This window comes from Paenibacillus herberti, from assembly GCF_002233675.1.
Classification (GTDB): Bacteria; Bacillota; Bacilli; order Paenibacillales; family Paenibacillaceae; genus Paenibacillus_O; species Paenibacillus_O herberti.
Genome location: NZ_NMUQ01000003.1, coordinates 354574 through 445640 on the forward strand (window position 1 = coordinate 354574; position 91067 = coordinate 445640).

Genomic DNA, 91067 nt, shown 5'->3' on the forward strand with positions numbered 1-91067 from the left:
CAAATGATGGAACGAACCTGTATCTGCTCGTTGAAGGTACGGGACTCAGTACGACAACAAGCCACTTCTGGCTGGATACAGACAATAACCCGGCAACCGGTTATAAGGCCAGTGGCTGGGGAGCTAACGGCGCCGAGTGGATGATTGAAAACAGCACTCTTTATGCCTACACAGGAAATGGAAGCTCGTGGAGCTGGAGCTCAGTGACGACCCTAACTTCCAAGCAGTTTGCCCGCAGCAGTTCTGCTGTTGAAGCACTTATTCCTTTATCCACGTTGAAAAAGAATGTAGGAAGCACGCTCAAACTAGGTTTTATTGATAACAACTCAGCAACAAACAGGCTGCCAGCGGCGAAACAGACGCTCCCTGCCTATGTTCTGACTGCTGTAGCTAAAGCGCCGGAAGCCGTTGCTATTACAGTAGATGGCAAGGCAGCTGATTGGAGCGGAGTGAAGTCACTTTCAACCAATATAGGAACGGCTAAGAGCTTAAAAGTAATAAATGATGGAACGAACCTGTATCTGCTCGTTGAAGGTACGGGACTCAGTACGACAACAAGCCACTTCTGGCTGGATACAGACAATAACCCGGCAACCGGTTATAAGGCCAGTGGCTGGGGAGCTAACGGCGCCGAGTGGATGGTCGAAAACAGCACTCTTTATACCTACACAGGAAATGGAAGTTCATGGAGCTGGAGCTCAGTGATGACCCTAACTTCCAAGCAGTTTGCCCGCAGCAGTTCTGCTGTTGAAGCACTTATTCCTTTATCCACGTTGAAAAAGAATGCAGCAAGCACGATCAAACTAGGCTTCATTGATAACAACTCAGCAACAAACAGGCTGCCAGCGGCGAAACAGACGCTTCCGGCCTATGTTTTAACTGCTGGTACTAAGCCGCAACCAACGGCAACGCCACAACCAACGGCAACGCCGCAACCAACGGCAACGCCGCAACCAACGGCAACGCCGCAACCAACGGCAACGCCGCAACCAACGGCAACGCCGCAACCAACGGCAACGCCGCAACCAACGGCAACGCCGCAACCAACGGCAACGCCGCAACCAACGGCAACGCCAAAACCAACAGCAACGCCACAACCAACAGCAACGCCGAAGCCGGAAGGAACTATGGTTATTTCCAATCTTACAGAGCTGGATAGCCCGTTGAACAACCCGTTTAAAGGCTGGGCGCCTTCTGCCAAATCAACATCTTATGCACAGCCTATCAAGCTTGTTTACGCAGGTGTGACCTGGAAAGATTTGGAGCCAACAAAAGGTAATTATAATTTTGAAGCCATCGAAAAAACTTATAATTTTGCTTATTGGCAAAGCAAGGGCGTAAAAGTTGTGTTCAGGCTTCTTTTGGATAATCCGACGGGGCAAGCGCATCGTGATATTCCAGACTGGCTATACAACGAAATGGTCGCTGCTGGCCAATCGCCCGGAACTGCTTATAGAGATGAGACAGGCGGTATGGGGAGCGGAAATAATACGGGCTTTTCTCCTAACTACAGTTCGCCTTCGGTAATCCAGGGGCATAAGCTGCTCCTCGACGCTATCGCAAATCGTTATTATACGAATGAACGTCCTATTGCTTTTGTACAAATCGGTTCCCTTGGACATTGGGGCGAATTCCACACTTGGCCGTATAGAGGACCAGATGGTGAAAAGAACAACTATACCGGGGAATTCCCTACAAATGAAGTCTCAAATCAGTATGTTCAGCATTATCTCGATGCCTTTGCCGGCAAAGAAGATAAAATGCAGGTCCTGATCCGGCGCAGCATTGGGCTGGCTACCAACAACAATAAAGGTATGAAGCTCGGAATGTTCAATGATGTATTTGGTGATAAGGGAAGTTTCGATGACAGCTGGGGATGGTATACAGGTACGCAAAACGGCTACTCGGATGACCTTAGTCAGAAACAGCCCGGAAACCCTAATTTTTGGGATAGCCGTATTTCTGCCGGAGAATTTTATGGTGGACAATCCGGTATGACGGTAGCTTTGACATCAGGGGCTGGCTTCGATGAGACGATGCGGCAAACCGAAATGAGCAAAATTAGCTGGCTTGGCCCGAATGCGCCTGCTTCTTTGGCTGTCGGTAATAGTTTGCAAGCGAATATGGATAAGTTAGAAAAAAGAATGGGTTATCATTTTGTTTTGAAACAAGTCAAACACTCTTCAGTTATTAATGGGAATTTATTCCCGGTTGAAGTTTCAGTTGAAAATAAAGGAGTGCAGCATTTCCCATTCAATTGGTCTGTTGAAATTCAGCTTCGCAGCGAAGGCAAAGTAGTTGCGACAAAGAAAACAAACGCTGACCTGACAACTTGGAAAACGGGAAGTTATACAATTGCTGATTCCATTCCGACATCGGGACTTCCTTCCGGAAAATACGAAATTTCAATTGCGATTATTAATCCGGAAACTGGTTTGCCTGGAGTGGACTTTGCGAATGAAGGCAAATACCCAGATGGTGCATTTAAGCTCGGCAACGTAACTAAATAACATCAAGTTAAAAACGGTTTGATTTTATCCCATACGTTTGACAGTGATGAGCTCATGAAATCATGAACTCATCACTATTTTACTGCACCCCTTAGAATAGACATTGGAACTTAACCAATGAAATTCTAGGGGGTGCATTTTTTTTAATTTCCTCTAAAATATTTTCCTTGTAAAATATTTATTCGACATAACATTTCTTTTGTATAATAATATTGATTATCAATTGTATACTATTATTATTGATGAATTTAATTATAATAATTACAAATAAATTAATTTCCATTAATATTTCATTGTGAATTAATGATATTTCATCTATTGTATTCAAGGGAATGGAAAAACCATTTCATAATACAAGGGAAAATAAGGGGGTTAAATACGACTCTAAGGATGAATTAATGAATTTGGAATTAATTAAAAGAACAAATTTCTAGGAGGGTTTTTTTGAACAGTTCAGTTAAGGCAAATAAGATGATCGTCGTTCTGTTTTTAATTATTGCCATGGTGATCTCGTTGTTTCCACCGATAGGAAGCTTATATAAAGTGGAAGCGGCTGCTGTTACGGTAGATGGCAATGCAAATGACTGGAGCGGAATAAATTCGCTTGTAACTAACACAGGAACGGCAACGAGCTTAAAAGCAACGAATGATGGAACAAACCTGTACCTCTTCGTTGAAGGCGCGGGTCTGAGCACGGTAACAGGCAGCTTCTGGCTGGATACAGACAATAATTCGGCGACCGGTTACAAGGCATCCGGCTGGGGAGCTAACGGCGTCGAGTGGATGCTCGAAAACAATACTCTATATAGCTACTCCGGAGATGGTACTTCGTGGAGCTGGGACTTGAAAGCAACTCTTGACTCCAAACAAATGTCCCGCAGCGGTTCTGCTGTGGAAGCGCTTATTCCTTTGTCCACGTTGAAAATGAACGTTGGAAGCACGCTCAAACTAGGTTATATCGACAACAGATCGGAAATAAATAGGCTGCCTGCGGCGAATGGTACGCTTCCTGCCTATGTTATGACTGGCGAAGCGACAGCTCCAGTAGTGACGGCTCCACCAGTAGCGACAATTCCAGCTCCAGTAGTCACAACTCCTGAAGCTGCAGCTCCCGGCAAAATTACTGTAGATGGCAGTGTAAATGACTGGAGCGGAGTGAAAATAGCCGCTACTAATGGGGGAGCGAACAGCCCTACCCTGAAAATAACGAATGACGAAACGAATCTGTACCTGCTTCTTAACAGCAAAAAAAATGTGAACAAAGGCACTGTATGGCTGGATACCGATAATAATCCGTCAAATGGGTTTGATGTACGCAGATGGAATTTGAAGGCTGATTGGAAAATTGAAAATGGCTCCTTGTTTAAATACGAAGGCATGACAAATAATACTCCAAAATGGACTAAAGTTACGGGGGATCATAAATTTTCCCAAGGCTCTTCTATACTGGAAGCTTCCATTCTTTTATCCGCTTTAAACAGCAAAATGGGATCAAAAGTAAAAATAGGTTATGATAACGTTGCAGAGATGGAGAGATTACCTTCGGACATTCTCCCGACTCCTTCTCATGTATTGATTACGGAAGCCGAAGCGTCCAAATCGGTTACACCAACTACGGTTACTAATGATCTTGTAGAACTGGACAGCCCTTTGAACAATCCGTTTAAAGGCTGGGCGCCTTCTGCTAAGACAACGTCCTACTCGCAGCCAGTCAAGCTTGTTTACGCAGGCGTAACCTGGAAAGAGCTTGAGCCGACAAAAGGCAATTATAATTTTGAAGCCATCGAAAAAACGAACAATTTTGCTTACTGGAAAAGCAAAGGCGTAAAAGTTGTGTTCAGGGTTATTATGGATAACCCGACGGGCCAAGCCCATCGTGATATTCCAGACTGGCTTTACAACGAAATTGTCGCTGCTGGCCAATCACCGGGAACGGCCTATAGCGATGCAACAGGCGGTATGGGAGCCGGAAACAATACGGGCTTTTCTCCTAACTACAGCGCGCCTTCGGTAATTCAGGGCCATAAGCTGCTCCTTGAAGCTATTGCAAACCGTTACTATACGAACGAACGCCCTGTTGCTTTTGTACAAATCGGTTCCCTTGGGCATTGGGGCGAATTCCACACCTGGCCTTATAATGGACCAAGTGGTGTAAAGAACTATACGGGAGTTTTCCCTACAGTTGAAGTTTCAAACCAATACGTTCAGCAGTATCTCGATGCCTTCGCTGGCAAAGAAGATAAAATACAGGTATTGATCCGCCGCAGCGTTGAGCTGGCTACGAACAATAATAAAGGCATGAAGCTCGGAATGTTTAATGATGTATTTGGTGATAAGGCTAGTTTTGATGCTGACTGGGGATGGTATACAGGAACGCAAAACGGCTATTGGGACGATCTTGGACAAAAGCAGCCTGGCAATGCTAATTTCTGGGATAGCCGCATATCCGCCGGAGAATTTTATAGCGGCGAATTCGGGATGAAGGCTTCCTTGACATCAGGCAGTGGTTTTGATGAGACATTGCGTCAAACCGAGATGAGTAAAATAAGCTGGCTCGGCCCTAACTCGCCTGCCGCATTGCCTGTTGGTAATAGTCTGCAAGCGAATATGGATACGTTAAAGAAAAAAATGGGCTATCATTTTGTCTTGAAACAAGCCAAGTATCCTTCGCTTGTTACGGGCGGCTCATTGCCAGTTAACCTCACTATCGAGAATAAAGGCATGCAGCATTTCCCGTTCAATTGGAAGCTTGAAGTTCTTGTTTACTACGGCAGGAACCTCGTTTCCAGAACGGCAACAAACGCCGATCTTACAACGTGGAAAACGGGAACCCATAAAGTCGATGTTACTCTTCCGGTAGAGCATCTTCCATCTGGAAATTCCTACGATGTTTATGTTGGAATCATGAACCCAGAAACTAATTTGCCTGGAGTGGACTTCGCCAATGAGGGCAAACACCAGAATGGCACATTTAAGCTCGGCACCGTAACTAAATAACGTCAAGTTAAACTCGGTTTGATTTTATCCCCTTCGGTAGGCAGTGAAAAGAGAGAGTTCATGATTCCATGAATTCCGCACTGTTGGCCGGAGGGGATTTTTATTTTGGCAAAAGATATCAACTTGAAAATAGACAAATCTGTTCCATAAATAGGTTAAACCTATTCCTATTGGCCAGAAATTCTCGGTGTTATGCTTTGAATAGTTCTGAAATCCACGAGGCCGAATTGTTGCTCTTCTGAATTATATTCAATTTGCTGTCCTTCTATAGAGAGGGTGTATCTTATCGTGACAATGTTTTCTGATAATGGGGTAAGCGAATCAGCCTCAGTTTCCACAGCTACTACTTCTGTGATTATTGCTGGCAACGGAGCGGGAAGAGTTTTTGAAGGAGAAGGTGTAGTTAGTGGCGGAGGTGGAAATACACGTCTGTTGATTGATTATCCCGAGCCTTATCGTAGTGACATTCTGGATTATCTCTTCAAGCCCAATTATGGGGCGGGTTATACCCATTTAAAAGTCGAGGTAGGCGGAGATGTCTTTTCCACCACTGGGACAGAGCCAACCCACGCGAGAACGAGGGAGGAGCTCGACAATCCGAATATGAATCGCGGCTATGAACTTTGGTTAATGAGCGAAGCGAAGAAGCGGAATCCGGATATTAAACTTGATATTTTGCAGTGGGGAGCCCCTGGGTGGATTAACGACTTCAGCACCAACATCGGCAATGACAACAACATCTACTATAAAAACGCCAACAGCAAGTATGCTATGTATTCTCAGGATAATGCGGATTATTTGGTGAGCTATATTAAGGGAGCCAAGAGAGTTTGGGGTTTGGATATTGACTATGTTGCAGGCAATCAAAATGAGAGTTTTGTAGGGCTTGATTTAGAGAACCCTAGTGATCCAAACAGTCCTTCTTATTTGAAGAATTACATCGTCAATATTTTGAGACCTACGCTTGATCGAAATGGATTACAGCATGTAAAAATTGTCGCTCCTGATATTGGCGGCAGAGAAAATGAACCCTATAACCCAAGATCGCCTTGGGCTTTCATTGATGAAGTTTTAGCCGATCCTGCGCTGAAAAATGCTGTATCCGTCATCGGTTATCACTATGTGAAGAGTACTTCTGCGGAAACCGCTCAAAACTCTGGTTTAACGTTATGGGAGAGCGAGGGCTGGACAGGGAGCAGCAATTGGGAAAGCGTCAACAACCAGAAGGGCGCTCTCGATTTAGCTAAGATCATGAATAACAACTATATTAATGCCAAGGTCACCAAAACAAATGTATGGCATATGATCGCGTCATCCTATCCCAATTTGTCGTTTCCGAAAACAGGTGTCATGGTAGCTGGCGAACCGTGGTCAGGTAATTACACCGTTATGCCCGGGATCTGGGCCGCCGCGCATACGAATCAATTTGCTCAGCCGGGCTGGAAATATGTTGACAGCGGGTGCGGTATCACGGCAGGAGGAACCTCTTACGTAACTTTGAAGCAGCCGGATGGCGGCGACAATTACAGTATTATTTTGGTAACGGGTAACTCTGTGGAGACGATTACATTCAAGCTGACAGGCGGTTTATGTACCGACACGGTTCACGTATGGAAATCAAATGCTGTGCAACAATTTATTCAACAGTCTGATATCACTCCATGGGATTATTCGTATTCAATTAACGTTGAGCCGGATTCGATCTATTCGTTAACAACAACGACGGGGCAGCAAAAAGGTCTATCTGATTATCCAATCCCGGCATCTCAGTCTTTCCCTAAAAATTATCATGATGATTTTGAAAGTTATGATGGAGGAGAAACGCCGAAGTATACCTCAGATGTTGAAGGTGTATTCGAGGTTTCCGAAAAGTTTGGCGGCGGTGGCAAAGCTTTGCGTCAGGTTGTTGCAGGTCCAATGAAACAGTGGGATGCTTGGATGACCCCTCGTATCCGATATGGTACACATACTCAATTGGGCGATCTTGATTGGACTGATTATGACTACAGCTCGGATGTATTAATTGAAGGTTGCGGGAAAGATATGTACGGCAATGAAACGCCTGGGACGGTATCCATTAGTGGACGCGTTGGCACAAAGCCACGTCAATGGATCAATGATACATTGATTACTGGCTACAAGCTGCAGGTGGATCAGGTTGGAGATTGGAGCTTGCGAATTGCAGACCCGTTAAAAGATTCCGATACCATCCTGGCTTCAGGAAATGTGCCTTTTTCAGCAGAAACTTGGCATCAATTAAAATTAAGCTTCAGTGGTACGAATATTAAGGGTTTTATTGACGGTCATCTTGTTGCATCACTCAACGACAGTACATATGCTTCAGGCATGGTAGGACTGGGAAGCGGCTATAATTACGCACAATATAATAGTATTTCTGTTATTAACCGCTAATCGGATATGGTCTTGCGGGATAGTTTTAGAGAGTTTGTGACAAGCAGACTCATCGGTTTTGCAGTAGGACAACGAGCCATTCTCCGTGCGGAGAATGGCTCGTTGTTCTTAAGCCTGCTGCGACATTTTCCGGTACTGTCCCGGCGTTACGTCGCTCCATTTTTTGAACGTCTTCACGAAGTAGTTATCGTTCGGAAAGCCGACGCTATATCCAATTTCGCTGATCGGCTGTCCGGTCTCTTTGAGTAGCAACTTCGCTTTTTTCACCCGCAGCTTCTGCAGATAACAGATGAAGGTTTCACCGGTTTTTTGCTTGAACAGCCGGCTTAGGTAATGCTCATCCATCGATACGAGGCGGGACATTGCCTTCAGTGTAATATTGTCCGCATAATAACGCTCCAAATAATCCAGGATGCGGTTGATCTCAGGGTGGCTTGTGCCTTGGCGGGTAGCCCCGCCGGACATGCGGCTGATCAGTCCGGTCGACCGCTCAGCAAGCCGGGAGAGCAGCTCGTTATGAGATCGTGCCGTCTCGGGATCGAAGCTGGAGAATCCGGTTGCGGCGGCTCCGGCAATATTCGTGAAAATACGATCGAGCGAGCGCGCCGTCTGCCAAACATGGGAGATTTGTACCCGGCTGTTCCGCATTTCCCGCCAGTAAGCGGACAGGGCGGCTTCAGCGTCATGAGGACGCGACTGCTCGAATGCGGCGATGATCTCTTTTTCCATACGCCATGAGTGGGATTTTTCATGATCCGCTTGATCCGCTTGTTTCACTTGTGCCAGAACACCTGAAGCCTCTGCTATTCCCTCCGTATCCTCGTACCATCGCTCATTGGCCAGTATGAGCAGCCGCGGCCACTCCTCCTGCAGGCGGGAAGGAGCAACCGAATCGCTATAAACTCCTCTCACGGAGCGGTCGGGCAAAGCCTGCGGGTTCACTGTCAGATCGGCATCGGACCAAAAGAACAGCGTTGTTACGCCTTCGGTGGAAAATGCTCCCGGCCAAATTTTCGACGAAGACGAGACCGCTCCGGAAGCGATCAGAGCTTCGGTGTTCGGCTTGGCCTCCGATTGAAGGAAAGATAACAAACATACTCGGCCGAAGGCGGCAGGAGGAACGGGTGGGGCGACTAGCAAGCTGGCCGTTTCGTCTACCGACAAGAGGGGCAAGCTTTCCCGCAGCTGCAGGTAATAACGGTCGAATGCCCCAATGAGCTCAAGCTGCTCCTGCTGTGTACTGCGCTCAATTTCCTTGCCGGTTTTGAGCAGCAGGTCTTCCATCTCGGATATGCTCATGGACAGCTTGAGCACGTAGCCGCTAGCTCCGAGCTCGAGCGCTTTCCGCGCATATTCGAATTCTCCCATGCAGGTCAGCATGACGAATCGGCAATTCACTCCTTCGCTGCGCACCTGTCTCAGCAGCTCCAGGCCGTCCATACCCGGCATCATAATGTCCGTAATGACTAGCTCGGGCTGGATTCGATGGATGAGTTCCAACGCCTCTTCGCCGTCTGAAGCTTCTCCAGCTACCGTAAAACCATGTTTTTCCCATTGAATTAACTTGCGCAGCTTACGGCGGACAAAAACTTCATCCTCCACCAAAAGAATTTTCCACATGTTTATCACCTTCTGACTGATAAGGATTGGATACGAGCAGCGGAATCGAAATGCGGGCAATTGCACCACTGCCGTTGCCGGAATCGGCTTCGGAAAGCTCGAGCTGACCTTCCTTGCGGAAAAGTAGCTGCAGTCGATGGCGTACATTGTCTAGTCCGATGCCTTTGCGGTCGTCTCTACGGGCCGTTTGTTCTGCCTGCTTCAAGCCGATTCCGTTATCTTCAATTTCGAGAATAAGCGTCTGACGCTCGGTATATCCGCGTACGAAGATCCGAGCTTCGCCGTTCAGGACGGGAAAAGCGTGTTTTAACGCATTTTCTACAAGCGGCTGGGAGATTAGCTTCGGGATGAGCGCATGCTCGATTCCTTCTTGAATATGAAATTGAACTTCCACCAAGCCGTCGAATCGGAAATTCTGAATAAAGATGTAAGCCTGGAGCAGCTCCAATTCCTGCTTGAGATAAATCAGCTCCACGTCGGAGTTGAGGCTTGTTTCTAGCAGCTTGCCAAGCGCGATACAAATTTCCGCTGTATCGCTGTCGTTTTTGTCGAGAGCGTTCCACTTGATCGTATTGAGAGTGTTCAGCAGGAAATGCGGATTCATTTGCACCATCAACATTTGGTAATGCAGCGCTTCTTTCTGCCGTTCCTCCAGCTTGAGCTTGTGAACGAGACCTTGAATATCCCCCATCATCTGGTTATATGTCTGAGCGAGCTCAAGCATCTCGCCTCTGAACAGCCGCTCTGGAACACGGGTTTGCAGTTCTTTTGAAGCGGAGCCTGCCATATTGCGCTGCAGTAAAGCGAGCGGGCGTGATACGGCATTGGATATAAGAAACGTTATTGCGATGCAAATAAGTGATAAAAGCAGCAACGTTGTTATATTTTGATATTGGATTTCCTTCATATTGCCCAAATAAGTGCTGAGCGGAAGCGAAGATACGATATACCAGTTAAAGTTATAAATCGAGCTGGCGGTTAAAATAGCGGAATGTCGCTCATCGGTCCGTTGGACGATCGGTTTTGAGCCAATATCGTCAATCATAGCCCGAACTAAGTTTACATTCATGAAGCGAAGCGACTCGGAAGAGTTAAGCGGCTGTTTGTCCTCATTGAGGAGGACATAATTCTGAAGCAGCAGCAGATCGTCGGCGATGTCGCTAAACCAGCTGGAATAGGCAAAATCTATTCGCAGATAACCGTATTGCTGATCTGCGTTGTCCGTCAATACGGCAAACAGGGAGAGTGTTTTGCCGGGCACCCAGCGATAGCTGTCCTCGGAAGGAGTCAGCCCTTCGAAGCCGGGATTTTGCAGAAAAAGCTCGTAATCCGGATTGGATGACATTCCGTCGCTGCTCTCATAGATATGGCCAAGCCGATCCGCTAGGGTAACACTTACAAAGGGAGGCAAGTCCTGAGACGGCGGCCGTTTGGAGCTCCATAACATGGAGGTTCGCAGCGACTCGTCTACGGCTGTTGGTTCCGTAAGCGCCAAATGTATCGCTGGATCTTTTTCCAGATAAATATAATAGAGAAAGAGCTTTTGAACCTGGCTAATAAACGTTGTTTTCACGACGCCCATCTGTTTAGCGGCCTTTTCACTGAATTCTTCGGAAATGGATCTCTGGCTCAACTGATAGTTGTAAAATTGGATGAGAAATACGGGCACTAAAATAAAAACAACAACGGCTGCAAATAGACGATATTTGAATTTTTCCGGAACGATTAACTTCAAGATTCTCATACTGGCCTTCCTCCAGGGCAAAGTACACTGCTGAGCAACAATCAGTATAGCATGTTCAGAAACAAAGAGGCGGGATGCCTGCGCATCTCGCCTCTTTGCCCATCTGTGCTTCTGTTACTTGGCGTAGCCAAGATCCTTCAGCTGTTGAAAACCGCTGTCCAGATACGTTTTATACTTAAACGTTGTGTTAAGCTCGTTCAGGAACTTGTCGTAGTTCTCCATCTTGTTTTTATCCAGGTAGAACTTCAGCAGTTCTTCCTGCTTGTAGCGGTCGGCATCAGCCGCGTTGTAATCTGTAGGGAGAATGATAAAGTTCGTGTAACTCTCGAGTTTTTTAAGCTGGTCGTTTTTCTCGATATAGGGAGCCTGATTCGGGAACTTGGTTATCAGGTATTCTTTTTCCGGACGGCCTGAGAACTGGTACACCCACGTGAAGGAAGCTTCGGACGCTTTATCGGTCAGTTTTACTTTGCCGTTTTCTTTCGTGAAGTGGGTGCCTTCCAAGCCGAATTGCACTAAGTTAGCTCCTTTATCCTGCGCAGTATAGTTGAACAGGTCAAGCACCTTTTGCAGCTTGGCTTCATCCTCGGCTACTTCTTTGGAAATGGCCATCCGATTACCAACCGCTGTGAGGCCCACAACGGCCATGTAGTCGGCCTTTGGTCCTTGCAGTTTGTCGATCATGACAAAATCGGCATTTGGATTTGCGCCTTTCCATTTAGCCACTTCCGCGTCCTTCATCACGCCCGTCCAATCCGAAAATATAATCCCGGCTTTGCCTTGGAAAGCTTTATCCTTGGCGCTTTCGGGTTTGTTGCTGGCGATTTCCGGATCGAGAGCGCCGCTGGCGACCATTTTTTGCAAATAGACTATTGATTCTTTCATTTCAGGTTGGGACAAACCGTGGACCATTTTGCCGTCTTTAATATAAAAACCATCAAAAGTGCCGTGCTGTACGTTGACGAAACCGGCAACATCCGTGAGCTTCCCGGTTATGCCGAACGTATCTTTTTTGCCGTTGCCGTCTGGATCCTGCTCGGTGAACGCCTTGGCAGCCTCCATCAGCTCATCCAGCGTTTGTGGAACAGGGAGTTTTAGTTTGTCCAGCCAATCTTTGCGAATCCAAAATGAGCTTAGGTTAGTCGCCTGATTCTGCGTAATGGCGTAGTATTTTCCGTTAATAGCCGCCCGGCTGAGGAAATTTTCACTTATAAAACTCTTCAGAGGAGCAAGCTTCTCCTCATACGGGTTTAATTCCAGCAGCAAATTCTTTTTTACATATTCCTCAAATACGCTTTTTTGCGCAGGATTGAATTGAATGACATCCGGCAGATCGCCGCCTGCGGCGCGGACGTTCAGTTTCTGAACAAGCTCATCTAGCGTATTGGCGAGTGTCAGATTCAGATCGATGCCCAGGTCTTTATCAATTGTTTGTTTAACGAAGTCGTCCTTGGGCAGCGACGCCGCTGATCCGGAGAGCATTACTTCAATAGACACTTTCTCGTTGGTTTTTTCTGCGGACTGCTCCGAGTTGGACTCGTTTGGAGCTCCGGAATTAGATCCAGAGCTGCAGCCGGCTATTACAGCTGCGGCGGTAAGGAGGTTAAACATGCCGAATGCTACTTTCCGTTTCTTTTTCATGGATAATGCCCCTCTCAATAGGTTGATCTATTTGGTGAAACGAAAACCCGAAGGAAATAATGTTAACCTTTCAACGCTCCAACTAACATACCCTTAGTCAAATGCTTCTGTACAAAAGGATATACGACGATAACGGGAAGGCTGGCCATCACGACGGAAGCCATCTGCAGGGTCGTTGTTGGCAGCGTAACATCGGTATTGCCGACATCTAGCTCGCTGGTGGATACGAGCAGTCTGCGGACAATCACTTGCAGCGGATTCAAGTCGTTGTCGGTAATGTAGAAGATAGCCGAGAAAAATGTATTCCAGCTTGCCACGACGCAGAATAACCCGATGGTCACCATGACCGGAATGGACAGGGGGAGGGCGATACTGGAAAGCACCTTGAATTCTCCAGCGCCATCGATGCGTGCCGATTCGAATAATTCCTCCGGCAGATTTTCGAAAAAGGTTTTGACGATAAGTACATTCCAGGTGGAAATCGCGCCAGGTATGATCATCGCCCACACCGTATTCAGCAGTCCTGTCCACTGGACGACGAGATAGGTCGGAATCAACCCGCCGCCAAACATCATCGTAAATACGATCATGAAGATGAAAAATCCGCGTCCGATAAGATGTTTACGACTTAGAGCGAATGCCAGTGGAATCGTCAAAATCAGGTTGAGCGCGGTAGACATAACGGTAACAAATATCGTGACTAAAAAGGCACGTGGAATCTCTTCCATCCCGAATAAAATTTTATAAGCTTCAAAAGTGATGCTTTTCGGAATGAGGATGAATCCGCCGTTGCGGAGTACTTCGCTGTAGGGCGTAAGTGACACCGATAACACAAACAGAAGCGGGAAGACACAGATGAAAGCTAGCAGCAGCAACAGGACATAGATGAAAATATCGAAATAGCGTTCTGAGCCGCGGCTTACCATAGATTACCGCCCCACTTTCTAGCTAGCTTGTTGGATAAATAAACCAGGATAAGACCAATGACGGATTTGAAAAGCCCGACAGCGGTGGCGAGACTGAAGTTAAGCTGCTCCAAGCCTACGCGATATACCCAAGTATCGATAATGTCCGCTACCGGATACACTTGAACATTGTACATGATATAGATTTGCTCGAAGCCGGCGTCCAGGACGGAGCCGATTTTAAGTACGAGCAACAGGATGATGACGCTGCGAATGCCGGGCAGTGTAATATGCCAGATGCGGCGCAGCCTGCCAGCCCCTTCGATGCGAGCGGCCTCGTATAATGTGGAGTCGATGCTGGACATGGCGGCCAAATACACGATGGCTCCCCAGCCGAGATCCTTCCATACGTCGGTTCCAACAAGGACGCTGCGGAAATACGACTCGGAGGAGAGGAATGGAATGGCGCTGCCGCCATTTTCCACGATTAAGCGATTGATCAGGCCGGATGTTTCCGAAAAGAAAGCGATTGCAATTCCGTAAATAATGACATACGACAGGAAGTGAGGCATGTAACTGAGCGTCTGAACGATGCGATTCAGCCACGGAATGCGGCCTTCGTGGATAAGCACAGCGACAAAGATGGCCAGAAATGTACCCCAGACGGTTTTGTAGAAGCTAATCAAAAACGTATTTGTTAACAGCTGGTTGAAATAGGGTGATTCAAAGAAAAACTGAAAATGTTTGTACCAAGGATCGGCCCATGGACTTTTGACAATGCCGGACAAAATATCGTAATCCTTGAAGGCGATTAACACGCCGTACATCGGGACGTATTTGTATACGACATAATAGATAATTCCGGGCAAAAGCATCAAGTACAAGGAGCGCATGCTCCATAGGTTTTTCCATAAGGAAGTGGTCTTTTTCCCAGGCTGTATGCCGGTTCGACTTGCCTTTGGTGCGGATGGAAGGGCCATGAACGTTGTCACCTCTTTCTCTTTGTTGCGGTCAGCTTGCCGTAATCAAAGCATAACATCGAGAATTCGGCGCTAATAGGAACGGATTTATCGCATTAATAGAACAAATTTGTCTTTTGTAGTGCCATTGACAGTTGAATAAATATGGAATATTATGCAATCATGAAACCGATTACATTAGTGGTCCATCCGAAAACTGTAAGTGGGTTTTTGTTGTTTAAACGACAAAGTGAAACCGATTACATTATTTGTTGGGGCTAGACCATGAAAGGGGAGTGTGAGCGAAACAAGCCGTTAGCGAAACTAACCGTCAGCGAAGTCAACGTTCGATGAATCGCTTGAACTCGATACAAAAACAAGAGGAGGAATAGAGTAATGAAACGAACCGGAGTAAGAATGTTCAGCGCAGTGACAGCCGGCGCCATCTTGTGGACAGGATTGGGAGTTGTGCAGGACAACCGGGCTTATGCTGCGGAATATACTGCAGTTGTGAATCCCTCGGCCCAAAACCAGACATGGGAAGGCTGGGGCACCTCACTCGCCTGGTGGGCCAATCGCGTAGGCGGCGATGTGTACTCTAGAGACGAGTATGCTGATCTTTTGTTCAGTGACGAGGGGCTCGATCTCAATATCGTTCGTTATAATATCGGAGGCGGCGAGAACCCGGACCCCGCTTCAATAGGACTCCAAACACCGATGGACCTGCGCGCGCAAATTCCAGGATATAAAGCTTCCGCGAATGCGTCCTATGATTGGACCCAGGACGCCAACCAGCGCTGGGTTTTGGATGCGGCCAAATCCCGAATCGACCAGAATGAATTCATTGCCGAGGCATTCGCTAACTCCCCACCGTGGTGGATGACGAAGAGCGGAAGCGTCACGGGCAACAAAAACGGAACGGAAAACTTGAAGGAGGATATGTACGACGATTTTGCGGACTACTTAACGACGGTCGTCAAGCAGTTCCGTGACAATTGGGGGACGGACTTCCGGACGTTATCGGCGTTTAATGAGCCGAGCGCAGGATACTGGTATTTCGACAATCGCCAGGAAGGCAATCGGATGTTGCCGCCTAACCAGCAGATTATGATTGGGGAACTGTACGATGAATTGGCCGCAAAGGGATTGGCCACCGGCATCAGCGCACCGGAGGAGACGAATATTGACGTTGCTCGCGATACGATTAACAGCTATTCTCAGGCGACCAAAGACAAGGTTGTGCAGTTTAATACTCACTCCTATGAGGGAAGCGATCGCACTGGGCTGAATGCCGCCGCTGGCGGCAAACGAATTTGGAACTCCGAGCATGGCGACGGTGTTTGGGACGGCTTGACGATGTCTAGAAATATTTTGAAGGATATCAAGGAAATGAAAAGCAGTGCTTGGGTCAACTGGCAGGTTGTCGAGAATACGGGCAACGGTTGGGGCGCGATCGGCACTCAGTTGAACGATCCAAACGCAGATTTGGGCACTTATACGATTAATAAGAAATATCACATGCTCGCTCAATGGAGCAAATTCATTCGTCCTGGCTACCAGATTATCGATATTATCGATGATAATTCAGTAGCGGCGTACGACAATGAAGGCGGTAAGCTTGTTATTGTAACGATGAATAGCAACGATGCCGCCAATACGATTATGTATGATCTGTCGCAATTCACGAATGTGTCCGGCTCTCTGACCGGCTATCGCACAACGACCAGCAGCGAGAACCTCGCGCCAATTACGGGTCTGAGCCTGTCGGGCAAAAGCTTCACAAGCACCGTCCCGGCCAAGTCGGTCAGCACATTTGTCGTTACGGGCGTAACGGGCATCGAAACGCCTCCTGTTGATCCGACACCCGGACTGCAAACACTCATGACCGATAACTTTGAAGACGGCGACGCTCAGGGCTGGACAGCCGGTAGCGGAAGCTGGTCGGTTGTTGCCGACGGCACCAATGTGTACAAACAATCAGCTAATACGGCTAACGAGGCGGTTGCGACAAGGGGAGATGCGGCATGGACGAACTACGACATGCTCGCAGACGTTAATCTCAAGTCGACCTCTAACACGGCGGCGACGGGAATTCTGGGGCGCTACAAGGACAACAACAATTACTACTATTTGCGCTTGAATTCGGGTGAGAGCAAGCTACAACTGCTCAAAAAGGTGAATGGGACGTTCACTTTACTTGCTAATTTGCCGCAAACGGTATCCCTTAATACGACGTACAAGCTGAGGCTGTCTATGAACGGCAGCACTATCAAGGGGTATCTTAACGGAGAAGAGAAAATTTCGGTGACGGACGTTAGCTTGACGGCTGGAAAAGCCGGCATCCGGACCTACAGCCAAGTGGCAACGATTGACGGAGTAAGAGTAGCCGGTGTACCGATAGTTATCGTCGTTGACAATGGAGATCCAGGCTTCTCGACGACAGGTGCTTGGACAGCGAGCACGTATGATCAAGGTTACCAAGGCACAAACTATTTGCATGACGGCGCGGAAGCGGCTAATGCTGATAAATGGGCTGTGTGGACGCCGAACATTGCCGAAGCCGGTACTTATAAGGTTTATATGAAATGGACCGCAACATCCAACCGTCCAACGGCAGCGCCGCTGGAAATCAAATACGGTGGAGTGCTGGATTCGTCTAAAACGGTCAATCAGACCGTAAACGGCGGCCAGTGGGTTGAGCTTGGAACTTATGTCCTAACGGCTTCCTCCACGGCCAATTCCGTGAAGCTGCTAGCTTCGGCTTACGGGTATACGATTGCTGATGCTGTGCGCTTTGTGAAAATCTAATTTATGGGCCTGCGTGCGACAACGTCCGTCAAGGGCGGCCGGAACGCATGATTTGACAAAAAACCTTGTTCCTAATGGGAACAAGGTTTTTGTCTTTGAAGGCGGATATCTTATTTAAAAATCCCGTTCTGAACCGCTTGTTTGACCCATTCAGCTGTAGGCGTACCACTCACATGATCCGAGATCGTTGTAGCGGAAGTTCCCGGTTGTGGCATCAACTGCCCGTTCGCTCCGATCCAAGCATACAAACCAGCCAGTCCGGCACTCGTTTCTGCTCCGAGGAATGGTGTAAGCGCCGCTTCAAAATCAGTGGTGGCCAGGGAGTGGAAGTTAACAGGACGGCCAAGCGCTTTACTGAACAGCTCGGCGAGTTGATCACCAGTTACAGCATCAGGAGCATGGACTTGCACGGTTTGGCCAGCAAGCTCAGGGTGCTCAATCGCGTAAACAGCATATTTTGCAGCATCTTCAATGCTGATCCAAGAGATAGGCATTTGCGCTGGAACAGGGTAGGCAAGTACATTCCCCTGCAGGATGCCCGGCAGGCACAGGTTTTCCAAGTACAGCGTCGGCTGCAGGAAAATATAGGGAAGGCCGCTTTGTACAACAGCGTCTTTTAATTGTCTTTTTAGTTTAAGAGCAGTTGTATCGGTTGCTTGCTCAGGAACGAATACATTGGTATTTACGACGAGAAGCTCGGTTTGAGCTGCTTTTGCAGCATCTACGGCATGCTGGATAAAGCGGCTAACCGCAGTGGAATTAAACAATACCGGAAGCTGCAAATAAACGATCGTTGCCGCTTCATGGGCTTTGGCGAGACTTTGGACATTGTCTAGGTCTCCGATGACCGGATTAATGCCGGCGGAGCGGAGTTGTTCCGCTTTTTCATTCGAACGAGCAAGAGCGTGAACTTCATATCCACCCTCGATTAATTTTTGTGCTACAGCTCCGCCTTGAACGCCTGATGCTCCATAAACTAGAACCTGTTTTTTTGTCATGATGAACTTCCTCTCTTTTATATAAATGTTCGGCAAGTTGTCTCGGATTGATTTCCTATGCTATAAACATAATAGTAGATAGATCGTAATTACATAAGTACGCACATTTTTTATATGTAGGATCATTTTTTATACTGGACAGGAGATGAAGCAGAGTGCATGAATCGATAACGGAATGCCCGGTTGAGGTAGCCGTGAAGCTGATTGGCGGGAAGTGGAAAATTGTTATTTTAAATCAATTGGCGTACCACGGGCCTAAGCGGTTCAATGAGCTCAGAAGGACTTTCCCGGATATTACCCAGAGGATGTTGACTTTGCAGCTTCGAGAGCTTGAAGTTGACGGGCTTATCAATCGAAAGATATATCATGAGATCCCGCCTAAAGTGGAATATTCTTTATCCGAGCTTGGAAGCAGTATTCTTCCTGTATTAATTAAGCTGCAGGATTGGGGCTTGTACTACATGGAACAGAAGAAAGAAAATGAGACCGTATAAATTAGAAGCCGCATTTGGTATGCTTATTGAAATGGGATCTGTGAGGTCGGGTGCTTCCAACGATGAAACAAGTGACAATTTATGATATTGCCAGCGAGGCAGGGGTTTCCGTTGCTACAGTTTCGCGGGTACTAAATAATACAGCGCCTGTTAAAGCGAGCACGCGCTCCAAAATTATGAAGCTGATCAAGCAGCATCAATTCCAGCCGAATGCGCTGGCTCGCAGCTTGCTCAAAAAGGAAACGGGAACGATAGGTGTTATCGTCCCGGATATTACCAATCCTTTTTTCCCTGAGGTGTTCGGCGGGATCGATTCCGCGGCACGAGACAAGGGTTTTACCTTTTTCTTGTGTGATACACTCGGCGATTATGATCGTGAATCGCAGTACCTGGATATACTGCGCAAAAAGCAGGTTGATGGCATCATTTTTATGGGCGGCCGCATCAACCTGGCCAAATGCCCGACTGAATTGGTTGAAGAGGTTGTAGAAACAGCAGCCAGAATTCCTATGGTACTTGTCAACGGTAATTTGCCGGGAACGGAGCTGCACCGTGTTGCAGCCGATGAGAGTAAAGGCGCGGCGATGGCCACGCAGTATTTAGTCGAACAGGGCCATAGAGACATCGCTTTTATCGGCGGTCATGATTATACGTCAACGAATGCGCAGAAACTCAGAGCTTTTAAGCGAGTTATGAATCAGAATGGACTTCCTGTGGCCAAAGAACGTATCTTGTACGGGGATTTCACGATGTCCGCTGGAGAACGCTTGATGAAGGAAATTCTCCAGGACTCTTCGCGTCCTCGTCCTACAGCCGTTCTTTGTGTTAATGATTTTACAGCGGTCGGGGCGATAAAAGCAGCGATTAGAGCGGGCATATTCATTCCCGATGATATGTCCATCGTAGGTTTTGACGATATTCCGCTCGCATCGGCTATCTATCCGGAGCTGACATCGGTGAAGCTGCATATGGATCAGCTGGGCAGAAATGCGGTTGATGTTCTCCACAAGCTGATTATGAAGGAAAAAGTGAAGCGAATGACGATTATTGAACCCGAACTGGTCGTCCGTGACAGCACGAAAAAGCTCATTCACCGCGAATAAAGAAACAGCCAGCATCGTTTATCGGATGCTGGCTGTTTCTTCTACTCCATTTGTTTTATGGGAACGGTTGCAAGAATCGGCATCGTCCCTTATAATGGCATCATCGGGATATGCAGGAGGGAATTTCATGAAGTCCAAGAAGGTTACGATTCTCGATGTGGCTCAGCTCGCGAATGTAACCAAGTCGACGGTTTCCCGAGTCGTCAACGATTCGCCTTTGGTCAACGACAAGACCAAGCAGCGGGTATGGAAGGCGATTGAAGAGCTGGGTTATACGCCGAACCGTACTGCGAGATCGCTTGCACTTGGCAAGACGAATGTCATCGGTTTTGTCGTTTCCGAGCAGCAAATTAGCGACGTCGTTTCGAATCCTTTTTTCCCAACCGTGTTGAAGGGGATTACAACCGTTGCCAATCGCGAAGGTTACAATATTCTGTTGCTTAGCTTGAGCGGGCAGGACATCAAATCGTACAGGGAAATTATCCAGCGTCATACTGTGGATGGCTTTTTGATTTTAGGAGGTCCTTCTAACCCGAAGCTCGGTTCGGATCTCGATAAGCTGAAGGTTCCTTATGTTTTCATTGGTAAGCATGATCCTGCAGCTGAACATAGCTATGTCAGCACGGATAATGAAGAAGGCGGTTATATCGCCGGTAAACATCTTATCGAGCTTGGCCACAGCGAAATCCGGTTTATGGTCGGAGAAGTGAAAGGGAGTTTGTTGTCCCATAACATCGAGCGTATCGCGGGCTTCAAGCGTGCATTTGATGAAGCTGGCATGACATTTGCAGAACATCTCGTTGTGAAAGTGCCGACCGATATAGAGAGCGGTTATCATTTTATGAAAAGCTATTTGGCTAAAGACAGACCAAGTGGACTTATTCTGTCTAACGAGGTCACCTCCATGACTTGCTTGAACCTGCTCATCGACGAAGGCATTGCGGTTCCGGAAGAGATGTCGATTGTATCTTTTGGAGATGCCCAGTTTTTCCGCAACACAAGACCTAGCCTGACAACAGTTAGCCAGAGCGTGGAATGGCTTGGCAAAACAGCCATGGAATTGTTGTTGCAACGGATAAGCGGCGAAGTGTCGTATCCGTCCCCAATCGTTCGCAAACCTGAAATTGTCCTGCGCGGCAGTACGAAGAAAATGCGATAAGAGAGTCGCATTTTTTTAAACCCTTTTATGCAACCGTTCCCAATAAATCTGCTCTGAAATATGACTATCATAAATAAAATGAATAATACCATATTTATTTACTTGAATTCCTTATGAAACCGGTTAAATGTAAGCGCTACATAATCATTGAGAGGGGGGATTTCCTGCTAGCTGCTTTCTCTGTTTAGCTCGCTTCATCCGAACGACGATTAGCCTAATTTCGGGAGGGGATTTCACTTGGGAAAAGGATTAAAGCTCGGAATGGTTACGCTCGCTGCTTTGCTTGTCAGCGCCGGATGCTCTGGCAATGTCGCTAAGCCTGAAGAAACTAACGGAAATACGAAAATTACCGTACTGTCTTGGAAGTTCGATCCGGAAAGCGACTCCTGGAAAAGTATCGTATCCGCCTTTAATAAGAAATATCCCAACATCACGGTTAACGCCGTGAACGCCCCGACTTCAGAGATTGATCAGAAAATTACGTCCATGGCCGCAGGAAAACAGCCGCTTGATGTATTGTTTACCGATTCAACTCGCAATTTATCTTTTTCATCCAAAGGACTTCTTGAAGATCTCGGCCCCTACCTGGAAAAGTCGGATATCAATCTCGAAAGGGACTATTACGTTAAAAGCCTGTCGGATCATAAATACCAAGGCAAGCTGCACGGGCTGCCCATTCTGAATATGACTTATTTCATTTATTACAACAAAGATTTGTTCGACGCTGCGAAACTTCCTTATCCGACGAATGACTGGACGATTGACCAGTTTAAAGAGACCGCGATTAAGCTGACAGACGCCAAGAAAAATCAATTTGGCTATAATCTTCGACCGTGGGTAGGCACTCATTTTCTAGCATGGTCCTACGCAATGGGCGGTCAATATTTCTCCGAGGACGGGAAACAGGCTCTCGTCACGAGTCCGGGAAGCGTGAAGGCGATGCAGTTCCTCAAGGACATGGTGTACACGGATAAAACAGCACCTGCACCAACGGCGCAATCGGCGTCGCAAGCGGGCGGCGTTGCATTTGAATCGGGTAACTTGGCGATGAACTGGTCGGGCTCCTGGGATATTGCCGGAACGGAGAAAACACCATCCAAATGGGCGTTCAAATGGGGAGTTGCGATGCCGCCTAAAGGTGAAAACGGGTCTTATCCGATCATAATTTCCAATGCATGGGGCATGTACTCCAAGTCTAAAAACAAAGATGCCGCTTGGGACTTCATCCATTGGTGGATGAGCGATGACGGTCAGAAGGTGCTCGCGGAAAATGGAGAATTCCCAAGTAAAAAGGACATCGCGCAGAAGTATGCGTTCACTCATCTCGATGCGGAAACACGCGACACTGTGTTCAAGACAGCGGAGCTTGGCGTGTCCCGTCCGACGCAATATCCAGCTATGCCGCGCAGCGAAACAACCTTCGGTGCAAAAATGGAAGAAGTGTTAGCGAGTAAAAACTCCGATGTGCCAAAGATTATGGCAAAGGCAAACGAAGAATTGAACGAACTGATTAAAGAGGTCGAAGCCGGCAAATAAGCGACGCAAGGGGTGGTGTTGGATGAAGCGCTCAAGGCGTGCCAGACGTGAAGAGTTGACGGGTTGGCTGATGGCCTCGCCCTGGATTATCGGCTTTCTGTTCCTGACGCTCGGGGCGATGACCTTTTCCCTGGGAATGAGTTTTACGGATTATGATTTTTTCAATAAACCAAGTTTTGTCGGACTCCAACATTACAAACAAATGCTGTTTGAAGACGAGCTGGTGTGGCATTCCATTGGGATTACGACGCTTTACGCCCTTTTTAGTGTGCCGCTCACGCTTGTGCTGGGCTTGCTGCTGGCGATGATCTTGAATCAGAAACTGAAGGGTATCGCACTTTTTCGCACGGTATATTACTTCCCTTCGGTATTGCCGGAGATCGCCACGATTTTCCTGTGGATTCTAGTGTTTGATCCGAGCTTCGGGCTGTTCAATTCCGTCTTAAAATGGTTCAGTATAACCGGTCCGAACTGGCTTGGCAGCATGGAGTGGGCGCTCCCCTCCTTCGTTATTATGAGCCTGTGGGGAGTAGGCGGCGGCATGCTCATTTATTTGGCGGGCTTACAGGGCATTCCGACCGAGCTGTACGAGGCGGCCACGGTGGACGGTTCCAATCGATTCACGACCTTTATGCGCATTACGCTGCCGATGCTGTCCCCGGTTATCTTTTTCAACCTTGTCATGGGCATTATCGGTGCGCTGCAGGTGTTCAACCAAGCTTATATTATGACCAATGGCGGTCCGGCGCGCTCGACGTACTTTTTCATGCTCCATATTTTTTACACGTCGTTCCAGGAATATCGAATGGCTTACGCGAGCGCGTTATCCTGGCTGCTGTTCCTGTATATCGGTCTGCTGACTTTTATCGTTTTCCGATTCGGCGAGAAAAAAGTATTTTACAGTTGAGATGAGGTGAGCGATTTTGTCCGCTTATGCACACCGCAAGACATCAAGCGTCCGGAGAAGTCAGAAGATCATGAACAGCTTTTTATATGTATTACTGACCGCTGGCGGGCTGGTCATTCTGGTCCCTTTCATCTGGATGCTCAGCACCTCTTTGAAAATACCGAGCCAAGTATTCGCATGGCCGATAGAGTGGATTCCGAAACCGGTCAAGTTCAGTAATTATGTGGAAGCATTGTCTATGCGTCCGTTCATCCTGTATTACGGCAACACCTTTTTCATTACGGGACTGGCGGTGCTCGGTCAGGTATTTTCCTCGTCCATTGTAGGTTATTCGCTTGCTCGCCTGCGCTGGCGTGGAAACAATCTCGTGTTCGCTTTGATTATGAGTACGCTGATGCTCCCAGAAATCGTAAGGATGATTCCGACCTTTGTCATCTTCAGCAAAATCGGCTGGGTGGACACCTTTCTTCCACTCATTCTGCCGCATTTTTTTGCCGGTGCGTTCAATGTATTTCTGTTCCGCCAATTTTTCCACAGCCTGCCCAAGGATCTAGATGAGGCGGCTACCGTAGACGGAGCGAGCTTGTTCGGCATTTACTGGAGAATTATTTTGCCATTGTCCAAGCCGGTTATCGGCATCGTTGCGATCAACACCTTCCGGTACAGCTGGAACGACTTCCTGCATCCGCTGATCTATCTCAACGATACGAAGTTATGGACGATTACGCTTGGCCTCCGGGCGTTTCAGCAGGAATTCAACATTGACTGGAATTTGCTGATGGCCGCTAGTGCCACCTCGATGTTGCCTATCCTCATACTATTTGTCATTGCCCAGAAATACTTTATCCAAGGCATCGTGTTTACTGGCGTGAAAGGATGAAATCGAAATGTTGACGCAAGAAGCGATCTACCATGTACCCAAGGATGAATATTGTTATGCTCTTGATTCAACAACGATCCGAGTCACCATCCGAGTCCGCCGTACCGAATTAAAAAGCGGGAAAATATTGCTGACAGACCGTTACGCGCATGAGCGGTTTATGCCTCCTACCGTTTCGTACGATTTGCGCCTGGCAGGCAACGATAAGCTTTTTGATTATTGGTTCGCAGACCTGACGATTGAATCGAGGCGCCCCAAGTATCTGTTCCAACTGTTCGATGGATCGGATGACAATTGGTTCAGCGAGGAAGGTCTGACCGATGTCAGACCGGAGATGAGCTGGTTTGAATTCCCCTATATCGCAGAGGCGGATGTCATCCGCCACCCGGAATGGTTTCAGGAGGCGATATTCTATCAGATCGGCGTAGACCGCTTCTTTAACGGCGACAAAGAGAATGATCCGCCCGGCGTTCTGCCATGGGGAGAGGCGCCCACGATGACGACATTTTTCGGCGGAGATTTGGACGGCATTATAGAAAAGCTGGATTATTTAACGGAACTCGGCATCAATGCTCTTTATTTGAACCCGATTTTCCTGGCGCCGTCGACTTTTAAATATGATACGGCTGATTATTATCAGATCGATCCGCAATTCGGCGGCAATCCAGCGTTTGATCGGCTGCTTGGCGCTTGCCACGAGCGGGGAATCCGCGTCGTTCTGGACGCTGTGTTCAACCACGCCGGACTGCTGTTCGAGCCGTTCCGCAGCGTGATTGAACATGGCCCCCGCTCCGCTTATTACGACTGGTTCTACATCCGAGAGTGGCCGCTCGAAATGGAGGAGCCCAAACAGAGCTACGACACATTCTCCTTTACCGCCCGTATGCCCAAGCTGCGTCATGAGCATCCGGATGTTCGGCGGTACTTGCTGAGCGTCGCGGCCTATTGGACACGCAAAGGCATTGACGGCTGGCGGCTTGATGTCGCCAATGAGATCGATCACGCTTTTTGGCGGGAGTTCCGCCAAGTTGTGCGCGGCATTAATTCCGAGGCGTTCATCCTCGGCGAAGTCTGGCTAGACGGAACCACTTGGCTGCAAGGCGATCAATTCGATTCCATTACGAATTATAGGTTTCGCTCCGCCGTGCTGGACTTTTTTGCCTATGGGAAAATCGGCGTCAGTCAGTTTGACGAAAAGCTGTTCTCTGCTCGAATTCGCTATCGGGCCCAAACGAATCTCGTTATGTTCAATTTAATCGGCAGTCATGACGTCCCGCGAATTCTCGATCTATGCGATGATTCGGCTCAGCGGGTCAAGCTGGCTACTGCTTTTATGTTCGCCTATCCCGGTATTCCAATGATTTATTACGGGGATGAGGTGGCCATGAAGGGAGGTGACTTTGTTCAAGCGCGGCATTGCATGGTGTGGGAGCCGGAACGGCAAAATCGTGAAATGCTGGAGCTATATCGGAGCTGCACGAGATGGAGACGAGAATATGCTCCTTTGGTGGAAGGGGAGTATCGCAAGCTGTTTGCCGACGATGCGCTGGCAGTATACGGATTCGCCCGGGAATTGCCGGGAGAGGCGGTTTGGGCCTTTTTCCATAATGCTCCCGGAGAAGCGGTAATCCGCGTAGAAGCGCCCGAAGGGCTAAGCTTCGTTAATATCGCCACCGGCGAGACGGTGCAGAGCGGCGACGGCGGTCTTGAAGTGAAGCTGGATGCGTTTGGATTCACCCTATTTTATACAAAGACAAGTGGAGGGAATCAATAATGACAACGGTAGAAATGAAGGACACGCAGCTGTATGACAAAATTTTCGGCTCCATTGCCGCTTCCAATATTGGCTCCTCTATGGGAGCAATGGTAGAAACCTGGGACCCCGACCGCATCAAGGAGAAGTACGGGGTGTTGGATAAACTTGAAGGTTACTGCCATTACAAGGCCTATCAACGCAAGCCGGGCACGACGGAGGACGGCATTGAACGCCAGCGCCTTATGGTATCTGCGATCCATGACAAAAATGGAAGAATTACGGCAGAGGATTTGAAGCAGGTATGGCTGCGGGACATTAATCCGGATAACTTCAACGTGCAGATGGAGCCTTGTGATGAAATTTTATATAAGCTGGCTGCTTCAGGCCTTCCAGCGGGTTATGTCGGCAATTATTCCGATTATATGGGAATCGTGTCTTTCGCAAGATCATGCCATCCGATTGGCCTAATCAACGCATGTAATCCGTATCAGGCGTATCTCGATACTTGGGATGTTGGCCGGTTGTACCAGCCGCTTCATGCTTATGGATTGGATTGGTCAACGGTTACTTCGGCTGGCATTGCCGAGGCGATGCGCCCAACAGCTACGATTGATTCAGTGGTGGATGCGGCGATGCGCTATGTTTCCCAGCCGGTTCGCGATGAGCTGGAAAGAGCGCTTGAAGCTTCCAAAAACAAGTCGAGCATCGAAGAGCTGCTGCCTTGGTTCTATGAGCATTATAACGGGGTCGGCACGCCTTATTGCTTCAGTATGGGCAATGAAATTATTACCAAAGCGTTATGTCTGTTCTATGTTGCCAAAGGTGATCCTGAGCAGCTCGTTATCGGTGCAGTAAATTTCGGCCGCGATACGGATTGCCTGGCCGCTGTTGCTTCCGGACTGGGGGGAGCCTTGCGCGGCGCATCAACGCTTCGCAAAGAGTGGATCGAGACGGTGGATGATGCCATGACGACGAATCCTTATACAGTTTCGCGCCGCTCGCTCAGCGAGATGTCGCAGGTCATTTATGAGGGAGTGCTGAACGAGCGTTCCAAAGCGCTGGCGCATGCGGAGGAAGTAGCTTCCTTAATCAAATGAACGGGGAAGCGGAAGAAGCAGCTTTACTAATATAAACGGGGCAGCGCGGAGAAAAGCAATCATTCTGGGTAAAAACAGTTAAGGAGGTGGCTTAAATGATCGTAGCAATCGGAAGCGACCATGCCGGTTATCCGCTAAAGGCCCATATCGTAGAGGCGATGACAGCAGGGGGCATCGAGATCACGGACTTCGGGAGTTATACGCCTGAGCCGGTGGATTTTCCAGATGTGGCGAGACTTGTATGTGATGCCGTGCGGGAGGGGCGGGCTTTTCGGGGCATTATGGTATGCGGCACAGGAGTTGGTGCAGCCATTGCCGCCAATAAGATCCCAGGCATTCGGTCAGCTGTAGGTCATGATAGCTACAGCGCAGTACAATGCGTGGAGCATGATGATGTCAATGTTCTGTGCATTGGCGCACAGATCGTTGGACCTACGCTTGCTGCCGCGTATGTGACCGCTTTTCTCGGTGCGGAGTTCAGTACCGAACCGCATTTTCGCAGGCGGGTGGAAAAGCTCCACGCCCTGGAGCGCACCGCGGCGATGGAATGGCTGGCTTCTGAGGATGGCTTGAAGAAGTCTTAATAGGTTGAGAGACTAGCTGAATAGGAAGCTAGTAAGGCAGTGTAGCGAGTCGGTCCTTCTGTACAAGAAATACGGCATCGCCGTTCTCATTCATTTATGGACGGCTCTGTATGCCATAGACCAACGGAGATCCTTTCTATATAAGTTGTGCTAGAAGAGAAACAGACGAGGAAGCGGAGAGAACCAGTCCTTCTGGACAAGCAATATGGCATCGCCGTCCTCATTCATGGGACGGCTCCATATGCGATGGAACTACGAGAATGAGGCCGATAAGGCCATCTATTCTAGTAGGAGAAGCAACGCGTTCGCATTTGTAGGCGGATTCCCCCCCTTATAAGGGATAGAAATCAAGGAATCGGACTACAAGAGCGATCGGAAGAAGGATTGGTTCGCGGAGCGAGTTTGGCTGTTAAATCTCTAAGCTGCAATTTATATAGCCCCAAAGAATAGTAGAAAATTAATGTATCCCTAGAAATTTCTAGATATAATTAGGCCCATATTCGAATAGTTTAGAGTTATTCAGAACTATTGCGCAGAATAGGGAAGATCTCAGTATGAAATAATTCGTTCCAATTGCCACACTCCTGTTACTAATTGTCAGCCTGCTCATTAATCAATTTGCCGAGCCGCTCAGTGATTTCTGGATGGGGTTAGTTACAGGACTTATTATTACGGGCATCATTTACAGCTTGGCAACTCGCTTTTGGGTAAAAGCCTGACGAAACCGCTTCCATAAAAAACCTTGTTTCTGGCTCACAGAAACAAGGTTTTTTAATGTCGAAGTTTGTAAATTTAAGTGCAATTTTATCCCATTTTAATGAAGTTTGCAGCCAGTTGAGCCGATATAATTCGAACTACGGCTTTTCGAAAGCGAGGAGGGATGAGGTTACTAGTGAAGAGCTCGGCTTCTAGAAAGAACACAGCTTGAACAACACAGCTTGAACAACACAGTGCCATTTGTGGAGGAGAAAAGCTTGAACACAAAGTCAAAATGGTCTGAGATGATTGGCGGGCTGCGAAAGAAGAATCAACCTGCAGTCGAAACGACTTCCATCGAGACCGAGAGCAAGGCTGCTGGGGAATCAGCGGAGCAGTTAAGGCTTAAAGAGGCTTTTGTACTATCGTCGCAGATGGCTGAGTCTTCCTCGAAGCTGGTGAAGGAAACGGAATTCACCAATGACTTGGCGGAAGGGATCGGCTTGGCTATCCAGCAGGTTTCTAATGGGAGCGAAGCGATTGCTTCGAGTGCGAAGGCGAATATGACGATGCTGGAGGAGGTTTCTCTAGGCATGGGTCATATTGCAGAGTTTTCCATCGCGCTCTCTCAAGAGACAGCCGATGTAGCGGACAAAGCTGTCAGCGGCCTTAGCACAATCGAGACGGCGGTCGGGCAGATGAATCGTGTCGCGGAGCATGCGCTATCGCAGGCAGATGCGATGAGTACGATGAATCGGCTCAATGAGGAAATTGAGGGAATTGCACTGGTCGTAGGTGAAATTTCCAGCCAGATTAACTTATTGTCCCTCAATGCAGCCATTGAGGCAGCTCACGCAGGGGAATACGGCCGAGGTTTCTCTGTCGTAGCGGATGAGATTCGCAAGCTTGCCGAGCAGTCCGCTGTCTCAGCCCGCAGCATCGGCAAGACGGCGGCGGATATACGAAGCAATTCCTTAAAGTCGGTCGAGGGTATGAAACGATTCAACGAAGAGTTGGAAAACGGTGTACAGCATGTTAACGCGGCTGGACAGTCGTTTCACCAGATTGTAGATTTAACCGGAAAAGTGTCGGAAAAGGTCCAGGAAATCTCCAGCGTAACTCAGCAGGTGAATGCTGGAACAGAGGAAATTCTTGTCTCGGTCCGCGAAACGACAGATAATACGGAGCTGTCGATGGCTAGCTCCAAGGAGATTGCTTTATGCATAGAGGAGCAGCTCCAGTCCCTTCAGCAGACACTTCAGCTTGCGCGCATGCTTAAGGAGCAAGCTCTCAAGCTGAAGCAGGAGTCGGGGCCAGCATCAACAGCGGATAGGGGATAAGAATGAACACGGAAATGCAGCATGTAGATGAGATTCTGGCACAATTAGCTAATTTTACTGGAGTAAAGGATATTGCCTGCCATCGAATTGCAAACGGCAAGCTTAATCCGGTTCTGAAAACGGAGACCGATCAGCTTGGCATCGAGCGCTGGAAGCAGGTTCATGGAGAGAAACCCGTTTATATCAGCGAAGATCCGCTTCTTACGTCCATATTGAAGGAGCGTAAGACGGTCATCATTGATGACGTCGCCACTGATCCTAGATCACATGAGGAGTTCTTTTTCTTCGGCATCGATAGCCTCATGATTGTTCCGGTCATCCGTGGAGAGGAAGTAGAAGGTTTGCTCATAGCAGCATCCATCGGCAGCAGGTTTGCTTTCACACCGGGACAGGCAGCTGAGGGAGAACGTTTGGCGGCATTGCTTTAGAGAGAGAAGAACGAGAAGGGGTGGGGGATATGATAGTAGCAGAGGCCATTCTTCGTTATTTGAAAGCGCAAGGCGTTGAACATCTTTTTGGAATCCCCGCTGGAATTATAAGTCCAATCTACGATTCGATGATCGATGTTGGCATTAAACCGGTCATTACGAAAAATGAGGCTGGCTCCGCCTACATGGCGGCCAGGTATTCCAGTACGACTGGTAAGCTATCCGTGTGCGCGGGAGCTGGAGCTGTCGGTGTCAGCAATATGATGAACGGCATTGCCGACGCCAAGCGTGCCAAGGCGCCGATGCTTGTCATCGCTGGTGCGATCAACCGCTGGCAGATGGGCAAAGGAGCTATTCAAGAGCTGGATGGCGAACAGATGGTCAAAGTCGTGACGAAGTACAGCGCCACCGTACTCCGCGAGGAGGATGTACTGCCTGAGCTTGACCGCGCAGTGCGTGCAGCGCTGACGCCGCCATGCGGTCCAGTCTATCTGTCCATTCCCATTGATATCCAGCGTGCGATTTTGCCGCAACTTGAGCTGCCGACGCCGCCAGCGTTAGATCCCTCAATTGCTGCTGAACCCCAGCCGGAAGCGCTTGAGCGGGCAGCGGCTCTTATCCGTAACGCTGGTAAAGGCTTGATCATGGTTGGCCGCGGAGGACGTGGCTTTGGGCCACTCATTGAGGAACTGAGCTCCCGGCTCGGATGGCCGGTCATCACAACGCCGGCTGGCAAAGGTGTTATCTCCATCGATTACCCTCTTAACCTGGGCAACTATGGCTTTGCCAGCACGGATGCGGCATCCCGTTATGTAAACGGCAGCGAACCGGAATGTCTGCTCGTACTTGGGACAAGTCTTGGAGAAGCGTCGACATGCAACTTCAATGAAGTGCTCGTTAAGGGACGGTCAGTCATTCATATCGATCTGGATCCATCCGAGATTGGCAAAGTGTTTCAAACGGATGCTCCTGTATGCGGAGATTTGCGGTACGCGCTGCCCTATTTGCTAGATAACTGTGGTCCGGAGAGAATGCCTCAGCAGGTTGAGCGGCCCGTCAATGACGCTTACGAGCGGAATCATACGGGATTGTCGCTGCGACTATTCCTTGAGGGACTTAGCCATGTTTTGCCGGTAGAAACACGTTATGCCTGCGATATTGGTGAGTTCACGAACTTTGCGCTCAAATACCTGTCCGTTCCAGATGAAGGAGATTTCGAGATTAATCTCGATTACGGAGCCATGGGCTCTGCGATTGCAGGAGCCGCGGGTTTAGCTATTGCGGAGCCGGGCAAACCGATCGCTGTGCTGGCGGGAGACGGCTGCTTTTTCATGAACGGCATGGATATTTTGACGGCCAAAGAGTACCGCCTTCCTGTTATCTACATCATCATTAACAATGCCATGCTCTCTTATGTGGAGCGGGGCCAGCAATTCCTGTTCAAGCGTACGCTGCCTGACTACAAGCAGGAGCGGATTTCGATTGCGGCGATGATGGAAGCCGCTGGTGTGCGCTCGATGACGATTGAGAATATGGACGAGCTGTTCCGAATTCAGGACTTCACCTGTAATCTCGATGGTCCATGCGTAATTGAGGTCGTAACGGACGGCAGCGAGCCAGCGCCGATTCTGGATCGGCTGAAGGCGCTTATCAGTCAATAACCATAACCGAGGAGGATTATAATGGGTTCTTTTAATATCAATATCGATCGTACAGGCAAGGTTTTTCATGCAAAGGTAGAAGGAACATTTTCGCCGGAGGACGGCATGGAATCAGTAAAGGCCTATCAGGCAAAAATAGCGGAAATTACGGTTTCGGAGTATGAGATTCACATTGATTGCACGGAGCTGAACGTATCCTCTCCTTCCACACTGCCGATTCTCGAAGCCTGCTTCCAGATGTACAAGCAAGATGGATTCAATAAGGTCGTGCTGACGCTCGCCAAAAACCCGATTCTTAAAATGCAGCTTGGACGCGTTGCGCGCACCGTTGGTCTGGAAAACTGCGAAATTAACGAGGTTTAAAAACCGATTGAGAGAGGAGATTCGCTATCATGACAGCAGTGCGTATTCGCGGTATTGAGATGTACCATCCATCCAATGAGGTGGACAATGAGTATTATATCAATCGTTTTGCCGAGGCGGGAATTCCAGTGTCGGGTCTGCTTAAGGCGCTGGGACGCGAAAAGCGTTTCATCATCGACAACAAGGATGAAAACACGTTCACGATGTCCGTAGCGGCGTCTCGTAAACTGCTCCAGTCCGCAGGCGTATCCGCCGAGGAGCTTGACCTGATCATCTTCACGTCGCAGACGCCGGAATATTTAATTCCTAGCGTGTCCATGAAGCTTCATGCCGCACTTGGAGCTGGTAAAGGGACGATGTGTTACGATATCAACGCCAACTGCGCAGGAATTCTCGTCGCCATGGAGCAGGCAAGTCGTACGATGATGGCGAACCCTCGTGTCCGCAAAGTGCTTGTCGTCGGAGCGGAGCATCTCTCCGTACACAGCACGGACAATCCGGTGTATCATTCCAACTTCGCTGACTCCGCGGCAGCTGTACTGCTGCAGGCTGAAGAAGGCGAAGGCGGCTTCATCGATTCCGTATCCCAAACGAACTCCATGGTTATCGACAACTCCCTGTTCCCGGGAACGGGCTTGTCCAACATGTACCGCGACGGAGTGGCGCCGACGGATGTCCACGTCCAGTTCACGCCGTTCGACGATTCGGTATGTGTTGATTCCGCCGTTGATTGCGTGCGGGAAGTAATGGAGCGTAACGGAGTGAAGGCGGATGAAGTCGGTCACTTCCTGTTCTCGCAATTCTCCGTGGGCAACAACAAACTCGTTGTTGACCGGCTTGGCCTGGATGAGAGCAAAATCCACTATGTCGGCGACAAATACGGTTACACGGCAAGCAACAGCCCGATTCTGGCGCTGCATGACGCCTTGAAAGCCGGCAAAGTTGAGCGCGGTGAGTACCTGGTGTTCTGGACGGTCGGCGCTGGCTGGCAGAATATCGCTTTACTTATGAAATATTAATAGTCATTGTTAAAAACCCTGCTTCGGTTAACCGAAGCAGGGTTTTTTGCATTGAAAAACTAGCAGCTTAGCTTATTTTGGCTAATAGGGCTATTGTATCGGTCATTCTTGATTCAATGAGCATCTCTTATAGTATACAGCTGGTAGATAGTGGAAGTATAGGGCGCGCTTCGCAAAAGTCAACAATAGATGAACATTAAGGAGGTTTTTACATGAATAAATTACCTGAAAACGCATCAGTTAGCGGAAGAGGCTGGTCAATAGGCGTCCTGTTAGTCTTATTTATCTTAGTCGTTATCGTAACAAGCATTTTTAATGATTCTTCCCAACTGGAAAACTCACAGAACGGGAACTCGTCTCCGATCAATATAGCAGTATTTACAGATTTTTATATTTATAATCAGTCGGATTATACATTGGAAACGACGCTGCTGCTCGGAGACTTTGAACCGCCGGGTCCCCGTGTCCACGTTCTTAATCCGGGACAAAGGGATAGCTATCAGGTTGTATACAAAAATAATGAGTACAGGAACGCTTATGTTCGTTATACGGCATCTAGCAGCAATAACGTTTATGTTGACATAACACTGAGAACAAGCGGAAGAGCTACTGATAGAACTATAATAATTACGGCAATTGAGGGGATGTCTTACTCTCAAAACGTCCAAAACTTGTATATCAAAAATAGATATACACCTTGACTAGACCATCGTTGTTTACTGAACCTTAGGAGGTATGAACGAAAATGACCGTAACACCCCGAGATGATCGTAACGGCAGGAACAAGACATCAGTTGGCATTGTTTTAGTCTTGTTTATTTTAGTAGTTATAGTTAGCTCTATCTTTAATAGAACCGCTCAAGCGGAAAGTCCGCAAGAGGATAATTCAATTGGCATCGCTGATTCAAGAGGTTTTAACGTTTATAACGAATCCATCTTCACGTTAACCGTTCCGGCTAACGGCCTGTTTGGAGATTTTGAACGTAAACCGCCTGCTCATACAATTCCTCCAGGTGGAAGTTATAATTACCAGGTTTCAACAAATTTGTATAAAACATCTATAGCAAATATTTATTACAGCTATGAGTATCGGGATGGCGGACAAACGAGAACCGGAAATCTTATCGTGGATTTGGTTGTGGATACGGGATACCACCATGCCGGCGGTGTTGCATACATGAGATTATTCACTACAGGACCGATCAACTATTACAGGAAAGACGAATACTCCACGGATGTACGGATTAGAAACTGATCAGGGAGGCTATGAAATGAAACCGAGTAATAATCAACGCGCAACGGAAAGCAGCAGCAAGACGGGATGGACCCTTGGCTTTGTTTTGGTCTTGTTTATTCTGGTCGTTATTGTAAACAGCGTTTTCTGTGTTCCAGCTGGAGCGGAAAAAAATCAAAATGACGACGGGTCATTCTCAATCGCTCAATCCAGAAGATTTACGATTGTTAACTTAACTAACGATCTCACATTGAATGCTCTAGATATATATGGAGATTTTGAGAGGCCGCTCCCTCCACTTAATTCTATTCTTCCAGGACAAGAGGCGAACTTTGAGGTGTTGTATCTAGCAGGCACGACATATGCCGCTTATGCCCGATACGCTACAACTAACGGGAATATAGTTACGGTAACGATGCGCACAAAAACCGGAACCGCAGAAATAACGGTTTCTTTTATAACTTCAGGACTAACCTCGTTCACAGATACGGGGAATCGAATCGCGTACATCTATAGGAAATACTAAAAGATGTGATTGGAGGCTTAACGATGGGCAAAGTGTTAGTTTTGTTTATTTTATTGTTCATTACGGTCGGCGTATTCAGTAAAGACCGAACCGCGAATAGCGCTATCGGTGGCGATGGGGATTTCGGCTCCGCTGTCGCTCCGGATGAAAGAGTTTTCCTTGTTTTTAACGACACGTACGTGTACGTTCTTAATCTTGTTTCTCTTGCTGGCGGAACTTTGCTTTCACCAGCTCGCCAGGGCCCCGGAGAAAGCAGTTATATTCGGGTACCTAACGGAACGACGGCCACGGCTCGTTATGATGTTAACAATGCAGCAGGAGCTAAAGTAGGGGATCTTGCGATTCAAATCGTCTGCAACGTGACAGGCGGCCGCGATCTTAGCTACTATGTGCCTACAGTGAACACAATTCCGCTTGGAGCTGAGATGGGGAGACGGTCGTCGGATGCAGCATTGGTTTTGTTTGTGACCAGACCGAGTTGATTTGGAAAGAGGTGATTATGTTGAAAGATGCAGATCGTCTGGCTTTTATTTCTGAAGCTAGCGGTAACCGTTGGGCTGTTGTGCTGATATTATTTATTTTACTCGTTCTGGTGACGAGTATATTCTCCAGCTCGCCGTCACCCGGCGGCTCCGATATTGCTTCAGCGAGCAACGAGCGGTACGTTCGGCTTTATAATAGTACGAATATACTAGATTTAAAATATCTTGGTTATACCAGCGATACTTCTACTAGCATAGCTGTTAGTACGATTTACATGCCCTTTTACGATGCATTTGTGCCGCAAAGAGTAACGTATGAGTGCCAGACCTCGCTTCCGAGGTATGCGCGTCTGAACTATGAAGTCATATATCCAACTGGTGACGGGACAGGAATAAGCTATGGCACCTTTCAGGTTAGACTCAGGTATGATAACTGTGGCCTAGGCGTAGCCGGTTGGTCGGATGCGCAGTTGTCCAGCCAGCATGTCGCGGTTGAGGTAGAGAGCAAAGAATTGTGCCGGGTGACGTTAAGGCGATGATGATCAGGTTAAATTGGAATCTATACGCTGGCATAGATTACAAAGACCCAGCCCTGTTAAGCAGAGCTGGGTCTTTGCCAGCAGCAATAGATCATCAGGAGGTAGTGGCATGAAGGAAACACCAAAAAACGCTTTGATGAGCGGAAAGACGATAGGCGTTATATTAGTTTTATTTATTTTAGTCACGATTGTAGCCCATGTTTTCAGTGAGTCTGCGCGACGAATTAATTCAACGGATGGTGGGGATTCATCGCCAATCGCAATTGCCGCAGTGGGAGACTTCTATATTTATAATCAATCGGATGTACGCGTGGATACGACTCGACTTTCTGGATCTTTCGTCTCGCCGCCCAATAACAATGTTCTTTATCCGGGACAGAGCTACAACTATCAGGTAGTAGTTGAAGCTAATCGTGACAGAAACGCTTATGTCCGCTATACGGCTAACAATGATAATAGTCGGTATATTGATATGGCGTTACGAACTTCAGGGACTCCAAACCATATAACGATAATAGTTACAGAAATCGAGGGGTTTTCTTATTCTTTAAATGTTGAGTCTTTGTATATAAAAACTAGATATACGCCTTAATTAGGCTGCATGAGGGAGGCATTAATGGAGATGAAGGAAAAATCTCAATTAAACGGAAATAAAAGTTCGCTCGGCGTTATTTTGGTCTTGTTCATTTTAGCAGTCATTGTCAATCAAGTCTTTGATAAAACAGCTCGGGCGAAGCTCCCTAGGCAAAGTGATTTTATTGGCATCGCATCTTCCCAAGGCTTCAACGTTTACAATGAATCTGTCTTTACATTAACGACAACCAGTTTATACGGGGATTTTGAAAGAAAGCCTGATCCGCATATAATCTTACCGGGCAGCAGTTATGGTTATCAGGTTTCTACAAGTTTATATAAAAACTCTATAGCATCTGTTTATTACAGTTACGAGTATCGGGAAGCCGGACAGACGAGAACGGGAGTTTTTATCTTGGATATGATTGCTAATACGGCCGCATTACCCGGGGCAACGGCATACATGAGGTTTTATGCAACAGGGCCGATTAATTTTTATAGGCAGGACAATTACTCGACGAGCGTATATATTCGAAACTAAGTTTAAGGAGGCTGTGCAATGAATGAGAGCAGCCGACATGCAATGATTTGCGGCAGCAAAAAAAGAATCAAACACGGGTCTTATAGTCGTTTTATTTATTTTGACCGTCTATAATTTAACGGGAGATCTCACCCTTCTTCCTTTGGATCTCTATGGAGACTTCGAGTCGCCCGGCCCCGAAAAAGTCCCAATCCCTCCTAATCAAAGCCAAAACTTCGAGGTGTTGTATAGTGCCGGATCGACGCACGCGGCCTATCATCAGAAATACTAACCGGAGCAGGAGCTCATGCAATTCAGCAATTGCCAATATCGTTGGTGGTTTGTTCTAGCGAAGAGTCTACTAGTTAAGGCGTCTGACGGTGTCAACAAGAGTAGATATTGAATACTCTGTTTTTAGGAGCCTCCTAATATAGAAAAGAGGGAGTTGTGCCGTAAATCTATTCTGCTTCTATAGTAGAAAAGGAGAAAATCCACTTATAGATGGATCATCCGGTTTCAAATCGAATATCTGCTGCTTGTCGTGAATTAATATAATTCCAGGACTACGGAGGATTTTAACATGAATATTAGTAGTGGTATTAATGGCCAAAGTGTGGGTGGCATTCTTGTCTTGTTTATTTTATTGATTCTGGCAATCCGCTTTATCCCTCCTGCGGCGGCTCGGCCGGATAATTGTGAAAATGGCTTATCTATCCTTGCATCAAAGAGCTTTTATGTGTCCAATGCTCTTGGCTATTACAATCTGAGATCAATCTTTCTTTACGGTGATTTCGAATCTCCCGTACCGGGTTCTCACACCATAACGCCATTTCGTAATTTTAGCTTCCAAGTAAGAAACACAGGTGGGACTAACGTTGCTAACGCCATCTACGCTATTGTAGATCGCATAACCGGAATCGATGCTGCTCAAGTCGCCATCACGATGAGAGTAGATTCTGTATCGAGAACGAGCATAAGCGCTATCTTCTCGGAAGGCGCCGTAGGTTTCAGGGCTAATATTAATGAGACAACTGCGACCATAACCGTCCCATTTTTGCAAGGAGGATAACTAATCCATGACTGAATCTTTCGGTTTGAAGGGAACAAACTCCGGCATTATTCTGGTGCTGTTTATTCTGCTTGTTCTTACTACCCGCATCTTTACCAGGAGCCAATCTGCTGAACAAGACTTGGGCATTGCCGCCAACGGTCTCGTTTCAAGTAACGCCACCGATGGATATACGATTTATAATCGTACCGAATACACCTTTAGACTTCTAGGTATTGCGGGCAATATCGGCCTTCCCACTTTAAGAGGCAGCTCTGAGCCCTACACCGTAATGGTGGCATACAGTGTCTCTAATAATCGTTTTAACCAGAACCATTATGAATTAGTATTAACGGGACCATCTCCAAGAGGGTTCGCTAGTTATGAAATATTGTCCAACGGTTACCCACAAGGGAAGTTTAGCTTTACGATGAGTGACAGGAATTTTCATGATATTCAATCTTCCGTTGCGATCAGAACTAGGATTGTCGGTGGTCAAAGTTTATATATAGAACTATAAATGAGCTCTATTAACACCTTTCCCATAACTGGGGGAGTATTACATATCGGCTTTCTTCAAGGGGGGATTTGAGATTAACGGTGTTCCGTATAAAAAAAACAAACTTCTCAGCCCTTTCACTTCTCAATAGGAAGTAGAAAGGGCTTTGCTGGTGTTCCGGGATAATTCAACAACAAATACACCCCTTAGAATAGGATCGGTTTGCCTAGCGGGCTCTCCACTATATATTCCAAGGGGCGATTCATCATTGAGGGAACTTTTAGCTGATAGACAATTCGTTTGCAGTAATTTTCGTTACTACAACCGGACCCGAGGCCCTAATATTTCTAATTTCTCCTTTACCAAAAAACTCAGTGGTATATAGAGTAAAAGAAACTTCTGCAACGAGGACTCCATAAATGGATCTGCTCCGATATACAACATCCCCAGAGGATCCTGGCGAGGATCTAAGCTGTAATTGAGCAACTCCATAGGCAGGGAGACGGCTGGAGTAGGGCGGCAAGACATTGCCGGAAAAAAATTCTGCAGTAAAAGCCAAATTGGTTGCGTTCACAATAGAAAAAATTTCAGGGGGGTCCACCAAAACAAAACTACTATTTTCAGAGCTGCCAGAGCAACGAGAATCGTGGCCGCAAAAAACACTGGCAACAATTACTAGCAGAATAAATAAAACTAAGACGATTCCTAACTTCATATCAAACCTCTCCTATGGTGGTATATCAATATCATATGAGAAATTTGTAGAATAGTTCGGGCTCCGGACAGCCGCAGATACGGTGCGGCGCGACCTGTTACAAGAGTACTGGTTAAGGCGTCTGACGGTGTCAGCAAGAGGAAATATTGAATACTCTGTTTTAAGAGATCCAAAGATATTCTGGGAGGGAGAACCAGGACTATCAATAAGTCACACCAAACACTACTTCGATGCCTGCTGTCCCGGCAGTACAACGATAAAAGAAAATTACAAGGAGGATAACTGATTCATGACTGAATATTTCGGTTTAAAGGGAACAAACTCCGGCATTATTCTGGTGCTGTTTATTCTGCTTGTTCTTACTATTCGCATCTTTTCCAGGAGCCAATCTGTTGAACAAGACTTGGGCATTGCTGCCAACGGTCTCGTTTCAAGTAACGCCACCGATGGATATACGATTTATAATCGTACCGAATACACTTTTAGACTTCTAGGTATCGCGGGCAATATCGGCCTTCCCACTTTAAGAGGCAGCTCTGAGCCCTATACCGTAATGGTGGCATACAGTGTCTCTAATAATCGTTTTAACCAGAACCATTATGAATTAGTATTATCGGGACCATCGCCAAGTGGGTTCGCTAGTTATGAAATATTGTCCAACGGTTACCCACAAGGTAAGTTTAGCTTTACGATGAGTAACAGGAATTTCCATGATATTCAATCTTCCGTTGCGATCAGAACCAGGATTGTTATTGGTGGAGAGTGGGATAGGTTTTCAAATCTATATTTAGAACCTCTTTAGTAGTCTATAATGAAAGACATTAATGGTATTTAGGAAGTCTACCGCGTTAATTGAGGGAACTAATTATTGCTTATAACCAATTCGGTTGGAGTTGTTTTCGTTACTACAACCGGGCCCGAAGACCCAATATTGTAAATATTTTCATAAACACCCCGGTAATATAAAGTAAAAGAAACTTCTGCAATCAGGATTCCATAATTGGATCTGCTCCGATATATAACATCCCCATAGTTTTCATTCCGGGTAACATTAAGTTCTAAACGAGAAACCCCAGAGGGAGGGAGACGGCTGGAGATGGGCTGCAAAACATCGCCCGTAATATATTCTGCGGTGAAAAACAAATCGCTCGTGTTCGCGATATAAAATGGATGAGGAGCATACCAAAACTATTAATTTCAGATCTACGCGAATCAGGGTTGCAAATAGGGCTGGTCACAATTACCAGCAAAATAAATAAAATTAAAATGATGCCTAACTTCATATCAAATCTCCCTCCAATGGTGTTATATCAACACTATATGGGCAATTTGTAGAGTTGTTCGGGCGAGCGCGCCGGGTTTGTCATATAGCAGCAGGTCGCGAACTAGGATTCCGCAATCCGCTGCTGCAGAGCGATGCCGTTCATCCAGCTCCCCGTTAGTCATGAACAGCTGCTCCAGTTCTTTCCAATAGAGTACGCCGATCCGCGCTTAAATACAGGAGCGTCTTCATTAGCAAAAGGATTAAAGCAAGCTAATACTGTGATTCTTGATGTTCCTGACTATATCCGCGACAATATGTAGATGCAAGTATGGACGAGTGATGGAGTTTAAAGCGATAGAAGTTTCAACCCTGCATGTTTAACAAGGAGCTGTGAGTATGGGGGTCAATTTTACTGCATTGTTTAACAATAATATGTTTAGTTTTGAACAAGTTGAGGAATTTAGAATTAACTTATTGCATGAATGGAACGCTTATACTATGATGCAAACGACTTTGGAATGGGTTTCTATTTATTGTGATGACCCTGAGACGCATTTCAAAGAATATGGTTTTGTTGGGTTAACTGGTTCCAATGATATAAAGTCTAGGTTTGATGAACCATTGAAAAAAATTGAAGATATGTATGTAAAAAGGGGAATATCATGGCATGCATATGGCTACTTTATCGATTCCCTAATTTAATCTTCATAAACCATATGAATTAGAGGAGATGGGAATTTAATTAGAAAGGGTTTGGAGAATATATCATGGAAAAACAAGAGATATTCATAAAAGGTTACTTAAATAGAGGAATAAAGATAACTTTTTTAGATAACTTAGATGTTACAGGGGGTTATGTGAATTATTATTGCTTTAACAATGTTATAGTTATTGTCCCTTCCGAAGCTCAAGATGATACCAGACTTCTAATTCCAATCAGTGCGATAAAAACGATTCAGCCATGGCCCATTGACGACTTTGAATTGGAAGACGATATAGTATAGTAGATTAATAGCGTATCTTAAACCACATGCGAGTTTACATTCGCATGTGGTCTCTTTTTTTCATTTTTAATACAAGCCTCACCTACTACAAAAAGGTAAATAAAATCTTAGATCCGGCAAACTTCCTTCGGACAAGCCGGACATTCGGGACAGCCGCAAATGCGGCGCAGAGCGGCTTGATCCGTAATAGTGATCAGGCCGCTGCGGACGGCCACAATTCCCTCGTCCTTCAGGGAGGCGAGCATCCGATTGACGCTTTCGCGGGTTGTGCCAATGAACTCGGCCATCTCGGCGTTTGTTAGCCGTAGGCTGATTTCCACGCCGTCCCTGCGCAGAACTCCGTAGCTATTAGCAAGGCGGATAAGTGTGCTGGCGAGCGCGCCAGGTTTGCCGTACAGCAGCAGGTCGCGGAACTTGGATTCCGCAATTCGCTGCTGCAGCGCCATGCCGTTCATCCAGCGTACAGCCAGCTCTCCACTTGTCAGAAGCAGTTGCTCCACGTCCTTCCAGAGCAAAACGCCAATCCGCGCCTCTTCGGCTACTTCGGCACTGAATCCGTACACGGACCCCGCTTCAGTGCTGCCGATCAAGTCGCCGGACTGCAAAATCGAAAGAACAAACTGCTTGCCGTCTTCCGTCGACTTACGCAGCTTGATCTTGCCCGACAGGACGCAATACAGCTTATTGGCGGCTTCACCCTCCGAGAATAGCAAGCTGCCAGCTTCGACGCGGCGCTCCAACATAAGCTCCACAATATTTTTCCATTGCGCTTCTGTAAAACAAGCGGAAAATCCCGCGCGCTTCGCTTCGTTGTGTTGACTGCCATTATAGGCCGAACGTTCCGCCGGCTTTCTCATTGCCACGACCGCTCACTCCCTCTGTTCCATCTAACTTCATTGTACTTCTAGCGGCGAAGCTTTGTTATCGGGGAACCTCCTGAGCTGCTTGGGGGTAATTCCCTTATTTTTCAGTGATCCACATCACGTTCCAACTGCGCGGTCGGCTATAATAGAAGAAATGAAGCGCGAACGGAGGAGGGGGAGGCTTGATACATGTACTTGTGGTCGATGATCATGCCGTAGTTCGTTCCGGCTTGGTCCAGCTTATGGACGGTAGGAATGGGCTAGCGGCGGTGGGCGAAGCGGCTGACGGGGACGAGGCCATCGTCAAAGCACAGGAGCTGCAGCCGGATGTCGTGCTGATGGATCTCAGTATGCCGCATGGCAAGGATGGGTTGACTGCCACAGCTGAACTCAAAAAGCTGCTGCCGAATACGGCCGTACTCATCCTGACGATGCATGACGACGAGGAATATTTGTTCCGGGCGATCCATGCCGGGGCATCGGGTTATATTTTGAAAAATTCCCCTTACGAAGAGTTATTGCAGGCAGTCCAACATGTTGCTCAAGGCAATGCTTATCTGTACCCTTCGGCTACGAAGCGGCTGATGAGCGACTACCTGGAGAAGGTGCGAAGCGGAGATTATGGGGGAAGCTTCGAGTCGCTTACGGAACGGGAGAAGGAGATTCTCGCCAAAGTGGCTCAAGGTTATGCAAACAAGGAGATTGCCGAACTGTTATTCATCAGCGTTAAAACGGTGGAAACCCATAAGAGCAATCTGATGGAAAAGCTCGACTTGAGAACAAGGCCCGATCTGGTGAAATACGCGGCCAAAAAGGGGCTGCTCAATTTTGAGTAACTCGGAGGGGCGGAACCGCCAAACGGATTCACAGGCAGCTCCTTCGGGAGCCTTCGGTGCAAATGCAGCTCATCTGCTGAATGGGATCGGTAACCGCATGGATGATCCTTTGTTCAAGGAGCAGTTGCGAGAGTCGCTCAAACAGTTGGCTGATGTTAAGTTTGCTCTGGACGAGGCGTCGATAGTGGCGGTGACAGATGCCGCTGGACGGATTCAGTATGTTAACGATAAGTTTTGCGAGATATCGGGCTACAGTCGGGAAGAGCTGACTGGGCGGACGCATCGCGTCGTGAAGTCTGATTATCACCGCCCGGAGTTTTTCAAGGAGCTTTGGCGAACGATCTCATCGGGAAAAGTGTGGAAAGGAGAAGTGCGCAACCGGGCGAAAAATGGACGTCTCTACTGGGTGGACACGACGATTGTGCCATTTGTAAACGGGGAGGGCCAGCCGTATCAATATTTGGCAATCCGCCATGAGGTGACGGAGCTGAAGGAGACGCAGGAGCAGCTGCAGCAAGCGATGGCTGGCATGATGCAGATTCAAGAGGAAGAACGCCGCCGCTTCTCACGAGAGCTGCATGATGGCATTGGGCAGAGCCTTTTCTCCTTTAAAATCTCACTCGATCGTATTCTCTCCGAGAGCGCCGATCCGCGCCTGGAAGGGCTGCTCAGTGAAGTATTTCAGCTGATGGAAGAGGTTCGCGGCATGGCTTGGGAGCTGCGGCCCTCCGTGCTGGATGATCTCGGTATCGTGCCTGCGCTGCGCACTTATATCCAGAATTTTGAGAAGCATTATGGCATTCGCGTGCAGTTCAATTACAGCTTGTCAGGGCGACCGGAGCTGGCGGCCGAAACGGCGCTTTATCGCATCGTTCAGGAATCGCTCACCAATATGGGCAAATACGCCGGCGTTTCCGAGGTGTCGGTGTCATTGCAGGAGAATGACGGCCTGCTGGAGGCCGTCATTCGCGACAGCGGGGTCGGCTTCGAGTTGAAGCAGCATTCGCGCGGCGTCGGGCTGCTTAGTATGGAGGAGCGGGCCCGCGCTGCTGGCGGCAGGCTGGAGATTGAGTCCGCGCCCGGCGACGGAACCGTTGTGCGGTTACTACTTCCGCTTTCGCGGAAGGACAGTTCTGCTCCATGATGAACAGGCTCCAGATCATCCCGGGAGGATGGGCTGGAGCCTGTTTTGCAACGGATTATCGTGTACGCTGCACTTTCATTTTATAGATGACAATCAGCAGAATAAACCAGACGGGGGTTACGAATAGCGCAACTCTTGTATCCTCCGCAAGCGCAAGCACAACAAGAACGAACGCCAGAAAAAGCAGAATCAAGTAATTGGCAACCGGATAAAGCGGCAGTTTAAATTGGCTCGCCTTCGCCAGATCCGGTCTTGTTTTGCGGTATTTCAAATGACTGATGATCATGATTCCCCAGATAAAGATGAAACAAACGGTAGAAATGCTAGTAATCAGTGTGAATACCCCCTCCGGCATCACATAGTTCAAAACAACCGAAATGAGAATAACGACAGTTGAAAAAAACAAGGCGTTGGAAGGCACCTTACGGGCATTCAGATTTGCCAATGATTGTGGCGCGTTGTTATCTTTGGCAAGCGAGTACATCATTCGGCTGGTGCTGAAGATGGCGCTGTTGCATGCCGAAGCAGCGGACGTCAACACAACAAAATTGACGATCCCGGCGGCTGCGGCAATACCAACGGCCACGAATACTTGGACAAATGGGCTTTCCGTTGGGACAATTGCGTTCCACGGGTAAATGCTCATAATGACAATAAGCGCGCCAATATAAAAAATCAAAACCCGAATCGGAATATTATTAATTGCTTTTGGAATGACTCTTTTCGGGTCCTCTGTTTCCCCTGCTGTTAGCCCTACTAACTCAATGCCCACAAAGGCAAATACGACCATCTGGAAGGAGAGGATAAAACCATTAATTCCATTTGGAAACATACCGCCATGGCTCCATAGATTCGTAAAACTTGCTGCGCCTGAATCGGTGGAAAAGCCTTTAATAATCATGAAAATACCGACCACAATCAGCCCTAAGATCGCGATGACTTTAATTAATGCGAACCAGAATTCCATTTCGCCGAACAATTTTACCGTTGCAAGATTCATAAAGAGCAAGATGACCAGTGCAATTAACGCCGGCATCCACTGCGGCACTCCAGGCAGCCAATATTGGATATAGAGACCAACTGCTGTTAAGTCGGCCATAGCGATAGAAATCCAGCAGAACCAGTAGGTCCAGCCAGTCAAAAACGCTGCCATATTTCCCAAATATTCTCGGACAAAGTCAACAAAGGAATGATAGTTCAAGTTGCTTAAAAGCAATTCTCCCAGCGCGCGCATAATAAAAAAACAGATGACGCCTGTAATCAAGTAGGCAAATAAAATCGAGGGTCCCGCTAAATGGATCGATTTCCCTGCTCCAAGAAACAATCCGGTTCCGATCGCCCCTCCGATCGCAATTAGTTGTACATGCCTGTTTTTTAGGCCTCTTTCTAATCGTTGCTCCTGCATGTAAATTCCCTCTCTTTCTGCTAGTTATGCAAGATAGTATTTTACAGGACAATCAAATATTGAAAATTCTACCACCTCTACTCTCATAATGATTGCAATTATTAATTTTCTTGATATATCTTTCTCTCTGTATTTATGCAGTTCCTCTAAAGTACGCCTACTTTTTCGTGAAAAGGTTTACTTTAAGAGGAGATGCGAAATCAATGGAAATGTGATTTTCTTCACATACAACGATGTAGGACGGAGTTACACTATAGCCATGAACTAGAGGAGGTTGATGGAATGGGTACTGTAACCCCGCAACAGGAAAGTCGGGCATGTGCGATCCGCAACAACCGTTTACAGGAGGAAGAGGAGGTCATCCAGCAAGGGAAGGACCAGTCCGATCCGTATAGTTTTTGAGGCTAACAAATTAAGTGAAAATATTCACAATAAAATTTAGATCTACGAAAGGGGTTGACCGTAATGGTCGCCAAATGGTTCCGGGAAAATGTATGGGTGGCAGCAGCAATATTGCTGCTGAGATTATATGTAGGCTGGGAGTGGATGACCGCGGGCTGGGGCAAGCTGCTGGACGGCTTTGATGCTACGAAATTCCTGCAGAGCGCCGTTGCCAAGCCGGTTGCAGATCGGGCTACGATGGAGGCTATATTCCCGACGTATACCTGGTTCATTGAGCATTTTGCTCTGCCGAACGTCAAGCTTATCAACTTCCTGATTCCGGTCGGCGAGTTCCTGATCGGCCTTGGACTTATCCTCGGCGGACTGACGTTAACCGCAGCATTTTTCGGCATGATGCTCAACTTCTTGTTCCTGTTCGCCGGTACGGTGAGCACGAACCCGTGGCTGCTGCTGATCGGATTCATCATCTTCCTTGCTGGTGCCAACGCCGGACGACTGGGGCTGGACGGACTGCTGAAACCTTACTTGACGAAATGGTGGAATGACCGTGCTGGAACTGATACCGGGGCCGGCAAAACAAGCTGGCTGGGAAGGCATGAGGCCCGTCACTAAACGATGATAAGGAGGCAGAAGAGTATGGCGATGAAAGAAAAAGCTCAACAGCAAGCCGTATCCGCACATGATGAGGTAGCCAAGCTGGCAGCCAGGGGCAGGAAGGCACAGGCAGCATATATGAACTTGAACCAGGAGCAAGTTGACGTTATCGTGCAGGCGATGGCACTGGCCGGACTCGACAAACATATGCGGCTAGCGAAGCTGGCCGTTGAGGAGACGGGCCGAGGTGTATACGAGGACAAAATCACCAAAAATATCTTCGCGACGGAATACGTGTACCATAGCATCAAAGCGGAGAAAACCGTCGGTGTTATTGAGGAAAATCGCTACGAAAACTATCGTAAGGTGGCGGAGCCGGTAGGCATCATAGCTGGCATTACGCCGGTCACGAACCCGACTTCTACAACGATGTTCAAGGCATTAATAGCGGCGAAAACTCGCAATCCGATTATTTTTGCCTTCCATCCATCTGCACAGAAATCCAGCCTCGAGGCAGCCCGTATCCTGTTGCAAGCGGCTGTTGCCGCTGGAGCCCCGGAGCACTGCATCCAGTGGATCGAGCATCCGTCCGTGGAGGCGACTCAATTGCTTATGAACCATAAGGATATTGCATTAGTGCTTGCCACCGGCGGCTCCGCGATGGTCAAGTCAGCGTACAGCACCGGCAAGCCGGCGCTCGGCGTAGGGCCGGGCAACGTACCATGCTTCATCGAGCGGACGGCGAATTTGGAACAGGCGGTAACCGACCTGATCCTGTCCAAAACGTTCGACAACGGCATGATCTGCGCCTCGGAGCAAGCGGTTATTCTCGATGAGCCAATTTACAACGAAGCGAAACGGCTGCTGGTCCAAAAAGGCTGTTATTTCCTGAACGAGGAGGAAAAAACGGCCGTCTCCAAGCTCGTCATCAACGCAGACAAATGCGCGGTTAACGCCGTCATCGTCGGGCAGTCTGCCGTACGCATCGCTGAAATGGCTGGAATCACTGTGCTGCAGGAGACGAAAATTCTCATCGCGGAGCTTGACGGCGTCGGCGCCAAATACCCACTGTCGGCGGAGAAGCTCAGCCCTGTGCTCGCCTGTTACAAGGTAAAGTCGGTGCAGGATGGAATTGAGCGTGCAGCCCAGGTGGTCGCCTTCGGCGGTATGGGCCACTCCTCGGTCATCCACTCCCAAGACGAGCAAGTTATCGCGGCGTTCTCGGCCAGGCTGCAGACGGGACGGATTATCGTTAATTCCCCTTCGACGCACGGTGCGATCGGCGATATTTACAATACAAACCTGCCATCGCTGACGCTTGGCTGCGGCTCCTACGGCAGCAACTCGACAACAAACAACGTATCGGCGGTTAACCTGATCAACATCAAACGCGTGGCTACCCGCACAAACAATATGCAGTGGTTCAAAATTCCGCCGAAAATCTATTTTGAGCGTGGAGCTACACAATACTTGGAGAAAATGCCGGATATAAGCCGTGTGGCGATCATTACCGATGAGGCGATGGTGAAGCTCGGTTATGTGGAGAAGGTTGAGTACTATTTGCGTAAACGCCGGATTCCAGTCTCGATTGAAATCTTCTCCGATGTGGAGCCCGATCCTTCAGTCGAGACGGTGGAACGTGGCACGCGAATGCTGGCGGCATTTAAGCCGGATTGCATTATCGCCCTCGGCGGCGGCTCTCCCATGGATGCAGCCAAGGCAATGTGGTTGTTCTACGAATATCCCGATACAAGCTTCGACTCTTTAAAAATGAAGTTCATGGACATCCGCAAGCGCATCTACAAGTATCCACGCCTCGGTCAGAAAGCCCAGTTCGTCGCTATCCCAACTACGTCGGGTACTGGGTCGGAGGTTACTTCCTTCGCGGTCATTACGGATAAAAATAAAGGCAACACGAAGTATCCACTGGCCGATTACGAGCTGACGCCGGATGTCGCTATCGTTGATCCAGATTATGTGTACTCCCTGCCGAAAATAGCGGTTGCCGATACAGGGATGGATGTTTTGACACATGCCATCGAGTCGTACGTGTCGGTTATGGCCAATGACTACACGGACGGCCTGGCTCTCAAGGCGATCCAGCTTGTGTTTGAAAACTTGGAGGCTTCGTACCATAACGCCGACCCGCGTGCCCGAGAGAAAATGCACAATGCCTCGACGATCGCCGGTATGGCCTTTGCCAATGCTTTCCTCGGAATCAATCACAGCTTAGCGCATAAATGGGGCGGCAAATATCATACGGCTCACGGCCGCACAAATGCTATCCTGCTGCCACATGTCATCAAGTACAACGCTTCGGAGCCGACGAAATTCGCTTCCTTCCCTAAATACGATCATTTCGTTGCCGATAAGCGCTATGCCGATATCGCTCGACTGTTGGGATTGTCGGCACGCACGACCGAAGAGGGTGTCAACAGCCTCATCGAGGCGATCCGCGGACTGAACCGCTCGCTCGGCATTCCTGAAACGTTCCAGGCGCTCGGATTTGACGAAAATGACTTTGAAGCACAGGTCGACGAGCTGGCCGACCGGGCTTTTGAGGATCAATGCACAACTGCGAACCCGCGCATGCCGCTTGTGACAGAGCTGGCCCAAGTGTACCGCAACGCTTTCTACGGGCGGTTCTAGAACGGGTCGAATGCAGAGTAGGAGGCTGCGGAGCAGGGGCTGCTCCGCAGCAGCTTTAAGGAATAAACCCGAAGGAGGAACCTGAAATGGCAGCCAATGAACAGGGAGTACGTTCGGTAGGAGAGCAATCGGCTCAATCGCCTCAATCCACCATGTGGAGGGGCTTCCGCTCAGGCAAATGGCAGCGGCATATCGATGTGAATGACTTCATCGGCGCCAACATTAGCCCATACGATGGGAATGAGGGCTTTCTCGCGGAGCCGACGAAAGCCACGCGAAAGCTGTGGGATAACGTACTGGAGCTGATGCGGCAGGAAAGAGAAAACGGCGGCGTACTGGATGTGTCCACGGACATAGTTTCGACGATCACCTCGCATGATCCGGGTTATATTGACCGGGAGCTGGAGCAGATCGTCGGTCTGCAAACAGATGCGCCGTTGAAGCGCTCCGTGCAACCGCTCGGCGGCATTCGCATGGTCATAGACGCCTGTGAAGCGTATGGCTACAGGGCGTCGGACGATATGGTAAAGCTGTTTACCGACATCCGCAAGACGCATAATCAAGGTGTATTCGATGCCTATACGTCTGAAATGCGCATGGCGCGCAAAGCCGGTATCATTACTGGCTTGCCGGATGCTTATGGACGCGGACGCATTATCGGTGATTACCGACGTGTTGCTCTGTATGGCGTTGATCGTCTCATCTCCGACAAAAAAGCCGAGCTCAAACAGCGCGAGAACGGCGCTATGTCGGAAGATTCCATCCGCGCCCGCGAGGAGCTGTCGGAACAGATCCGCGCGTTGGCAGAATTGAAGCTGATGGCCGCAGCCTACGGCTTCGATATTTCCCAACCGGCGGGGACGGCGAAGGAAGCGGTTCAGTGGCTATATTTTGCCTATCTGGCTGCGATCAAAGAACAGAACGGTGCAGCGATGAGCATCGGGCGCATCTCCAGCTTCCTCGATATTTACATCAACCGCGACCTGAAGGAAGGAAACCTGCATGAAGCAGAAGCACAGGAGCTGATCGACCATCTTGTCATGAAGCTTAGGCTCGTCAAATTTCTTCGTACGCCTGATTACAACGAGCTGTTCAGCGGCGACCCCACTTGGGTAACGGAATCGATCGGCGGTTTGGGTCTCGATGGGCGCTCGCGAGTTACGAAAAACAGCTTCCGCTTCCTGCACACTCTGTACAATCTCGGCCCAGCTCCTGAGCCGAACTTGACGGTGCTGTGGTCGAACCAACTGCCGAAAGGCTTCAAGGAGTACTGTGCCAAAGTATCTATCGATACAAGCTCGATCCAGTACGAAAACGATGATCTTATGCGGCCGCTGTATGGCGATGACTATGGCATTGCCTGCTGTGTATCGGCGATGCGGATCGGCAAGCAGATGCAGTTTTTCGGAGCGCGGGCGAATTTGGCCAAGGCTCTGCTGTACGCGATCAACGGAGGTGTGGATGAGCAGCTTGGTGAGCAGGTGGGACCGGCTTATGCGCCGATTACTGCGGAAGTACTCGACTACAAAGACGTACTGGCGCGCTATAACGGCATGCTGGATTGGCTGGCGGGATTGTACATCAACACGCTCAACGTCATCCATTATATGCATGATAAATACTGCTACGAGCGCATCGAAATGGCGCTTCATGACGCCGAAATCGTTCGCACGATGGCTTGCGGCATAGCTGGCCTGTCGGTTGTCGCTGATTCGCTGAGCGCGATCAAATACGCTAAGGTCCGTCCGATCCGCGATGAGCGCGGGCTGGCAGTCGACTTTGTTATCGAGGGAGAATACCCGCAATATGGCAACAATGATGACCGTGTCGACGACATTGCCGTAGAGTTGACGGAGCGCTTCATGAACAAGCTCAAGCAGCATGATACCTACCGCGGCGCGGTACACACACAGTCCCTGCTGACCATTACTTCGAATGTTGTTTACGGCAAAAAAACCGGCAGTACGCCGGATGGCCGCAAGGCCGGCGAGCCGTTTGCTCCAGGCGCGAACCCGATGCACGGCCGCGACCGTAAGGGCGCTCTCGCCTCGCTGAACTCAGTCGCCAAGCTGCCGTATGACAGCAGCCTGGATGGCATCTCGAACACCTTTTCAATTATTCCAAAGGCGCTCGGCAAAGAAGCGGATGATCGCGTGCGTAACCTAGTATCGTTGCTAGATGGATACAGCACGAAGGGCGGCCATCATCTCAATATCAATGTGTTCAACCGCGAGCAGCTTATGGATGCTATGGAGCATCCCGAGCAGTATCCTCAGCTCACGATCCGCGTCTCGGGATACGCGGTCAACTTTATTAAGCTGACTCGGGAGCAGCAGCTTGATGTCATCAATCGGACGTTTCACGGATCGGTGTGATGGCACTTGGAGGATGGCATCTGGATGGCTCAACGGAGTGTTCCGCTTCTACAAGGTCATACCAGTGCTCCGTTCAAGCCTGCACCGTTAAAATCCACCTGTATTGCCGTTATGAGAGAGGGAGGGAATCATCATGCATACGGGGAGAATCCACTCTCTCGAAACGTTCGGAACGGTTGATGGTCCGGGAATCCGTTTCGTCTTGTTCATGCAAGGCTGCGCGTTGCAATGCCGTTACTGCCACAACCCCGATTCATGGGACATGACGGGTGGCAAGTCGTTTACAGTTGAGGAAATTTTGGCCGAAATGGAGCCTTACGTCGACTATTACAGGAGCTCAGGAGGTGGCATTACGGTCACCGGTGGTGAACCGACGCTGCAAGCGCCGTTCGTTGCAGAGTTGTTCCGCGAGTGCAAGGAGCGCTGGGGACTGCATACCGCCCTCGACTCCTCCGGTTTCTGTGACCCGCATCACGCCGAAGCGCTGCTGTCCGTGACGGATTTGGTGCTTTTGGATCTCAAATATATGGATTCCGAAGGTCATCGCCAGTTGACGACGCAGCCCAATGAGCGAATTCTCAACTTCGCTAGACATCTGTCGCAGCGAGGCATCCCGATGTGGATCAGGCGCGTGCTCGTGCCGGGATTGACGGACAACGCCGCCGACCTGCTGGCGCTAGGACGTTTCATTTCCGGCCTACGGAAGGTGGAGAGGGTCGAGGTGTTGCCTTACCATCGGATGGGTGTTTTCAAATGGCAGCAGCTAAACCGCGACTACACGCTGGAAGGCTGGCGCGAGCCAACCACGAATGAGGTTGAGCGAGCTGTGAAGTGGATCGAGCAGGGCCGGAGCGCGGGCGCCGCACTCCATAGCCGTCAACCGAGGGAGCGAGCAACATAACGCAGCGCAGCACAGTGGCAAGATAGCCGCAAAGCTAGGGGGCCATTAGCACAATGCGGCCAGCGAGACAATGCAATGCAGTAGCCATATAGCCGCCAAGCGGGGGATAGAGCAGCGCAACGCAGTGAATGAACAGTAGGTAAGATCGAATAAGGGGCTGTCCCAAAAGTCATTGTTAGATGACTTTTGGGCTGCCCCTTAATTATTTTGATCGCCAGTACAAATATCGGCTGATAGTGCTGAATCGTTTTCGAATCTGAGGCGTTTTGAGCTTCGTTTGCATGAATCAGAGAACCTTCATGCGTAACGGACCTCAGAAGCCTTATTTCAGCAAAATGAAGTCTGAGCAGGAATTCTCGCAACTGGTCTTCCGGAATTACACAGCGGCTACGCCCCAATTCCTCAAAGGGGAAATCTGCTGTTAACTCTCGACGGGAAGAGTCGCTCAGAAGGCATACCGCTTCATAGAGATTTACTGTTTCTGTGCCGTCCTCTTCCAGCAGGATGCCTTGTCGCAGCGTGCAGGTTCGTCCTGACAGTTTCTCGGCCACCCAAGATTCATGAACGGCAACCGCGATGGTTGTGCCGCCATCTGAAAGCTGCTTAAGGATGGATAATAGCCGGACTGCGGCTTCATCGTCGAGTCCTGAGAAAGTGCTCGTCCAGCAGGAGAAGATCCGGTTGGCGAAGAATGGCTTGCATAAGGTTCGTTTTTTGCAGCATGCCTTTGGAATAATGAGAGAGATGAGTTTTGGAGCGATAGGGCAAGTCGAACCATTCATGCAACTCCTTGATTCGGTCTTGCAGAGGTTGCTTGTTCATACCGCTAATGCGGCCCATATGCGTCAAATACTCGTCCGATGTCATCTTCAGCTTAGGCAGCCGATCCGGGGTATAGCTAATCATTTTGGAAGGCTGGATGCTGCGCGTGCCAGAGTCGAGAGGGACGAGTCCGGCTGCCAGCTTCAGCAGTGTACTCTTGCCGGAGCCGTTGCCGCCCCGAATGAATACTATTTCGCCCTCCTGTAGGCGGAGTGAGACGGAGGACAGAATGTCCCGATCACCATACCGTTTGCCAACATCACGTAGTAAAAGCAAGGGAGACTGGTTCACTCATTATTTCCTTTCTGGATGGAACCCGCTAGTTTAGGATATAAGCTGTATGTACACGTTTAAAGTGAAGATAAAGTTCCTGAATATTGGTAATGGAGTGGGGAATTATGAGGCTTACCTATATTAAAACAGTTGCCTTGTCGGCAGCGCTGACGCTGCTTCCGGCAGGCTGCGGGCTGGCGAACAGCGGGACAGAGTCCCGCGACTTGCAGTCCCTTTCGCCGCCCCAGGCTAAGAGCGGGCAGCCTGGACCTGCTGCTTCAGCGCCTGGCGCAACTCAGCAAAAACCGCCGGTCCCGTCGCAGCAGCCGTTGCCATCGACCAAGCCGGCAGCTAAGCTCAGCCTGACAGCATCACCGGAGCCTTCCGCCAAGCCCAATGTGAAGGGGGAAAAACAAACTGTGGAACGCAAGCGCAAGCTGCCTGCAGGATTCCTTTACCTCGATGAGGTCATTCCTAACGCTCAGTATGAAATCCGTTATTACGGCGAGTTTAATTTCATCGGCAAAAGGCTGAACGGCTACAATGCGCCGCTGGCCGTCATGACGGAGCAGGCTGCCGGGGCACTGAATGGAGTACATAAGTCCCTTTCGGCGAAGGGGTACGGATTGAAGATTTTTGATGCCTACCGACCAGTAAAGACCGTGAAGCAGTTTGTTGCCTGGTCCAAGGACGAGGGCGATACAAAGATGAAGCAGGAATTCTATCCCGAGGTGGACAAGTCCAAAACGTTCAAGCTCGGCTACATCTCCTCACGCTCCGGTCATTCGCGCGGCAGTACAGTTGATCTGACGCTGTACCATCTCGCTACCGGCAAAGAGGTCGATATGGGATCTCCTTTTGATTTTTTTGGAGACATCTCCAGCCACGGTACAAAAAAGATCAGCAAAGAGCAGGCTCTGGCGCGTTCGGTGCTCAAGCGGGCCATGGAGCAAGGCGGCTTCAAGCCCTATAGCAAGGAATGGTGGCATTATACAATGGAGAAGGAGCCCTATCCGAAGCGGTATTTTGATTTTAACATCGAGTAACTAATCACAAAAGGACCTGGTTCCCGCATAGATGCGAAAAATCAGGTCCTTTTTGAACGTTTATTGTTGCTGTTTCAGCCAGGCTCTGAGTTTAGCCAGCTCCGGCTTAATCCACAATTTTCTATGGCTATAGGCATAATTCTCTGCTTCACTTTCATCTCCGGCAGTGATGTAGTCGTTCTGCATCCGGGACAGTTTCTTTTGGCCGGTAACATAAGCGATCACATACGGATTGGCCTTGCGGGCAGCGCTGGCGAGAGGAGCCAGCCTATCGCTGATCCCATTTTTGAGATATTCCAGCACAAGCCGATCATAAAGAACGTTTGTTGTATGCTCTTCATGCTCGTCAAACAGCTGCTGAGCAAGCTTCAGCTCGTTTTGGTTCAAATAAATCGCTAGGAGCTCATATCTCACGCCAAGATTGTCATTGGGACATAACGTCAACAGCTCTTCGTATTGAGAGGCTGCGTCTTTGTCGTTATCTTCCTCTTGAAGCAGCTGAGCATAAGCAAATTTGGCGCGCATAAAGGGCCGAGTCTCGATCAAGCCCCAGAAATGCCCCGTGTTTTCCTTGAAGAAGTCCGCTCCCAAGCTGGTCTTCGCCGCTTCCATGCCGAGTTTTGCATAATGCAGTGCATCCCTCACTGTCTTTGCTTCCTGAGAATAAATCAAGTATATGTCGGCATTGCCAGGATCGAGTTTCATGGCCTGTTTCGCCAGTTCAATCCGCTTTTTGGAGTTTGGCTCACGATCTGCTGTTATGAGCAGCTCTCGGGCTTGCTGAGCTCTGCTCGCTTGGTTATTGATCGGTTTAGGAGACCCATCCCGCATAAGCTTGTCCAGGAAGGCTTGCGCTTCTGCGCTGGATTGGAAATTCTGAGCGTTTAGCAGCTCGGTAATGGCGCGCATTTGCTCTTCACCCTCTTTGAGTGAGAATCCCTGTTGTCTGGATTCACTAGGGTGAGTAATGGGAGAATCGCCTGGTAGTAACCCGTTATGCCGCATGTAATCAAAGAGCTGAGCGAAGCAACGGCTCAAGGTTCCCTCAGATACTGCGTGTTGGATCGCGAGCTCCTTCTGCGTTGTATCAACGGACAAGTTAATAGCCGCCATATATTCCAAAGCTCCAGCAAAGCCTCCAGACTTGCGGAATTTCGGTTCGATTTCACTTGAGAACTGATGCCAGTTGGTGGTCAAGTTGAATACAAATTGTCGAGCCTGTCCGTGGTGAAGGGAATAGTTGCGATGGAGCCTGGAGACGAAAATCTCCGCCACTTCTTTGTATGCCTCGGATTTCCAGATCAGCATGTCACTGATGGTTTCCATCATCTGATCCAGGCTGTATTGGCTCTCTGGAGGCCTGGTGCTACCAGGGAACTGAATTACATTTCCGTGGCTTGCCATGCTGTTCTTTTTCTGAAGCTCATCCTTTTGTATACAGCATTTTTTATATTTTTTTCCGCTTCCGCAATAACATGTTTCGTTTCTTCCAATCGGTTTCATTTCTAAACTCCTGTTCAATTCGTTTCTCTCATTATACCGAATTTCGACGCTTTCTTCCAAAAAGGTGGTGGAGGAACAGATTTGCTGCGATTTAATCGCGCTTGCGCCTAGCCCATTTAATATTCTATCATGAGAACTAGTGTTCTTTGAAGAGCGGAGGGATCGTTGAATGAGCAATGCAAGAAAAAGGCTGAAGATTGAGGCGCCCAAGCTTCCAGCGGAGCTGTCGGAGCTGCAAATTCCTGAGCGTTTACATACGAGGGATATCCTCGAGCTGGGAATTGTTCAGGACGGGGTCATCGAGGATCAGGAGGCGTCCAAAGTCATTTTTGACGGGATGCGGTTTCGGAATGTTACGTTCACATCGGTGTCGCTGCGCGAGTTGGAGCTTACCGACGTCATTTTTGAGAAATGTGACCTGTCCAATGCCGATTTCAGCGGCGCGGTCATTCACCGGGCGGAGTTCCACTCCTGCAAAATGATTGGCGTTGATCTGAGCGATGCGACGCTGCGCAATGTGCTGTTCGAGGATTGCCTGCTTGATTACGCCAATCTGCGGGCATCTACAGCCAAACATGTCGTATATGCAGAGAGCTCTATGAATAGGTCGGACTTCTGTATGTCCAAGCTCGCCAAGACGGAGTTCCATCGCTGCAAGCTTGATGGAGCCCAGCTTGGGACGGAGCTGAAGGGCATCGACCTGAGCGATTGCGAATTCAACGGCCTGGCGGTCAAGCCGGAGGATTTGAAGGGCTGTATCATTTCTCGGGAGCAGGCGTTTATTTTTGCTAGCCTTTTTGGACTTGTGCTTAAGGATTAGGTGATCGATCCGGGATGTAACTGATCGATTGTTGATTTTATCTTGATGAATTGGAATATGAAGGGCGACACCTAAAAACAAAAAGGCCCATGTTGGTTTCGGGTAAAATGGAAGTTACCACTCAACATACGGGAATGGAACTGTTCCGATTGCGGAACGCAGCATGACCGAGATCATAATGCCAGTATGAATATCCTGAAAGAAGGACTTCGTTTGCTTGTTGGGTGACCCCAACTGAACAGCGGGAACCGCAGAGATCGCTTGCTAAATAAGAGAGGGTTGCTTCTCTGTTCGCAAGAATCCCCCACCTCTATAGGCCTATGCAAGTGGGGGAAGTGTTCAACGTATGCGTTTTTGGAGTCTGTAAATAAAGTAGTCGGATAGGCAGCCTATCTTTCTATTATTTATACACTCTTAAAGATTCATTCTCATATCTTTTAAGTACAAACTATGTACTGGAGTGATAAAGAGTGAAACTTAAAAAGAGTGGTCTGAAAAATTCTATTCGACTCCCTAAAGTCGTAAGCATTCCCAATGTGCTATACCAATCTCTTCAAGGAAAATACTTTATAGGACAAACGGAAACGCTGACGATCGGCCAAGGAGCAAATGCGTGGGGCGGCTTAATTAACCCTGCTACCTCCAGCACGATCAAGGCTAGAATCGCTTTCGGCTGGTTTGAAGAACCGGTATCCTAACAATCCACTTTAATTGACTCCGTAAAGAAGCTGTTATCGTCATCAATGAACAGGTGGCTAAGCTTGCCAAGCGCAATCTTCAAGCTTCCGCTACCCAAATCGCGAGTGGAGGAGGCAGCGGAGTAGGCAAGGCTGCCATCCTGTTGTATGATGGAAGGACTAAACTATGCGTAACTGGCGGAGCATGGGGAACCATGAGGGAGCGCATAGATAAACATGCCGTACGCCTGGGCAGAGGTAGGGGGACAACCGTCCCCTTACCTCTTTTTGTTCAATTCACTATTTCGAAGGGATGATGACGATGATCTCGGAAGCATTGATTTTGGATGGCGCGCGGGTTGCTGCGGACATGAAGGAGAAGCTGGGGGATAAGGTGAGCCGTCTAGCGGAGCAAGGGGTGATTCCTTGTTTGGCTACGATTTTGGTAGGAGGAGATCCGGCATCCGCGACTTATGTGAAAATGAAAGGCAATGCATGCAAACGGCTCGGTATTCAATCGATTCGCATCGACTTGCCAGAGCATACGTCGACGGAAGAGCTGCTCGCGGCGATTCGGGAGCTGAATTTGGACCCTAAAGTGCATGGGATTCTGCTACAGCATCCCGTTCCCCATCATATCAATGAGCGGGCGGCTTTTGACGCAATTGCTATCGAAAAGGATGTGGATGGCGTAACGACGCTTGGTTTCGCTCGGACAGCATTTGGCTTCGCCGATTTCCCTGCCTGTACACCTGCAGCAATCGTGGCTATTCTGGACTACTACAATATCCCGATTGAGGGCAAACATGCGGTTGTTATCGGTAGAAGCCCGATTCTCGGCAAGCCGGTCTCTCAAATGCTGCTGAATCGGAATGCTACGGTTACAACCTGCCATTCTAAAACTACGAATCTCGCCGATCTGGTGCGGTTAGGCGATATCGTTGTAGCAGCCGTCGGTAAAGCGAAATTCGTGCAGGCAGACTGGATCAAGCCTGGGGCGGTTGTCCTTGATGCCGGGTACAATGAAGGCAACGTTGGGGATGTGGATTACGAGGCTTGTTTAGAAAATGTCTCCGCCATCACACCCGTTCCTGCTGGTGTCGGGCCTGTCACGATTGCCACGCTGCTCAAGCATACGGTGGAGGCGGCGGAGAAAGCAGTTTCCGTGTAGTCTCGGCCCGGAATGGGCCTGATAAGCAATCAAAAAAGCAATCAAAAAGCGGAAGGCCTCAGAGGAGGTCTTCCGCTTTTTGAATCGTATAATTGGACCACATCACATCCGGCAAACTTCCTTCGGACAATTTTCGCAATGACAGAGCTGCATTAGATATTGCATGTCATGGATGACAATATGTCCCTGGCGCATTGACACGGCACCGGCACGCCGGAAATCGGCCAGCATGCGATTGACGCTTTCACGGGCAGCGCCGATCGCGTCGGCAAGCTCCATATTGGTCATTTTCTGCTCGATGAGTATCCCGTCCTCGCAAGTGACGCCATACGTATTGGCCATGCGGATGAGTGTGGAGCAGAGCGCGCCAGGCTTGCCGTATAACATGAGGTCGCGCAGCTTCGTTCCTGTGAGTCGGTTCATTTGACTCAGCCAGTCCATGCTTTCCAGAGCTAGACTGCCGAAGCGCCACAGCGCGAATTCCAGCTCACCTCGTGGTAGGAAGCTGATGATGGAATCGGTTTGTGTGACGGCGCTGAAGCTCTGGAGCGGCTCTTCATCAAACCCAAGATTGCCGAAAAAATCCCCCTGTTTGTAACCATACATCGTGAACTCCTTGCCCTCCGCGCTCGTTTTTGTTCCTTTCACATGGCCTTGTTCAAGATAGTACCAGTAATTGGACGGTTCTCCCTCCGAGAAAATGTTAACTCCAGCCGGAACCAGATGTTTACGCATGAGTGCAGTCAGCTTGCCGAAGCTGTCGGCTGAGAATACGAACGAGTTGCCAGGCGCCGTCTCCGGCGTCATGATGCCGCTGCCCCGGTTCATTTTATTTCTCCTCCTCCCGTTACATGGCTCTACTGTAGCAAATACCGCATGAATGAGATGTGACCGTCCTCACAGGGTTTGGTGCCGATTAAGCCACAAGTGAACATTTGCCCAAAGTTCGCAAACACCCAAGCGCCAGGGGGCCTATGAAATTCAGTCCTGCACAAAAACTTGCTTCGGCGTTAGAGTGGGGTTAATTCCCAATTGCGAAGGAGCCCATCATGACTAGAGAAGAACAGATGCAGCAGCTAGCAAGCTTCAAGGCTCAATTTGTTGCGATTGTAATTTCCATATTCATAGCGCCTGTCATAAGCTCGGTGTTTATTTCTTTTATTTTCATGGAGCTAAGCATGTTCCTTCCAGTGCTGATGTTCTGTTGGATTGGAACGCTAATCATCGGAGTGCCAGTCTCAATCGTGCTGGAGCGTGCGGTACGGTCTGTAAAGCGCGGAAAGTTTGTGTTGTCGCTGCTGCTTCATAGTGCGGCCGGAGCTCTGGTTGTAGCTTTATACGTGTATTATGCTTTTGCATCGGAAAATGGTTCTAATGCTGGAGGGGGCTTTGGCGGTATCGAGTGGTTTATGTGTATATGCGGTTTAATCAATGCGTTAGTTTATTGTCTGTGTCTATACGCCTTCCGTTCCTGGGCAGTGAATAGAAGGGTCAATCAACAATCAAATGAAACCTCCAACTAGGGATTCAAACTAAAAAACAGATATTCAAACCAAAACAAACATGATATAGTTGGATCAAGCAAATTCAAAGATTATTTATCGGCATTAATTCTCTTTTTACCTATCATTCAAACAAAAACGGAGGCAGTTCAACATGGTGCAAAGCTTATGGAGGCAAGAGGAAGCGGATAAGGCGGCATCCGTAACAGAGAGTTCGTCTCTGGAAGGGCTCGCAGGACTCGTTTACCGTTCCAATCTCATTGGGGCTGACCGGTCTGTATGCAACTGGGGCGGAGGCAATACATCAACAAAGACGGTTGTGACGGACTTCCGCGGCCGCGAGGTCGAGGTCATGTATGTAAAAGGAAGCGGCTCCGATCTAGCGACGATGAAGGAGGGCAATTTTACCGGTTTGCGTCTTGACGATGTGCGTCCGCTCTTCGAGCGGGGGGAAATGAGCGACGAGGATATGGTTGCCTATCTCGCCAATTGCATGATCGACTCGCGCCATCCGCGCGCTTCCATCGAGACGTTGCTCCATGCGTTTCTGCCGTTTAAACATGTGGACCATACCCATCCTGATGCGATCATCTCGTTATGTTGTGCGGATAATGGCCGCGAGCTTGCTCGCGACATTTTCGGCGATCGCTTCGTTTGGGTGCCTTATATCCGTCCGGGCTTCACCTTGTCCAAAATGATCGCCGAAGGCGTGCGCTCCAACCCGCAGGCCGAGCTCGTATTGATGGAAAAGCATGGCCTCGTCACCTGGGGTGAGACGCAGGAGGAGTGTTACGCGCAAACGATCCGCATCATCAGCGAAGCGGAGTCGTACATCGAAGCTCGCGTCAACGAAGCGAAGCTGTTCGGCGGACTGAAGCATGCTCCGCTGTCGCAAGAGGAGCGTCGCAGCATCGCGGCCGCCGTCATGCCGCTGATTCGCGGTGCAGTAAGCGACGAGAAGCGTATGGTGCTTACTTTTGACGATAGAGATGACATTCTGGCATTCGCTGGTGGAGCGGACGCACCACAGCTGTCGCAGGTCGGTGCTGCTTGCCCGGATCATCTTGTGCATACGAAGGTCGTGCCGCTGCTCGTCGACTGGGCGCCGGACGCTTCCAACATCGAAGGACTCAAGATGCTGCTCAAAGAGGGAATCGAGACGTACAAAGAGAACTACAAAGCGTATTTCGAGCGCAACCGCAATGAGGGCGACAAATGCTTCGAGGCGGCTCCGCGTGTCATCCTGATTCCTGGCGTGGGCATGGTGAACACCGGCAAAAGCGAGGCCAACTCCCGTGTGAGCGGCGCGCTTTATCATCGGGCTGTTGCGGTCATGCGCGGCGCGACGGCGCTCGGCCAGTTCGTATCCCTTAGCGAAAATGAATCCTACAACGTTGAATACTGGCCGCTTGAGCTGTATAAGCTGTCGCTCGCTCCTGCCGAGGCTGAATTCTCGCGTCAAATCGCCTTCATCACCGGCGGCGCTGGCGGCATCGGCAGCGAAACCGCACGCCGCCTCGCTCTCGGCGGCGCGCATTTGGTGCTTGCCGATCTCAATCTTGAGGGCGCGCAAAAGGTTGCCGACGACATCAACGCTCGCTTCGGCGAGGGCCGTGCAATCGCGGTACGTATGGACGTCACTAGCGAGGAGCAAGTTGCGGCAGCTTATGCCGAAGCTGCTCTGTCCTATGGCGGCGTGGACATCATCGTCAACAATGCCGGTCTCGCTACGTCCAGCCCGTTTAATGAAACGACGCTGAAAGAATGGAACCTCAACATCAATGTGCTCGGCACGGGATATTTCCTCGTCGCTCGGGAAGCTTTTCGCCAGATGCAGGAGCAGGGACGCGGCGGCAGCATGGTATTCATCGGCTCCAAAAACTCGGTGTATGCAGGCAAAAATGCCTCCGCTTACAGCGCAGCTAAGGCGCTTGAAGCACATCTGGCGCGCTGTATCGCTGCCGAGGGCGGCGAGTTCGGCATCCGTGTGAACACGATTCTTCCGGATGCTATTCTGCAGGGCTCGGCCATCTGGAACTCGTCCTGGCGCGAGGAGCGCGCCGCAGCCTATGGCATCGCACCGGATCAGCTAGAGGAGTATTATCGCCAGCGCACAACGCTGCGTGTCAACATTTATCCGCGTGACATCGCGGAGGGCATTGCTTTCTTCGCCTCTTCCCGCTCGGAAAAAACCACCGGTTGCATGTTGACGATCGACGGCGGCGTACCGGCGGCGTTCACTCGATAATGTGCCTTTACTCCTGCTGCGCCGGCGCAGCAGGAGCATTCCCAAGCATCATCCTATATAACCTAAGGAGGCTGACGTCAATTGAACCCAACCATTAGACAAAGCTATGAGCTGGCACGGGAGCAGTACGCTAAACACGGCATCGATACCGACGCAATTCTAGAGGAGCTCTCCCGCATCAAGCTGTCCGTCCACTGCTGGCAAGGCGATGATGTTCGCGGTTTCTTGTTCCAGGATCAGGAGCTGTCCGGCGGAATTTCCGTCACTGGCTCTTACCCGGGGGCTGCTCGTACTCCAGATGAGCTGCGGGGCGACCTGGAAAAAGCGTTCTCACTCATTCCCGGCAAGCACAAAGTCAACCTGCATGCGATTTACGCCGATACCGCCGAAAAGGTGGATCTGGACGCGCTGGAGCCGCGCCACTTCCAGGCTTGGGTTGATTGGGCGGCAGAGCAGGGGCTTGGCCTCGACTTCAATCCAACCTGCTTCTCGCATCCAAAGGCTGCAGACGGCTTCACGCTTAGTCATCCCGATGAGACAATCCGGCAGTTCTGGATCGACCATTGTAAGGCTTCCCGCCGTATTGGTGCGTTTTTTGGCGAGACGCTTGGCCAGCCATGTGTCACGAATGTATGGATTCCTGACGGCTACAAAGACATTCCTGCGGACCGTCTCGCACCGCGCGTGCGCCTGAAGGAAGCGCTCGATGAGGTATTCTCTGAGCCGCTTGATCCGGCTCACAATCTGGACGCAGTGGAAAGCAAGCTGTTCGGCATCGGCTCCGAAGCTTATGTTGTCGGCTCGCATGAGTTCTACATGGGCTACGGGCTGCAAAACAACAAGCTCATCTGTCTTGATTCCGGGCACTTCCATCCGACGGAGACAATCTCGAACAAGCTGAGCTCGTTGTCTCTGTTCGCTTCCGGCATTTTGCTGCATGTGAGCCGCCCGATGCGCTGGGACAGCGACCATGTCGTCATTCTTGACGACGAGCTGCTGGAAATTGGGCGCGAACTTGTACGCGGAGATTTGCTGGAGCGTACACATATCGGCCTCGACTTCTTTGACGGCAGCATCAACCGCGTCGCTGCTTGGGTCATCGGCACGCGCAGCACGCTGAAGGCGTTGATGCGTGCAATGCTTGAGCCGGCAGAAGAGCTTCGCCGGGCAGAGCTGGCTGGCGATTACACGACTCGCCTGGCATTGGCGGAGGAGTTTAAATCGTATCCATTCGGCGCAATTTGGGATTACTACTGCGAACTCAGCGGCGTACCAGCTCGCGAAGCATGGCTGGCCGATGTCAAAGAGTATGAACAACAGGTTCAGCTTCCACGCGGCGAGGAAGCGCGCGTATGACGACGCGCCTTGCCTTCGACCTTGGAGCGGGCAGCGGCCGCGCCGTGCTGGGAAGGCTGGGCAGCCGCCGCATCGAGCTGCAGGAAGTACATCGCTTCCCGAACCAGCCGGTACAGGCCGGTCCACGCCTGCACTGGGACATTCTGCGGTTGCTGCATGAGCTGAAGCAGGGACTGCTGCAAGCCAAACGGCATGCCGGTCAGGAGCCTGCCAGTATGGCGATCGACTCATGGGCGGTCGACTTCGGACTGCTCGGAGCGGACGGCGAGCTGCTCGGTAACCCAGTTCATTATCGGGATCGACGTACAGATGGCGTCATGGAGAGGCTCCGCGAGCGTCATGGCGACGAGTGGCTGTTCAGTCGCAGCGGACTACAGTTTCTGCCGTTCAATACGATCTACCAGTTGGCCGCAATGTCAGAGCAGGGTTCGCCGCAGCTAAAGCAGGCGCAGACGTTGCTTATGATCCCTGATCTGCTGCGTTATTTCCTCACTGGCGTGAAAAGACAGGAGTTCACTAACGCGACAACGACTGGCTTGTTGAACCCGCAAACTCGCAGCTGGGACAATGAGCTGCTCAAGGCAGCTGGTGTTCCGGTGCGGCTGTTTGCACCGCTCGCTCAGCCGGGCGCGGCCGCAGGCGAGTTGACCGAGGCGCTGCGCGGGGAGCTCGGGCTCGGCCCGATCGAGGTGCTTTGCGCCGCGGAGCATGACACGGCCTCAGCCGTTGCCGCTGTGCCGGCGCTGGAGGACAACTTTGCCTACCTAAGCTGCGGCACCTGGTCGCTCATGGGCACGGAAGTGCCAGAACCGGTGCTTAGCGCGGAGGCGTTACGGTATAATTTTACGAACGAGGGCGGCGTAGAGGGCAGCTGGCGTCTTCTGAAAAACATCATGGGGCTGTGGATTTTGGAGGAAACGCGCCGCGAGTGGGAGCGTGAAGGGCATTGCCCGGGTTATGCCGAGCTTCTACAGGAAGTGCAAGCGCTTCCTGCTGGCGGGCCGCTCATTGATCCCGACGACAGCCGCTTCCTGCATGCCGGTGCAATGACGCCGCGCATCCGGGAGTGGTGCCGGGAGACCGGCCAGCCGGAGCCTCGGGGTTATGGCGGGTACGCTCGTTGTATTCTGGAAAGTTTGGCTTTACAATACCGTTATATCTTCGAGCAAACGGAGCAGGCCAGCGGGCGGAGGTTCTCCGGGCTGCATATGGTCGGCGGCGGTATCCAGAACCGACTGCTTTGCCAGTGGACGGCCGACAGTCTGGGGCTGCCGGTATGGGCTGGACCGGCCGAGGGCAGTGCCATCGGTAATCTGGCAGTACAGTGGATCGCTGCTGGTGAGCTGTCTGGTGTACGGGAAGCGCGCCGCGTTATCCGCGATTCATTTGACGTTGAGCAGTATGAGCCATCCGGCGGTACGGGAACGAGTGCTATGGCAGCGGAAGCTTATGGTCGCTTCCTTGCGCTTAAGGAGAAGATGGCGGCTAGATAGCTACGAGGTTTCGAGAGTAAGACGATGAGAGCAAGACAGTTACGGGTTTGCAAGGGCAAGAAGGAGGAGAGCAACATGCTTGCGGCAGAGCGCTATGAGCAGATCGTGCAGCTGGTCAACGAGCGCGGCAGTATCCGGGTTACCGAGCTCAGCGAGTTATGCCGAGTGACGGAGGAGACGATCCGCCGTGATCTGGACCGACTGGAGCAGGAGGGCCGGCTGCGCCGCTCCCATGGTGGAGCGGTGAGCGTGCGGGAGACGCAGCCGGAAACTCCGTTCGCGGAACGGGAGGTGACCTTCGCGGCGCAGAAGCGGCGCATTGCGGCCGAAGCCGCGCGCAACGTGCGTCCGCGTGAGCGCATCCTGCTGGATGCAAGCTCCACGGCTTGGTATATGGCGCGCGAGCTGCCAGATATGCCGCTTACGGTGCTGACGAACTCCGCCAAAGTAGTGCTGGAGCTAGCTTCCAAGGAGCAGATCCACGTTATTTCTACAGGAGGCCAGCTCTCGCGCGGCTCGCTCAGCTACGTCGGACCTTCCGCGGAGCGTTCCTTGGAGGAGTATCATGTCGACAAGGCGTTTCTCTCCTGCAAGGGATTGCATGTGGAGCGGGGACTGAGCGAGTCGAACGAGCTGCAAGCTCGAATCAAGCAGCGCATGCTGCAAATGGCGGACGAGGTTTTCCTTCTAGCCGATGCGAGCAAGCTCGGACTGCAGTCGTTCACGCGCTTCGGCAGCTTGAGTCAGGTCGGCACGCTCATCACGGATGACCAGCTCCCGGTAGACAGCGCGACCGCGCTGCGGGAAGCCGGGCTGAATGTAATAGTGGTCTAACATATGGGAAGAACGGGACGAAGCAGAGCAAGGCTGCTTCGTCCCGTTTATTTTGTCCCCGAACGATCTCGGCAATCACCGAAAACCCCACCATTCGCTCGACTTAGTGAAGTGAAATGAGAAGATCTGACTCAACAGAGATCGGAGGAGTAATAATTGGGGACGGATTGAGGGGCGGGGAATGAAACGAATCCTGCTGACCTTGGAAGGCCCCAACAAATCAGGTCTTTCGAATTCTAACGAATCCAGCGTTTGCGGTCAATTTAGCAAAACCTGCATATAGTGATGACTGAAAAGGAATGTTCAGTCAAAGGAGCTTGATTATGAATAATCTTTCCAGAAAGTTGAACTCAACCAGTAAGAAACCGCTAGGGCCTGTCAATGTGTTTACGAGGTTCATAAACAAAAATCCTAAAACTTCGTTAACGCCCGTTCAAACGTATCCGAAAATTAGCAAAACTGCATTTTTAAGCCCCTATACGAGCGTAGTTGGGAATGTCACGCTTAGCAAGAACGTATTCGTAGACCAACATGCTGCGATTCTGGCCGATAGAGGAGGCCCTATTTTTGTCGGTGCGAACACATCCATAGTAACAGGAGCGGTTTTGAACGGCGAACGTAAGCGCACGATTGGAAACAAAAGCTATTCCATTATCATTGGCAAAAAAACGGTCATTTCGACTGGAGCCCTTGTGAATGGAGCCAGCATAGTCGGGGATGGCGTCGTGGTCGGGGGCAATGTGTATAACTCCATAATCGGGGACGGCTGTTTTATAGGCGCAAATTCGACTGTTCGAAGGGTCACCATTGCTCCTAATCGATTCGTACCGCACGGAGCTGTCGTTGTTACGCAAAAACAAGCGGATTCTCTTAGGAAAGTTCCGTCGGATTTTATCGCCCTCTACAAGGAGCTCTACGCAACGTATCAGACGCTGCGAGCTGGCTACTCCAGAATGTATGGCTAAAGGAAGCCGTTCGGTTCGTAACGTTCATTACTCATTCGGAAGAGGCTGCAGCTTTTAATCCAGGCGCAGCCTATTTTCCATGTAACAATTAAAGACGGTATTCTTCTAAGTGCAATCGACAGCGCATGCTTATTTAAAGGTTAACTCCTTCAAGAAGCCTCGCTATGCGCATCTTGTGGAAAGCCGATCTGTTTGCTCGTGGGCGCTATGCGGCCGACATGCAACAGATGGGCTTTTTTTCATCATTCACCACAGAGATGAAATTTATCGACAAAACGAAATCCCCTTAAGCTGAACACGTTATATGCCGAATAATGTCGTACAGCTATGATAATTGTCGATTATTTTGGAGGGGTACAGATGGTTCAATGGATTCGCAAAATTGTAGGCAAGGTACAGAGCCGATTCCACCATATGGGGTTGAGAGGAAAGATCCTGACGGGGGCTATCACCGCTACGGTGCTAATTTTTTTGGCCGTGTCGTTCGTCATCTATCGCAACGCAGAAAAGTTGATTATCTCTAATTTGAACCAGGTGCTTTATTATGAGAAAAGGGAGCTTGCCACCAGTGTGGCTTCACTATTGAAACCCGCGGAAGATAGTGTCGAGCTGATCAGTAGAAATGTGTTCATTCGCAATTATATCCAAAGTGTAGAAACTCCTGAAGCGGCTGAGGTCACGCCCGGTTACAGTGAAATGGTAGATACGCTTGCTTTGATCCATGAGAACAATCCCGATCTTCTCCGTGTATATATAGGCTTGGACAACGTGAACCGGCTGCTCAGTCATGATGAGATTGAGTTACCATCCGGTTATGACACGAAGCAGCGTCCTTGGTATGTGAACACAATAAAAAATGATGGCATGACCATCAGCGATCCTTATGTGGATTCAAGTACGGGCTTGCTTGTCGTCACGGTCAGCACCCCGATTAAAAATAAGGCCGGGAAAACCCTTGGAGTCGCACTTGTCGATATTGCCATCGACCGGATTGAAAAGCTGTTAGGATCGTTCAACTACCAGGGCAGCGGATATGCTGTCTTGACTGATCGCTCGGGCTTGATCATCTACCATCCTAATGACGATTACAGGATGAAGAAGAAAGTTACCGAACTCGGCGGAGGCTGGAATAGGATTGCTAAAAGTATGTCGCAAGGCGAGTCAGGTGTCCTAAAGTCGGATCTCGATGGCAAGCTGCAATACGCCTCCTACGACGAAGTGTTGAACGGGCAGTGGGCAATTGGGCTTGTCGTTCCGGCGTCCGTTGCGGAGCAGGAGCTTCGCAGCTTCGAGCTTATTTTCGTGAGTTCCATTGTTGCATTCATCTTGCTGCTCTCAGCCATTCTGTACTTTATTACCGAGGCGTTACTGAAGCCGTTCCCTGTGCTGACCGCGGCCTTCCAGAAGGCAATGGAGGGGGATTTGACCGCCCGAGTAGACATCAAGGCAACTGGAGAGATGGTCATCCTGATAAAAGGGTTCAATGAACTCATTGCCTCTCAGCAGCGACTGATCGGGGACATTACCGATAGCTCGCACAGCATCTCGGAAGCAATCGACCAAACGGAACGAAACGCAGCCGGGCTGGACGAGAGTATCGGCGACGTCTCGGCGACAACCGAACAGCTTTCGGCAGGTCTTGAGCAGACCGCCGCTTCGATGGAGGAGATGAACGCCTCTACGATTGAGATTGAAACCGCCGTAGAAAGCATGGCACGCAAAGCCCAGGAGGGCGCGGAGTCTGTCGTGCGAATCAACGGCCGAGCTTTGCAATTGAAGGAAGAGGCGCTTCAATCTCGTGAAGAAGCGGAACATATGTATGGAGCGGCCGGTGAGCGGCTGCGCGGGGCAATTGAACAATCGGAAGCCATCCGCCAGATCGACCAGTTGGCTAAATCTATTTTGGAAATTGCGGCTCAGACCAATCTGTTGTCGCTCAATGCTTCGATTGAAGCGGCGCGCGCCGGTGATGCAGGACGGGGCTTTGCGGTTGTTGCAGGGGAGATTCGCAAGCTAGCGGAGCATTCGCGCCAATCCGTGTCGGAGATTCAGCAGGTGACAGCAAGCGTAAGCTCGGCGGTGAAAGAGTTGGTGTCTGCGTCTGAGAATATATTGACCTTTATGGAGCAAAAGGTGCTGCCGGATTACGAAGACATGCTGCAAACCGGAGTACGTTACAGCGAGGATGCCAGAGATGTTGAAGAGCTGGTCACCGATTTCAGCGCGACATCACAGCAACTGCTGGCTTCAATTCAGAATATGCTGAATGCCATCAGCGAAACGACGATTGCGACCTCGGAAGGAGCAGAGGGAGCAGAAAACATCGCCGACAAGTCCGAAGGGATGAGCGACCGCTCAAACGGCATCGTTGCGCAGATGTATGAGATCAAGGCGAGCACCGCCAATCTGGTGGAAAAGGTTTCGCATTTCAAGGTATAGGTAGCTAGACAACAAGGTTCTAGGAACCCGGAAGCGCAGCTAGTCCATTCAAGTACAAGCTAACGGTTCTGAGAGAGCTTATTCCCTCACAAACACAAGGTAGCTTGATCCATTTTGGTTTGGCATAAATAGCAGGGCTCGCCGAGTTTCTCAGCGGGTCCTGCGTTTTTTAGTTTCTACACTCAAAAAAACAATTCATTTTGAAGCATTTTTTAATTTTTTTATCCCACATTACAGGGTTAAATCCAGAAACATGTATGAAAATGATTTTGAAAGCGTTTTATCAATGTCATATTACCTACATTATCTCGGCTGAATTTGATCCTTAAGTCCCTTGAATTGCTATAATTTTACACATTAAAAGCGAATCTCAACTTAATATATGAATAAATATAAACTATTTCTAATATTTATTTAATATTTACGAAAACCATATTTTCGGTTTACAATCAGTGTTAATAAACCTTACTTATCTACTGATATACATTCAGTTGACGGAACATTTCGACTTTTAATCTAGAAAGCTGATTTTTACCACAAAAAGTAATCCCGTTAACGCGTTTTAATAATAATGCGTCAATGAACTAAAGTGAAAAGGGGCGCGTATATGGGTTCCAACTTGCTTGAGATTCACAACCTGCACACCCATTTTGTAACGGAGCGTGGAGTAATTCCAGCCGTGGACGGGGTGGATCTGATCATCCGCAAGGGAGAAATCGTCGGCGTGGTCGGAGAGTCTGGCTGCGGCAAGAGCGTCACCTCTCTCTCGGTCATGCGGCTTCTGCCACAGCCACCTGGCAAATATGCCGGCGGGGAGATTCGTTTCAAGGGCGAGGAGCTAATCAAAGCTCGTGAAAAAAGGATGAAGCAGATTCGCGGCAATGAAATATCAATGATTTTCCAGGAGCCAATGACCTCGCTCAATCCGTTGCTCACGATTGGGGAACAGATTATCGAGACGCTGCGGGTACATATGCCAATCGGCAAGAAGGACGCGACCAACCGCGCCATAGAAATGCTCAAAAAGGTCGGTATCGCACGCGCCGAAAGCATCGTTCGTTCCTATCCGCATCAGCTGTCCGGCGGAATGCGTCAGCGGGTCATGATCGCTATCGCGCTTTGCTGCGAGCCCGAGTTACTCATCGCTGATGAGCCGACGACTGCTCTGGACGTGACAATTCAGGCGCAGATTCTTGATTTGATGAAAAAGCTGAATCGCGATATGGGGACGGCCATCATGATGATTACCCATGACCTCGGCGTTGTCGCTGAGATATGTGAAAGGGTTGTTGTCATGTATGCCGGCAAGGTGGTCGAGGAAGGCGCAGTGCGTGATATTTTCGCGAATCCCCGCCATCCCTATACGCAAGGGCTAATTCGCTCGATCCCTAAAATGGACGAGGAGCAGAGCAGGCTCTACTCCATCCCAGGTCAGGTGCCGAAACCCGGCTCGATTACCGAGGGCTGCCGATTTGCCCCCCGTTGCGAGCATGTGATGGACATTTGCAAAAGTAAGCTTCCTGAGCTGATTTCGGGGGCGAATCCGGCGCATCGGTCGCGCTGCTGGCTGAACACAACGCAGGAGGTGGCGAATTGAGCGCATCAATCCTGCAAGACAAACAAGAAACACTGCTTGAAGTGGAGGAGTTATGCACGTACTTCCCTATCCGCAGTGGCGTCATGCAGCGTGAGTCGGGGCAGGTAAAGGCGGTGGACGGCGTCAGCTTCCAGGTCCGCCGTGGGGAGTCATTCGGCATTGTAGGGGAGAGCGGCTGCGGCAAGTCAACAACCGGCCGCTCGCTGTTACGGCTGATCGAGCCGACTGCTGGCAAGGTCCGCTTCGACGGAAAGGATATTACCGGCATGGAGAGCGGCAGCCTCAGAACGCTGCGGCGAGACATGCAGATGATTTTCCAAGATCCGTTCGCTTCGCTCAACCCGCGCCATCGGATCTCCAAAATTCTGGAGGAACCGCTCATCGTGCACGGCATAGGTAAAGCGGCCCAGCGCCGAGAGCGAGTCGCCAAAGTTTTGGAAACGGTTGGGCTGAGCGCGTGGCAGCTGGAACGTTATCCTCATCAGTTCTCTGGCGGCCAAAGGCAGCGGATCGCGATTGCCCGTGCACTGATGCTTGAGCCCAAGCTGATCGTGGCGGACGAGCCCGTCTCTGCGCTAGACGTATCCATTCAGTCGCAGATTCTGAACCTTATGCAGGATCTGCGTGAGCAGATGGGGCTGACCTATGTGTTCATCGCGCATGATCTGAGTGTGGTGAAGCATTTCTGCGAGCGTGTGGCGGTCATGTATTTGGGCCGGATTGTGGAGCTGGGAGACAAGCGCTCCCTGTACGGGCAACCAAAACACCCCTACACGCAAGCGCTACTGTCCTCGGTGCCGAGTCCGAACCCGGGCGCCGTTTCGGAGCGGATCATTTTACAAGGCGAGGTGCCGAGTCCGGCGAATGCTCCCGCAGGTTGTGTGTTTCATACGCGCTGTCCCCAGGCGATGGACATTTGTCGGCAGGAACGTCCTGTGCTGAAGTCGGTATCGCAAGGCCATCAGACGGCTTGTCATCTCTACTCCTAGAGCTGATTGCGGAGTGGGATTGCAGCAATATAGCTTTTTAAATTTAGGGTTGTTATTAAGGGGAGGTAAAGAAATTGAGGAAATGGCAATCTGGAGCAGCGCTGCTGCTCGCTTCCGTACTCGTCTTCACCGGCTGTAGCGGCAATAATTCGCCTGCTGCCAACAAGGGCACGCCGGCTCCAAGCAAAGCCCCGTCTACTAGCCCGGCTCCGTCCACGGGTGGAGCAGGTTCCCAAGACACGCTGATCGTGGCGCGCGGTGGCGATGCCGCCTCGCTTGATCCAGCTATCGTAACCGATGGCGAGTCCATCAAAGTTACGGAGCAGATTTTCGAAGGATTACTGACTTACAAAGCGGACTCCACGGAGATCCAGCCGGCTCTCGCCGAGAGCTATGAGGTATCCGAGGATGGCTTGACCTACACGTTCAAGCTGCGTCAAGGCGTCAAGTTCCATGACGGCACCGACTTCAACGCCGATGCAGTCGTATTCAACTTTAACCGCTGGTTTGATCCAGCGGGCCCGTACAAGTTTGAGGGAGACTCCTTCGACTACTACGATTCGATGTTCGGTCCGGATGGCTCCCGCGTCATCAAGGAGGTCAAAGCTGTTGATCCTGCAACGGTGCAGATCGTGCTGAACAAGCGCCAAGCGCCGTTTTTACAGAACATCGCCATGCCATCCTTCGGTATCGCCTCGCCTAAAGCGATTGAGGAGAAAAAGGACAAGTTCAAGAGCGAGCCGGTCGGCACAGGTCCTTTCACCTTCAAAGAATGGAAGCGTAACGAGTCCATTACGATCGAGAAAAACCCTAATTATTGGAAACAGGGACTGCCCAAGCTGAACCGCGTTATTATTACCGTCATTCCGGAGAACACGGCGCGCTTCACAGCGTTGCAGAATGGCGAGATCGATTTGATGGAAGGCGTGAATCCAGACGATCTGGCCGCGCTGGAGAGCAATGCCGAGCTGCAGAAGATTGTTCGTCCTTCCTTCAACATCGGTTATGTTGGCTTCAACGTGAAAAAGAAACCGTTTGATGATCCAAAGGTGCGCGTCGCACTGAGCCACGCTGTCAATAAAGCAGGCATCATTCAAGCATTCTATGGAGGCTTGGCCGAGCCAGCCATCAATCCGATGCCGCCAAGCACGCTTGGTTACAACAAGGACGTACAAGATTATCCGTACGATCTAGAAAAAGCGAAAAAACTGCTGGCCGATGCCGGTTACCCGAACGGTCTGCCAGAAGAGATGGTTTTTTATGCGATGCCGGTAGCTCGTCCGTATATGCCTGACGGTAAAAAAGTTGCCGAAGCGATTCAGGCTGACTTTGCCAAAATCGGCGTGAAGACGAAGATTGAATCGCCGGAATGGGCGACCTATCTCAGCGATCTGAAAACAGGAGAGAAGGAAGATCTGTTCATGATCGGCTGGACGGGCGACAACGGAGACCCTGATAACTTCCTGTTCACACTGCTGCATAAGGACGCAATCGGCAGCAATAACTACGCCCAGTATTCCAATGAAGAAGTGAACAAGCTGCTCAGTCAGGGACAATCCGAGACGGATCCAGCTAAGCGCGAGGAGCTGTACAAACAAGCTCAAGTACTAATCAAGGCGGATGCACCGTGGATTCCGCTCGTTCACTCCACGCCGCTGCTCGCAGGCAAGGCCAATATCAAAGGTTATGTGCTTTCCCCGACGGGATCGGAACCGTATAGCGAAGTTTATTTTGAGTAGCAGCCTCAGAAGCTCGGAAGACGTCAGGATCATTCCTGCCGTCTTCTCTTCTTGAAGCGATGCTGACCGCAAGGAGCGACCAACATGCTGAACTATACGATACGCCGCCTGCTGATGCTAATTCCGGTGCTGTTGGGCATGACGCTGATCGTGTTCTCCATCATCCATGCTATTCCCGGCGATCCGGCAGATGTCATTCTGGGGGAGAAGGCGAGCAATGAATCCAAGCAAGCACTTCGTGAGCAGCTCAAGCTGGACCAGCCGCTTTATGTACAATACGGTGACTATCTCGCCAAGCTGCTGACCGGGGATTTGGGCAATTCCATCCGTACCCGGGAATCGATTGCAGAGGAAATTGTTCCCTATCTCGCCGCTACGCTTGAGCTAACCGCCTTTAGCATGATCTTTGCTGTTGTCGTCGGTGTGAATGCCGGCATTTTCAGCGCCTGGAAGCAGAATTCCTGGTTCGACTACACAAGCATGCTGATCGCGCTCATCGGAGTGTCGATGCCGATCTTCTGGCTTGGGTTAATGGAGCAGTGGTTGTTCGCGCTTGAGCTCAAATGGCTGCCCTCGATCGGTCGAATGAACCCGCGCGATCCGGTGGATTCTGTCACAGGCTTGTATCTGATTGATACGCTGCTGGCTGGACGCTGGGATCAATTCTGGACGGTGCTGAAACATCTCATTTTGCCGAGTATCGCTCTGGGTACGATTCCAATGGCAATCATTGCGCGGATGACGCGTTCCAGCATGCTCGACGTACTTCGCTCGGACTATATTCGTACGGCCAAGGCCAAAGGTATTTCGCAGTTAGGCGTCATTTACAAACATGCGTTGCGGAATGCTTTCATCCCTGTGTTGACCGTCATTGGCCTGCAATTCGGCCTGCTGCTTGGCGGCGCGGTGCTGACAGAGACGATTTTCGCTTGGCCTGGCATCGGAAGATACATATTCGACGCTATCAGCGCGCGTGACTATCCAGTCATTCAATCCGGCATTCTGATCATTGCGTTAATATTCGTTCTTATCAATCTGCTGGTTGATCTGCTGTACGCCGCGGTCGATCCGAGAATCAGCTACAAGTAGGAGGGGTACCCGTGTCTCAACCGGCTGTCCAAATGTCTGTTCCGCCACCATCGCATGCCGAGGTATCTTCTCCATGGAGCGACGCCTGGCGCGGCTTCCGTCGAAATCGCCTGGCAATGATTGGGCTTGGTATTATCGTGTTTTTCATCCTGATTGCCGCATGCGCTCCGTGGCTCGCTCCGTTCGATTACAAGGAACAGGATCTGATGGATCGGCTGAAAGCACCAAACGGCGAGCATTGGTTCGGAACCGATGATCTTGGTCGAGATATTTTCTCCAGGATCGTGTATGGTACTCGCATCTCATTGTGGGTTGGATTCAGCTCTGTGCTCGGTTCCATTGCTGTCGGTACGCTGCTGGGTATTGTGGCCGGTTACTACGGTAAGTGGGTTGATACGATCATCTCGCGTCTGTTCGATATTCTGCTCGCGTTTCCGGGTGTTCTGCTGGCAATCGCCATCGTAGCTGCTCTCGGGCCATCGCTGCAAAATGCACTGATCGCAATCGCGATCGTCAATGTGCCGGTGTTCGGTCGGCTCGTCCGGGCCAAGGTGCTCAGCCTGCGGGAGGAGGAGTACATCACAGCCGCGCGCTCGCTCGGCATGAAGAATTCCCGCATCCTGCTGCATCACATCCTGCCGAACTGTCTCGGACCTATTATCGTGCAGGGTACTCTCGGCATTGCCACGGCTATTATTGAAGCAGCGGCACTCGGCTTCTTGGGCCTCGGTGCCTTGCCGCCGGAGCCGGAATGGGGCAAAATGCTATCCGACTCACGTCAGTTCATTCAGAAGGCGCCGTGGACGGTGCTGTTCCCCGGCCTGTCGATTATGCTGACCGTACTCGGCTTCAACCTGATGGGCGACGGACTGCGCGATGTGCTTGATCCGCGGATGAAAAGCTAGCTAACTGAAAGGCCAGTCCTAAGCCTGCCCTTGAAGAGAAGAAGCGCCGACAGCGATGTCGGCGCTTCTTCGTGAATTGAGAAACTCTCGTCATGTTTCAAGACGGCAGGGTTTCTCTTAGTATTTGAGTCTGCTCGGCTGGAACGGCAGAGCAGCTTCTTGAAAGCGGGGTGGCTACTGAAGATGAAGTCAGCCGGCCTGCTGTATAGGGCTGTCTTTAGGCAGCTTCAGTAGTCGGATAGCTGCCTCGCCGGCAATCAATAGGAAAGCAATGTTCGTATACAGAGCGAGCGTATAACCAAGCGCGTAATCCAACCCGAGCCCGGAATAAAAGAACGTGGTGAACATATGCAGAGTCAAATTATTGAAGCAAAAAGCATAACTCCGGATCATGCCGCGTTTATGATCGGAGAACCGGCGCTGCCTTGCGCTGCGGATTGCGAGCACTGTAATCGCCGGCCACAGGATGCTCAGCAGATTGAACGGTACGCTTGTCCATTTGCCGCCAGTAGCATATGGGGCCATGTAGCCGGAGGTCAGGCAGATGATGAACACACTGGCAAAATAAATATAGCCGTTCCAGCGATGAACTTTTCCTGCGCGTCCGGAGCGGCGGCTGCGGGGAGAGAAACCAAGCAGGCCGCATAGCGTTGCCAGGCAAGCGGCAGTGATATGAACGTACAGCACGGCGAGCCACACTGGCTCGCTGTTCGGCTGGGCGGAATCCGGCTTTCGACTCAAGAAACTGGCGGCTTGCGGATCAAGCACGTAATTTTTATAGAGCGCGTAAGCGACGATGGCTGTAGCTGCGACGCCAAGCAAGCGCAAGGTAAGTTTGGAGGACATTGATGAAGCGCACACGCCTTTCTTCACTTAATGCAACGTCTGTCATTGTACCATCCTGTTGGCCGAAAGGCTCGGGCTTCTAATTTGAACTAGCCTATTGAGCCCTATTCAGCTTTGAAGCTCTATGATAGACTACTTACTAATATGGAATACTTTAGAAAATGATAGAGATGAAAGGAAGGCGTCGATAGGATGAAGCTTCGTCTTATTATCGAGTCTATGGCGGCCGGTTTGCTGTTGTGGCTCATCTTCAGCGTGCTCGGCGGTATGCTGCTGACTATTCTGAGCGTCCCTGAAATCACAGAAGGATATACGGGATCGGTGAACGTGGAGAGTCGGGTTGAGTTTGGCCGGAAACCCGGATGGTGGATGAATGTCCTACAGTGGGTGGCTGCGAGCGCGATCTATCTACTGTTCCGGCTTGGGATTCGGGCCGTATGGTCGCGCAGACGCGGGGCTTGAGAATTAGCGATAAGTGAGAGCTTAAGCTAGTCGAATACTGGGATGGGGTTGCAGACAATGCGGGCCCATCTTTTTTTGCTGCGAGTGGCCGTTTCCCCTCTGTTCAGGTGAAGAAAGCTGAAGTATACTGGATGTAATCAACTCAACTTGTCTGACAACCTGATAAATTATAAAGAGGTGCATTCATGAAAGTATCCGTGTTTATCACCTGTTTGAGCGATGCGATTTACCCGCGTGTCGGGGAAGCAATGGCACGAATTCTGGCTCGCCAAGGCGTGCGGCTGGAATTTCCTAAAGTGCAAACCTGCTGCGGCCAGCCTGCTTACAACAGCGGTTATTGGGACGATGCCCGCAAAACGGCCCGGACGATTCTGAGCGCCTTCCAAGACAGTGATTTTGTCGTTTCTCCTTCAGGTTCATGCACGTACATGATCCATCATTACGAGGAGTTATTCAAGGATGAGCCGGAGCTGCAACGTCAGGCGCGGGAGCTGCAAGCGAAGACATACGAATTCACCCAGTTCCTCGTTCAGGTGCTTGGTGTAACGGATTTGGGGGCGCATTTTCCGCATAAAGTGACCTACCATCCTTCCTGCCACGGAAGCCGTCTGCTCGGTATTAAGGAAGAGCCGATGCAACTGCTGCGCGGAGTGGAGGGACTCCAGCTCGTTCCGCTGCCGTTTGCGGATGATTGTTGCGGCTTCGGCGGTACGTTTGCTGTCAAAATGGCGGATATATCCGGTGCGATGGTCACGGAGAAGGCCGACCATATTAAGGAGACCGAAGCCGAAGTGCTGGTCGGCCTGGACATGGCTTGCCTGATGAATATCGCGGGTAATTTGCGTCGACGCGGCGAGCCGGTACGAGTGATGCATTTGGCGGAGCTGCTTGAGGAAGGAGTGAAGGTCGGATGAGCGTGCGCACGGAGCAAAAGGGGACGAATGCCCCAGCATCGACTACTGCTGAGTCGTTAGACCGAGCGGCCGGCCGGCAGATTACGGATTTTCTTGCCGGAGATGACATCGCGGCTGGCACCGGCACAGGCGTGGCGGAGCATGGGCGAAGCGGCGAAAAGGTTCGCAAAGCTTCCGCGCATCCGCGTCCGTCGGCCCAGCCCGACACAGTCCGCGAGCGGGCGGGACTGGCGCTGAACGATGAGTTCCTGCGCAAAGCGGTTAAGTTCACGACAGAACGGCTGCGTAACGGGAAGTTAGAAGCTTCCGAGTCCCATGGCAACTGGGATATTTGGCGTGAGCAGGGGCGGCAGATCCGGCTGCACACAATTGCGCATCTGGATTATTACTTGAATCTATTTGCCGACAATGCTCGGTTGAACGGGGTTCATGTGCATTTTGCCGCTACGGCGGAAGAAGCTGTCTCACTGTCCCTTGCAATCGCGGAGTCGGTTGGCGCACGCACGGTCGTGAAATCCAAGTCAATGGTGACGGAGGAGCTGCATCTCAATCACGCGCTGGAATCGATCGATGTTGAGGCAATTGAGACTGATCTTGGCGAGTACATCATCCAGCTTGCTGGCGAGACTCCTTCGCATATCATCATTCCTGCAATCCACAAAAATCGCTACCAGATCGCAGAGTTGCTCTCCGCTGACGCTGGCGAAACACTGTCTCCCGACACGACGATTTTGGCGGGTTATGTGCGGCGCAAGTTGCGTGAGAAGTTTTTGGAAGCGGATATTGGGATGACGGGCTGCAACTTCGCGATAGCGGAGACGGGTTCGATGGTGTTGTTTGAAAATGAAGGCAACGCCCGCATGGTCACGACCGTGCCGAAAACGCAAATTACACTCATGGGAATGGAACGGATCATTCCTTCCTGGGAGGATCTTGAGGTCATGGCCACGCTGCTGCCGCGCTCGGCTACCGGCCAGCGGTTGACCGTATATATGTCGGGCATTTCTGGCCCACGCCGCGAAAGCGATGCCGACGGGCCAGAAGAAATGCATATTATCATCCTCGACAATGGCCGCTCCAATCAGCTCGGCGACCCGGAATTCCAGGAGTTGCTCAACTGCATCCGTTGCGGCGCTTGTTTGAATGCCTGCCCGGTGTACCGGCATATCGGAGGACACGCCTATGGCGGCACTTACAGCGGCCCAATTGGGGCCGTGCTCACACCGGCTCTCAAAAGCAACGTCGCCGAGTGGGATGACATTGCCAGCGCTTCGAGTCTTTGCGGCGCCTGTTATGAAGCTTGTCCGGTTAAAATCCCGCTGCATGACATGCTTGTTTCGCTGCGTCGACGCAAAGTCGAGGCAGGGCGCGGTAACCCGCTGGAGACAATCGGCATGAAAGGGTTCTCTACCGTCGCCGGTAACGCAAAACTGATGGGAGTCGCCCTAAAGATGGGCCGGATCGGCCAGCGGCTGATCGCCCGGAAAGGCGTCATTTCTACACGTATCGGCCCGCTCAAAGGCTGGAACACATACCGTGTTACGCCAACTCTTGCAGAGCAGCCTTTCCGCGAGCGCTGGGCAACGCTGGAGGAGGAACTGTCGGCCGGGCTGAGGGAGATGAACCCGGCGATGAAGCGCCGTATGGAGGAGAAAGCGCGTGAGAGCCGCGAGGCCGCGCAGCGGAAGGGAGATGGCGGACATTAACAGGAAGACTGAGGGAACGACAGACATTAATTTGCAAGCAGAGGGAAGAGCGGATCAGCGTCGCCTGTGGCTACAGGAGCTGGAGCAAAAATCCATGGAACGTCAGGGGACGTTCATGGATAGCATTGCGGCCAAGCTCGGGCGGCCTCGCCAGGTGGCGAAGCCGGAGCAGCCGCATCGTGGTGCGCCAGATCTGTGGCGTAACTTCGAATGGAGCGCGGAAGAGCGGGCAGAGCGGTTCCGGCAGTATTTTACGGCGGCTGGCGGCCATGTGGAGCAACTGCCGGACTTGGCGGCGGCAGGTCAGTTCATTGCCGCGAAAGCCCGCGATATGAAGGCGCAGCGAGTGCTGCGTCAGGACCAGCCGGAGCTTGCGGCGCTGGGGCTGGAGGCGGCGCTGCCGGAGCAGCAGGTACGTGTCTGGAACCGCGATGCCTTTGCAGGGCAAGCGGCTATGGGCGGCGCTGAGTCGGGCACAAGCGCGGTAAATGAGGCTGAGCGGCTAAATGCGGTTCAAGCATCCGCAAGCGCTGGGACTGAAGCTGAGCGGCTAGATGCGGCTCAAGCATCTGCAAGCGCTGGGACTGAAGTTGAGCGGCTAGATGCGGCTCAAGCATCTGCAAGCGCTGGGACTGAAGCCGACCGGCTAGATGCGGTCCAAGCGTCCGCGAACAACCGCGAGCGCTGGCTTGCCCACGCCGCGGAGGCTGACTTTGGTGTGGTGCTTGCCGATCATGCCGTCGCTTATACCGCCTCTGTCGTCGTAAAGTCCGCAGCTTACAAGGGCCGCAGCGTCAGTCTGCTGCCGACGGCGCTGTTCGTGATCATCCCGCGCGATCGGCTGAAGACGCGGCTCGGGGAAGTTTTGCAGCCGTTAGATGAAGCGGGCCGGGCGGCACTGCCGGCGGGCATTCATTTTATATCCGGCCCGAGCCGCTCCGCGGACATCGAGAACGACCTGACAATTGGGGTTCATGGGCCTGGTATTGTATACGCTCTACTCATCGGGTAGGATGAGGGCAAAGGGGGCATTGGGCTGTGGAGGTCAAACCGCTAAGCAAGCAAAATCATTATGAGGCGATTGCGGAGCAACTGCGCCGTCTGATCGACGAGGGCAGCGTCGCTGCAGGCGAGAAGCTGCCTTCAGCGCGTGAGCTGTCGGAGCGCTTCGGCGTCGGCCGCTCCACGATGCGTGAGGCGCTGAGCGCCCTGAAGGCGATGGGCTACATCGACATCCGCCAGGGCGGAGGCAGTGTCGTACGCCCGCTAGCGGAGCGTCTTCCGGCGGGTGTACCGCCGCTGCTCGCCGCTGCGCAAGCTAGCCGCGAGGAACTGCTGGAGCTGCTCGAGGCGCGCCGCTCTCTGGAGCTGGCTAACGTTGCGCTAGCCGCGCATAAGCGCAGCGATGCGGATCTCGCTCGGCTGCATGAGCTGTCGGACGGCATGCGGCTGACGCTCGGCGATGATCTCGCCGGTGAGCGCTTTGATATGGAATTCCATTTGGCGCTGGCTCACGCGACTCATAATCGCATGATGGTCCAGCTTTACGAGTCGCTGATGGCGCCAATCGAGCGCACGATTCGTGCGGTTCGGCGGGCCGAGCTGTATTCAAGCCGCGAGGTAGCCGGCCAGCTAGCTGATGCTCATGAGCTTATTTTGCAAGCCGTGGAACGAGGAGACGCTGAGCTGGCTGCTGCTGAGATGGACGCTCATTTGGAGCATGTGGAGCAGATCGTGATGCGACATCTTTAATTTGAAATTTGGAACTCGAAATTCAGAACTATGAATATGGAATTCGGAATTACAAATATGGAATTCCGAACTCGAAAGTCGGCATTTGAGCAAGGAATGACGAGCCCAGCAGGCAGGAATTCCTGTCCGTTCCGCGAATAGGGTTTTTTAGAAGGCAGAATTGGCTATTTGCGCATTGAAGGAATGCTGATCTGCTGTACGCGACAGGAGGCGGTTCATAATGGGCGACAAAGAACGTGATATTCGTTGGGGGATCGTAGGTCCCGGAGGAATTTCAGATAGCTTCGCAAACGATCTTAAACATGTCCCTGGTGCGAGTTTAATGGCTGTTACCGGACGCAATGCGGATAAAACGAAGGCTTTTGCCGACAAGCATGGAATTCCACGCAGTTATGGAAGCGCTGCAGAGCTAGCTGCTGATTTGGATGTAGACATCGTGTATATCGGGACGATCCATCCTGCGCACAAGCAAAATATGCTGGATTGCATCGCCGGAGGCAAACATGTGTTATGTGAAAAGCCGTTCACGATGGATGCCGAGGAGGCCCGTGAAGTTGCAGCAGCTGCCGCAGCCAAAGGGGTATTCGTAATGGAGGCGATGTGGACACGTTTCCTGCCGCCAATCCGCAAAGTAAGACAATGGCTGGACGAAGGCCTCATCGGCGAGGTCAAGTTGCTGAAGGCTGAATTCGGCTTTGATTTTGGATGGAATCCAGAGCATCGCCTGCTAAAAAAGGAGCTGGGAGGCGGCACGTTGCTCGACGCTGGTATTTATCCGGTTTCCTTCGCTTCCTTTGTGTTCGGTGAACAGCCGACCCGGATTCAGAGCGTCGTCAACATCGGGAAGACAGGTGTGGATGAGCAGTTCTCTTTGCTGTTCGAGTACGAAGGAGGAAGAACAGCTTCGCTGCATGGAGCGATCCAACTGCTCATGGAGAACGAGGCCTGGATCTACGGCACGAAGGGCAAAATCCGCGTTCCCGGCTTCCTATGGTCCAACCGTGCAGAACTGCATGTACAAGGCCAAGAGCCCGTCATCGTTACGGATGAACGGGAATTTCATGGTTACGTCTACGAGGCGATGGAGTGCATGACGGCCATCCGCGAAGGGCGAATGATCAGCGACACAATGCCGATGGACGAAACGGTTGATATTATGGCTACGCTTGATGCCATTCGCTCTCAGTGGGGCTTGAAATACGAATAGCGTATTCCCTAGGGCATAGCGTCAGCGCTGATAACGCGCTTCCTATTGTTGCCCGCCAACGCTTGCTAATGCTTGCTAGCCAACGATCCATAATACTCCGCAACCTTTCGACGATTAATAACGTTTTTTATTAATTTGAAAGGGGAGGATTGAATTGGAAAACAATAGTCAGGACAGCAATACCCCTCCAGAAGACAACAAAACGAAAAGTACGAATCATCTCGCTCTCTGGATGAGCATTGGTACCGCGGTCGGAATATCAATCGGTGTGGTAATGGACAATATTGCATTGGGAGTCGGCATTGGAATCGCCATCGGAGTGGCTATCGGAGCCGCCTTTCAGTCCAAAAATAAAATCTAGCCTTGCCATTATTGGCTGACACAAGGGGTAGATTATGGAATTGATTGAAAATTAAGTTACATCAGCAAGACGGGAGGAGACTGAGCCAAGCTCAGCTTCCTCCCGTTTGTTTGTAAGCTCCTATCGCATCGCTTTCAACACTAACTAAACTCATCGCACAGCAGCTCGATCATTCACGCATTAGCTAACGTACCTGAGAGAGTTTATTCCTGCTCAAACACAGGGTTCGAATCAGCTAGTGGACCTGAGAAGCGTTATTTGGGTCAGAAATGATGATATTACCAGGAAATCCCCTCTATAGCGTCTCTCAGATCCGTTACACCTCGAAAACCATCGATTTTGCTGGAATAAGGCTTCTCAGGTCCTTTACGCATGGAGGTGCTTTAATTCATACACTAGCGAAACGTAGAAAGCCACAGCGTGACCATTCAACCATGTTAGAGCAAAGCTCATCGAGCCACAGCGTGACCATTCATCCATGCTATAGCAAAACTCAAGCGCCCCTCAGCTCGGCCATTATGCACTATAGCTGGTTCAATTAGTCGATTCAGATGCCCTTCTGTCTCCGTTCAAAACTGACCGCATAGGCGTCATGGCGGAAGTTTAGAATCGGATCAGGAGTAAGTTCGATGCCCGGGCCTGTGACGGTCGGGTCCATGACTAGTCCGTCCGGCTCCTCGATCAGCTCAACAATAAACAGATGCCCGGCTTCGAGCGTCTCGCGGTTACTTGGCCAACGTGCAGTGCAATCGTCGACGGGGTCCCATTCCTCGCCCAGCGTCAGCCGGAGCGTGAAGCCAATCGGAGAAGTGCCGAGACGATCGCGCAGCTCATCCTCAAGGTAATCTTTAGAGCTGACGGCCGCCTTAATCAGCGGCAAATGAGCCTCTTCAGCATCCGGAATCCACTCGTATTTTACCGGACGTCGGCGTCCATTCTCATCCACAAAGTAAAAAGCATGGATGGAATAGTAAGGCACGGAAGCGAAGCTGGCGGGCGGCTTGAGCGATGATATAGACGTCAGCGCTTCAGCGGCATGGGGAAACAGCTGCAGCATGCCCTTTAGCCTGTCCTTAATGGAATCGCCACGGCGGGTCATGTCCCTCGCGGCAAGCATCATTTCGAGGAAGGATTCCGGTGTCCGCGCTACAAAAACAGGTGCAGTGACAGCTGATATTACAGGCTTTTCGCCCTGTACGCTCTCTACACCCCGTGCACCCTGCCCGTCGGGCAGTTGAAATTGTAAGGCCATTCCCTTGGCCGGGGACATTAAATCCCGCGAAGCCGGGTCGGCCGCGCTGTTGGAGAAGCGAATAATCGCTTCGCAAGGCGTCTGCTGCAGATGTGCAGCGAAAGTCAATCGAGCCGCTTGGCCGGAAGGGGTGAACACGCCTTTGGCGCAAATGCCTCGGGCATGCGCCCGGCGTTTGCCGGGATGAGTGCCGCTCAGCTCTTCGATCGCATCCACGGAGCGGGCAGGAAGCTTGTCCGATGCAGGCATCGGTTCTTGCATGTTGGTCATGGCAGAAGCTCCTTTGCAGACGGGTATAGTTATTATTACCATAATTACCTACAGATCAACCGTAATCACGTAGGAAAAAGAAAAACAAGCCTATTTTAACGTTTAGTAAATATTTCTCTGTTGGGCTAATAAATACGAGCTATGGTATTGTATAATACGGCGCTGCAATAAGTTTTTCCATGCATCAGAATATGAATTCCATTCTGATAATTATTCTTATACGCAGTGGATAAATAAGTGTTATAGAAATAAAGGGGATGTATTTATTGAAAATAATGGTATCTAAAATTGCAATAACTGCGGCATCAGCAGTTTTGCTAACGTCAGTCGTTTCGGGAAAAAACGTGCTGATTGCACCTATAAGTGCGCAAAGCCAAACGATCAACGTGAAGCCTGCTGAGACGGAAGAAGCGTTCAAAAATCCGTTTATCGGATTCCGTCCATCTAGGTACGTTGATGATCCATCTTTCGTCGATCATGAATATGGGACCGTGTACAAGCAGTACATTAAGTACTCCGATCTAGAAACTAATGCTGCAGACTCGGTTGAGAAAATCAAGCTGTGGAGCAACAAAACTTGGGCTGGGATCGAAAAGAAAAACATCAAGGTCATTCCAAGGGTATTTATCGTTTACCCGGATGTAGGCGAATACTGGCCGAATGATATTCCACATGATAAAAGCACGCCTGAAGCAGAAGCTGCCCGCTGGTTGACACCGCAGATAAAGCAGCGTCTCACTGATTTCATCGCCAAGCTTGGACAGGCTTGGGATTATGATTCCCGCGTCGCTTATATTGAGCTTGGACTGTGGGGCAACTGGGGTGAGCATCATATTTATCCGGTAGAAATGCCAGGCGGCGGCGATCGCATTCCGGCTGAGTTCCAAAAGGCGCTTGGCGACGCAGTGGTCAAAGCATTTAAAAATAAAAAGGTGCAGGTCCGCTATCCGGAAACGTTCAAGGAATACAATTTTGGTTACTTGTGGGACTCCTTCGGCCTGCCAGAGGATCATGAATCCGGTGATGGAATCATCGCCAATAACAACTGGAAAACGGCAGTAAATGGCGGTGAGGTTGCCTACAATTGGGGCGACCTGAGCAATATCGGCAATAGTCCCGATGAGAGTCTGCAAAGCCCGTCAAATACGGCTTATTTGAACGACTGGATTCGTAAAACCCATACGTCCAGCTTGGGCTGGATCTCGGAGTATGATCAAAATGATCCAAAAACAGCGGTCGGTGCGACTGAAATGCAAAAAACGCTCGGTTACCGTTTTGTTATCAACCAGGCAAACTTCACAGCACAGACGAAGCCGGGCGGCAAGCTTTATGCAGGTTTTGACGTCACCAACGTTGGTTCTGCACCGCTCTACTATAAGTGGAAGGTGGAAGCTGCGCTTCTTAATCCGGATCGCTCGGTAGCTTGGAGAAGCGGATTTAATAATGTCGATGTCCGTAACTGGCTGCCAGGAGACAAATGGAACTCTGCAACTAAGAGTTATGAAATCCAACCGAAGAAAATAAGCATCTACAATACCTTTACTCTTCCGGCAGGACTGAAAAAAGGCACTTATACGCTTGCTCTCTCCATCAACGATCCTGCAGGTGACATGCCAAGCGTGCGCTTTGCGGTGAAGAATTATTACAAGGGCGGGCGGATGCCGCTTGGTAAGGTAGGTATCGGACAAGCGCCTGAGAATCAGGATTTGGGCAAGTTCGACTTGCTGAAAACAGACCAATCTCTGCATTATAAAATGGAAGCGCACAGAATGCGGATTAAATAATGCTCATGACTGGCAAATAGAGCGAGTTCGCTAAAGCCACAGCGGCTGCGGGATTTCATCCAGCGCCTCTGTGGCTTTTTTCGAATACCAGTACCCGCAGAGCGGGTCAGTATCTTTAAAATTCACGCATTGGTGATAACTAACCTTCTTGAGGACGTTGCAGTAGCATTTTTCCTGCGAATCATCCTCTAAATAATCCTCCAATCGTGTCGATGATACGAACGGGTAGTTTATTTAATGAAACTGTTGTTTCGTTCTGGAATTACATGGTAATATCCCCTTTGCTAGGTTCATTTAAGACTATTATTGGCACCAAATTCGATGTTTCAACCACGATAATCGAGTGAGGGGGAATAGTTGCTGCTAATTTATTTTGCAATCACTATCGCAGTCGTTGTTATTGTGCTGCTTAAGCTTGAAGCGAATAGTGCGGAAATGAGAGCGGCCCAGCGGGAACAACTGAAGGTGAGCCGTGAAATTCTGAAGCAGTTGGAGGCAATGGAAGAACGACTGCGGGTTGGCACAAATGAGTCGGCAGAGGAGCGGGGGCAATAACAAAATGCCGGGAGCCAAGGGCTCACCGGCATTATTGTTGGATTAGGACAGGCCTACCGCCTTAAACGCGTTCGTAACCGAAGTGACGTAGGGAGAACTTGTTCCGTAAATGTCCTTGGTCGCTTGAATGGTAGCGTTTTTCGCTGCAACGAAGTTCGAAGTGGAAGTCAGGTAGTAAACCAGAGTGTTATAGAAAATGTTTACGGCTGCATCGCGGCCGATACCGGTTACCGCAACGCCATTTTGGGAGCCGCCTTGAGCGAGCAGGTAAAACGCTTTGTTCGTGATGCCGCTGTTGATATGGACGCCCCCATTATCCTGAGAGCCGATATAGCGGTTTGCATAGTTATCTGGTTGGTTGTACAGCGTCGGATTGGCCAGGGAGCGCAAGGCATCACCAGCAACTCCTGGCGTGTACACGTCGTCACCGAGCAGCCAGTTCTTAGCTTGAACGGAGTTGCCGAGTACATCGGCATAAGACTCATTCAGTGCGCCGGATTCATTGACATATTGAAGATTGGCGGTATAAGTGATAACTCCATGGGACAGTTCATGTCCAACGACGTCAAGGTCGCCGGAAAGGGCTCTGAAGGTATTTCCATCTCCATCGCCGTACATAATTTGAACTCCGTTCCAGCCAGCATTGTTATAGTTGGAGCCGTAATGAACTGAAGAACGGATTTGCATTCCCTTGCCGTCCAAGCTATTGCGGCCAAACTTAGTTCTGAAGAAATCATACACAGCCGCCGCATTCGCATGAGCATCAACTGCGGCTTTATCTGTCCATACGTTGTCGCTGTCGGTCAGCAACGTGCCAGGAAGCCCAGAGGTGCGATAGTTGGCCGTATAAGTATTGATTCCTTTGCCACGGGTCGTATCTACAAGCTGGTAAGTGCTTCCAGATTGATTGGTCTGGAAGCTTTTTGTGTCTCCAGCTACACCAGTTCCTGTTCCTGTGGCGTTATTCAGCATCTCATACTGAAGGACGATTTCCCCAGTAGTGGCGTCGACAAGGTAGCGTGTACGAAGCGGTTGTGGTTCAAGCACATTCACTTCCGTTTCGTAGACGAGACGATAGCTCGAGCTCTCAGGGTAGACAAACAATTTTGTTTCCAACGCCAACTCCTGCGCCCCCAGCTCGCCGATCCGGGAAGTTGCTTCGGCTGCTGCTATTTCAAAGGCATCGGATGCGGTAAGGGTAGGAGTCACGGCTGCAGCTGCAGACAAAGCCTTATTGTCCTGAGTTGGCAATACTCCCCCAAGGAAGGAAGTAACCTTGCCGGATTTATCAAGGTGAATCGTTTGGTCGCCTCCGTACACTGGAATTCCGTTTACATATTGCTGCATGCGGAAATGCTCAATTCCAGAAGCTGCATCGAGTTCTTTGCTTTTAATACGGATAGCTGACTTTAATTCATTTACGGAAATACCCAGCTTGGATTGCTGGCTTCTCAAAAATGTCCATACTTTTTCTTCCGAGGTTCCTGGGGTGATTTTGCCGTCCGTTACTTCGATGAATTGTGGAGTCAGTTGGTTGTCTGTTACGACGCTGAGCGTAGGCCCCTCCGCTTGAATTTGGGATGCAGAGGATAAAAGCATTACGCCACCTAGAAGAGCAGGGATCATTTTTTTCATTGTACAATTTCACTCCTTACTGATTTTTGGAATAATAAATGATTAAATCAAAAATAAATAAAAAGTAATCCCTCCATTGAATAAATATTCACAACCTTACACGAGAATAAAAGTTACTACTTAGGTCTAGCTAAGCCTCAGTTTCCCCGACAGCGCTGAAACGAGCGAAGGGAGCAGCTCCAGCTTCTGCTTTATGATCGTCGAAATGACACTGCGCATCCGAGCGAATTGCTTGGCGCCTTCCGTCGTTCGAAAACTCCCGGAAACCTTCTGTTTGACCTTCACCATGCGTAAGTCTCTCTCCGCCTGATTGTTGTCAAATGGAACCTTGGCATCTCGAAGAAACCGGAGAATGGCCGGTTTATGCTTAGCTAGTCGTTCACCCAAGTTGGCGGCTTTGCTCTTCGCTTTGCGGCCTCGAGTGCCCCACTTCTCGACCGGAGCTTTCGCCCATTCCGCTTGGCCGTCTTCGAGAATCGCATCGTAATGCGCTTCGATGGCTTCGATGACCTCTGCCGGAATGGCCTCTTCACGCTGGCGGCACTCCTTCGTCACCTGCCACGCTTCCTGCAGAAGGTCCATCATGCCTGCCGCCCAAGCGTGCCGATCCTGCTCGACAATGCCTTTGCACTCGCGCAGCAGATGGGCATTGCACAGCACATGCATGAACGCATAGTCGTCCTTGAAATAGCTCGACAGGCAGTCATGAACGACGATTCCCAGATAAAAAGGCAACTGGCCCAGCTCATTCATGGCTTGACTTCCGCGCTGGTCATGAGGGGCCAGCCAGGTCCATTCCGAATCGGACACGACGTGCAGCCAGCGCAGTTTTCCCATGACGCGAACCCCCGTCTCGTCCGCGTAAACCAGCGGCTTGTTGAACAACGCCGTTCGAATGTCCTGTTCCGGCTTCGCCAACTGCCGGTTCATCTGCCCCAGCATGGACAGCAGAGTCGCCTCGCTTGGACGCAGGCCAGTCAGGTCCTCAAACAGAGCCCCGATTCGCTCCAGTGGGAGCATTTGATACGCATGCAGATAGGTGGTCAAAGCGACGAAGCCATGACCGTATTGGACAGGAGCAGTCACCTCGGCGGGAAATACAGCGCGCTGCTCCAATCCGCACGTCGCGCAACAAGCCTTCTCGGCGCGATGCTCGATGACATGGACGCGCGGTGCCGGAAGATCGAACACTTGCCGCACTTCATACCCGCTTCCCGAAAGAGGAGACGAGCAGCGGGAGCAGGCTTCAAGCGAGTGTACGACGATTTCATTCGGGTTCGCGCTGAAGCGGAGGGTATGACCGCGGTGCCCTTTCGGTGCTCCTTTTTTCCCACCGGCTTGGCGTAAGTTCGTCGGTTTGCGCAGACCGTCGCTGGAGGGAGGTTTGCTGCTGTTGCTGCTATTCTGACCCAACTGACGCTCCAATTCATGGACACGTTGCTCTAACTGCTTGATATGAGCGGCCTGCTGCTCCACGATGGCCAGTAAGCCAAAAACCATCTCAACGAGCTCATTCTTGCTAAGCCTCATCGCTTGCTCCCGGGCTAGTTTCATGAGATCTCCTCCGTTGTATTCCTTGTTAAGGAGAAGTTCAACATTTCTCACGGAAATCCTTGAAAATTAAAAGGCCCCTCAGCTAAATTTAGAGGGACCTAAGTAGTAACT

78 protein-coding genes, 1 pseudogene and 1 riboswitch are annotated in these 91067 nt (G+C 50.2%); of the genes and pseudogenes, 62 read left to right on the plus strand and 17 right to left on the minus strand.

Annotated features, from left to right (window positions below; translation table 11 throughout):
* The first annotated feature begins 140 nt into the window (after positions 1-140).
* From CGZ75_RS21105 to CGZ75_RS21115, 3 genes are all read left to right on the plus strand, one after another.
* Positions 141-2510 carry a DUF4832 domain-containing protein gene (locus tag CGZ75_RS21105; RefSeq protein ID WP_245851064.1) on the plus strand — a complete coding sequence of 790 codons (2370 nt, stop codon included), beginning with the start codon at positions 141-143 and terminating at the stop codon, positions 2508-2510.
* A gap of 444 nt (positions 2511-2954) precedes the next feature.
* Positions 2955-5507, plus strand: coding sequence for a DUF4832 domain-containing protein (locus CGZ75_RS21110; RefSeq protein ID WP_245851026.1), 2553 nt, complete (start codon positions 2955-2957; stop codon positions 5505-5507).
* A gap of 294 nt (positions 5508-5801) precedes the next feature.
* Complete coding sequence (locus CGZ75_RS21115; protein WP_245851065.1) at positions 5802-7919, plus strand: hypothetical protein; 2118 nt, start codon at positions 5802-5804, stop codon at positions 7917-7919.
* Positions 7920-8027: 108 nt separating this feature from the next.
* Here the strand turns inward: CGZ75_RS21115 and CGZ75_RS21120 are convergent, their stop codons facing one another.
* From CGZ75_RS21120 to CGZ75_RS21140, 5 genes are all read right to left on the minus strand, one after another.
* The gene (locus CGZ75_RS21120) at positions 8028-9539 is read right to left on the minus strand and encodes a response regulator transcription factor (protein WP_089526244.1); all 1512 of its coding nucleotides are present in this window, start codon (positions 9537-9539) and stop codon (positions 8028-8030) included.
* Positions 9511-11283, minus strand: a complete 1773-nt coding sequence (locus tag CGZ75_RS21125; RefSeq protein ID WP_089526245.1) for a sensor histidine kinase — start codon at positions 11281-11283, stop codon at positions 9511-9513. Before CGZ75_RS21125 ends, CGZ75_RS21120 begins: the two co-directional genes overlap by 29 nt.
* Before the next feature lie 114 nt (positions 11284-11397).
* Positions 11398-12924 (minus strand): type 2 periplasmic-binding domain-containing protein, encoded by a 1527-nt coding sequence (locus tag CGZ75_RS21130; protein WP_089526246.1) that lies wholly within the window; start codon positions 12922-12924, stop codon positions 11398-11400.
* Between the two features lie 62 nt (positions 12925-12986).
* Positions 12987-13850 (minus strand): carbohydrate ABC transporter permease, encoded by an 864-nt coding sequence (locus CGZ75_RS21135; protein WP_089526247.1) that lies wholly within the window; start codon positions 13848-13850, stop codon positions 12987-12989.
* A complete protein-coding gene (locus tag CGZ75_RS21140; protein WP_089526248.1) occupies positions 13844-14809 on the minus strand; it encodes an ABC transporter permease in 966 nt (321 codons plus the stop codon). Before CGZ75_RS21140 ends, CGZ75_RS21135 begins: the two co-directional genes overlap by 7 nt.
* Positions 14810-15184: 375 nt before the next feature.
* Here CGZ75_RS21140 and CGZ75_RS21145 point away from each other — a divergent pair, with 375 nt between their 5' ends.
* Positions 15185-17596, plus strand: a complete 2412-nt coding sequence (locus CGZ75_RS21145; protein ID WP_089526249.1) for a golvesin C-terminal-like domain-containing protein — start codon at positions 15185-15187, stop codon at positions 17594-17596.
* 110 nt (positions 17597-17706) lie between these two features.
* Here CGZ75_RS21145 and CGZ75_RS21150 read toward each other — a convergent pair whose 3' ends face one another.
* The gene (locus tag CGZ75_RS21150) at positions 17707-18594 is read right to left on the minus strand and encodes an SDR family oxidoreductase (protein WP_089526250.1); all 888 of its coding nucleotides are present in this window, start codon (positions 18592-18594) and stop codon (positions 17707-17709) included.
* Between the two features lie 155 nt (positions 18595-18749).
* Here CGZ75_RS21150 and CGZ75_RS21155 point away from each other — a divergent pair, with 155 nt between their 5' ends.
* The 23 genes from CGZ75_RS21155 (at position 18750) to CGZ75_RS21265 (ending at position 39059) form a co-directional block, all read left to right on the plus strand.
* Complete coding sequence (locus CGZ75_RS21155) at positions 18750-19088, plus strand: winged helix-turn-helix transcriptional regulator (RefSeq protein WP_089526251.1); 339 nt, start codon at positions 18750-18752, stop codon at positions 19086-19088.
* A gap of 62 nt (positions 19089-19150) precedes the next feature.
* Positions 19151-20191: a LacI family DNA-binding transcriptional regulator gene (locus CGZ75_RS21160; protein WP_089526252.1), complete on the plus strand. Its 1041-nt coding sequence runs from the start codon at positions 19151-19153 to the stop codon at positions 20189-20191.
* Positions 20192-20318: 127 nt separating this feature from the next.
* Positions 20319-21350: a LacI family DNA-binding transcriptional regulator gene (locus CGZ75_RS21165; protein ID WP_176444950.1), complete on the plus strand. Its 1032-nt coding sequence runs from the start codon at positions 20319-20321 to the stop codon at positions 21348-21350.
* Positions 21351-21587: 237 nt separating this feature from the next.
* The gene (locus tag CGZ75_RS21170; protein WP_089526254.1) at positions 21588-22886 is read left to right on the plus strand and encodes an ABC transporter substrate-binding protein; all 1299 of its coding nucleotides are present in this window, start codon (positions 21588-21590) and stop codon (positions 22884-22886) included.
* A gap of 22 nt (positions 22887-22908) precedes the next feature.
* Complete coding sequence (locus CGZ75_RS21175; protein ID WP_089526255.1) at positions 22909-23793, plus strand: carbohydrate ABC transporter permease; 885 nt, start codon at positions 22909-22911, stop codon at positions 23791-23793.
* A 70-nt stretch (positions 23794-23863) separates the two neighbouring features.
* Positions 23864-24673 (plus strand): carbohydrate ABC transporter permease, encoded by an 810-nt coding sequence (locus tag CGZ75_RS21180; protein WP_217900093.1) that lies wholly within the window; start codon positions 23864-23866, stop codon positions 24671-24673.
* 7 nt (positions 24674-24680) lie between these two features.
* Positions 24681-26447 (plus strand): glycoside hydrolase family 13 protein, encoded by a 1767-nt coding sequence (locus tag CGZ75_RS21185; RefSeq protein WP_089526256.1) that lies wholly within the window; start codon positions 24681-24683, stop codon positions 26445-26447.
* The gene (locus CGZ75_RS21190) at positions 26447-27526 is read left to right on the plus strand and encodes an ADP-ribosylglycohydrolase family protein (RefSeq protein WP_089526257.1); all 1080 of its coding nucleotides are present in this window, start codon (positions 26447-26449) and stop codon (positions 27524-27526) included. Before CGZ75_RS21185 ends, CGZ75_RS21190 begins: the two co-directional genes overlap by 1 nt.
* A gap of 95 nt (positions 27527-27621) precedes the next feature.
* On the plus strand, positions 27622-28110 hold the full coding sequence (gene rpiB / locus CGZ75_RS21195) for a ribose 5-phosphate isomerase B (protein ID WP_089526258.1): 489 nt from the start codon (positions 27622-27624) through the stop codon (positions 28108-28110).
* A 974-nt stretch (positions 28111-29084) separates the two neighbouring features.
* Positions 29085-30146: a methyl-accepting chemotaxis protein gene (locus CGZ75_RS21200; protein ID WP_141136858.1), complete on the plus strand. Its 1062-nt coding sequence runs from the start codon at positions 29085-29087 to the stop codon at positions 30144-30146.
* A 2-nt stretch (positions 30147-30148) separates the two neighbouring features.
* Positions 30149-30574, plus strand: coding sequence for a GAF domain-containing protein (locus CGZ75_RS21205; protein WP_089526260.1), 426 nt, complete (start codon positions 30149-30151; stop codon positions 30572-30574).
* 29 nt (positions 30575-30603) lie between these two features.
* On the plus strand, positions 30604-32235 hold the full coding sequence (locus CGZ75_RS21210; RefSeq protein ID WP_089526261.1) for a thiamine pyrophosphate-binding protein: 1632 nt from the start codon (positions 30604-30606) through the stop codon (positions 32233-32235).
* 21 nt (positions 32236-32256) lie between these two features.
* Entirely contained in the window at positions 32257-32598 is a 342-nt protein-coding gene (locus tag CGZ75_RS21215; RefSeq protein WP_089526262.1) for a hypothetical protein, read from the plus strand.
* Between the two features lie 29 nt (positions 32599-32627).
* Positions 32628-33617: a ketoacyl-ACP synthase III gene (locus tag CGZ75_RS21220; protein ID WP_089526263.1), complete on the plus strand. Its 990-nt coding sequence runs from the start codon at positions 32628-32630 to the stop codon at positions 33615-33617.
* A 212-nt stretch (positions 33618-33829) separates the two neighbouring features.
* Positions 33830-34318, plus strand: coding sequence for a hypothetical protein (locus tag CGZ75_RS21225; RefSeq protein WP_089526264.1), 489 nt, complete (start codon positions 33830-33832; stop codon positions 34316-34318).
* A gap of 44 nt (positions 34319-34362) precedes the next feature.
* Positions 34363-34872 carry a hypothetical protein gene (locus CGZ75_RS21230; RefSeq protein WP_089526265.1) on the plus strand — a complete coding sequence of 170 codons (510 nt, stop codon included), beginning with the start codon at positions 34363-34365 and terminating at the stop codon, positions 34870-34872.
* Positions 34873-34888: 16 nt separating this feature from the next.
* Positions 34889-35377 carry a hypothetical protein gene (locus tag CGZ75_RS21235; protein WP_089526266.1) on the plus strand — a complete coding sequence of 163 codons (489 nt, stop codon included), beginning with the start codon at positions 34889-34891 and terminating at the stop codon, positions 35375-35377.
* Positions 35378-35400: 23 nt separating this feature from the next.
* Positions 35401-35859, plus strand: a complete 459-nt coding sequence (locus tag CGZ75_RS21240) for a hypothetical protein (protein WP_089526267.1) — start codon at positions 35401-35403, stop codon at positions 35857-35859.
* A gap of 17 nt (positions 35860-35876) precedes the next feature.
* Positions 35877-36398 carry a hypothetical protein gene (locus CGZ75_RS21245; protein ID WP_089526268.1) on the plus strand — a complete coding sequence of 174 codons (522 nt, stop codon included), beginning with the start codon at positions 35877-35879 and terminating at the stop codon, positions 36396-36398.
* 109 nt (positions 36399-36507) lie between these two features.
* Positions 36508-36990, plus strand: a complete 483-nt coding sequence (locus tag CGZ75_RS21250) for a hypothetical protein (RefSeq protein WP_089526269.1) — start codon at positions 36508-36510, stop codon at positions 36988-36990.
* Between the two features lie 30 nt (positions 36991-37020).
* Positions 37021-37512, plus strand: coding sequence for a hypothetical protein (locus CGZ75_RS21255; protein ID WP_141136859.1), 492 nt, complete (start codon positions 37021-37023; stop codon positions 37510-37512).
* Positions 37513-38071: 559 nt separating this feature from the next.
* On the plus strand, positions 38072-38560 hold the full coding sequence (locus tag CGZ75_RS21260) for a hypothetical protein (RefSeq protein WP_089526271.1): 489 nt from the start codon (positions 38072-38074) through the stop codon (positions 38558-38560).
* Between the two features lie 7 nt (positions 38561-38567).
* Positions 38568-39059: a hypothetical protein gene (locus CGZ75_RS21265; RefSeq protein ID WP_089526272.1), complete on the plus strand. Its 492-nt coding sequence runs from the start codon at positions 38568-38570 to the stop codon at positions 39057-39059.
* A gap of 259 nt (positions 39060-39318) precedes the next feature.
* Here the strand turns inward: CGZ75_RS21265 and CGZ75_RS21270 are convergent, their stop codons facing one another.
* Positions 39319-39753 carry a hypothetical protein gene (locus CGZ75_RS21270; RefSeq protein ID WP_089526273.1) on the minus strand — a complete coding sequence of 145 codons (435 nt, stop codon included), beginning with the start codon at positions 39751-39753 and terminating at the stop codon, positions 39319-39321.
* A gap of 289 nt (positions 39754-40042) precedes the next feature.
* Here CGZ75_RS21270 and CGZ75_RS21275 point away from each other — a divergent pair, with 289 nt between their 5' ends.
* From CGZ75_RS21275 to CGZ75_RS21285, 3 genes are all read left to right on the plus strand, one after another.
* Positions 40043-40555 (plus strand): hypothetical protein, encoded by a 513-nt coding sequence (locus CGZ75_RS21275; protein WP_089526274.1) that lies wholly within the window; start codon positions 40043-40045, stop codon positions 40553-40555.
* Positions 40556-41413: 858 nt separating this feature from the next.
* On the plus strand, positions 41414-41719 hold the full coding sequence (locus tag CGZ75_RS21280; protein ID WP_089526275.1) for a hypothetical protein: 306 nt from the start codon (positions 41414-41416) through the stop codon (positions 41717-41719).
* A 65-nt stretch (positions 41720-41784) separates the two neighbouring features.
* On the plus strand, positions 41785-42021 hold the full coding sequence (locus CGZ75_RS21285) for a hypothetical protein (RefSeq protein WP_089526276.1): 237 nt from the start codon (positions 41785-41787) through the stop codon (positions 42019-42021).
* Between the two features lie 107 nt (positions 42022-42128).
* On the opposite strand, the gene CGZ75_RS21290 is transcribed toward CGZ75_RS21285, so the two are convergent.
* The gene (locus tag CGZ75_RS21290; RefSeq protein ID WP_245851067.1) at positions 42129-42878 is read right to left on the minus strand and encodes a Crp/Fnr family transcriptional regulator; all 750 of its coding nucleotides are present in this window, start codon (positions 42876-42878) and stop codon (positions 42129-42131) included.
* Between the two features lie 188 nt (positions 42879-43066).
* Here CGZ75_RS21290 and CGZ75_RS21295 point away from each other — a divergent pair, with 188 nt between their 5' ends.
* The gene (locus CGZ75_RS21295) at positions 43067-43720 is read left to right on the plus strand and encodes a response regulator transcription factor (protein ID WP_089526278.1); all 654 of its coding nucleotides are present in this window, start codon (positions 43067-43069) and stop codon (positions 43718-43720) included.
* A gap of 97 nt (positions 43721-43817) precedes the next feature.
* Entirely contained in the window at positions 43818-44864 is a 1047-nt protein-coding gene (locus CGZ75_RS21300) for a PAS domain-containing sensor histidine kinase (protein ID WP_089526540.1), read from the plus strand.
* 55 nt (positions 44865-44919) lie between these two features.
* Here the strand turns inward: CGZ75_RS21300 and CGZ75_RS21305 are convergent, their stop codons facing one another.
* The gene (locus CGZ75_RS21305; protein WP_089526279.1) at positions 44920-46269 is read right to left on the minus strand and encodes an amino acid permease; all 1350 of its coding nucleotides are present in this window, start codon (positions 46267-46269) and stop codon (positions 44920-44922) included.
* A 465-nt stretch (positions 46270-46734) separates the two neighbouring features.
* On the opposite strand from CGZ75_RS21305, the gene CGZ75_RS21310 reads away from it, so the two are divergent.
* The 4 genes from CGZ75_RS21310 to pflA all read left to right on the plus strand — a co-directional run bounded on the left by CGZ75_RS21310 (position 46735) and on the right by pflA (position 53190).
* A complete protein-coding gene (locus tag CGZ75_RS21310; RefSeq protein ID WP_089526280.1) occupies positions 46735-47283 on the plus strand; it encodes a DoxX family membrane protein in 549 nt (182 codons plus the stop codon).
* 24 nt (positions 47284-47307) lie between these two features.
* Positions 47308-49914 (plus strand): bifunctional acetaldehyde-CoA/alcohol dehydrogenase, encoded by a 2607-nt coding sequence (gene adhE / locus CGZ75_RS21315; protein ID WP_089526281.1) that lies wholly within the window; start codon positions 47308-47310, stop codon positions 49912-49914.
* Positions 49915-50066: 152 nt separating this feature from the next.
* On the plus strand, positions 50067-52289 hold the full coding sequence (gene pflB / locus CGZ75_RS21320) for a formate C-acetyltransferase (RefSeq protein ID WP_245851068.1): 2223 nt from the start codon (positions 50067-50069) through the stop codon (positions 52287-52289).
* Positions 52290-52422: 133 nt separating this feature from the next.
* Positions 52423-53190 carry a pyruvate formate-lyase-activating protein gene (gene pflA / locus CGZ75_RS21325; protein ID WP_089526283.1) on the plus strand — a complete coding sequence of 256 codons (768 nt, stop codon included), beginning with the start codon at positions 52423-52425 and terminating at the stop codon, positions 53188-53190.
* A 633-nt stretch (positions 53191-53823) separates the two neighbouring features.
* Here pflA and CGZ75_RS21330 read toward each other — a convergent pair.
* Entirely contained in the window at positions 53824-54303 is a 480-nt protein-coding gene (locus CGZ75_RS21330) for an ATP-binding cassette domain-containing protein (RefSeq protein ID WP_089526284.1), read from the minus strand.
* 107 nt (positions 54304-54410) lie between these two features.
* Between CGZ75_RS21330 and CGZ75_RS21335 the strand changes: the two genes are divergently transcribed.
* On the plus strand, positions 54411-55331 hold the full coding sequence (locus CGZ75_RS21335; protein WP_089526285.1) for a M15 family metallopeptidase: 921 nt from the start codon (positions 54411-54413) through the stop codon (positions 55329-55331).
* 60 nt (positions 55332-55391) lie between these two features.
* On the opposite strand, the gene CGZ75_RS21340 is transcribed toward CGZ75_RS21335, so the two are convergent.
* The gene (locus CGZ75_RS21340; RefSeq protein WP_245851028.1) at positions 55392-56735 is read right to left on the minus strand and encodes a tetratricopeptide repeat protein; all 1344 of its coding nucleotides are present in this window, start codon (positions 56733-56735) and stop codon (positions 55392-55394) included.
* 33 nt (positions 56736-56768) lie between these two features.
* Positions 56769-56834 (minus strand): annotated as a pseudogene (locus CGZ75_RS26560) (SEC-C metal-binding domain-containing protein); the annotation flags it as partial.
* A gap of 169 nt (positions 56835-57003) precedes the next feature.
* Here CGZ75_RS26560 and CGZ75_RS21345 point away from each other — a divergent pair.
* From CGZ75_RS21345 to CGZ75_RS21360, 4 genes are all read left to right on the plus strand, one after another.
* The gene (locus tag CGZ75_RS21345; RefSeq protein ID WP_089526287.1) at positions 57004-57654 is read left to right on the plus strand and encodes a pentapeptide repeat-containing protein; all 651 of its coding nucleotides are present in this window, start codon (positions 57004-57006) and stop codon (positions 57652-57654) included.
* Between the two features lie 126 nt (positions 57655-57780).
* Positions 57781-57882, plus strand: a complete 102-nt coding sequence (locus CGZ75_RS21350) for a zinc ribbon domain-containing protein (protein ID WP_483869968.1) — start codon at positions 57781-57783, stop codon at positions 57880-57882.
* A 242-nt stretch (positions 57883-58124) separates the two neighbouring features.
* Positions 58125-58352, plus strand: coding sequence for a DUF6143 family protein (locus CGZ75_RS24840; RefSeq protein WP_141136860.1), 228 nt, complete (start codon positions 58125-58127; stop codon positions 58350-58352).
* A gap of 160 nt (positions 58353-58512) precedes the next feature.
* Positions 58513-58592: riboswitch (ZMP/ZTP riboswitch) on the plus strand.
* 61 nt (positions 58593-58653) lie between these two features.
* Positions 58654-59502 (plus strand): bifunctional 5,10-methylenetetrahydrofolate dehydrogenase/5,10-methenyltetrahydrofolate cyclohydrolase, encoded by an 849-nt coding sequence (locus tag CGZ75_RS21360; RefSeq protein WP_089526288.1) that lies wholly within the window; start codon positions 58654-58656, stop codon positions 59500-59502.
* Positions 59503-59604: 102 nt separating this feature from the next.
* Here the strand turns inward: CGZ75_RS21360 and CGZ75_RS21365 are convergent, their stop codons facing one another.
* Complete coding sequence (locus CGZ75_RS21365; protein ID WP_245851030.1) at positions 59605-60330, minus strand: Crp/Fnr family transcriptional regulator; 726 nt, start codon at positions 60328-60330, stop codon at positions 59605-59607.
* A 221-nt stretch (positions 60331-60551) separates the two neighbouring features.
* On the opposite strand from CGZ75_RS21365, the gene CGZ75_RS21370 reads away from it, so the two are divergent.
* The 12 genes from CGZ75_RS21370 (at position 60552) to CGZ75_RS21425 (ending at position 76658) form a co-directional block, all read left to right on the plus strand.
* On the plus strand, positions 60552-61025 hold the full coding sequence (locus tag CGZ75_RS21370; protein ID WP_089526289.1) for a hypothetical protein: 474 nt from the start codon (positions 60552-60554) through the stop codon (positions 61023-61025).
* Positions 61026-61158: 133 nt separating this feature from the next.
* A complete protein-coding gene (locus tag CGZ75_RS21375; RefSeq protein WP_089526290.1) occupies positions 61159-63252 on the plus strand; it encodes a bifunctional aldolase/short-chain dehydrogenase in 2094 nt (697 codons plus the stop codon).
* An 81-nt stretch (positions 63253-63333) separates the two neighbouring features.
* Positions 63334-64608 (plus strand): L-rhamnose isomerase, encoded by a 1275-nt coding sequence (rhaA, locus tag CGZ75_RS21380; RefSeq protein WP_089526291.1) that lies wholly within the window; start codon positions 63334-63336, stop codon positions 64606-64608.
* Complete coding sequence (locus tag CGZ75_RS21385; protein WP_089526292.1) at positions 64605-66101, plus strand: rhamnulokinase; 1497 nt, start codon at positions 64605-64607, stop codon at positions 66099-66101. Before rhaA ends, CGZ75_RS21385 begins: the two co-directional genes overlap by 4 nt.
* Positions 66102-66176: 75 nt before the next feature.
* Entirely contained in the window at positions 66177-66935 is a 759-nt protein-coding gene (locus CGZ75_RS21390; protein WP_089526293.1) for a DeoR/GlpR family DNA-binding transcription regulator, read from the plus strand.
* 323 nt (positions 66936-67258) lie between these two features.
* Positions 67259-67900 (plus strand): LbetaH domain-containing protein, encoded by a 642-nt coding sequence (locus tag CGZ75_RS21395; protein ID WP_089526294.1) that lies wholly within the window; start codon positions 67259-67261, stop codon positions 67898-67900.
* 360 nt (positions 67901-68260) lie between these two features.
* The gene (locus CGZ75_RS21400) at positions 68261-70339 is read left to right on the plus strand and encodes a methyl-accepting chemotaxis protein (protein ID WP_176444951.1); all 2079 of its coding nucleotides are present in this window, start codon (positions 68261-68263) and stop codon (positions 70337-70339) included.
* A 607-nt stretch (positions 70340-70946) separates the two neighbouring features.
* Complete coding sequence (locus tag CGZ75_RS21405; RefSeq protein ID WP_089526296.1) at positions 70947-71936, plus strand: ABC transporter ATP-binding protein; 990 nt, start codon at positions 70947-70949, stop codon at positions 71934-71936.
* Positions 71933-72925 (plus strand): ABC transporter ATP-binding protein, encoded by a 993-nt coding sequence (locus CGZ75_RS21410; RefSeq protein WP_245851031.1) that lies wholly within the window; start codon positions 71933-71935, stop codon positions 72923-72925. The genes CGZ75_RS21405 and CGZ75_RS21410 overlap by 4 nt, the downstream gene beginning before the upstream one ends.
* Positions 72926-72999: 74 nt before the next feature.
* Positions 73000-74664 carry an ABC transporter substrate-binding protein gene (locus CGZ75_RS21415; protein WP_245851033.1) on the plus strand — a complete coding sequence of 555 codons (1665 nt, stop codon included), beginning with the start codon at positions 73000-73002 and terminating at the stop codon, positions 74662-74664.
* A gap of 84 nt (positions 74665-74748) precedes the next feature.
* Positions 74749-75753 (plus strand): ABC transporter permease, encoded by a 1005-nt coding sequence (locus CGZ75_RS21420; RefSeq protein WP_089526297.1) that lies wholly within the window; start codon positions 74749-74751, stop codon positions 75751-75753.
* A gap of 32 nt (positions 75754-75785) precedes the next feature.
* Complete coding sequence (locus tag CGZ75_RS21425) at positions 75786-76658, plus strand: ABC transporter permease (protein ID WP_089526544.1); 873 nt, start codon at positions 75786-75788, stop codon at positions 76656-76658.
* 189 nt (positions 76659-76847) lie between these two features.
* Here CGZ75_RS21425 and CGZ75_RS21430 read toward each other — a convergent pair whose 3' ends face one another.
* Positions 76848-77504, minus strand: coding sequence for a DUF2306 domain-containing protein (locus CGZ75_RS21430; RefSeq protein WP_089526298.1), 657 nt, complete (start codon positions 77502-77504; stop codon positions 76848-76850).
* Positions 77505-77696: 192 nt separating this feature from the next.
* Here CGZ75_RS21430 and CGZ75_RS21435 point away from each other — a divergent pair, with 192 nt between their 5' ends.
* The 7 genes from CGZ75_RS21435 to CGZ75_RS21465 all read left to right on the plus strand — a co-directional run bounded on the left by CGZ75_RS21435 (position 77697) and on the right by CGZ75_RS21465 (position 83906).
* Positions 77697-77966, plus strand: a complete 270-nt coding sequence (locus tag CGZ75_RS21435; protein WP_089526299.1) for a hypothetical protein — start codon at positions 77697-77699, stop codon at positions 77964-77966.
* Between the two features lie 185 nt (positions 77967-78151).
* Positions 78152-78880 (plus strand): (Fe-S)-binding protein, encoded by a 729-nt coding sequence (locus tag CGZ75_RS21440; RefSeq protein WP_089526300.1) that lies wholly within the window; start codon positions 78152-78154, stop codon positions 78878-78880.
* Positions 78877-80586 carry a LutB/LldF family L-lactate oxidation iron-sulfur protein gene (locus tag CGZ75_RS21445; protein WP_245851035.1) on the plus strand — a complete coding sequence of 570 codons (1710 nt, stop codon included), beginning with the start codon at positions 78877-78879 and terminating at the stop codon, positions 80584-80586. Before CGZ75_RS21440 ends, CGZ75_RS21445 begins: the two co-directional genes overlap by 4 nt.
* A 115-nt stretch (positions 80587-80701) precedes the next feature.
* A complete protein-coding gene (locus CGZ75_RS26590) occupies positions 80702-81598 on the plus strand; it encodes a LutC/YkgG family protein (RefSeq protein WP_089526546.1) in 897 nt (298 codons plus the stop codon).
* A 26-nt stretch (positions 81599-81624) separates the two neighbouring features.
* Complete coding sequence (locus CGZ75_RS21455) at positions 81625-82338, plus strand: FadR/GntR family transcriptional regulator (RefSeq protein ID WP_089526301.1); 714 nt, start codon at positions 81625-81627, stop codon at positions 82336-82338.
* A gap of 220 nt (positions 82339-82558) precedes the next feature.
* Complete coding sequence (locus CGZ75_RS21460) at positions 82559-83545, plus strand: Gfo/Idh/MocA family protein (RefSeq protein WP_089526302.1); 987 nt, start codon at positions 82559-82561, stop codon at positions 83543-83545.
* A gap of 154 nt (positions 83546-83699) precedes the next feature.
* Positions 83700-83906 carry a glycine zipper domain-containing protein gene (locus CGZ75_RS21465; protein ID WP_089526303.1) on the plus strand — a complete coding sequence of 69 codons (207 nt, stop codon included), beginning with the start codon at positions 83700-83702 and terminating at the stop codon, positions 83904-83906.
* Positions 83907-84453: 547 nt separating this feature from the next.
* Here CGZ75_RS21465 and CGZ75_RS21470 read toward each other — a convergent pair.
* Entirely contained in the window at positions 84454-85428 is a 975-nt protein-coding gene (locus CGZ75_RS21470; protein WP_089526304.1) for a catalase family peroxidase, read from the minus strand.
* Positions 85429-85703: 275 nt separating this feature from the next.
* Here CGZ75_RS21470 and CGZ75_RS21475 point away from each other — a divergent pair, with 275 nt between their 5' ends.
* Entirely contained in the window at positions 85704-87212 is a 1509-nt protein-coding gene (locus tag CGZ75_RS21475) for a DUF4832 domain-containing protein (RefSeq protein WP_245851070.1), read from the plus strand.
* Between the two features lie 357 nt (positions 87213-87569).
* Positions 87570-87767: a hypothetical protein gene (locus CGZ75_RS21480; protein WP_089526306.1), complete on the plus strand. Its 198-nt coding sequence runs from the start codon at positions 87570-87572 to the stop codon at positions 87765-87767.
* A 42-nt stretch (positions 87768-87809) separates the two neighbouring features.
* Here the strand turns inward: CGZ75_RS21480 and CGZ75_RS21485 are convergent, their stop codons facing one another.
* Positions 87810-89402, minus strand: a complete 1593-nt coding sequence (locus CGZ75_RS21485; RefSeq protein ID WP_089526307.1) for a M4 family metallopeptidase — start codon at positions 89400-89402, stop codon at positions 87810-87812.
* A gap of 126 nt (positions 89403-89528) precedes the next feature.
* Entirely contained in the window at positions 89529-90956 is a 1428-nt protein-coding gene (gene tnpC, locus CGZ75_RS21490) for an IS66 family transposase (protein WP_089526308.1), read from the minus strand.
* Positions 90957-91067 lie beyond the last annotated feature (111 nt).

Coding starts and splice junctions, on each gene's coding strand:
- CGZ75_RS21105 (WP_245851064.1), top strand. CDS start 141: ATGATTGAAAACAGCACTCTTTATGCCTACACAGGAAATGGAAGCTCG.
- CGZ75_RS21115 (WP_245851065.1), top strand. CDS start 5,802: ATGTTTTCTGATAATGGGGTAAGCGAATCAGCCTCAGTTTCCACAGCT.
- CGZ75_RS21120 (WP_089526244.1), bottom strand. CDS start 9,539: ATGTGGAAAATTCTTTTGGTGGAGGATGAAGTTTTTGTCCGCCGTAAG.
- CGZ75_RS21125 (WP_089526245.1), bottom strand. CDS start 11,283: ATGAGAATCTTGAAGTTAATCGTTCCGGAAAAATTCAAATATCGTCTA.
- CGZ75_RS21130 (WP_089526246.1), bottom strand. CDS start 12,924: ATGAAAAAGAAACGGAAAGTAGCATTCGGCATGTTTAACCTCCTTACC.
- CGZ75_RS21135 (WP_089526247.1), bottom strand. CDS start 13,850: ATGGTAAGCCGCGGCTCAGAACGCTATTTCGATATTTTCATCTATGTC.
- CGZ75_RS21140 (WP_089526248.1), bottom strand. CDS start 14,809: ATGGCCCTTCCATCCGCACCAAAGGCAAGTCGAACCGGCATACAGCCT.
- CGZ75_RS21145 (WP_089526249.1), top strand. CDS start 15,185: ATGAAACGAACCGGAGTAAGAATGTTCAGCGCAGTGACAGCCGGCGCC.
- CGZ75_RS21150 (WP_089526250.1), bottom strand. CDS start 18,594: ATGACAAAAAAACAGGTTCTAGTTTATGGAGCATCAGGCGTTCAAGGC.
- CGZ75_RS21160 (WP_089526252.1), top strand. CDS start 19,151: ATGAAACAAGTGACAATTTATGATATTGCCAGCGAGGCAGGGGTTTCC.
- CGZ75_RS21165 (WP_176444950.1), top strand. CDS start 20,319: ATGAAGTCCAAGAAGGTTACGATTCTCGATGTGGCTCAGCTCGCGAAT.
- CGZ75_RS21175 (WP_089526255.1), top strand. CDS start 22,909: ATGAAGCGCTCAAGGCGTGCCAGACGTGAAGAGTTGACGGGTTGGCTG.
- CGZ75_RS21180 (WP_217900093.1), top strand. CDS start 23,864: ATGAACAGCTTTTTATATGTATTACTGACCGCTGGCGGGCTGGTCATT.
- CGZ75_RS21185 (WP_089526256.1), top strand. CDS start 24,681: ATGTTGACGCAAGAAGCGATCTACCATGTACCCAAGGATGAATATTGT.
- CGZ75_RS21190 (WP_089526257.1), top strand. CDS start 26,447: ATGACAACGGTAGAAATGAAGGACACGCAGCTGTATGACAAAATTTTC.
- rpiB (WP_089526258.1), top strand. CDS start 27,622: ATGATCGTAGCAATCGGAAGCGACCATGCCGGTTATCCGCTAAAGGCC.
- CGZ75_RS21205 (WP_089526260.1), top strand. CDS start 30,149: ATGAACACGGAAATGCAGCATGTAGATGAGATTCTGGCACAATTAGCT.
- CGZ75_RS21210 (WP_089526261.1), top strand. CDS start 30,604: ATGATAGTAGCAGAGGCCATTCTTCGTTATTTGAAAGCGCAAGGCGTT.
- CGZ75_RS21215 (WP_089526262.1), top strand. CDS start 32,257: ATGGGTTCTTTTAATATCAATATCGATCGTACAGGCAAGGTTTTTCAT.
- CGZ75_RS21220 (WP_089526263.1), top strand. CDS start 32,628: ATGACAGCAGTGCGTATTCGCGGTATTGAGATGTACCATCCATCCAAT.
- CGZ75_RS21225 (WP_089526264.1), top strand. CDS start 33,830: ATGAATAAATTACCTGAAAACGCATCAGTTAGCGGAAGAGGCTGGTCA.
- CGZ75_RS21230 (WP_089526265.1), top strand. CDS start 34,363: ATGACCGTAACACCCCGAGATGATCGTAACGGCAGGAACAAGACATCA.
- CGZ75_RS21235 (WP_089526266.1), top strand. CDS start 34,889: ATGAAACCGAGTAATAATCAACGCGCAACGGAAAGCAGCAGCAAGACG.
- CGZ75_RS21240 (WP_089526267.1), top strand. CDS start 35,401: ATGGGCAAAGTGTTAGTTTTGTTTATTTTATTGTTCATTACGGTCGGC.
- CGZ75_RS21245 (WP_089526268.1), top strand. CDS start 35,877: ATGTTGAAAGATGCAGATCGTCTGGCTTTTATTTCTGAAGCTAGCGGT.
- CGZ75_RS21250 (WP_089526269.1), top strand. CDS start 36,508: ATGAAGGAAACACCAAAAAACGCTTTGATGAGCGGAAAGACGATAGGC.
- CGZ75_RS21255 (WP_141136859.1), top strand. CDS start 37,021: ATGAAGGAAAAATCTCAATTAAACGGAAATAAAAGTTCGCTCGGCGTT.
- CGZ75_RS21260 (WP_089526271.1), top strand. CDS start 38,072: ATGAATATTAGTAGTGGTATTAATGGCCAAAGTGTGGGTGGCATTCTT.
- CGZ75_RS21265 (WP_089526272.1), top strand. CDS start 38,568: ATGACTGAATCTTTCGGTTTGAAGGGAACAAACTCCGGCATTATTCTG.
- CGZ75_RS21270 (WP_089526273.1), bottom strand. CDS start 39,753: ATGAAGTTAGGAATCGTCTTAGTTTTATTTATTCTGCTAGTAATTGTT.
- CGZ75_RS21275 (WP_089526274.1), top strand. CDS start 40,043: ATGACTGAATATTTCGGTTTAAAGGGAACAAACTCCGGCATTATTCTG.
- CGZ75_RS21280 (WP_089526275.1), top strand. CDS start 41,414: ATGGGGGTCAATTTTACTGCATTGTTTAACAATAATATGTTTAGTTTT.
- CGZ75_RS21285 (WP_089526276.1), top strand. CDS start 41,785: ATGGAAAAACAAGAGATATTCATAAAAGGTTACTTAAATAGAGGAATA.
- CGZ75_RS21290 (WP_245851067.1), bottom strand. CDS start 42,878: ATGAGAAAGCCGGCGGAACGTTCGGCCTATAATGGCAGTCAACACAAC.
- CGZ75_RS21300 (WP_089526540.1), top strand. CDS start 43,818: ATGGATGATCCTTTGTTCAAGGAGCAGTTGCGAGAGTCGCTCAAACAG.
- CGZ75_RS21305 (WP_089526279.1), bottom strand. CDS start 46,269: ATGCAGGAGCAACGATTAGAAAGAGGCCTAAAAAACAGGCATGTACAA.
- CGZ75_RS21310 (WP_089526280.1), top strand. CDS start 46,735: ATGGTCGCCAAATGGTTCCGGGAAAATGTATGGGTGGCAGCAGCAATA.
- adhE (WP_089526281.1), top strand. CDS start 47,308: ATGGCGATGAAAGAAAAAGCTCAACAGCAAGCCGTATCCGCACATGAT.
- pflB (WP_245851068.1), top strand. CDS start 50,067: ATGTGGAGGGGCTTCCGCTCAGGCAAATGGCAGCGGCATATCGATGTG.
- pflA (WP_089526283.1), top strand. CDS start 52,423: ATGCATACGGGGAGAATCCACTCTCTCGAAACGTTCGGAACGGTTGAT.
- CGZ75_RS21335 (WP_089526285.1), top strand. CDS start 54,411: ATGAGGCTTACCTATATTAAAACAGTTGCCTTGTCGGCAGCGCTGACG.
- CGZ75_RS21340 (WP_245851028.1), bottom strand. CDS start 56,735: ATGGCAAGCCACGGAAATGTAATTCAGTTCCCTGGTAGCACCAGGCCT.
- CGZ75_RS21345 (WP_089526287.1), top strand. CDS start 57,004: ATGAGCAATGCAAGAAAAAGGCTGAAGATTGAGGCGCCCAAGCTTCCA.
- CGZ75_RS21360 (WP_089526288.1), top strand. CDS start 58,654: ATGATCTCGGAAGCATTGATTTTGGATGGCGCGCGGGTTGCTGCGGAC.
- CGZ75_RS21365 (WP_245851030.1), bottom strand. CDS start 60,330: ATGAACCGGGGCAGCGGCATCATGACGCCGGAGACGGCGCCTGGCAAC.
- CGZ75_RS21370 (WP_089526289.1), top strand. CDS start 60,552: ATGACTAGAGAAGAACAGATGCAGCAGCTAGCAAGCTTCAAGGCTCAA.
- CGZ75_RS21375 (WP_089526290.1), top strand. CDS start 61,159: ATGGTGCAAAGCTTATGGAGGCAAGAGGAAGCGGATAAGGCGGCATCC.
- CGZ75_RS21385 (WP_089526292.1), top strand. CDS start 64,605: ATGACGACGCGCCTTGCCTTCGACCTTGGAGCGGGCAGCGGCCGCGCC.
- CGZ75_RS21390 (WP_089526293.1), top strand. CDS start 66,177: ATGCTTGCGGCAGAGCGCTATGAGCAGATCGTGCAGCTGGTCAACGAG.
- CGZ75_RS21395 (WP_089526294.1), top strand. CDS start 67,259: ATGAATAATCTTTCCAGAAAGTTGAACTCAACCAGTAAGAAACCGCTA.
- CGZ75_RS21400 (WP_176444951.1), top strand. CDS start 68,261: ATGGTTCAATGGATTCGCAAAATTGTAGGCAAGGTACAGAGCCGATTC.
- CGZ75_RS21405 (WP_089526296.1), top strand. CDS start 70,947: ATGGGTTCCAACTTGCTTGAGATTCACAACCTGCACACCCATTTTGTA.
- CGZ75_RS21420 (WP_089526297.1), top strand. CDS start 74,749: ATGCTGAACTATACGATACGCCGCCTGCTGATGCTAATTCCGGTGCTG.
- CGZ75_RS21425 (WP_089526544.1), top strand. CDS start 75,786: ATGTCTGTTCCGCCACCATCGCATGCCGAGGTATCTTCTCCATGGAGC.
- CGZ75_RS21430 (WP_089526298.1), bottom strand. CDS start 77,504: ATGTCCTCCAAACTTACCTTGCGCTTGCTTGGCGTCGCAGCTACAGCC.
- CGZ75_RS21435 (WP_089526299.1), top strand. CDS start 77,697: ATGAAGCTTCGTCTTATTATCGAGTCTATGGCGGCCGGTTTGCTGTTG.
- CGZ75_RS21440 (WP_089526300.1), top strand. CDS start 78,152: ATGAAAGTATCCGTGTTTATCACCTGTTTGAGCGATGCGATTTACCCG.
- CGZ75_RS21445 (WP_245851035.1), top strand. CDS start 78,877: ATGAGCGTGCGCACGGAGCAAAAGGGGACGAATGCCCCAGCATCGACT.
- CGZ75_RS26590 (WP_089526546.1), top strand. CDS start 80,702: ATGGATAGCATTGCGGCCAAGCTCGGGCGGCCTCGCCAGGTGGCGAAG.
- CGZ75_RS21460 (WP_089526302.1), top strand. CDS start 82,559: ATGGGCGACAAAGAACGTGATATTCGTTGGGGGATCGTAGGTCCCGGA.
- CGZ75_RS21470 (WP_089526304.1), bottom strand. CDS start 85,428: ATGACCAACATGCAAGAACCGATGCCTGCATCGGACAAGCTTCCTGCC.
- CGZ75_RS21475 (WP_245851070.1), top strand. CDS start 85,704: ATGGTATCTAAAATTGCAATAACTGCGGCATCAGCAGTTTTGCTAACG.
- CGZ75_RS21485 (WP_089526307.1), bottom strand. CDS start 89,402: ATGAAAAAAATGATCCCTGCTCTTCTAGGTGGCGTAATGCTTTTATCC.
- tnpC (WP_089526308.1), bottom strand. CDS start 90,956: ATGAAACTAGCCCGGGAGCAAGCGATGAGGCTTAGCAAGAATGAGCTC.